At 73.2% G+C, this 112,943-nt stretch carries 104 protein-coding genes, 5 tRNA genes and 1 pseudogene; 56 read left to right on the top strand and 54 right to left on the bottom strand.

From position 1 onward, the window contains the following. The first annotated feature begins 69 nt into the window (after positions 1-69). The gene (locus tag HGB44_RS10620) at positions 70-2,241 is read left to right on the top strand and encodes a RecQ family ATP-dependent DNA helicase (RefSeq protein WP_061078930.1); all 2,172 of its coding nucleotides are present in this window, start codon (positions 70-72) and stop codon (positions 2,239-2,241) included. A gap of 89 nt (positions 2,242-2,330) precedes the next feature. Here the strand turns inward: HGB44_RS10620 and HGB44_RS10615 are convergent, their stop codons facing one another. Next, on the bottom strand, positions 2,331-3,266 hold the full coding sequence (locus HGB44_RS10615; protein ID WP_061078931.1) for a carbohydrate kinase family protein: 936 nt from the start codon (positions 3,264-3,266) through the stop codon (positions 2,331-2,333). 301 nt (positions 3,267-3,567) lie between these two features. On the opposite strand from HGB44_RS10615, the gene HGB44_RS10610 reads away from it, so the two are divergent. From HGB44_RS10610 to HGB44_RS10595, 4 genes are all read left to right on the top strand, one after another. After that, positions 3,568-6,288, top strand: a complete 2,721-nt coding sequence (locus tag HGB44_RS10610; protein WP_061078932.1) for a bifunctional acetate--CoA ligase family protein/GNAT family N-acetyltransferase — start codon at positions 3,568-3,570, stop codon at positions 6,286-6,288. An 86-nt stretch (positions 6,289-6,374) separates the two neighbouring features. After that, entirely contained in the window at positions 6,375-6,953 is a 579-nt protein-coding gene (locus HGB44_RS10605) for a DUF5998 family protein (RefSeq protein WP_231972268.1), read from the top strand. A gap of 341 nt (positions 6,954-7,294) precedes the next feature. After that, the gene (locus tag HGB44_RS10600) at positions 7,295-8,116 is read left to right on the top strand and encodes an enoyl-CoA hydratase-related protein (protein WP_061078934.1); all 822 of its coding nucleotides are present in this window, start codon (positions 7,295-7,297) and stop codon (positions 8,114-8,116) included. Between the two features lie 63 nt (positions 8,117-8,179). Further along, complete coding sequence (locus HGB44_RS10595) at positions 8,180-8,833, top strand: MBL fold metallo-hydrolase (protein WP_061078935.1); 654 nt, start codon at positions 8,180-8,182, stop codon at positions 8,831-8,833. Positions 8,834-8,838: 5 nt separating this feature from the next. Here the strand turns inward: HGB44_RS10595 and HGB44_RS10590 are convergent, their stop codons facing one another. The 3 genes from HGB44_RS10590 to HGB44_RS10580 form a co-directional block, all read right to left on the bottom strand. Beyond that, the gene (locus HGB44_RS10590) at positions 8,839-10,908 is read right to left on the bottom strand and encodes a CHAT domain-containing protein (RefSeq protein ID WP_168444005.1); all 2,070 of its coding nucleotides are present in this window, start codon (positions 10,906-10,908) and stop codon (positions 8,839-8,841) included. Between the two features lie 227 nt (positions 10,909-11,135). Beyond that, complete coding sequence (locus HGB44_RS10585; RefSeq protein ID WP_061078937.1) at positions 11,136-11,564, bottom strand: hypothetical protein; 429 nt, start codon at positions 11,562-11,564, stop codon at positions 11,136-11,138. Beyond that, a complete protein-coding gene (locus HGB44_RS10580) occupies positions 11,561-12,205 on the bottom strand; it encodes an RNA polymerase sigma factor (RefSeq protein ID WP_082768214.1) in 645 nt (214 codons plus the stop codon). Before HGB44_RS10580 ends, HGB44_RS10585 begins: the two co-directional genes overlap by 4 nt. Before the next feature lie 307 nt (positions 12,206-12,512). Between HGB44_RS10580 and HGB44_RS10575 the strand changes: the two genes are divergently transcribed. Further along, positions 12,513-13,007, top strand: coding sequence for a DUF3145 domain-containing protein (locus tag HGB44_RS10575; protein ID WP_026114848.1), 495 nt, complete (start codon positions 12,513-12,515; stop codon positions 13,005-13,007). 69 nt (positions 13,008-13,076) lie between these two features. On the opposite strand, the gene HGB44_RS10570 is transcribed toward HGB44_RS10575, so the two are convergent. The 4 genes from HGB44_RS10570 to HGB44_RS10555 all read right to left on the bottom strand — a co-directional run bounded on the left by HGB44_RS10570 (position 13,077) and on the right by HGB44_RS10555 (position 16,589). Then, positions 13,077-13,616, bottom strand: coding sequence for a DUF1707 SHOCT-like domain-containing protein (locus HGB44_RS10570; RefSeq protein WP_061078938.1), 540 nt, complete (start codon positions 13,614-13,616; stop codon positions 13,077-13,079). A 127-nt stretch (positions 13,617-13,743) separates the two neighbouring features. After that, complete coding sequence (locus HGB44_RS10565) at positions 13,744-14,502, bottom strand: inositol monophosphatase family protein (protein WP_061078939.1); 759 nt, start codon at positions 14,500-14,502, stop codon at positions 13,744-13,746. A 212-nt stretch (positions 14,503-14,714) separates the two neighbouring features. Then, the gene (locus HGB44_RS10560) at positions 14,715-15,767 is read right to left on the bottom strand and encodes an ATP-grasp domain-containing protein (protein WP_061078940.1); all 1,053 of its coding nucleotides are present in this window, start codon (positions 15,765-15,767) and stop codon (positions 14,715-14,717) included. A gap of 291 nt (positions 15,768-16,058) precedes the next feature. Beyond that, entirely contained in the window at positions 16,059-16,589 is a 531-nt protein-coding gene (locus tag HGB44_RS10555; protein WP_061078941.1) for a YbhB/YbcL family Raf kinase inhibitor-like protein, read from the bottom strand. 296 nt (positions 16,590-16,885) lie between these two features. Between HGB44_RS10555 and HGB44_RS10550 the strand changes: the two genes are divergently transcribed. The 3 genes from HGB44_RS10550 (at position 16,886) to HGB44_RS10540 (ending at position 19,518) form a co-directional block, all read left to right on the top strand. Then, entirely contained in the window at positions 16,886-17,851 is a 966-nt protein-coding gene (locus tag HGB44_RS10550; RefSeq protein WP_061078942.1) for an LLM class F420-dependent oxidoreductase, read from the top strand. A gap of 319 nt (positions 17,852-18,170) precedes the next feature. Beyond that, entirely contained in the window at positions 18,171-18,728 is a 558-nt protein-coding gene (locus tag HGB44_RS10545; protein ID WP_061078943.1) for a VOC family protein, read from the top strand. Next, positions 18,709-19,518 carry a MerR family transcriptional regulator gene (locus HGB44_RS10540; protein WP_231972266.1) on the top strand — a complete coding sequence of 270 codons (810 nt, stop codon included), beginning with the start codon at positions 18,709-18,711 and terminating at the stop codon, positions 19,516-19,518. Before HGB44_RS10545 ends, HGB44_RS10540 begins: the two co-directional genes overlap by 20 nt. Before the next feature lie 152 nt (positions 19,519-19,670). Here HGB44_RS10540 and HGB44_RS10535 read toward each other — a convergent pair whose 3' ends face one another. Next, positions 19,671-20,993 carry a helix-turn-helix domain-containing protein gene (locus HGB44_RS10535; RefSeq protein WP_061078945.1) on the bottom strand — a complete coding sequence of 441 codons (1,323 nt, stop codon included), beginning with the start codon at positions 20,991-20,993 and terminating at the stop codon, positions 19,671-19,673. 305 nt (positions 20,994-21,298) lie between these two features. Here HGB44_RS10535 and HGB44_RS10530 point away from each other — a divergent pair, with 305 nt between their 5' ends. Continuing rightward, the gene (locus tag HGB44_RS10530; protein WP_061078946.1) at positions 21,299-21,781 is read left to right on the top strand and encodes a hypothetical protein; all 483 of its coding nucleotides are present in this window, start codon (positions 21,299-21,301) and stop codon (positions 21,779-21,781) included. A gap of 30 nt (positions 21,782-21,811) precedes the next feature. Here the strand turns inward: HGB44_RS10530 and HGB44_RS10525 are convergent, their stop codons facing one another. The 3 genes from HGB44_RS10525 to HGB44_RS10515 are packed head-to-tail and all read right to left on the bottom strand — an operon-like array spanning position 21,812 to position 24,053. Continuing rightward, positions 21,812-21,967 (bottom strand): hypothetical protein, encoded by a 156-nt coding sequence (locus HGB44_RS10525; protein WP_168444004.1) that lies wholly within the window; start codon positions 21,965-21,967, stop codon positions 21,812-21,814. Between the two features lie 35 nt (positions 21,968-22,002). Then, positions 22,003-22,578, bottom strand: coding sequence for a TetR/AcrR family transcriptional regulator (locus HGB44_RS10520; protein WP_061078947.1), 576 nt, complete (start codon positions 22,576-22,578; stop codon positions 22,003-22,005). Then, positions 22,575-24,053, bottom strand: a complete 1,479-nt coding sequence (locus HGB44_RS10515) for an MFS transporter (RefSeq protein WP_061078948.1) — start codon at positions 24,051-24,053, stop codon at positions 22,575-22,577. Before HGB44_RS10515 ends, HGB44_RS10520 begins: the two co-directional genes overlap by 4 nt. Positions 24,054-24,236: 183 nt before the next feature. Between HGB44_RS10515 and HGB44_RS10510 the strand changes: the two genes are divergently transcribed. After that, a complete protein-coding gene (locus HGB44_RS10510; RefSeq protein ID WP_082768215.1) occupies positions 24,237-24,821 on the top strand; it encodes a hypothetical protein in 585 nt (194 codons plus the stop codon). On the opposite strand, the pseudogene HGB44_RS10505 reads toward HGB44_RS10510, so the two are convergent. The 6 genes and pseudogenes from HGB44_RS10505 to HGB44_RS10480 form a co-directional block, all read right to left on the bottom strand. Further along, a pseudogene (locus HGB44_RS10505) lies at positions 24,743-25,426 on the bottom strand (bifunctional 4-hydroxy-2-oxoglutarate aldolase/2-dehydro-3-deoxy-phosphogluconate aldolase); the annotation flags it as partial. The gene HGB44_RS10510 and the pseudogene HGB44_RS10505 sit on opposite strands and share 79 nt — an antisense overlap. Further along, positions 25,423-26,877 carry a mannitol dehydrogenase family protein gene (locus tag HGB44_RS10500; RefSeq protein WP_061078949.1) on the bottom strand — a complete coding sequence of 485 codons (1,455 nt, stop codon included), beginning with the start codon at positions 26,875-26,877 and terminating at the stop codon, positions 25,423-25,425. The pseudogene HGB44_RS10505 and the gene HGB44_RS10500, both read right to left, overlap by 4 nt. Next, positions 26,874-27,818 (bottom strand): PfkB family carbohydrate kinase, encoded by a 945-nt coding sequence (locus HGB44_RS10495; protein ID WP_061078950.1) that lies wholly within the window; start codon positions 27,816-27,818, stop codon positions 26,874-26,876. The genes HGB44_RS10500 and HGB44_RS10495 overlap by 4 nt, the downstream gene beginning before the upstream one ends. Continuing rightward, complete coding sequence (gene manD / locus HGB44_RS10490) at positions 27,815-29,026, bottom strand: D-mannonate dehydratase ManD (protein ID WP_061078951.1); 1,212 nt, start codon at positions 29,024-29,026, stop codon at positions 27,815-27,817. The genes HGB44_RS10495 and manD overlap by 4 nt, the downstream gene beginning before the upstream one ends. A 98-nt stretch (positions 29,027-29,124) precedes the next feature. Continuing rightward, on the bottom strand, positions 29,125-30,162 hold the full coding sequence (locus tag HGB44_RS10485; protein WP_061078952.1) for an L-idonate 5-dehydrogenase: 1,038 nt from the start codon (positions 30,160-30,162) through the stop codon (positions 29,125-29,127). After that, the gene (locus HGB44_RS10480) at positions 30,159-31,541 is read right to left on the bottom strand and encodes an MFS transporter (protein WP_061078953.1); all 1,383 of its coding nucleotides are present in this window, start codon (positions 31,539-31,541) and stop codon (positions 30,159-30,161) included. The genes HGB44_RS10485 and HGB44_RS10480 overlap by 4 nt, the downstream gene beginning before the upstream one ends. Positions 31,542-31,667: 126 nt before the next feature. On the opposite strand from HGB44_RS10480, the gene HGB44_RS10475 reads away from it, so the two are divergent. Beyond that, positions 31,668-32,399 (top strand): GntR family transcriptional regulator, encoded by a 732-nt coding sequence (locus HGB44_RS10475; RefSeq protein WP_061078954.1) that lies wholly within the window; start codon positions 31,668-31,670, stop codon positions 32,397-32,399. A gap of 46 nt (positions 32,400-32,445) precedes the next feature. On the opposite strand, the gene HGB44_RS10470 is transcribed toward HGB44_RS10475, so the two are convergent. The 6 genes from HGB44_RS10470 to HGB44_RS10445 all read right to left on the bottom strand — a co-directional run bounded on the left by HGB44_RS10470 (position 32,446) and on the right by HGB44_RS10445 (position 33,769). Then, the gene (locus tag HGB44_RS10470) at positions 32,446-32,616 is read right to left on the bottom strand and encodes a hypothetical protein (protein ID WP_168444003.1); all 171 of its coding nucleotides are present in this window, start codon (positions 32,614-32,616) and stop codon (positions 32,446-32,448) included. Positions 32,617-32,738: 122 nt separating this feature from the next. Next, positions 32,739-32,815: transfer RNA gene (locus HGB44_RS10465), tRNA-Val, on the bottom strand. 30 nt (positions 32,816-32,845) lie between these two features. After that, positions 32,846-32,917, bottom strand: a tRNA-Cys gene (locus tag HGB44_RS10460). 47 nt (positions 32,918-32,964) lie between these two features. Further along, positions 32,965-33,037: transfer RNA gene (locus HGB44_RS10455), tRNA-Gly, on the bottom strand. 70 nt (positions 33,038-33,107) lie between these two features. Next, positions 33,108-33,180, bottom strand: a tRNA-Gly gene (locus tag HGB44_RS10450). 157 nt (positions 33,181-33,337) lie between these two features. Then, a complete protein-coding gene (locus HGB44_RS10445) occupies positions 33,338-33,769 on the bottom strand; it encodes a roadblock/LC7 domain-containing protein (protein ID WP_013154286.1) in 432 nt (143 codons plus the stop codon). Positions 33,770-34,154: 385 nt separating this feature from the next. Here HGB44_RS10445 and HGB44_RS10440 point away from each other — a divergent pair, with 385 nt between their 5' ends. Continuing rightward, positions 34,155-34,997, top strand: coding sequence for an aminotransferase class IV (locus tag HGB44_RS10440; protein ID WP_061078955.1), 843 nt, complete (start codon positions 34,155-34,157; stop codon positions 34,995-34,997). A gap of 100 nt (positions 34,998-35,097) precedes the next feature. Here HGB44_RS10440 and HGB44_RS10435 read toward each other — a convergent pair whose 3' ends face one another. Further along, a complete protein-coding gene (locus HGB44_RS10435; protein WP_013154284.1) occupies positions 35,098-35,520 on the bottom strand; it encodes an SsgA family sporulation/cell division regulator in 423 nt (140 codons plus the stop codon). A gap of 474 nt (positions 35,521-35,994) precedes the next feature. Here HGB44_RS10435 and HGB44_RS10430 point away from each other — a divergent pair. Beyond that, a tRNA-Val gene (locus HGB44_RS10430) sits at positions 35,995-36,068 on the top strand. Between the two features lie 208 nt (positions 36,069-36,276). On the opposite strand, the gene HGB44_RS10425 is transcribed toward HGB44_RS10430, so the two are convergent. Then, positions 36,277-36,615, bottom strand: a complete 339-nt coding sequence (locus HGB44_RS10425; protein WP_061078956.1) for a PGPGW domain-containing protein — start codon at positions 36,613-36,615, stop codon at positions 36,277-36,279. 517 nt (positions 36,616-37,132) lie between these two features. Between HGB44_RS10425 and thrS the strand changes: the two genes are divergently transcribed. After that, positions 37,133-39,106: a threonine--tRNA ligase gene (thrS, locus tag HGB44_RS10420; protein WP_061078957.1), complete on the top strand. Its 1,974-nt coding sequence runs from the start codon at positions 37,133-37,135 to the stop codon at positions 39,104-39,106. Between the two features lie 98 nt (positions 39,107-39,204). Here the strand turns inward: thrS and HGB44_RS10415 are convergent, their stop codons facing one another. The 5 genes from HGB44_RS10415 to HGB44_RS10395 form a co-directional block, all read right to left on the bottom strand. Further along, positions 39,205-39,366 carry a hypothetical protein gene (locus tag HGB44_RS10415; protein WP_168444002.1) on the bottom strand — a complete coding sequence of 54 codons (162 nt, stop codon included), beginning with the start codon at positions 39,364-39,366 and terminating at the stop codon, positions 39,205-39,207. Positions 39,367-39,458: 92 nt separating this feature from the next. Beyond that, positions 39,459-40,103: a hypothetical protein gene (locus tag HGB44_RS10410; protein ID WP_061078958.1), complete on the bottom strand. Its 645-nt coding sequence runs from the start codon at positions 40,101-40,103 to the stop codon at positions 39,459-39,461. A gap of 595 nt (positions 40,104-40,698) precedes the next feature. After that, entirely contained in the window at positions 40,699-41,856 is a 1,158-nt protein-coding gene (locus HGB44_RS10405; protein WP_061078959.1) for an acyl-CoA dehydrogenase family protein, read from the bottom strand. Further along, positions 41,853-43,946, bottom strand: a complete 2,094-nt coding sequence (locus HGB44_RS10400; protein WP_061078960.1) for an acetyl/propionyl/methylcrotonyl-CoA carboxylase subunit alpha — start codon at positions 43,944-43,946, stop codon at positions 41,853-41,855. The genes HGB44_RS10405 and HGB44_RS10400 overlap by 4 nt, the downstream gene beginning before the upstream one ends. Positions 43,947-43,953: 7 nt before the next feature. Beyond that, positions 43,954-45,564, bottom strand: a complete 1,611-nt coding sequence (locus tag HGB44_RS10395; protein WP_061078961.1) for a carboxyl transferase domain-containing protein — start codon at positions 45,562-45,564, stop codon at positions 43,954-43,956. Positions 45,565-45,690: 126 nt separating this feature from the next. Here HGB44_RS10395 and HGB44_RS10390 point away from each other — a divergent pair, with 126 nt between their 5' ends. The 4 genes from HGB44_RS10390 (at position 45,691) to HGB44_RS10375 (ending at position 48,038) form a co-directional block, all read left to right on the top strand. Next, positions 45,691-46,275, top strand: a complete 585-nt coding sequence (locus HGB44_RS10390; RefSeq protein ID WP_061078962.1) for an SACE_7040 family transcriptional regulator — start codon at positions 45,691-45,693, stop codon at positions 46,273-46,275. Between the two features lie 163 nt (positions 46,276-46,438). Then, positions 46,439-47,038, top strand: a complete 600-nt coding sequence (locus tag HGB44_RS10385) for a sulfite oxidase-like oxidoreductase (RefSeq protein ID WP_061078963.1) — start codon at positions 46,439-46,441, stop codon at positions 47,036-47,038. Continuing rightward, positions 47,038-47,772: an FAD-binding oxidoreductase gene (locus HGB44_RS10380; RefSeq protein ID WP_061078964.1), complete on the top strand. Its 735-nt coding sequence runs from the start codon at positions 47,038-47,040 to the stop codon at positions 47,770-47,772. The genes HGB44_RS10385 and HGB44_RS10380 overlap by 1 nt, the downstream gene beginning before the upstream one ends. After that, entirely contained in the window at positions 47,769-48,038 is a 270-nt protein-coding gene (locus HGB44_RS10375; protein ID WP_061078965.1) for a DUF6510 family protein, read from the top strand. The genes HGB44_RS10380 and HGB44_RS10375 overlap by 4 nt, the downstream gene beginning before the upstream one ends. A gap of 55 nt (positions 48,039-48,093) precedes the next feature. Here HGB44_RS10375 and HGB44_RS10370 read toward each other — a convergent pair whose 3' ends face one another. Then, entirely contained in the window at positions 48,094-48,363 is a 270-nt protein-coding gene (locus HGB44_RS10370; protein ID WP_061078966.1) for a hypothetical protein, read from the bottom strand. A 301-nt stretch (positions 48,364-48,664) separates the two neighbouring features. On the opposite strand from HGB44_RS10370, the gene HGB44_RS10365 reads away from it, so the two are divergent. Next, positions 48,665-50,041 carry an NAD(P)/FAD-dependent oxidoreductase gene (locus tag HGB44_RS10365; RefSeq protein ID WP_061078967.1) on the top strand — a complete coding sequence of 459 codons (1,377 nt, stop codon included), beginning with the start codon at positions 48,665-48,667 and terminating at the stop codon, positions 50,039-50,041. Between the two features lie 108 nt (positions 50,042-50,149). Here HGB44_RS10365 and HGB44_RS10360 read toward each other — a convergent pair whose 3' ends face one another. Further along, on the bottom strand, positions 50,150-50,440 hold the full coding sequence (locus HGB44_RS10360; protein ID WP_061078968.1) for a metal-sensitive transcriptional regulator: 291 nt from the start codon (positions 50,438-50,440) through the stop codon (positions 50,150-50,152). A gap of 293 nt (positions 50,441-50,733) precedes the next feature. Between HGB44_RS10360 and HGB44_RS10355 the strand changes: the two genes are divergently transcribed. The 5 genes from HGB44_RS10355 (at position 50,734) to HGB44_RS10335 (ending at position 56,329) form a co-directional block, all read left to right on the top strand. Next, positions 50,734-50,979 carry a DUF2630 family protein gene (locus HGB44_RS10355; protein WP_061078969.1) on the top strand — a complete coding sequence of 82 codons (246 nt, stop codon included), beginning with the start codon at positions 50,734-50,736 and terminating at the stop codon, positions 50,977-50,979. 114 nt (positions 50,980-51,093) lie between these two features. Next, complete coding sequence (locus tag HGB44_RS10350) at positions 51,094-51,789, top strand: DUF4126 domain-containing protein (protein WP_061078970.1); 696 nt, start codon at positions 51,094-51,096, stop codon at positions 51,787-51,789. 85 nt (positions 51,790-51,874) lie between these two features. Then, a complete protein-coding gene (locus tag HGB44_RS10345; RefSeq protein WP_061078971.1) occupies positions 51,875-52,549 on the top strand; it encodes an HAD family hydrolase in 675 nt (224 codons plus the stop codon). A 362-nt stretch (positions 52,550-52,911) separates the two neighbouring features. Beyond that, on the top strand, positions 52,912-54,915 hold the full coding sequence (locus tag HGB44_RS10340; RefSeq protein ID WP_061078972.1) for an acetoacetate--CoA ligase: 2,004 nt from the start codon (positions 52,912-52,914) through the stop codon (positions 54,913-54,915). A gap of 115 nt (positions 54,916-55,030) precedes the next feature. Then, positions 55,031-56,329 (top strand): heparan-alpha-glucosaminide N-acetyltransferase domain-containing protein, encoded by a 1,299-nt coding sequence (locus tag HGB44_RS10335; RefSeq protein WP_061078973.1) that lies wholly within the window; start codon positions 55,031-55,033, stop codon positions 56,327-56,329. Here HGB44_RS10335 and HGB44_RS10330 read toward each other — a convergent pair. Both HGB44_RS10330 and HGB44_RS10325 read right to left on the bottom strand, forming a co-directional pair. Next, positions 56,307-56,993 (bottom strand): hypothetical protein, encoded by a 687-nt coding sequence (locus tag HGB44_RS10330; RefSeq protein WP_061078974.1) that lies wholly within the window; start codon positions 56,991-56,993, stop codon positions 56,307-56,309. The genes HGB44_RS10335 and HGB44_RS10330 overlap by 23 nt on opposite strands. 34 nt (positions 56,994-57,027) lie before the next feature. After that, a complete protein-coding gene (locus HGB44_RS10325) occupies positions 57,028-57,612 on the bottom strand; it encodes a GNAT family N-acetyltransferase (protein WP_061078975.1) in 585 nt (194 codons plus the stop codon). A 414-nt stretch (positions 57,613-58,026) separates the two neighbouring features. Here HGB44_RS10325 and deoC point away from each other — a divergent pair, with 414 nt between their 5' ends. The 5 genes from deoC to HGB44_RS10300 all read left to right on the top strand — a co-directional run bounded on the left by deoC (position 58,027) and on the right by HGB44_RS10300 (position 63,996). Further along, complete coding sequence (gene deoC, locus HGB44_RS10320) at positions 58,027-58,974, top strand: deoxyribose-phosphate aldolase (RefSeq protein WP_061078976.1); 948 nt, start codon at positions 58,027-58,029, stop codon at positions 58,972-58,974. A gap of 5 nt (positions 58,975-58,979) precedes the next feature. Then, positions 58,980-60,410, top strand: coding sequence for an aldehyde dehydrogenase family protein (locus tag HGB44_RS10315; protein WP_061078977.1), 1,431 nt, complete (start codon positions 58,980-58,982; stop codon positions 60,408-60,410). Beyond that, entirely contained in the window at positions 60,403-61,365 is a 963-nt protein-coding gene (locus HGB44_RS10310) for an aldehyde dehydrogenase family protein (RefSeq protein ID WP_061078978.1), read from the top strand. The genes HGB44_RS10315 and HGB44_RS10310 overlap by 8 nt, the downstream gene beginning before the upstream one ends. A gap of 152 nt (positions 61,366-61,517) precedes the next feature. Next, positions 61,518-62,315, top strand: a complete 798-nt coding sequence (locus HGB44_RS10305) for a purine-nucleoside phosphorylase (RefSeq protein ID WP_061078979.1) — start codon at positions 61,518-61,520, stop codon at positions 62,313-62,315. Between the two features lie 10 nt (positions 62,316-62,325). Beyond that, on the top strand, positions 62,326-63,996 hold the full coding sequence (locus HGB44_RS10300) for a phospho-sugar mutase (protein WP_061078980.1): 1,671 nt from the start codon (positions 62,326-62,328) through the stop codon (positions 63,994-63,996). 7 nt (positions 63,997-64,003) lie between these two features. On the opposite strand, the gene HGB44_RS10295 is transcribed toward HGB44_RS10300, so the two are convergent. Then, positions 64,004-64,495: an Lrp/AsnC family transcriptional regulator gene (locus tag HGB44_RS10295; RefSeq protein ID WP_013154257.1), complete on the bottom strand. Its 492-nt coding sequence runs from the start codon at positions 64,493-64,495 to the stop codon at positions 64,004-64,006. An 882-nt stretch (positions 64,496-65,377) separates the two neighbouring features. Here HGB44_RS10295 and HGB44_RS10290 point away from each other — a divergent pair. From HGB44_RS10290 to HGB44_RS10245, 10 genes are all read left to right on the top strand, one after another. After that, entirely contained in the window at positions 65,378-66,376 is a 999-nt protein-coding gene (locus HGB44_RS10290; RefSeq protein WP_061079005.1) for a thiamine pyrophosphate-dependent dehydrogenase E1 component subunit alpha, read from the top strand. After that, on the top strand, positions 66,373-67,392 hold the full coding sequence (locus tag HGB44_RS10285) for an alpha-ketoacid dehydrogenase subunit beta (protein WP_061078981.1): 1,020 nt from the start codon (positions 66,373-66,375) through the stop codon (positions 67,390-67,392). The genes HGB44_RS10290 and HGB44_RS10285 overlap by 4 nt, the downstream gene beginning before the upstream one ends. A 7-nt stretch (positions 67,393-67,399) precedes the next feature. After that, positions 67,400-67,744 carry a biotin/lipoyl-containing protein gene (locus HGB44_RS10280; protein ID WP_017565212.1) on the top strand — a complete coding sequence of 115 codons (345 nt, stop codon included), beginning with the start codon at positions 67,400-67,402 and terminating at the stop codon, positions 67,742-67,744. A gap of 166 nt (positions 67,745-67,910) precedes the next feature. Then, a complete protein-coding gene (locus HGB44_RS10275) occupies positions 67,911-68,612 on the top strand; it encodes an alpha/beta fold hydrolase (protein WP_082768216.1) in 702 nt (233 codons plus the stop codon). Positions 68,613-68,988: 376 nt separating this feature from the next. Next, a complete protein-coding gene (locus HGB44_RS10270) occupies positions 68,989-70,041 on the top strand; it encodes a BMP family lipoprotein (RefSeq protein ID WP_061078982.1) in 1,053 nt (350 codons plus the stop codon). Between the two features lie 236 nt (positions 70,042-70,277). Beyond that, the gene (locus HGB44_RS10265; RefSeq protein WP_061078983.1) at positions 70,278-71,876 is read left to right on the top strand and encodes an ABC transporter ATP-binding protein; all 1,599 of its coding nucleotides are present in this window, start codon (positions 70,278-70,280) and stop codon (positions 71,874-71,876) included. Next, positions 71,873-73,435 (top strand): ABC transporter permease, encoded by a 1,563-nt coding sequence (locus tag HGB44_RS10260; RefSeq protein WP_061078984.1) that lies wholly within the window; start codon positions 71,873-71,875, stop codon positions 73,433-73,435. Before HGB44_RS10265 ends, HGB44_RS10260 begins: the two co-directional genes overlap by 4 nt. After that, positions 73,432-74,694: an ABC transporter permease gene (locus HGB44_RS10255; protein ID WP_061078985.1), complete on the top strand. Its 1,263-nt coding sequence runs from the start codon at positions 73,432-73,434 to the stop codon at positions 74,692-74,694. The genes HGB44_RS10260 and HGB44_RS10255 overlap by 4 nt, the downstream gene beginning before the upstream one ends. Continuing rightward, the gene (locus HGB44_RS10250; RefSeq protein ID WP_061078986.1) at positions 74,673-75,101 is read left to right on the top strand and encodes a cytidine deaminase; all 429 of its coding nucleotides are present in this window, start codon (positions 74,673-74,675) and stop codon (positions 75,099-75,101) included. Before HGB44_RS10255 ends, HGB44_RS10250 begins: the two co-directional genes overlap by 22 nt. A gap of 91 nt (positions 75,102-75,192) precedes the next feature. Beyond that, a complete protein-coding gene (locus HGB44_RS10245) occupies positions 75,193-76,488 on the top strand; it encodes a thymidine phosphorylase (protein WP_061078987.1) in 1,296 nt (431 codons plus the stop codon). Between the two features lie 157 nt (positions 76,489-76,645). Here the strand turns inward: HGB44_RS10245 and HGB44_RS10240 are convergent, their stop codons facing one another. Beyond that, positions 76,646-76,900, bottom strand: coding sequence for a DUF397 domain-containing protein (locus HGB44_RS10240; RefSeq protein ID WP_061078988.1), 255 nt, complete (start codon positions 76,898-76,900; stop codon positions 76,646-76,648). Further along, complete coding sequence (locus HGB44_RS10235; RefSeq protein ID WP_061078989.1) at positions 76,900-77,760, bottom strand: helix-turn-helix domain-containing protein; 861 nt, start codon at positions 77,758-77,760, stop codon at positions 76,900-76,902. The genes HGB44_RS10240 and HGB44_RS10235 overlap by 1 nt, the downstream gene beginning before the upstream one ends. Before the next feature lie 199 nt (positions 77,761-77,959). Between HGB44_RS10235 and HGB44_RS10230 the strand changes: the two genes are divergently transcribed. Both HGB44_RS10230 and HGB44_RS10225 read left to right on the top strand, forming a co-directional pair. After that, positions 77,960-78,337: a hypothetical protein gene (locus tag HGB44_RS10230; RefSeq protein WP_061078990.1), complete on the top strand. Its 378-nt coding sequence runs from the start codon at positions 77,960-77,962 to the stop codon at positions 78,335-78,337. 170 nt (positions 78,338-78,507) lie between these two features. Next, positions 78,508-78,867: a hypothetical protein gene (locus HGB44_RS10225; protein WP_061078991.1), complete on the top strand. Its 360-nt coding sequence runs from the start codon at positions 78,508-78,510 to the stop codon at positions 78,865-78,867. A 437-nt stretch (positions 78,868-79,304) separates the two neighbouring features. Here HGB44_RS10225 and HGB44_RS10220 read toward each other — a convergent pair whose 3' ends face one another. Beyond that, positions 79,305-79,862 (bottom strand): hypothetical protein, encoded by a 558-nt coding sequence (locus tag HGB44_RS10220; protein WP_231972267.1) that lies wholly within the window; start codon positions 79,860-79,862, stop codon positions 79,305-79,307. A gap of 51 nt (positions 79,863-79,913) precedes the next feature. Next, complete coding sequence (locus HGB44_RS10215; RefSeq protein WP_061078992.1) at positions 79,914-80,492, bottom strand: hypothetical protein; 579 nt, start codon at positions 80,490-80,492, stop codon at positions 79,914-79,916. 187 nt (positions 80,493-80,679) lie between these two features. Between HGB44_RS10215 and HGB44_RS10210 the strand changes: the two genes are divergently transcribed. The 6 genes from HGB44_RS10210 to HGB44_RS10185 all read left to right on the top strand — a co-directional run bounded on the left by HGB44_RS10210 (position 80,680) and on the right by HGB44_RS10185 (position 88,559). Next, positions 80,680-82,422: an acyclic terpene utilization AtuA family protein gene (locus HGB44_RS10210; RefSeq protein WP_061078993.1), complete on the top strand. Its 1,743-nt coding sequence runs from the start codon at positions 80,680-80,682 to the stop codon at positions 82,420-82,422. Continuing rightward, on the top strand, positions 82,419-84,017 hold the full coding sequence (locus tag HGB44_RS10205; protein WP_061078994.1) for an acyl-CoA carboxylase subunit beta: 1,599 nt from the start codon (positions 82,419-82,421) through the stop codon (positions 84,015-84,017). The genes HGB44_RS10210 and HGB44_RS10205 overlap by 4 nt, the downstream gene beginning before the upstream one ends. 13 nt (positions 84,018-84,030) lie before the next feature. Then, positions 84,031-86,052, top strand: coding sequence for an ATP-binding protein (locus HGB44_RS10200; RefSeq protein WP_061078995.1), 2,022 nt, complete (start codon positions 84,031-84,033; stop codon positions 86,050-86,052). Continuing rightward, positions 86,049-87,221 carry an acyl-CoA dehydrogenase family protein gene (locus HGB44_RS10195; RefSeq protein ID WP_061078996.1) on the top strand — a complete coding sequence of 391 codons (1,173 nt, stop codon included), beginning with the start codon at positions 86,049-86,051 and terminating at the stop codon, positions 87,219-87,221. The genes HGB44_RS10200 and HGB44_RS10195 overlap by 4 nt, the downstream gene beginning before the upstream one ends. 59 nt (positions 87,222-87,280) lie before the next feature. Further along, entirely contained in the window at positions 87,281-87,895 is a 615-nt protein-coding gene (locus tag HGB44_RS10190) for a TetR/AcrR family transcriptional regulator (protein ID WP_061078997.1), read from the top strand. 94 nt (positions 87,896-87,989) lie between these two features. Beyond that, on the top strand, positions 87,990-88,559 hold the full coding sequence (locus HGB44_RS10185; protein WP_061083510.1) for a hypothetical protein: 570 nt from the start codon (positions 87,990-87,992) through the stop codon (positions 88,557-88,559). An 87-nt stretch (positions 88,560-88,646) separates the two neighbouring features. On the opposite strand, the gene HGB44_RS10180 is transcribed toward HGB44_RS10185, so the two are convergent. Together HGB44_RS10180 and HGB44_RS10175 are read right to left on the bottom strand one after the other, a co-directional pair. After that, positions 88,647-89,981, bottom strand: a complete 1,335-nt coding sequence (locus tag HGB44_RS10180; protein WP_061083511.1) for a GH1 family beta-glucosidase — start codon at positions 89,979-89,981, stop codon at positions 88,647-88,649. A gap of 103 nt (positions 89,982-90,084) precedes the next feature. Beyond that, on the bottom strand, positions 90,085-91,374 hold the full coding sequence (locus HGB44_RS10175) for an MFS transporter (RefSeq protein ID WP_061083512.1): 1,290 nt from the start codon (positions 91,372-91,374) through the stop codon (positions 90,085-90,087). Between the two features lie 227 nt (positions 91,375-91,601). On the opposite strand from HGB44_RS10175, the gene HGB44_RS10170 reads away from it, so the two are divergent. From HGB44_RS10170 to HGB44_RS10160, 3 genes are all read left to right on the top strand, one after another. Then, positions 91,602-92,420, top strand: a complete 819-nt coding sequence (locus tag HGB44_RS10170; RefSeq protein ID WP_061083513.1) for a hypothetical protein — start codon at positions 91,602-91,604, stop codon at positions 92,418-92,420. Positions 92,421-92,570: 150 nt separating this feature from the next. After that, positions 92,571-93,704 carry an ATP-binding cassette domain-containing protein gene (locus HGB44_RS10165; RefSeq protein ID WP_082768641.1) on the top strand — a complete coding sequence of 378 codons (1,134 nt, stop codon included), beginning with the start codon at positions 92,571-92,573 and terminating at the stop codon, positions 93,702-93,704. Beyond that, positions 93,701-94,534: an ABC transporter permease gene (locus HGB44_RS10160; protein WP_061083514.1), complete on the top strand. Its 834-nt coding sequence runs from the start codon at positions 93,701-93,703 to the stop codon at positions 94,532-94,534. Before HGB44_RS10165 ends, HGB44_RS10160 begins: the two co-directional genes overlap by 4 nt. Before the next feature lie 157 nt (positions 94,535-94,691). Here HGB44_RS10160 and HGB44_RS10155 read toward each other — a convergent pair whose 3' ends face one another. The 7 genes from HGB44_RS10155 to map all read right to left on the bottom strand — a co-directional run bounded on the left by HGB44_RS10155 (position 94,692) and on the right by map (position 102,613). Next, positions 94,692-95,312 carry a PadR family transcriptional regulator gene (locus HGB44_RS10155; RefSeq protein ID WP_061083515.1) on the bottom strand — a complete coding sequence of 207 codons (621 nt, stop codon included), beginning with the start codon at positions 95,310-95,312 and terminating at the stop codon, positions 94,692-94,694. A gap of 204 nt (positions 95,313-95,516) precedes the next feature. After that, positions 95,517-97,487 (bottom strand): acyl-CoA dehydrogenase family protein, encoded by a 1,971-nt coding sequence (locus HGB44_RS10150; RefSeq protein WP_061083516.1) that lies wholly within the window; start codon positions 97,485-97,487, stop codon positions 95,517-95,519. Positions 97,488-97,606: 119 nt separating this feature from the next. Beyond that, positions 97,607-97,894: a helix-turn-helix domain-containing protein gene (locus HGB44_RS10145; RefSeq protein WP_061083517.1), complete on the bottom strand. Its 288-nt coding sequence runs from the start codon at positions 97,892-97,894 to the stop codon at positions 97,607-97,609. A 220-nt stretch (positions 97,895-98,114) separates the two neighbouring features. Then, positions 98,115-99,092 (bottom strand): S66 peptidase family protein, encoded by a 978-nt coding sequence (locus HGB44_RS10140; protein ID WP_061083518.1) that lies wholly within the window; start codon positions 99,090-99,092, stop codon positions 98,115-98,117. A 188-nt stretch (positions 99,093-99,280) separates the two neighbouring features. Next, positions 99,281-100,687, bottom strand: a complete 1,407-nt coding sequence (locus HGB44_RS10135; protein ID WP_061083519.1) for a M20/M25/M40 family metallo-hydrolase — start codon at positions 100,685-100,687, stop codon at positions 99,281-99,283. A gap of 150 nt (positions 100,688-100,837) precedes the next feature. After that, positions 100,838-101,671 carry a M55 family metallopeptidase gene (locus HGB44_RS10130; RefSeq protein ID WP_061083522.1) on the bottom strand — a complete coding sequence of 278 codons (834 nt, stop codon included), beginning with the start codon at positions 101,669-101,671 and terminating at the stop codon, positions 100,838-100,840. Positions 101,672-101,761: 90 nt separating this feature from the next. Continuing rightward, on the bottom strand, positions 101,762-102,613 hold the full coding sequence (gene map, locus HGB44_RS10125) for a type I methionyl aminopeptidase (protein ID WP_210751442.1): 852 nt from the start codon (positions 102,611-102,613) through the stop codon (positions 101,762-101,764). A 153-nt stretch (positions 102,614-102,766) separates the two neighbouring features. On the opposite strand from map, the gene HGB44_RS10120 reads away from it, so the two are divergent. Both HGB44_RS10120 and npdG read left to right on the top strand, forming a co-directional pair. Beyond that, positions 102,767-102,958: a hypothetical protein gene (locus tag HGB44_RS10120; RefSeq protein WP_061083520.1), complete on the top strand. Its 192-nt coding sequence runs from the start codon at positions 102,767-102,769 to the stop codon at positions 102,956-102,958. Positions 102,959-103,051: 93 nt separating this feature from the next. Next, positions 103,052-103,747 carry an NADPH-dependent F420 reductase gene (gene npdG / locus HGB44_RS10115; protein WP_061083521.1) on the top strand — a complete coding sequence of 232 codons (696 nt, stop codon included), beginning with the start codon at positions 103,052-103,054 and terminating at the stop codon, positions 103,745-103,747. 130 nt (positions 103,748-103,877) lie between these two features. Here the strand turns inward: npdG and HGB44_RS10110 are convergent, their stop codons facing one another. From HGB44_RS10110 to panB, 5 genes are all read right to left on the bottom strand, one after another. Then, positions 103,878-104,480, bottom strand: coding sequence for a hypothetical protein (locus tag HGB44_RS10110; RefSeq protein ID WP_168444001.1), 603 nt, complete (start codon positions 104,478-104,480; stop codon positions 103,878-103,880). A 43-nt stretch (positions 104,481-104,523) separates the two neighbouring features. Then, a complete protein-coding gene (locus tag HGB44_RS10105) occupies positions 104,524-105,141 on the bottom strand; it encodes a hypothetical protein (protein WP_168444000.1) in 618 nt (205 codons plus the stop codon). Positions 105,142-105,186: 45 nt separating this feature from the next. After that, on the bottom strand, positions 105,187-105,732 hold the full coding sequence (locus HGB44_RS10100) for a hypothetical protein (RefSeq protein WP_061083687.1): 546 nt from the start codon (positions 105,730-105,732) through the stop codon (positions 105,187-105,189). A 635-nt stretch (positions 105,733-106,367) separates the two neighbouring features. Continuing rightward, positions 106,368-107,408 (bottom strand): LLM class F420-dependent oxidoreductase, encoded by a 1,041-nt coding sequence (locus HGB44_RS10095; RefSeq protein WP_061083686.1) that lies wholly within the window; start codon positions 107,406-107,408, stop codon positions 106,368-106,370. A gap of 220 nt (positions 107,409-107,628) precedes the next feature. Then, a complete protein-coding gene (gene panB / locus HGB44_RS10090; RefSeq protein WP_061083685.1) occupies positions 107,629-108,498 on the bottom strand; it encodes a 3-methyl-2-oxobutanoate hydroxymethyltransferase in 870 nt (289 codons plus the stop codon). A gap of 470 nt (positions 108,499-108,968) precedes the next feature. Here panB and HGB44_RS10085 point away from each other — a divergent pair, with 470 nt between their 5' ends. The 3 genes from HGB44_RS10085 to HGB44_RS10075 all read left to right on the top strand — a co-directional run bounded on the left by HGB44_RS10085 (position 108,969) and on the right by HGB44_RS10075 (position 112,675). Next, complete coding sequence (locus tag HGB44_RS10085; RefSeq protein ID WP_061083689.1) at positions 108,969-110,582, top strand: MFS transporter; 1,614 nt, start codon at positions 108,969-108,971, stop codon at positions 110,580-110,582. A gap of 27 nt (positions 110,583-110,609) precedes the next feature. Then, positions 110,610-111,041 (top strand): RrF2 family transcriptional regulator, encoded by a 432-nt coding sequence (locus HGB44_RS10080; protein ID WP_061083684.1) that lies wholly within the window; start codon positions 110,610-110,612, stop codon positions 111,039-111,041. A gap of 305 nt (positions 111,042-111,346) precedes the next feature. Next, positions 111,347-112,675 carry a globin domain-containing protein gene (locus tag HGB44_RS10075; protein WP_061083683.1) on the top strand — a complete coding sequence of 443 codons (1,329 nt, stop codon included), beginning with the start codon at positions 111,347-111,349 and terminating at the stop codon, positions 112,673-112,675. Positions 112,676-112,943 lie beyond the last annotated feature (268 nt).

Raw genomic sequence — 112,943 nt, 5'->3', positions numbered from 1 at the left:
CCCCGTCGCGCGCGACCGGGCCTGTGGACAACCGCTCGACCGTCCCCCGGCTCTGGTACCAAGGGACGTATGGCCACACCCACCCCTGACAGCACCGTTCCCACCGCCGCGTCCGACGGCGCGCTGCGCGAGCGCGCCGAGGCGCACCTGCGCGCCCTGGCCGGGGACTCCGCCCGGCTGCGCGAGGACCAGTGGACCGCCATCCACGCCCTGGCCGCCGAGCACCGCAGAGCCCTCGTCGTTCAGCGCACCGGCTGGGGCAAGTCGGCGGTGTACTTCGTGGCCACCGCCCTGCGGCGCGCCGAGGGGGCGGGCCCCACCGTCATCGTCTCCCCGCTGCTGGCGCTGATGCGCAACCAGATCGCCGCGGCCGAGCGCGCGGGCATCCGTGCGCGCACCATCAACAGCTCCAACACCACCGACTGGGAGAAGGCCTACGCCGACGTTGCCGCGGGTCTGGTCGACGTTCTGCTGGTCAGTCCCGAGCGCCTCAACAACCCCGAGTTCCGCGACCGGGTCCTGCCCGAGCTGGCCGCGGGGGCGGGCCTGGTCGTCATCGACGAGGCCCACTGCGTCTCCGACTGGGGGCACGACTTCCGCCCCGACTACCGCCGTATCCGCTCCCTGCTGCACGACCTGCCCGAGGGCGTCCCGGTGCTGGCCACCACCGCCACCGCGAACGAACGCGTCACCCGCGACGTGGCCGAGCAGCTCCAGGCGGGCGGTGAGCGCGGCGACACCCTGGTCCTGCGCGGATCCCTGGAGCGCGAGAGCCTGCGTCTGGCCGTCGTCAGGCTGCCCGACCCCACCGCCCGGCTCAGCTGGCTGGCCGAGCACCTGCCCAAGATCCAGGGCTCGGGCATCGTCTACGCGCTCACCGTCAGCGCCGCCCAGGAGACCGCCCGCTTCCTCGCCCAGCAGGGCATGGAGGTGCGCGCCTACACCGGCCAGACCGATCCCGACGAGCGCCGCGAGGCCGAGGACGACCTGCTCGCCAACCGGGTCAAGGCGCTGGTCGCCACCAGCGCGCTGGGCATGGGTTTCGACAAGCCCGACCTGGGCTTCGTCGTCCACCTGGGCGCCCCGCAGTCCCCGATCTCCTACTACCAGCAGGTCGGCCGCGCGGGACGCGGCGTGCAGCGGGCCGAGGCGGTCCTGCTGCCCGGCCGCGAGGACACCCGCATCTGGGAGTACTTCGCCGGACTGTCCTTCCCGCCCGAGCAGACCGTGCGCCAGACCCTGGACGCGCTCTCCGAGGCGGGCGGGCCGCTGTCCGTCGCGCACCTGGAGACCCGGGTGGACCTGCGCCGCACCCGCCTGGAGCAGATGCTCAAGGTGCTGGACGTGGACGGGGCCGTGCGCCGGGTGCGGGGCGGCTGGGAGGCCACCGGCCAGCCGTGGACCTACGACGCCGAGCGCTACGCGGCCGTCAGCCGGGCGCGCGAGCGCGAGCAGCGCGCCATGCTCGACTACCTCGACCTGGACACCTGCCGGATGGAGTTCCTGCGCCGCCAGCTGGACGACCCCCAGGCCGTCCCCTGCGGACGCTGCGACGTGTGCACGGGTGAGTACTGGCCCGCGGACGTCGACTCCACCCGGCGCGAGGCCGCGGCCGAGCACCTGGACCGGCCCGGCGCGCCCATCGCGCCCCGGCGCCAGTGGCCGACCGGGATGGCAACCCTGGGCGTGGACCTGTCCGGCAAGATCCCCGAGGAGCTGCGGGCGGGGGAGGGCCGCGCCCTGGGCCGCCTCACCGACATCGGCTGGGGCAACGAGCTGCGCCGCGTCCTGGCCGCCGACGCCCCCGACGCGCCCGTGGACGAGCGCGTGCTCCAGGGCGTGGTGCGCGTCCTGGCCGACTGGAACTGGGAGCGGCGCCCCGTCGGCGTGGTGGCGATGCCCTCGCTCACCCGCCCCGGGATGATCGCGGACCTGGCGGAGCGGCTGTCCAGGCTCGGACGGCTGACGCACGTGGGGGCGCTGGAGTACCGCACCGAACGGGGCACCGGGCCGCGCAGGCACAACAGCGCCATGCGTCTGGAACAGGTCCACGCCGCCCTCGTTGCGGGGGAGGAGCTCACCGAGCGGATGGCGCGGCTACAGGAGCACACCCCCGGGCCGGTGCTGCTGGTCGACGACGTCACCGACACCGGCTGGAGCCTCACTGTGGGCGCCGCCCTGCTCCGAGGAGCAGGGGCGCCCCAGGTGCTGCCGCTGACCCTGGCCACCGCGGGGGGATGAGCGGCGCCCTGGTCGCGGCTGCGGCGGGGAGCCCCACGGGGGCGCCCTGCCGCGGGCGGGCGGGTTCCCGAAGCCTCGGTCGCCGGGACTCAGCGGATGCGCTGGCCGCGCGGTGCGCCGCGACGCACCGGCTGGCCCTCGCCCAGGTCCGGGCGGGCGCCCGGCTGGTGCAGGGCGCGCGCCGCCAGACGGTGTGCCCGGCCCAGCGCCTCCTTGGGGTGGCGGCCGAGCAGCCACGCGGGCAGGAACCCGGCGATGAAGGCGTCACCGGCGCCCACCGAACCCGGGGACGGGTCCACCGGCTCGGCCGGCGCCGTCACGCAGTCGTCGCGGGTCTTGGACGCCCACAGGCCGCCCTGCTCGCCGAGTTTGAGCACCACGTTGGGGTACCACGCTGTCAGCACCTTGGCGGCGGCCTCGGGCTCGTCCCGGCCGGTCAGCACCCGGGCCTGGTCCATGTTGGCGAACAGCAGGCGCGCTCCCTGCGTCCAGTCCAGGAAGTTCTCCGCGCCCGCGCGCTCCAGCGGCGCGTGCGAACCGCCGTCCACCGAGATCGACATCCCGCTCTCGCGGGCCATCCGCAGCGCCACCCGGGCGGCGCGCCGGGAGTCGTCGTTGATGAGGGTGTAGCCCGACACGTGCAGGTGCCCGTCCGGGCCGAAGACGTCGCGGGGCAGGTCCTCGGGCTGCAGGCGGGCGTTGGCGCCGGGATCGCTCAGCATCGTCCGGTCGCCCCGGTGTGTGATCATCACCACGCAGGTGCCGGTGGGCCGCTCCGGGTCCATCACCATCCGCGAGTCCAGGCCGTAGCCCATGAGTTCCATCTCACGGGTGCGCCCGGTGATGTCGGAGCCGCGGCGGCCGACGAACGTGGTGTCGGTGCCCTCCACGGCCAGCCACGAGGCGATGTTCGCCCCCGACCCGCCGCCGTACATGATCACGGACGCCGGAGTGTCGCTGCCGCGGGCCAACGGGTGGAACGCGCGCGCGACGGCGTCGGTCATCAGGTCACCGATCACGACCACTCGTGTCATTTCGCCAGCCACCACCGAGGGTTATCAGAATCCGTGCTCGCACGACGTTAACAGGTCAACCGTCAGCGGCGTGTAACGAAGTGACAGCACCCCGGCCACACCGCCTCCGGACATCCCGCGGAGCCGCGATCGCCTACTGGACGGCCGATCCGGTCCGCGGCCGGGGACGCTGGCCCCGGCCCGCGACCTCCGGGGGCGAGGGGACGCACCGTGCGCGGTCCCGAGCGGGGTTTTCGCGCCGCCCGCACGGACTTTCCCCGGATTCGGCCGTTTGTCGTCTAGTCTCGCAGTCGTGCAGTCCTACCCGAACCACTGGGAAGCCGACGTCGTCCTGACCGACGGAGGCACCGCGCACCTGCGCCCCATCACCCCCGAAGACGCTGACCTGCTCCGCGAGTTCCACGCCCGCCTCTCCCCGGAGACCATCTACTACCGGTTCTTCGCGCCCTACCCCAGGCTCTCCGACCGCGACGTCAAACGTTTCACCACGGTCGACTACGAGGACCGCGTGGCGCTGGTCGCCACCATCTCCGACTCCCTCGTCTCCGTGGTGCGCTACGACAAGGTGGCGCCGGAGGAGGCGGAGGTCGCCTTCGTCGTGGAGGACGCCCACCAGGGCCGCGGCCTGGCCTCGGTCATGCTGGAGCACATCGGCGCGGCCGCGCGCGAGCGCGGCGTGCGCCGCTTCATCGCCGACGTGCTGCCCGAGAACCGGCGCATGATCAACGTCTTCCGCGAGGCCGGGTACACCGCCCAGCAGACCTTCGACGAGGGCGTCATCCGCCTCACCCTGGACCTCCAGCCCACCGACGACTCCACCGAGGTCATGCGGGCCCGCGAACAGCGCGCCGAGTCGCGCTCCATCGCCCGCCTGCTCTTCCCGAACTCGGTCGCGGTCATCGGCGCCAGCCGCACCGCGCACACCATCGGCCAGACCGCCCTGCGCAACCTCCTGGGCGGGGAGTTCCAGGGGCCGGTCTACCCGGTCCACCCCGAGGCCAAGGCGGTCGTGGGCGTGCGCGCCTACCCCTCGGTCCTGGACATCCCCGACCAGGTCGACCTCGCCGTCGTGGCGGTGCGCGCCGACATGGTCGTCGACGTGGTCGAGCAGTGCGCCGACAAGGGCGTGCACGGACTGGTCGTGGTCAGCTCCGGATTCGGCGAGACCGGACCCGAGGGCCGCGCCCGCCAGGACGAGCTGGTGCGCACCGCCCGCGCGGCCGGGATGCGCGTGGTCGGCCCCAACTGCCTGGGCATCGCCAACACCGCCCCCGAGATCTCGCTCAACGCCACCCTGTCCCCGGACCTGCCGCCCACGGGCACGATCGGGTTCTTCTCCCAGTCAGGCGCCCTGGGCCGGGCCATTCTCCAGCGCGTGGCCGAGCGCGGCATGGGCCTGTCCACCTTCGTCTCGGCGGGCAACCGCGCCGACGTGTCCGGCAACGACCTCATGCAGTACTGGCAGGAGGACCCGGCCACGGAGGTGGTGCTCCAGTACCTGGAGTCGCTGGGCAACCCGCGCAAGTTCACCCGCCTGGCCCGGCGCCTGGCCAAGCAGAAGCCGGTCGTGGCGGTGCGCAGCGGCGGCTCGGCGCGGACCACGCCCACCGGCCACGCCGCGGGCGGGCTCTCCCTGCCCGACTACGCGGTCACCTCCCTGTTCCAGCAGGCCGGGGTGGTGCGGGTGGACGACATCACGCAGATGTTCGACGCCGCCCAGGTGTTCGCCTACCAGCCCCTGCCCCAGGGGCCCCGCGTGGGCATCATCGGCAACTCCGACTCCCTGGAGCTGCTGGTCAAGGACGCGGCCGTCCGTCAGGGGCTCAAGCCGCACGACCCGGTCAACCTCGGCCCCCAGGCCACCGCGGAGGACTTCGACCGCGCCCTGGAGACGGCCCTGGCCGCCGAGGACGTGCACTCGGTCGTGGTCGTGTTCGTCCCCGCGCTGCACCCCATCTCCGACGACGTCGCCCGCGTGCTTCGGGCCCGCTCCCTGGACTCGACCAAGCCCGTCGTCACCACCTACCTGGCCCGCCAGGGGGTCCCCGAGGAGCTGCGCCGCGTCGGCGAGCGGGGTCAGACCCTGCGCGGCTCGGTGCCCTCCTACCCCTCGCCCGAGGACGCCGTGCGCGCCCTGGCCTACGCCACCCGCTACGCCCAGTGGCGCGACCGCAGGCCCGGACGCCACCCCGAGCTGCCCGACATCGACGGGGCCCGGGCCCGCGCCACCATCGTCCGCGCGCTCAAGAACGCCACGCCCTCGGCCGAGGACGTCGCCTGGTTCGGCGGCGAGCGCCGCTACGACGAGGAGACGGCGATCTCCGGCGAGGACGCCCGTGACCTGCTGGCCTGCTACGGCATCGCCGCCTACCCCGACATCCCGGTGACCTCGGAGGAGGAGGCGGTGGTGGCCGCGGGCCAGCTGGGCTACCCGGCGGTGGTCAAGGCCGACTCGCCGGACCTGCGCCTGCGCGCGGGCGGCACGTTCGTCCGCGCCGACCTGCGCACCCCCGACGACGTGCGCAGCGCCTACGCGGCCCTGCACGACCGCTTCGGCGACGAGGCCTCGCTGGTCGTGCAGCGCATGGTGGCCCCCGGGGTGCCCACGGTCATCCGGGCGGGCGACAACCAGTCCTTCGGGTCGGTGGTCTCCTTCGGGCTGGCGGACGTGACCGCCGAACTGCTCGACGACCGGGCGTTCCGGCTGGCGCCGCTCACCGACATGGACGCCGCCGACCTCATCCACGCCGTGCGGGCCGCCCCGCTGCTGTTCGGGCTGCCCGCCGGTGCGACCTCGCTCGCAGAGCAGCCCAACGTGGAGGCCCTTGAGGAACTCCTCGTCCGGGTCTCGCGCCTGGTGGAGGCCTTCCCCGAGATCGGCTACGTCGACCTGGACCCGGTCCTGGTCAACGCCACCGGCGCCCACGTGCTGGGCGCGCGCATCTGGTTGCGCGAGGCCCCCGACGTGCGGCCCGACGCCGGGCCCCGGCGACTGCGCGGGGTGACGTTCTGATCATGGGATGGGCATCCCGTTTCACGTCACGGTCGCGAAGTGTCACGGGAAAGGGGCAGGATAGGAGTATGAGGAAAACACGCGCCGTGTCCACGGACTGGCGGACGGAGATCGAACGCAGCGGGTACTACCCCGCGCTCGTGATCGACGCCGTCGCCACCGCCCTGGGCAACGAGGGCGCCGAGGCGTTCATCGTGCACCACGAGGCGACCTTCGACCCGGCCATGGAGATGCGGCGGCACATCACGGTGATGCTGCTGACCGCGACCCGCCTCGTGGTGTGCCACACCGACGAGCACCCGCCCACCGATCCCGGCGGCACCTCGCACGCCTCCACCACCACCGACAGCATCCAGTTGGGCAACATCCAGTCGGTCGCCCTGACCCGTGTGGTGCCCAACCCCGCCCAGTACACGCCGGGCAGCATGCCCAGCGAGCTGGTGCTGAGCGTCAACCTGTCCGTGAACTGGGGTGCGATCGCCCACATCGACCTCGAACCGGCCGCCTGCGCCGACGAGGAGTGCGAGCTCGACCACGGGTACACCGGTGCGATCACCGCCGAGCCCCTCACCCTGAGGGTCAGCGAGGCCGCGGACGGGGCCGGGGCGGTGTCGGCCATGATGCACTTCGCCGACGCCCTGTCCGAGGCGACCACCCGCCCCTGAGAGCGCCGGGGCCGCGGAGGGCCTTAACCGCTTCCTCCGGGGGCCGGGCCGACCGGCGGCGGGTCCGCCGCGGAGCAGGCCCCGGACGCTCGGGGGCGGGGGCGCCGCGCCGCCGTGTCGCACGCGCGGCCATCCGTGAGCGGGACTTAACAAGCAGGATGTGAACAGACATGGTGTCCTGACGACCCGGTTGTCTAGGGTGGAACCGGATTCGTGTACGACGCCACGGAGCGAGACGCGTCCGGCCACGAGCCGGGCGCGTACGCGCGCCGCGACAGGCACGCGCGCGTTCCCCCTCTCCCGCATCCGCGAGTATGGACCCTGAGAAAGGCCCGCCTGCGATGACGCAGCACCCGTCCCCGACCCCCTCGGACGACACGCCCCTGGTACGCCTGGCCGTCGAGCGCTCCATCGCCACGGTCACCCTCGACTCCCCCCGCAACCGCAACGCCCTGTCCGCGCGACTGCGCGCGCAGCTGTCCGCGGCCCTGGCCGAGGCGGTGGCCGACGACGAGGTGCGCGCCGTCGTGCTCACCGCCACCGGCCCGGTGTTCTGCGCGGGAGCCGACCTGAAGGAGGTCGGCGCGGCCCTCCGGGGAGTCCCGGTCGAACCGGCGCCCGAGCTCCCCGAGATCTTCGAGCAGATCATGGGCGCACCCAAACCGGTGGTCGCCGTGCTCAACGGCGCCGCCCGAGCCGGGGGCATCGGGCTGGTTGCCGCCGCCGACATCGCCCTGGCACCCAAGAGCGCCACGTTCGCCTTCACCGAGGTGCGCATCGGCGTGGTCCCCGCCATCATCTCCGTCCCGGTGTCCGCACGGATGCACTCGCGCCAGCTCAGCCGCTACTTCCTCACCGGCGAGCTGTTCGACGCCTCCTCCGCCGCCAAGGCCGGCCTCCTCACCCAGGCCGTCCCCGACCGCGACATGCCGAACGCCGTGGACGCGATCCTGGAAGGGCTGCGGGGCTCGGCGCCGCGCGCGCTGTCGCGCACCAAGGAGCTCCTGGGCGAACTGGGTTCGGGCGCGCTGGCGGCTCCGGACCGGCGAGCCGGGGCCTTCGCCCGGATGGGCGAGCTGTCCGCCGAGTTCTTCGCCGGTGAGGACGCCGCAGAGGGCCGTGCCGCCTTCTTCGACAAGCGCGCGCCCCGCTGGGCCAGGTGACCCCGGCCGCGCACCCGTGCCACCCGGGTGCGTCCGCTCCCGGACGCGGGCCACAATGGTCGGGTGAGCTACTCCGGAGATACCAGGGTCGGCGGTCCCGCCGACCTGCGACGACTACCGCACCTGACCATCACCAAACTGGCCGTCGGCCCCATGGACAACAACGCCTACCTGCTGCGCTGCCAGGCAACGGGCGAGGCCGTCCTCATCGACGCGGCGGCGGAGCCCGACCGCATCCTGGAGATGATCGGCGAGGAGGGCCTGGCACGGGTGGTCACGACCCACCGCCACCAGGACCACTGGCAGGCCCTCGCCGAGGTCGTGGGCCAGACCGGGGCGCGCACGGTCGCCCACCCCGACGACGGCGACGAACTCCCGGTCTCCGTGGACGAGCCCGTCGTGCACGGGTCGCGCGTCCCGGTCGGGGAGTGCCACCTCACCGTCATCCACCTGCGCGGGCACACGCCCGGATCGATCGCCCTGCGCTACGACGACCCCGAGGGCCACACCCACCTGTTCACGGGTGACTCCCTCTTCCCCGGAGGCGTCGGCCGCACCTGGTCCGACGACGACTTCCGCGTCCTGTTCGCGGACGTGGAGGAGCGCCTGTTCGGGGTGCTGGCCGACGACACCTGGGTCTATCCCGGGCACGGACGCGACACCACCCTGGGCGCCGAGCGCCCGTACCTGGGGGACTGGCGCGAGCGCGGCTGGTAGTGGCCTCAGGCACCGAAGCAGCAGAACCCCGTACGCCCGAGGTGGACAGCCACCGCCTCGGGCGCGGGGACGCCCGCGACGAGCGCGCGGTGGAAGAGGCGCATGGCCTCGACGGTCCCCGCGTCCCTGACCGGGACGGGGCTGGCCACCACCGTGCGGACCCCGGCCGCGAGCAGCGCACCGGTGAACCCGAGCGGCGCCCCGGCGCGGTCCGCGAAGCCCCGGCCGCTCCAGCAGGTCGACAGCACCACCGTGTCCGGGGCCCGGGGCAGCCCGGCCAGGTCGCAGGCGAGCAGCGGTCCGTCGCCCAGGCCGACCGAGGCGAGCATGGGCGAGCGGCCGGGGACGCGCCCGTGTCCCGCCAGGTGGACCAGGTCGGCCCGGTCGAGGGCGGCCAGGACGTCGGAGCGCAGGGCCCGGTCGGCGCAGAGCACGCGCGCCCCCGGGTACACGTCGGCCAGCGCGGCCACCTCGCGTGCCGCCCCGTCCGGTTCGGGTGCCGCCACCAGCAGCACCCGCTCCGGCGGGCGGGGCACGGGGGCATCGGAGCGGGTCCGGTCCAGCCAGAACCCGGCGCCGGGCACCAGGTTCAGCGGACGGCCCCGCAACGCGGGGAGCATGCCCCAGGGGGGATCGCCGAGGTAGGCGTCACCGGCCACGATCAGCGGGCGGTCGCCGACCAGTGACAACAGCGGTTCGAGGAGGACGCGGGCGGCACCGTCGGCCGCCTCCCGCGCCTCACCCGGGTGCGGGGGGAGCGCCACCGGGTGGACGAACCGGGCCAGGGCCCGGGCCACGTGCGGGAGCGGCCCCAGGACGCGGGCGTGGACCCGTCCGGCCGTGGCCACGAGCGCGACGGCGTCCCCGCCCGCCCGTGTGTACCGCACGAAGGCCCGGTCGCCCAGCCGCTCCAGCAGTGCATCGGCCACGGGCGCCGGCGCGGGGACGCGGCGCGGCCCCGGGGCCCCGTGGTGCGCCTGCCAGCGGGCCGACTCCAGACGCCGGGCCAGGGCGTGCGGGTCGCGGCCGCGGACCAGGGCCGCACGGTATCGGTCGGCCAGCGAGGCCGTCGCCGGTGTGCGCACGCGGGGACCGGGGACGTGGGGCGCGGCCCAGGTCCGGGCCAGCTCCGCCCACTCCAGGGCGGTGGCCGCCTCCCCGGCACGCAGGGCGCTCTCCAGGCCCGCGCGGACGACGTGGGGGTCGCTCACCGCGTCCGCCAGCCAGGGGCCCGGCGCGAGGACGGTGTGCGCGTCCAGGGTGTCCAGGGCCAGCTGGGCGGCTCCGGTTTCCGACGGCCGCGGCGCGGCCAGGGGCGTGCGGACGGCCAGGGCGTTCCTGGCCCGGGCCACGGGGGAGGCGGTCCGGCCCTCGCGCAGCGCCATCCTCTCCAGGCGGGTGGCCAGCCGGTACCACAGCGAGCCCGTGCCGAAGGAGTGCCGTACCCGGCGGGTGAGCTCGACCGTGTGGCGGTGGTCGCCCCGCAGCAGCCGCAGTTTGGCCTCCACCAGCAGGGTGTTCGCCGACGAGCCCCCGGCCCAGGGGCCGTCCGCGAGCGCCGTCGCCGCCTCCTCCACCAGACCCTCGGCCAGCAGCGCCTCGGCCAGGTCCACGTGCAGCGCCTCCCTGCGGTCGGAGGGCAGCCGGTCGGTCAGGCCGTGGAAGGTGGCGATGGCCGTGGAGGCGTCGCCCCGGTAGAGGCTGAGGCAGCCCAGGTTCTGGCGGATGACCAGGTCCATCAGGGGCAGCCGGCGCTCCTCGGCCAGGGAGCGGGCCTCACGCAGGTGCTCCTCGGCCTGCGGGAAGCGGCCGCACAGCGTCTGCGCCAGACCCAGGTTGAGCAGGACTCCGGGCATCACCGTCGCGGACTCGGCCACCGGGTGGCCGCGCAGGCGCCGGTGGGCCTCGTCCAGCAGCGCCGCGGTCTGCTCGAACATGCCGCCCTGCGCCAGCCGCACCCCGTGGCTCACGCGGGCGAGCAGGGATCTGCCGGACCGCAGCGCGTGGCGGTCGGGGCAGGCGGCGGCGAGGGGGGACTCGCGGGAGAGGGGGGAGGGCTGGGCGCGCAGGGACACGTCCGACGCCTTTCACCGAGGGGGCGGGCCGCACCCAGTGATAGCAGCGCAGGAGGGCGCACGGGAGGGGCTGCGCCCGCCTGCGGACAACTCGGCTGACGCGAACCCGGACGAAGCCGGTCGAAGGGCCATCATCAGGAGCCGGTTCGCGTCTGTCTGCAATCCGGGTTCGGCCTTCCCCTTTTCTGTGACGCATGGGATTACTGGTGCCCGGACAGCCCGCGTGGTCAGACGGTGAACCAGCCGGTCACCACCGGCGGACGCCCCGACCTGAGCAGCGCCAGGCTGACCGGGCCGCGGGCCAGGCCGGACAGTGCGAATCCGCCGTCCTCGCCGATCCGCAGGTCCTCCCCGGAGCCGGGGCGGCGCACACGCAGGACCGCGTGGTCGTACTCCCCCGTGGCCAGCCCCGACAGCGAGCGCAGCGGACCGTGAGCGTGGACCCGCAGGTCCACGGTGAGGTCCCCGTGCTCGAAACGCAGGGCGGTGACCAGCACGCCGTCCGCGCCCTCGTCCGCCGAGCGCAGCACCTCGCCCGTCGGGGCCCTCTCCCCGGTCAGGGCCGCCACGACGGCGCCGTCGTCGCCGCGGTCGAAGGCGGCCAGGGCGGCGGCGCGCCCCGCCAGGGCCCGGGTCGGGTCGTCGTGGTTGCTCAAGTCGGTTCCTCCAGGATGCGGCGGAGTCTGCGGAGCATGCGGCGGCGCTGGTTCGCGGCGGTCCGGGGGTGGACCCGGCCGTCGGCGGCCTCAGGGCCGCAGGGGGCGGAGGGCACGGACAGCCCCGCGGCCCCGTCGAGGTAGCGCAGGGCGGCCCGCCGCTCTCCGGGGTCGGTGAGCCGCCGGATCGCGCGGTGCAGCTCCTCGCGCTCCTCCTTGCGCAGGTACTGCGTCTCGGGGCCCGGGGCCTCCGCGGGGGGCACCCGGGTGAGGCTCTGGGGATCGACCGGCCGGTTCCGGGCACTGTGGCGGCGCTGCCGGCCGCAGGCGTCGTGGGCGACCCTGCGAAGCCAGCCGCGGAGCCGCTCGGGGGAGTGCAGGCGGGGCAGCTGCTGGTTGAGGGTGAGCCACACGGTCTGCACCGCGTCCTCCCGGTCCGGGGTGGACAGGCGGTAGGAGCGCGCGATCGCGTTCACGACCGGCAGGTGCCGGTCCACGATGGCCTCCCACGCCCTGTGCTCGCCCCGGCAGGCGCCCCGTACGAGCTCGGCGTCGCTGGGAGAGGCCGTGTCGGCTCCGCCGTGGTCCCGGGCCGGATCGGGCCCGGCCGTATCACCGCCGGTTGTGGCCGGAACCGGCAAAGGCGGGGGTGCTTCCTCCCCAGAAAAGGTCGTAAGTACGGTTTGAGGAGGTGCCTGGCTGTCATGGATGTCCTCGTGCGACTGGTCTGGCACACCCGCCCCCACTATGATCAGACTCCCGCTCGCCGGGGCTCACGCTAGCTTCTGGGGCTCCAGGAGGTGGGGGGAACGCTGGAAAAAGCAAAGTGAGCGCTGGTTCTCAAGGTGCCCTTGGGGCACAATGGGGCAAAAGCATTCAGGCGGGTATGCAACCTTCTCGTGGTACGAGGGCGTCGGGGAAGCGCACTCGTTCGTATCAGGAGGTTCGGTGTCCGCACGTGGCGTCTTGTACGTCCACTCCGCGCCAGCGGCGCTGTGCCCACATGTCGAGTGGGCGGTCGCGGGCGTCGTTGGAGTACCCGTGAAACTCGACTGGGTCGCCCAGCCGGCGGCACCCGGCAACCACCGCGCCGAGCTCAACTGGCAGGGGAAGCCGGGTACCGCGGGCTCGGTGGCCTCGGCGCTGAACACGTGGCAGCGCCTGCGGTTCGAGGTGACCGAGGAGGGGTCGCCCGGCTGCGACGGCGTGCGCTACAGCTACACGCCGTCCCTCGGTATGTTCACCGCCCTCACCAGCGCGGCGGGGGAGGTCCTCGTGCCCGAGGGCCGACTGCGCCTGGCCGTGGAGCGGGCCGCGGCCGACGGCACCGAACTGGCCGCCGAGATCGAACGCCTCACCGGCCGCGCCTGGGACGAGGAGCTGGAACCCTTCCGCTACGCGGGCGACGGTGCCCCGGTGCGCTGGCTCCACGCCGCGGGCTGACCCCTCCCGCCGCGGGCCCGGCCGCGCGCGAAGCGCCGGCCGGCCACGGGGGGCGGGGACCGCGCCGGGTCAGGGCGGCTCCCCCTCGCTGGGCCAGATGGCGGAGGCGAGCAGGACCGCGGCCCAGATGCCCAGCGGCACCAGCGGCCAGTAGGGCACGAATTCGCCGCCCATCAGGCTGACCACGCCCCACACGCTCGTCAGGATCACCGCCACACCCGTCCACCAGCGCCACTCGTCGCCCCACTCGCGCCAGGGTGCGCCCAGGAGCGACAGATCGCCCGCGTCGGGGGGCTCGTGGTCGTCCCGGGGGCCGCGCTGGGACCCCGGATCGGTGCGGGCCGCCTCGGACGGGGGCACGGGCCGGGGATCGGCGCCGGGCCGTGCGGACGGGATCCCGTGCCCCGTGGACGGGGACACCGGCAGGTCCGCGGTCAGTGGGCGCAGGTCGCCGAGCAGCACCGCGCCCAGCGCCAGACCGACCCGGCGGTCGTACTCCTCGTGGTCCAGGCGGCCCTCGACGAACGCGGTGGTGAGGCGGTCCACCGTGAGGTCGCGTTCGGCGTCCGAGGCGCGCATCCGGTGCAGCGGCAGGCGCTCGTCCTCCACTTCCCACCCCCAAGACGCGAGTTGGTGACCACACGATACGCGCCGCACCCGGTGTGGAAAAGGGATACACGGAAAGTGAGTCGCCGCCCCCGGTCCACGGCTCCGGGGCGGCTCCCGGGGCGCGTTCTCAGGAGCCCAGCCAGTCGGAGACGGCCCGGCACGCGGCGGGGTCGGCGGCGCCCACCAGCCCGGTGTGCTCGTAGGGCCCCCGGTAGTCGAACGGGCTGCCGTCCAGCCGCGTGACCAGGCCGCCCACCTCCTCCAGGACCAGGGCGGGCGCAGCCACGTCCCAGTCGCGGACCGGCACGTCCTTGACGAACAGGTGCGCGGACCCCTCGGCGACCAGGCACAGCTTCAGCGAGATGCTGCCGCTCTCCAGGTACCCGCCGTAGCCGAAGCGGTCGCGGACCCGGCGGGCGATCCCCTCCGGCCGCGGGGTGTTGTCGGTGAGCACGCCCCGTCCCGACGGGGCGGGACGGGGGGGAGGCAGGGGGCGTCCGTCCCGGCGCGCGCCCCGACCGCGCGCGGCCGTGTAGAGGGTCGCGGTCTCGGGGGCGAACACGGCGGCCGCCTCCGGCCGTCCCCCGCTCACCAGCGCGACCTGCGTGACGTACCCGGGGAACCCGTGGACGTAGCTGGCGGTCCCGTCGACGGGGTCGATCAGCCAGTACCGGGGCGGCCGCTCCCCGCGCAGCGACTCGGGGTCCTCCTCACTGACCACCGGGATCCGTCCGTCGATCGCGGTGAGCCGCTCGGACAGGGCCCGGTGCGCCATGGCGTCGGCCCGGGCCTTGAACTGGCTGCCCTCCCACACCCCGCTGCGCGCGTCCGCGTCGGAGCGCCATCCGCGCAGCAGGCCGCCGACCTCCACGACCGCCGCCGCCATCGCCTCGGCCAGCGGGTGCGCATCGGCACCACCGGGAGCCTCAGCAGCACCAGTCGCACCGTCTGTACGGGCAGTGCCGACAGCACCGTTCGTACCGGGCTTCCCGGGCGCACCGTCCTTACCCGCACCACCGGCGGTCACGGTCCCGGCGGCCCCGGGGGTGTCCCCGTCACGGCGGACCCCGCCGCCACCGGCCCCGGTTACGGGGGCCGTCACCGGACACGCACCGGAACGACGGGAATCGGGCCCGTGCCGCCGGGGGACAGCTGCCGGGGCAGCTCCGGGGCGCCCGCGGGGGCGGGGGAGATGCCGTGGGAGGTGAACTCCGCCTCGCTGACGAACTCGTCCGTCCACCGCCGCACCATCGCCACCCCCTCGCGCCAGTCGTCCTCCAGGCGGGGCCCGTCCGCGACGGCCTGCCGCAGCAGCCCGGTGATCTCGTCGACCCCGGCCGCCGCGGTGAGCGAGGCGGTGGAGGAGAAACGCGGGTTGATCTCGAAGATCCTCGGCCTGCCGTCCGCGTCCAGGCACAGCTGCACGTTGAAGGGGCCGTCGGCGCGCAGCGCGGCCTGGACCGCCCGGCAGGCACGGGCCACCTCGCGGTGGCGCCGGGTCACCGCGTACCTGGTCACGCCCTGCTTGAGGACGACCTCCTTGGGCACCACGGCCTGGACCCCGCCGTCCCGCCACACCACCACGGACACCGTGTACTCGGGGCCGCCGACCAGCTCCTGCACGATCAGCTCGTCCGCCGCGTAGCCGCCCTCGGACACCACCCGCGCCATGTCGCGGACCGAGTCGATGACCACCACCCCGCGGCTCCCGCGTCCGCAGCGCGGTTTGACGATGAGGCCGCCGGGCGCGGAGTCCGCGGCGCCGCTCGGCCACTCCGAGGCCAGCCAGGTGCGCGGCACGCCGATCCCGGCGTCCTCCAGCTCCCGCATCAGCACGTACTTGTCCAGGCAGGTGGTGACGAAGTCCAGCCGCGGGAGCAGCACCTCCACGCCGTCCTTGGCGAGTTCGCCCACCCGGACCAGTTCCTCGTCGACCAGGGGGATGACCGCGACGGCCCCCTCGTCCGCGCACAGCGTCCGCATCCTGGGCAGGAAGGCCTCGCTGTCACCCGGTGGCACCAGGTACCCGCGGTCGGCCAGGTACAGGCCCGGCGCGGCGGGGTCCACATCGGTCGCCACCACGCGGAAACCCTGTTCCCTCAGGTGGAGGATGGTTCCGGGTGTGGGAGCCGATCCCGCTGTCGTGACCACGACGGTTGGTTTGCTCGCAGGCTGCTGTGGCACCGGTCGAACCCTTTCCGACGTGGACGGCGGACTGGGGGATGGTTACCGAGCCTAGACCGCGGGGTGCCCGATGGCCCGGAAATGGCCGAATCCGGTTGCCAGGACAACCGGAAGGGCCCGCTGCGCGTGTATCCCTCGGCCCCCGGGAGGAGAGGGCCGGGGGCGGGCGGCGCGGCGCGGCCGCACGCGGCCCGCCCCCGACGTGTCCCGTGACCCCGGGTCCTGTTCCCGACCCGGGTGTCGCGCCGCCTCCGCGGGCTACCTCACCTCGTAGACGGGGGTGATCATCGCCCGGCCCAGCGCGTGCGAGAACAGGTTGAAGCCGAGGAAGGCCGGACTCGCCGACCCGTCCACCTCCAGGCGGGGCACGTCCACCGCGTGCACCACGAAGAAGTACCGGTGCGGGCCGTGCCCGGCGGGCGGGGCCGCGCCGACGTAGCGGTGTCCGCCCGCGTCGTTGCGCAGGGTCACGGCCGTTTCGGGGAGGCCGGAGCCGTCCCCGGCGCCCGTCGCCAACTCGGTGACGTCGGCCGGGATGTTGGCCACCGACCAGTGCCAGAAGCCGCTGGCGGTGGGTGCGTCCGGATCGAAGCAGGTGACGGCGAAACTGCGCGTCCCCTCGGGGAAACCGTTCCAGGACAGGTGCGGTGAGACGTCCCCGCCTCCGGCGCCCATGATCCCGCTGACCTGGGCCTGGGGCAGGGGCTGTCCGTCGGTGACGTCGTTGCTGGTGACGGTGAACGACGCGACCTGGGGCAGGAAGTCGTAGGGGGAGGGTGGCGTGGCCACGAAGGGGCCTCCTTCGTTCGTCTGGGATGCGCTCGTGCGGCCCGGCCGGAGGCGCCCGCCGTCGGCGGGACTCCGGTCCGGGCCCTACGAACATACGCCCCAGCGGGCACGCGCGTCCCGGGGCGGCGGGCCGTGTCGGAGGGCGGCGGCAGTGCGCCGAACCGGAGGAGGGCGGCGCGCCGGTGCCGACGGCGCGAAGGAGGGAGGCGCCCCGAGACAACAGACCGACCGGGCGGTACGGTGCTGCCAGCACGGCACAAGAACCGGATTCGGTTCCACACCGACAGGGAGTCGCCATGACCACTCGCTGGGGCATCACCATCCCGCTTGAGGGGGTTCCGCTCGCCGAGCAGCGGACCCTCGTCGAGCAGCTGCCGGACCTGGGCTACACCGACGTCTGGTCGGCCGAGGCCAACGGCACCGACGCCTTCACCCCCCTCGCCCTGGCCAGCGTGTGGGCGCCCCGGCTGCGCCTGGGCACCGCGATCGTGCCCGCCTACACGCGCGGTCCGGCCACCCTGGCGATGAGCGCCGCCGCCCTGGCCGCCGCCGCTCCGGGCCGCTTCGCGCTGGGCGTCGGCACGTCCTCCAACGTGATCGTGGAGCGGTGGAACTCCATCCCCTTCGAGGAGCCGTACAAGAAGGTGCGCGACACCGTGCGCTTCCTGCGCGCGGCGCTCACGGGCGCGAAGGTCAAGGAGGACTACGACACCTTCAGCGTCAACGGCTTCACGCTCGGCGCGGTCCCCGAGCAGGCGCCTCCGCTGCTGGTGGCGGCGCTGCGGCCGGGCATGCTCCGGCTCGCCGGACGCGAGGGCGACGGCGCCGTCATCAACTGGCTCTCGTCGGAGGACGTGCGCGCGGTGGTGCCCCACGTGCGCCAGTACGGCGAGGACAAGGAGGTGGTCGCGCGGATCTTCGCCGTCCCCGGCGCCGACCCGGACACCGCCCGCGGGATCGGGCGGTGGGCCATCTCGGCCTACCTCAACGTTCCCGTCTACCGGGCGTTCCACGAGTGGTTGGGCCGGGAGGAGCTCACCCCGATGTGGAAGGCGTGGGACGAGGGGGACCGCAGGGGCGCGCTGGCCGCGATCCCGGACTCGGTGGTGGACGAGCTCATCGTGCACGGCCCCGCCGAGTACTGCCGTGAGCGGATCCGGGCCTACGCCGACAACGGGGTGACCACCCCGGTGATCGCGCCGATCGGTCCGCCGAACGCGGACCCGGCCGCGGTGGTGCGGGCGCTGGCTCCGCGGGGCTGAGGGGCCGGGGCTGAAGGGGCGGGGCCGGGGGCGCGAGCGCGGGCAGCACGAAGCAGGAAGGCCCTGGGAGCCCCCCGTTCACCACGCTAGTCCTCGGCGGATCCGCCGAGGAAGGCCCGCCTTTCGCCTGTGGACAACCGCCCGGCCGCCCCCGGAAGCGGGTGGCGGGCGCTCCGCGCGCCCGTCGCCCGCCGTGTCCGGTCGAGGTCGGCGCCGCGGACGTCAGCGGCTCGGCCGACGACGGTGACACCGCCTGACGCCGTCGGGCGCACGGATCGGGCTTGACCCTCACGCCGCGTGAGGCGGGACGGTGGACCGCATGAATGGTTTCTTCAACGCGTTCGAGATGGGCCCCGTGTCCGAGCGTGGACCGGAGGCGGTCGCGCCGGAGGTGTTCCGCGGTATCTACGCGATGCCGGTGTTCGTGACGGTTCCGACGTCGGACCTGGCGGCGTCGACGGATTTCTGGGTGCGGGGGTTCGGCTTCGTCGAACTGTTCAGCGTCCCGGGGCAGGTGGTCCACCTGCGCCGGTGGGCGTTCCAGGACGTCCTGCTCGTCCCCGCGGCGGCCGGCGCCGAGCCGCCCGAAGCGCCGGCGATGAGCGTGAGTTTCCTGTGCGTGCTGAGCGAGGTCGATCCGCTCGTGGAGGCGTGTTCGGATCTCGTGCCGGGCAGCGTGACCGGGCCGCGGGACACGCCGTGGCGTACCCGCGACGTCGAGGTGACCACCCCTGAGGGCGTGCGGGTCGTGTTCACCGCGGCACAGGAGTTCGACCCTGACAGCCAGGAGGCGCGTGATCTCGCCTCGGTCGGAATCGTCGCCCCGGGGCCGGTGGAGGAGGGGCACAATGGTGTCCATGGTCGAACGCGAGCGTGACATCCGTGGCGGTGTCACGGTGGGCGCGGCCGCTGGGCTGGTAGGGGTGACCGTCCGCACGCTTCACCACTGGGACGAGATCGGCTTGGCGTCGCCGTCCGCGCGCACCAGCGCCGGCTATCGCCAGTACACCGACGCGGACCTGCAACGGCTGCGTCGGATCGTCGCATACCGGGAGGCCGGTCTCGGGCTGGGCGCGGTGCGTGAGGTCCTCGACGACCGGACAGCGGAGATCGGCGCCACCCTGCGTGGGCAGCGCGCCCGGCTCGCCGAGCGCATCCAGGAGCTGCGGCGGCTCGACGAGCGCCTGGAACGGATGATCGAGGCTCACGAGCGGGGGATCCTTCTCGACGACGAAGCGCAGACGGAGATCTTCGGAGCGGACTGGGACGCTCACCGGACCCGGAGGGCCCGCACCGTGTGGGGGGATTCCGAGCAGTGGGCGCAGTTCGCCGAGCGGTCCGCCTCCCGCACGCGGGAGCAGTGGCGGTCGCTCTCCTCGGCGATGTCCACGTTGCACAGCGATCTGGGCGACGCCCTCGACCGGGGTGTCGTCCCGGGCAGCCCGGAAGCGGACGCGCTCGTCGAGCGCCACCGCGAAGTGTTCTCCGACCTCTTCCCGCTCACTCGGCAGATGCAGGTGTGTCTGGGAAGAATGTTCGAGTCCGATCCCGGTTTCTCCTCCCACTACGACGGAATCCGGTTCGGGCTGGCCTCCTGGTTCCGGCAGAGCATCGACGAGTGCGCCCGCGCCCACGGGATCGATCCGGAGACAGCCGCCTGGCAGTGAGCCCGTGAGCGGAAGCGCTCGTGACCCACTGCGGCTCCCGTCCAACCGTCCACGGCGGACGCCCGGTCATTCGACGCCCCGTACCGGTGCCGGTAGCTGATCGACCATCGTCCGCGCACCCCGGAAGCGGTGGTGGGCGCCCCGCGCGCCCGTCACCCGCCGTCCGGCCGCACCGGGCCCTCCTCCACGGGACCGAGCAGGCGGCGGGCCCGCAGGACCAGTTCCAGTTCGAAACGCTCACCGGGCTCGCGCAGCCGGTCGCCGAACAGCTCCTCCAGCCGGCGCAGCCGGTAGCGCACGGTCTGCGGGTGGATGCACAGCCGCTCCGCGGCCTCGTTGGCGTTGAGCCCCGACTCCAACCAGGCCAGCAGGGTGTCGGCCATCCGCTCCCGCTGGGGCGGACGCAGCGGCGCCAGCGGAGCGAGCCGGGACCGTGCCATCTCCGCGACCAGCTCGCGGTCGCGCGACAGCAGCAGCGCCGGCAGGTGGTCGTCCCACCGCACCACGCCCCCGCCCGGGACCACTCCCGTCCGGACGAGTTCCGCCAGGTCCTGGGCCCGGGCCAGCGACACCGGCGCCCGGTCCGGGGGCACACTCGGCCCCAGCACCGCGCAGGCCCCGCGCAGCGAGCGCTCCAGCGACCGCAGCCGTCCCGGCCCCTCGGGGTCGGGTACCACCGCGCACGGTTCCACGCGGTCCAGACCCACGAGCACGTCCGCCGGCAGCGCGGTGAGATGCGAGAACGCCCCCGCCGCGGCTGACAGCACACCCGCCGGCAGGCCGCCCGGGGCCGCCGGGGCCACCGCCGCCTGGGTCCCCGTCGCGCCGTCCGTGCCCCGGTACAGCAACGCCACCGCCACCCGCTCGGGCAGCCGCCAGCGGGCGGCCCGAGCCAGCGCGGGCACCGCTCCGGCCTCCTGCCGCGTGCCCGTCCCGGCCAGCAGCACCTCCAGCAGCCGGGCCCGGCGCCTGCGCAGCGCGTCCACCCCTGCGCCGCGCACCCGCGCGTGGCCCTCGGCCGCGGCGGTCGAGACCTCCTCCTGGAACGCGAAGATCGCCTCTCCCAGCACCGCCATGTGGTCGCGGGTGAGCGCGTCCGCGTCGGCCAGCCGCCGCCACGCCACGGCCGCCGCCGTACGCATCCCCGTGTGCAGGCACTCCAGGGTGCGCCCGTGCCGGGCCTCGCCCGCACCGAAGGCCCGGAACTCGGCGGCCAGCGCGTCCACGTGCCCGGGGGAGCGGCCGCCGCCCTCCACTCGGTCCAGGAAGGCGCGCAGTCCGGATTCCACCGTCCGCCGAAGCTCCTCGGCGTCGGAGGGCTCCAGAGGCGAGGTGTGGAGCTCCGCCCGGCGCCGGATGCCCTCCAGGGCCTCCTCCGCCAGCGACGGCACCAGAGGGCGCAGCCGGGCGCCCAGCTCCGGGGGGATACGGGCGAACGGGTCCGTCGGACGGCTCTCCCGCAGGGAGTAGGTCATGTCACCTCCGGCGCGGACGCACGGCGGAGCCGCCCGTGGCACGCCCGCGCGTGCTCTGTGCGCCAGAAAGTCCGGAGCGGTTCCGTCGGGAGGGGACCGCGTCCCCATATCACCAGAGCCCGGCCCAACCGACAACCCCCGAACCCCCGCAAGCCGGGCTTTCGGTGATGGTCGGGAGCCCGGCCCCGTCGACGACCCCGAACCCGCCATGGCACCCGGCCGCGCGGACACCGCTGGTCACGGAGCGGGCCGATACGGTAACAATGGTGCGGACGACGCCCCGCCCCCCTCGAAAGGCGCCCGCCATGAGACGACCTCCGCTGTCCGCCCCGCTGCTGGCCCTGCTCCTGGCCGCCACGGCCTGCTCCGGCGAGGAGGCTCCGGAGGAGACCGCGGGTCGGGCCGAGGAGAGCGCCGCCGCGGTGGACCCGGACGCCGAGACCCACGTTCGGCGCGCGGCGGAGGGCTTCCTCGCCTCCCTCATGGTCGCCGACGGCGAGGCGGGCTGCGCGCTGATGGACGAGGCCGCGCGCACGGTGGTGGCCGACGAGCACGGGGCCGAGGACTGCCCTGCGGCCTTCCCCCTCTACGCCGAGTCGCTCCGGGGCGGTGAGGGCATGGAGGTCGGCGAGGTCACCATGAACACCGACCTGGAGGGGGAGGTCCCCATCGCCACGGTCGCCCTGGTCTACCCCGGCGAGGACCACGGCCCCCTGGAGATGCGCCGCGACTCCGACGACCAGTGGGTGGCCACCCGTCTGCCGGGCACCTCCCCGGGCGGCGCCTGAGGCCGCCCGAACCCGGAGGGCTCCACGGGCTCAGCTGAAGAACGCGTAGCCGAGGACCATGCCCACGACCACGACCACCACGGCCGCCAGCGGCCAGAGCCACTGGATGACCCTCTCCCGCGAAGCGGACCCCCGGTCCGGTGACTCGCTCTCGCCCTGTCCTTCGAACCCTCTTGCGCTGTTCACCCTGTCCGGCTTACCAGACGGCGGCCCCGGAGAGGTCACGGCTCGCTCGGCTGGGCGGCGCAGGCCCGCGCGCAGGCGTCGACCTGCTGCTGGATCAGAGGGGCGTACAGGTCCAGCAGCTCCTCCCGGGAGGTCTCCTCCTCCGGGAACATGCCCAGGACGCGGACGCCCTCGGCGAGGCCGAGCATCTGGCAGGAGACGGCGCTGGCGTAGCGGCGTTCGGGGGTGGTGTCCCCGAGCAGGGCGCCGACGCTGTCCAGGAGTCTCGTGCGCACCTCCTCACGGGAGCGTTCGGGCGCGGGGGACTCGCGCACGTGGGCGGTGGTGGCCAGCCAGCCCTCCGGTGAGCCGTGCTCGCGGCGGGTGAGGACCTTGCGCACCAGGGCGCGGCCGATGGCGGAGCGGGGCAGGTCCAGCTCCGCCAGGGGGATCTCGTGCGGCCCCACCTCGTTGAAGAGTTCGGCCTTGCTGCCGTAGTGCTTGATCACCAGGGCGGGGGAGACCCCCGCGGCGGCGGCGATGTCGCGGACGGTCACCCCCTTGTAGCCGTGCTCGAAGAAGAGCCGCCGCGCCGCGGCGACGATGGTGCCGCGGCTGTCGGTCCCGGTCACGCTTCCACCTCCCGCCGGTCGTGTGCGGGCCCCTCGCCCGCTCCGGTGGGCAGCGTACGGGACCCGGTCCCGGACGTGTCCGGACCGGCGGGGGCACGGCCCGGAACGAAGGCGCCCACCAGCACACTGACCAGGCACGACGCCACACCGAGCCAGTGGGACAGGTCCATGGCCTGGGCGGAGGGGAACACCGTGCCGCCCACGTCCACGGTCAGCGAGGCGAAGACCAGCGCGACCACGGCGCTGCCGCTGGAGGTGCCCAGCGACCGGACCAGGGTGTTGAGCCCGTTCGCCGACGCGGTCTCGCTCCGGGGTGCGGAGGCCATGACCAGGGAGGGCATGGCGGCGAAGGCGATGGCGGTGCCGATGCTGACCAACATCGTTCCCAGCATCACCTCCAGCACGGTGTCGGCGTTGAACACCCGCCACAGGTAGGTCAGGCCCATGATCGCCCCGCCGGTCACCAGGGTCGGTTTCCCGCCCCATCGGTTGAGCATGCGGCTGGCGACGGGCGAGAACACCAGCATCATCAGACCGCCCGGCACCATCGCCAGTCCGGCGACGGCCACGGGCAGGGCCAGCCCGTATCCGGTCTCCACGGGCACCTGGAGCTCCTGCGTGGTGACCAGGCTGTTGAGGAACATCGCGAACCCGACGAAGTACGAGGACACGTTGGTGAGCAGGACCGGACGGCGAAAGGCCGTGCGCAGGTTCACCATGGGCTCGCGCGTGCGCAGCTGGAGGGGTATCCACACCACGAGGGCGACGGCGGAGAACGCGGTCAGTCCCAGGGTCTGACCGCTGGTCCAACCCCACGAAGAGCCCTTGGACAGCGCGAGCAGGAAGCCCACGAGGACGACCGAGAGCACGAGCGCCCCCGTGATGTCGAAGCGGCCGGGGAAGCGCTGGGGGGACTCCTCGACCAGCAGGCGGATGAGCACGAGGAGCACGGCGCCGACGGCCGCGGCCGACCAGAACAGGGAGGTCCAGCCGAACGCGCTGTAGAGCACGCCGGACAGCGGCAGCCCCAGGGCGGCGCCGATGCCGAGGGTGGCGCTCATCAGGGCGATACCCCCCGAGAGCTTCTCCCGGGGCAGTTCGTCGCGCATGATGCTCATGCCCACCGGGATCAGGGAGGCGCCGAACCCCTGCATGGCGCGCCCGATCAGCATCGGTACGAAGCTGCCGCCCAGGGCCGCGATGAGCGAGCCCGCCGTCATGACCGCGAGGGAGACGAGCAGCATCCTGCGCTTGCCGTACATGTCGGCCATGCGGGAGACGATCGGCGTGGCCACGGCGCCGGTGAGCAGCGTGGCGGTGACCAGCCAGGACGCGTCGTCGGCGGACACGTCGAGGATCCTCGGCAGGTCCGGGAGCAGGGGGATGACGAGGGTCTGCTGCAACGAGACGATCAGGCCGCAGAGGGTGAGGACTCCCGTGGTCGCCCAAGAGGGCAGGCGCGGGGCGGACGGCATGGGTACTCCAGGTGACGTACGGGGTGAACAGGCGTTCACCCCTGTCGAGTAAACACTGTTGCCTCCGTGGCGGTCAAAGCGTCCGCGCCCGTTGCGACCCTTCTCACGGGCCGCGCGTCTGCGTACACCGAAATACGTCCTCGGCTGTACGCCGTCTCCGGGCCCCGCTCGGATACTGGCCGCATGGACACCATGACAACCCCCCGACGGCGTCTGGGGGCCCGCACCCGCAAGGCCGTCCTGCTGACCCACATCGCCGCGGCCGGAAGCTGGCTCGGGCTCGACCTCGTCCTGGGCGTCCTCGTGGTCACCGCGCTGCTCGGCGGCGACGACGCCTCCGTCGCGGTCGCCCTCGCGGCCTTCGCGACGTGGCCGCTGGTCGCGGTCGGCGCCCTCACCCTGCTGTCGGGGATCGTCCTCGGATGGGGGACCAGGTACGGGCTGCTCCGTTACTGGTGGGTCCTGCTCAAGCTGGTGGCCAACGCCGTGCTGCTCACCCTCGTGGTCCTGCTGCTCTCACCCGAGGTCACCGCGCTGGCGGCCCAGGCCCGCACCGCCCTCGCCGGGGGAACGTCCTTCGCGATCGGCTCCGCACTGCTGTTCCCGCCCCTGGTCTCCACCACCGCGGTCGCCGCGGCCATGGCCCTGTCGGTGTTCAAGCCCTGGGGGCGCATACGGAGGCGTCCCGCCCAGTCCCCCGCCCGGACCGCGTCCCCGGGGGTCAGCCAGCTCCCGCCGACACACGCCACGTTGTCCAGAGCCAGGTAGCCGGCGGCCGTGGCGGCCGTGATCCCGCCCGTGGGACAGAACACCACGTCGGGGACCGGGCCCGCCACCGAACGCAGGAACGGGATTCCCGGAACCGACGCGGGGAAGAGCTTCTGCGCGAGCATCCCCGCCTCGCGGGCGGCCAGCACCTCGCTGACGGTGGCGACCCCCGGCAGGGCGGGGATCCCACTCGCGACCAGATGGCGCAGCATCCGGTTCGTGGTGCCGGGCGTGACCAGGAAACGCGCCCCGGCCTCCGCGGCCTCGTCGGCCTGGCGGGGGGTGAGCACGGTTCCCGCGCCCACCACCATGTCCGGAACGTCCCTCGCGACCGCCCGGACCGCGTCCAGGGCGCCGGGCGTGCGCAGGGTGACCTCCACGACGCCCACTCCGCCCGCCAGCAGAGCCTCCGCCAGGGAGACCGCGCGTCCGGGGGAGTCCACCGTCACCACGGGCACAACCGGCGACAGCGCCAGCACGGCCCCGATGCCGTCGCCTCCGTCGTCCCCCCAGCTCCGGCTGTTCCCCTTCCGCGCACCGCTCGTGCTGCTTCCGCTGCTCGTGCGGCTCGTGCTGCTTTCGTCGTTCCTGCCGCCTCCGCTCACGGTGCGACCTCCGCCGCCAGCGCGCCGCCCCCGGCGGACACGACCCCGTACCAGTGGACCAGCAGGTCGGTGAACACGGGATGGGACGCCAGGTCCCCGGGGAAGACCTCCGAACGCAGCAGCGCGGCGACCACCTCCCGAGCCCCGCCGCTCTCGGGCAGCAACGCGCGCAGGGAGTCGGCCAGCGGGTCCTCCACCCCGGGGCCGGCCGTGGCGACGTGGTGCATCCACGCCGCCACCACCAAGGCGCTCCACCGCGGTTCACCGCCCCCGGCCAGCACGTCCCGGACCGTGGGCAGGACACGGGGGCCGAGCTTCTGGGAACCGTCGGCCCCCACCTTGGCGGTGGTGTGGCCCAGCGCGGGGTTGGCGAACCGGCGCAGCACCGATGCGGCGTAGGCCTCGCCGTCCAACCCGTCAGGCAGGGTGAGCGAGGGCAGGACCTCCTCATGGACGAGACGGTGGGCCGCCGCGGACACGGCGTCGTCGGCGGCGCACGCGGCGATCGTCGTGTGGCCCACGGACAGGCCGAGATAGGCGAGCAGGGAGTGACTGGCGTTGAGCACGCGCAGCTTGGCCGCCTCCCACGGCCGCACGTCGCCGGTGATCGTCGCCCCGGCGGCCTCCCAGCGCGGGCGCGGACCGGCGAAGCGGTCCTGGATCACCCACTGGTGGAAGGGCTCGGCGACCACGGCCGCCTCGTCGCGCAGGCCCAGCTCCGCCTCGACCGCGTCCAGGTCCGCCGGTGTGGTGGCCGGGACGATCCGGTCCACCATCGTGTTCGGGAAGGCCGCGTGCGCCTCGACCCAGGACCGCAGCCGCTCGCCCTCCGCGCCCGGCAGGGCGTCGGCGAAATCGGCGACCAGCGCGGCCGTCAGCTCACCGTTGTCGGGCAGGTTGTCGCAGGACAGCACGGTCACCGGACCGGCGTCCCGGAGCTGGCGCAGCTGGAGGCCGCGCGCGATCTGCCCCACCGGTGTGAGCGGCGGGCCGCCGTCCAGGTCGGCGCGCACCCGGGGGTCGCCGGTGTCCAGGCGCCCCGTGACCGGGTGCGCCAGGTACCCCTTCTCCGTGACCGTGAGGGTGACGATCCGGGTGTCGGGGTGGGCGATGCGCTCCACCACGGCCCACGGGTCGGCCGGGCCGGACAGGGTCTCGCGCACGGAGGAGACCACCCGCACCGGGCGGGCGCCCCCACCGCGTTCGGTGACCGTGAACAGGCCGTCCTGCGGGGCCAGCTGCTCCCACACCCAGGCCGAGCGCCCGGTCACCGCGCTGACGCCCCAGGCGGTCTCGCCCGCGGCGAGCATGGCCTCCTCGGTCAGGACCGCGCCGTGGGCGCGGTAGAACGCGCCGATCCCGAGGTGGACCACCCCGGTGCGCAGGTCGGCGCGGTCCAGGGCGGGGGCGCGTCCCGCGGCCCGCAGCGCTGCCAGGTCCAGCCGGGTCATCGCGTCGCCTCCTTCTTCCCCCGCGCGTGCGCGCGGGTCTGTTCCAGGGTCGGCAGGAAACCGGTTCCGCCGCGCCCGCCCACGCTCAGGCTGGCCGCGGCGGCAGCCAGGCGCGCGGCCTCCGCGAGGGGGTCGCCCAGGGTCAGGCGCGCGGTCAGGGTACCCACGAACACGTCCCCCGCGCCGGTCTGGTCCAGGACCAGGGGAGCGGGGACCGCGTCGATCCAGGACTCCTCCTCCGGCGTGGCCAGGTGGACGCCGCGCGACCCGCAGGTCACCGCGACGTTGCGGGCGCCCGCCTCCAGGAGGCGTCGGGCCGCCTCCGCGGGGGTGGCGCTGTCCAGGAGGGCGGAGGTCTCACCGGGGTGGGAGGGAGTCACCAGGTGGGCGTGCCGGGCCAGCTCCGCGAGGGTCGCGGCGCCCTCCTCCCGCGAGGCCAGCCGCGGCCGGTGGTTGGGGTCGAACACGAACCTGCGTGCCAGGCGCGCCGCGGCCAGGACCGCCCGACGCGCGCTGTCGGAGACCGCGCAGGCGATACCGCCCGCCACGACCGCCCCCGCCGCACCGACCGCCTCCTCGTCCAGGTCCTCCGGGGACAGGGTCGAGCCCACGCTCCCGGCGCGCGCGTAGGAGAAGGCGCGTTCGCCCTCGGGGTCGCTGTGCACCAGGTACACGCCCTGCTGCCCGGGGCGGAAGCGCAGCATGTCGGTGGACACGTCCAGTTCCGCGACGCGGTCGGCGACGGCCCGTCCGAGTTCGTCGTCGGTCAGGACGGCGGCCAGACCGACCCTGGCCCCGGCCCGGGACGCGGCCGCGGCGACGTTCAGTGCGTCGCCCGAGACACCGAGCCTGGCCGGAACCCCGTGCGCGACGGGGGCGTCGGTGGCCACCTCCAGCAGAACCTCGCCGAGGACGACGACGTCCAGTCCGTGCTTGCTCACCAGTCGTGCACCGTTCCGTCGAGCCGCCGGTTGACCGGCAGGTACCTGGCTTCGTAGGGGTGGCGGGCCGCGGCCTCCTCGTCGAACTCCACGCCCAGGCCCGGAGCTTCTCCGGGGTGCATGTACCCGTCGGAGAAGGAGTAGGAGGTGCGGAAGACCTCCGCGTGGGGACCGGTGTGCCCCATGTGTTCCTGGATGCCGAAGTTGGGGATGGCCAGGTCGAGGTGGAGCGCCGCGGCCATGGCGACCGGCGACAGGTCCCCGGCGCCGTGCGAGCCCGAGCGCACCCCGTACAGCTCCGCGAGGGAGAACACGCGGCGCAGGTGGGTGATGCCGCCGGTGTGCGACACCGAGGCGCGGACGTAGTCGATGAGCCGCTCGGTGATCAGCTGCTGACAGTCCCAGATCGAGTTGAACACCTCGCCCACCGCCACGGGGGTGGTGGTGTGCTGGCGCAGGATCCGGAACGCGGACTGGTCCTCCGCCGGGGTCGGGTCCTCCATCCAGAACAGCCGGTACGGTTCGAGCGCCGCGCCCAGGCGGCCCGCCTCGATCGGGGTGAGCCGGTGGTGCACGTCGTGCAGCAGGTGCACGCCGTAGCCGAACTGCTCGCGGACGTGGGCGATCATGGCCGGCGCGAAGTCCAGGTAGGCCGGGGTGTCCCAGGTGTCCTCCTGGGGCCGGTTGCCGCTGGCGGGCTCGTACATCCGGCCGTCCGCCGGGGCGATCCCGTAGGTCTTCTCCAGTCCGGGGACCGCGGCCTGGACGCGGATCGCCCGGTAGCCCAGGTCCAGGTGGCGCTGGAAGTCCTCGGAGAGCCCGTCCAGCGACGTGCCGCTGGCGTGCCCGTAGACCAGGACGCCCTCACGCGAGGCGCCGCCCAGGAGCTGGTAGAGGGGCATGCCCGCGGCCTTGCCCTTGATGTCCCACAGTGCCACGTCCACGGCGGCGATCGCGGTCATCGTCACCGGGCCGCGGCGCCAGTAGGCGCCCTTGTACAGGTACTGCCAGGTGTCCTCGATCCGCCGCGCGTCGCGTCCGACGAGCAGCGGGCACACGTGGTCGCGCAGGTAGGAGGCGACCGCGAGCTCGCGGCCGTTGAGCGTGGCGTCGCCGATGCCGGTGATGCCGTCCTCGGTCTCGACCACCAGGGTGACGTAGTTGCGGCCGGGTGAGGACACGACGACACGTGCGTCGGTGATCTTCACGGAATGCCCTTTCTGGGATGGATGGGAAGCGCCCGCTCCGGCAGGGCACGGGGAGCCCCCGCTCCCGGGCAGGGAGCGGGAGGCGTCCGCGGCACGGCTCAGGCGAAGCGCAGCATGACCTTGCTGCTGCCGGAGGCGGGATCGGCCGCCGTCCGCATCGCCTCGTGCGCCTCCCCGACGGGGAAGGAGTGGGTCATGAGCGGGGTGACGTCCAGGCCCGCGGCCATCGCGGCCAGGGCGTCGTCGATCTCCTCGACGAAGCGGTAGGAGCCGATCCAGGTGACCTCCCTGGTGACGAGCTCGCCCAGCGCGGCCGGGGCCTGTGTTCCGGGGAGGTTGCCCACCTGGACGAGGGTGCCGCCGCGCGCGGTCGCGCGCAGGACCCCGCCGAGGGCGGCCGGGGCGCCGGAGGCCTCGAAGACCAGCTCGGCGTCCTCGGGCAGCGCGTCCCCGCGCGAGAGGTCGCGCGTGTCGTCGGCGCCCATGGCCCTGGCCACCTCCAGCGGGGCCCGACCGACGTCGGCGACGGTGATCCGCGCCGCCCCCGCGTGCCGGAGCGCGGCGACGACGAGCGAACCGATCGGCCCGGCGCCGTTGACGAACACGTCCCGGCCCGCGACGCCCCCCACGACGCCCTCCGCGCGGTTGACGGCGTGGCAGGCCACGGCGAGCGGTTCGGCCAGCGCCCCGCTGCGGGTGTCCACCCCCTCGGGCAGGGGCCGCAGCTGCCGGGCAGCGACCTTCCTGAGTTCGCAGAACCCGCCGTCGGTGTGCGGTGAGAACGCGGCCGACCCGAAGTAGCGCACCCTCGGGTAGAGGTTGGTGCGCCCGGCCAGCCGCTCCGGCATGCGCCCGTCGCCGACCAGCTCGGCCGGGTGCACGGTGACGGGCAGCCCCTCCTCGACGCCGGTCACGCCCGGGCCCACCCGGGCGACGTGTCCGGCGATCTCGTGCCCGGGCACGAGGGGTTCGCGCAGCACGGCAGTGCCCGAGCGGCCGTGGCGCCAGTAGGCCAGGTCGGACCCGCAGATCCCGCCCCACTCCACGGCGACGACGACCTCCCCCTCGCCGGGGACGGGGTCGGGGAGCTCGTCGACGCGCAGGTCTCCGGCTCCGTGGACGGTCACGGCCCTCATACGGCGTCCTCCAGTCGGACCAGGTCGCGTCCGCGCACCTCGGGGGCCAGGTAGGCGGAGACGAGGGTGATCAGGGAGTAGGTGATGATCATCGCCGACAGCGGCCACCAGGAGCCGGTGGCGGCGGTGAGCGTGGCGGCCAGCACCGGGCCGATCGCGGTGGCCAGGACGCCGCCGATCTCCTTGGCCAGGGCCAGCTGGGTGAACCGGGTGCGCGCACCGAACAGCTCGGCCATGGTCACGCTCTCCACGGAGAACAGGCCCAGGACCGACAGGTTGAGCCCGACGACCATCGCCACGGTCACGAGCACGGTGTCGCCGGTCTCGATCATCAGCATCATGGGCACGGCGAACAGCATGCTGGCCACGGTCAGGAAGAGGTAGACGGGGCGGCGTCCGAAGCGGTCGCCGAGCACGCCGACCAGGGGGACGGTGACGAAGCCGAGCAGGGAGCCGTAGACGATCGCGGACGTGCCCACCGCGTCGTTCAGCAGCAGGTTGGCGCTGAGGTAGCCGACGAGGAAGGTCTGGACGATGCCGGAGTTGCCCGCCTGGCCGAAGCGCAGGCCGAGGGCGAGCAGGAAGGCGCGGCCCTTGCGCTGGCGCAGGGCGGTCTCCAGACCGCTCCTGTCCTCCTCCACCGCGGCCGCGGCCAGTTCGCTCCGGGACATCGCCACACCGTCGACGAGGTCCTCACGCTGCTCGAAGACCGGGCTCTCCTTGACGGAGAGGCGGATCCACAGCGCCAGGAGCAGCAGGAGGAAGCTGGCCAGGAAGGGGAGGCGCCAGCCCCAGGTCAGGAGCTGCTCCTCGGAGAGCGCGAACACCAGCACCGCCCAGATCGCGGAGGCGCCCAGGGTGCCGGAGTTGGTGCCCAGACAGACCAGGGAGGCGATGAACCCCCGCCGTCTCGCCGGGGCGTACTCGGCCAACATCACGGTGGCGCCCGCGATCTCGGCGCCCGCGCCGAAGCCCTGGAGCAGTCGCAGCCCCACGAGCAGGATCGGGGCGAGCAGGCCCACCTGCTGGTAGGTGGGCAGGGCACCGATCAGTGTGGTGGAGACGCCCATCAGGGCGACGGTGATGAACAGGACCTTCTTGGGGCCGAGGCGGTCGCCCATGCGGCCGAAGTAGACCGCTCCGGCGAGCCGGGCGACGTACCCGACGCCGTAGGTGCCCATCGCCGCGATCAGGCCGACCGCGGGGTTGAGGTCGGGGAAGAAGATCTGGTTGAACACCAGGGCGGCGGCCAGGGAGTAGAGCTGGAAGTCCATGAACTCCATGGCGGTCCCCAGCCACCCGGACACGGAGGCCTTGGTGAGGTCCCGGGTGCTGCGCTCCCCCTGCCCGGCTGGCGCGGGGGGTGCCTGTTCGGTCATCGGCCGGTCCTTTGTGAAGGGCTTCCACCTGCGAAGAAGTATCGGGGAAACCGTACGTGAACATGTTGGCAATTGACATACAAGCACTGCCATACCAGCGGCGTCAATGGCGGTAGACTGCCTCCCATGGCCGACCAGACCCGGTCCGGGGGACCCCTGCTGTCCGCGCGGGACCGCACCCTGGAAACCATCCGCCGCGCGATCATCACCCTGGAGCTCAAGCCGGGGACGCCGCTGTCGGAGAACGAGCTCGCCACCGAACTCGCCGTGAGCCGCACACCCGTGCGCGAGAGCCTCATCCTGCTGCGCGAGGAGGGGCTGGTGGAGGTCTATCCCCAGGTCGGCACGTTCGTCTCACTCGTGGACCCCGAGCGCGTCCGGCAGGCGCAGTTCATCCGGGAGGCGGTGGAGTGCACCTCCCTCGCCCAGGCCCGGCCCCCCTTCTCGGCGGACCACGTCAGCGACCTGCGCGTCCTGCTCGGCGCGCAGCGGGAGGCGGGCGGCGGCGCCGACCACGACCGCTTCTTCGAGCTCGACGAGGAGTTCCACCGCTCGCTGCTGGCGCTGGCGGGCAACGAGAGCGCCTGGCGGACGGTGAACGCGGCCAAGGCCCACCTGGACCGGGCGCGGCGGCTGAGCCTGATCGACACGCGTCCGATCGGGGAGCTGGTGGACCAGCACACGCTGGTCGTGGACGCGATCGAGGCCGGGGACACCGGGACGGCGGTGGAGGCCCTGCGCTCCCACCTGCGGGCGGTGTTCGAGGACGTCGGGCGGATCCGGGCCGCGTCACCGGAGTTCTTCTCGGACGGGCAGCCCCGCCGTCCCGTCCGCAGGACCGTGACCTCGCTGCGCTAGCCGCCGCGTGGGTCGTCAGCCCCGGGACCCTGGCGGCCCCGGGACCTCACCGGCGTTTGCGCCCCCATCCCGAGCCGTGGCCCCCCGCGTGCAGCGCGAGGAACAGCAGTCCGGCGAGGGCGAGGGTCGTGGTGGTGACCAGGTCCTGGATGTTCTCGCCGAGCAGCTCCAGCAGCAGGGCGAGTCCGAACAGGACGGCGGCGATGGTGGCGAACACGGTTGCCTCCGGGGGTCGGGGTGGTGTTCGTGCACCCTCCGGTCGCGGGGGTAACCACACTGGTGCCCCGGTCGCGCCCCGGAAAACACCTCAGGCCAGAGCGTGTGCTCTGGCCTGGAGGATGGTGGGCGATACAGGATTCGAACCTGTGACCTCTACCGTGTCAAGGTAGCGCTCTAACCAACTGAGCTAACCGCCCTCATCGGGGGATGAGGTGAAGCATGCTGCGAGGCGGAGACGGGAATCGAACCCGTGTGCAGGGATTTGCAGTCCCTTGCCTCAACCACTCGGCCACTCCGCCGGAACGCGATGGGGGGCTGTCGAGTGACACCCATGCGGGCCTCTCCGAGCGGACGACGGGATTCGAACCCGCGACCCTCACCTTGGCAAGGTGATGCTCTACCAGCTGAGCCACGTCCGCGTGCGCCCCGGAACGGACTCCGGGACCGGAACCGCCCCGCATCCCTGGGGAGGCGGAACGGTTCCGTTCGAGCGGACGACGGGATTCGAACCCGCGACCCTCACCTTGGCAAGGTGATGCTCTACCAGCTGAGCCACGTCCGCGCGGCGAGTCCTGCCTTCGGGGTTCGTCCCCGTCAGCGCCCCTCGCTGCGTTAAGAACTCTAGCGGATTCCCGGCCAAGCGCGAAATCGGCCGGGCTCACCGGGCACACGCGTGCCCCGCCGTGGCAGGTCCCGCCGACCCGCCGAGGCGGCGGGAGCTACTTCTCCACGTGGGCCGGCGAGGAGGGCATGTCGGGTCGGGGAGGCGCCGAGAGGTACTGGCCGACCCTCTCGATCACCTTGTTCATCTCGTAGGCGATCAGGCCCACGTCGCTGTCGGAGTCCGACATCAGCGCCATGCAGGCGCCCTCTCCGGCCGCGGCGACGAAAAGGAAGGCGCGGTCCATCTCGATGATGCTCTGGCGGATGCCGCCCGCCGCGAACTGCTTGCTCGCCCCACCCGCGAGGCTGTGCAGCCCCGAGGCGATCGCGGACAGGTGCTCGGCGGCGGGACGGTCCAGTCCGCTGGAGGTGGCCATGAGGAGTCCGTCGGTGGACAGGACGATGGCGTGCTGCGTACCGGAGGCACGCGTGAGGAGATCGTCCAGCAACCAGCTGAGCTCTCCGCGGGCGGTACTCGGTGGGGTCATGTCTCTCTTTGCTCTGTCAGTCGTCGTGCGTGACTTGGGACACGCGCACTGCGGGCCGCCGCCGAGGTGCCTTGGGGGAGGGCTCCGAACTCGGCTGCCACCGGTCCCGCATAAGCGTTGCCCAGATGATAGTCATTCGTAACTTATCTGTCCGGCCGCCACGGCGGGTTCCGGGTGGGCCGCCCCGAACGTGGAGCCGTGTGACCAGTCGCGATACCGCCGCAAAACGGGCGAGAGCGCCAGACCATCGGCCGGTGCCGGTCACGGGACTTGCCAACCCGCCGTACGGAGGTTACGGAAGGAGCGGGCCACGACGCGCCGGCAAGGTGGGAAGATCGTGCAGACACCGGCCCTACCTGGGCTCTTGAGAACGTGGGGGTGGCAGATGAAGGTGTGGATCGCGGGTGCCGGGTACGGCCGCGGCACCGTCGTCGACGAGAGCGAGGCGCGCATTCCCGTGGTCGACCACGGGATCACGGTGGGTGACGGGGTCTTCGAGACGGTGCGGGCCCGCGGAGGCCGCCCCTTCGCCCTCACCCGCCACCTCAGGCGGCTGGCCCGCTCCGCGGAGGGGCTGGGCATGGCCGAGCCCGACCTGGAGCTGATCGCCGACGGCGTCGCCCGCGCGGTGGCGGCCAACCCGGAGCTGTCCGACGCCCGGGTGCGCATCACGGTCACCGACGGAGCCGGACCGCTGGGTTCGGACCGCTCCCCGGGCGAGCAGACCGCCATCGTGGCCCTGGGCCCCTTCCCCGGGATCGCCCCGCACGCCGACGTGGCGACGGCCCCCTGGCCGCGCAACGAGTTCGGGGCCCTGGCCGGGCTCAAGACCACCTCCTACGCCGACAACGTGCGCGCCCTGGCCCACGCCAAGCAGCGGGGCGCCAGCGAGGCGCTCTTTCGCAACGTGAGCGGCAACCTGTGCGAGGGCACCGGCAGCAACGTCTTCGTGGTGCTGGACGGCAGGCTGCTCACCCCGCCGCTGTCGGCGGGCCCGCTGGCGGGCATCACCCGCGAACTCGTCCTGGAGTGGTTCGGGGGCGAGGAGGAGGACGTGCCCATGGAGCGCCTCCCCGAGGTCACCGAGGCCTTCCTGACCTCCACCGGACGCGACGTGCAGGCGATCCTGCACGTCGACGGACGCGCGGTGTCGGCCAGGCCCGGCCCGGTCACGGCCAAGGCCGCGTCGGTGTTCGCGGAGCGCTCCGCGGCCGACATCGACCCCTGATCCCCGCCGCCGGGGACGGACACGGCTGAGGGGGCGGCGCGTGGTGCGCCGCCCCCTCAGCCGTCGGGAGTGCTCCGCGAAAGGCCCCGGGGCCCGCGGATCAGGAGTGCAGGTGCTGCTGGATCTCCTCGTCGAGGTTCACGAACTGGCCCTCCTGGCCCGCCGGGACGATCTCGTATGTCCGGTGGAGGAACTCGGCCAGGGGAGAGACCTGGGTGTCGAACTCGGCCTGTCCGAAGGGGGAGGAGAGCGCGATGCTCACACTGCGGTCGCCGTTGTCGTCCTTGGAGGGCCACACGCGGACGTCGCCCTCGCCGACCGGGCGCACGATGCCGACGGTCAGGAGCTCGCGGGCGAAGATCCACTCGACGGGGTTGTCCTCGCCGGTGTGGAAGGCGACCCGTATGGCGTAGGGGTCGTCCGCGCTGTAGTCCAGGCGCGCGACCAGAGGGACCGCCGTGCGTTCGGGGACCACGAGCCGCAGGCCCAGCTCGGCGGTGGCAGTGGTGTCGCTACTGTTCATGTTCGCCAAACCTTTTCTCGTCCGGCCTTGCTGTTGCGGCGCGGGTCGGTTGCCGTCTCACGGGCTCCAACGCGGCTTCCCGCGGAACATGACGTGAGTACGGAGGCTTTCTTGGTGGGTGGGACCGGAGGTCTCGCCGCCCGTGCGACGGGCCCGGCGTGCCGCGGTGCGGCGCCACGATCCTTCGTCACTGTAATGACCAGGACAAACCAAAGATTTCCCAATGTTGGGTGTCCCACGTCACGCGGAGGTAATGAAGGGGTGGTGTTCGACGGGTCCACGGGGGCGGGAACTCCTTATCACTGCGGGGATCGGGGGCGGGTGCGGACACTCCGGGGATCCCCTCGGAAGGTTGGTGTGACCTCCGTCATATGACACGGTGTTCGCTGAGCGGTTCCGTGTGCGCCGAGCACCCCCGAACGTGCGCTAGAGTCTTACTTGTCCGGCCGACAGGGCGGACAGGCAGGCAGCTCAGGGCGATTAGCTCAGTTGGCTAGAGCGCGTCGTTCACACCGACGAGGTCACTGGTTCGAGTCCAGTATCGCCCACACGGCTCTGAGGCGGTCCCACTCGGGGGTAGGTACCCCCGATGGGGCCGTTTCTCGTTTCCCGGGTGCTTCGCGGGACACGGCGCGGGTGCCTCGGCGGGGCGGGGGCGCGGCATGAGGCCCGACCGCGGGCCGCCGAGGGCCCGGAGGCGTCCGGGCGGTGCGGGCCCCGTCGGGACGGTGCGGACGGCCGTCGGCGGGACGGGGCCTACTCGGACGGGCTGTCCGGCAGCGGACGTCCGCGCCGCACGGCCCTGCGCTCGCGCAGACGCCGGAGGAACTCCTCCTTCAGGCGCATCCCGTACCGCTCCGCGCGGTGGAACCACACCTGGGCGGGCCGCACCACCTTCTGCGCCCACCGGAACTCGGTGCTGAGGATGACCAGTCCCAGGATGACCGAGGCCAGGCCCGGGCCCGGAACGACCATCATGACGAACCCGGCCAGGATCACGACGACGCCGACGGTCCCCACGAGCACGCTCCAGGGCAGGCGCAGCGCGGGGTGCGTGTGCATGCGCCTGCGGAAGAGGCGCAGCCGCGCTCGCATCCTCCGCCACCTGCGCGCGCGGATGCGGCGGGTGGGGGATGTCTCCGGGGCCGACGGGTCGTTGGTGGGGCTCGGTGACATGCGCTCACAGTATTCGGTCGAAGCGAGTGGATGCATTCGGGTCGACTGGGGGCGATAGCCAGGGCATCTGTTGATTCTCACCGATCCCGACAGCGGGATCAATGGCCTTTCGTAAGGGTGTGGACAGCCCCTGGAAAGGTGACGTTCCATGACAGATCAGTCCCTGTCTGGTTCTCTGCCCTGCCTCCGGGCAGTTCACGCGGGTACGCCCCGAAGAGTCCGAATCCCTGACCGAATCACCGGCCGGGCGCCGGGGCCGGACACCGGAATCCACCGTCCCACCACGTGTTCCGCGCCGCCAGCGCGGCCGCGCGGCCTGTGGACGACCGGGGCGGCCCCGCCCCGAAGCCGCTAGCATCGGGAGGGAGTACACGCCCGGCCGCGCGAAGCGGCCGGTCCGCGTTCGACATCGATCCACGTCTTCCTAGGAGTCACCGTGTCCGCCGCGCCTGAGCTGCACATCACCCTCGCCGGAACCCCGCGTGCGGTGGCGGCGAACACTACGGCGGGCCAGGCTCTGGAGGCCGACGGCAGGACCGTCATCGCGGCGCTGGTCAACGGCGAGCCGCGCGACCTCGCCCGGGAACTGCGCGAGGGCGACGTCGTCGAGCCGATCGCCATCGACTCCGAGGAGGGCCGGGCGATCCTGCGCCACTCCACCGCGCACGTGCTGGCCCAGGCCGTCCAGGAGCTCTTCCCCGAGGCCAAGCTGGGCATCGGCCCGCCCGTGGAGAACGGCTTCTACTACGACTTCGACGTCGCCGAGCCCTTCACCCCCGCCGACCTGAAGAGCATCGAGAAGAAGATGCAGCAGATCGTCAAGCAGGGGCAGCGCTTCGACCGCCGTGCCGTCTCGGACGAGGAGGCCCGCGCCGAGCTGGCCACCGAGCCCTACAAGCTGGAGCTGATCGGGCTCAAGGGCGGCGCCACCGAGGCCGCCGAGGGCGCCGGTGTGGAGGTGGGCGCCGGTGAGCTCACCATCTACGACAACGTCCACCCGCGCACCGGCGAGCTGTGCTGGAAGGACCTGTGCCGCGGGCCGCACCTGCCCACCACCCGCGTCATCCCGGCGTTCAAGCTCATGCGCACCGCCGCCGCCTACTGGCGCGGCAAGGAGACCAACCCGCAGTTGCAGCGCGTCTACGGCACCGCCTGGGAGAGCAAGGAGGCCCTCAAGGACCACCTGACCTTCCTGGAGGAGGCCGAGAAGCGCGACCACCGCAAGCTCGGCTCCGAGCTGGACCTGTTCTCCATCCCGGACGAGATCGGCTCGGGTCTGGCGGTCTTCCACCCCAAGGGCGGCACCGTCCGCCGGGTCATGGAGGACTACTCGCGCCGGCGGCACGAGGAGAGCGGGTACGAGTTCGTCTACACCCCGCACGCCACCAAGAGCACCCTGTTCGAGAAGTCCCAGCACCTGAGCTGGTACGCGGACGGGATGTACCCCCCCATGCAGCTCGACGGCGGCCAGGACTACTACCTCAAGCCGATGAACTGCCCGATGCACAACCTGATCTTCGACGCGCGCGGGCGCTCCTACCGTGAGCTGCCGCTGCGCCTGTTCGAGTTCGGCACCGTGTACCGGTACGAGAAGTCGGGCGTGGTGCACGGCCTGACCCGGGCCCGCGGCTTCACCCAGGACGACGCGCACATCTACTGCACCAAGGAGCAGATGGCGGACGAGCTCGACTCGCTGCTCACCTTCGTGCTCGAACTGCTGCGCGACTACGGCCTGGACGACTTCTACCTGGAGCTGTCCACCAAGGACCCGGAGAAGTACGTCGGCGGCGACGAGGTCTGGGAGGAGGCCACCGAGACCCTGCGCGAGGCCGCGCAGAAGCAGGGCCTGGAACTGGTCATGGACCCGGGCGGCGCCGCCTTCTACGGCCCCAAGATCTCGGTGCAGGCCAAGGACGCCATCGGCCGCACCTGGCAGATGTCCACCATCCAGCTGGACTTCAACCTGCCCGAGCTGTTCGACCTGGAGTACACCGCGGCCGACGGCTCGCGCCAGCGCCCGGTGATGATCCACCGCGCCCTGTTCGGCTCGATCGAGCGCTTCTTCGCCGTCCTGCTGGAGCACTACGCGGGCGCGTTCCCGGCCTGGCTGGCTCCGGTGCAGGCGGTCGGCATCCCCATCGCCGACGAGCACGTGCCCTACCTGCGCGAGCTCGCCGCCAGGCTGCGTGCGGAGGGCATCCGCGTCGAGGTGGACGCCAGTGACGACCGCATGCAGAAGAAGATCCGCAACGCCCAGAAGCAGAAGGTGCCCTTCATGCTGCTGGCCGGTGACGAGGACGTCAGCAAGAACGCGGTGTCCTTCCGCTACCGTGACGGCTCGCAGAACAACGGCGTGCCGTTGGACGAGGCGGTGGCCGAGATCGTCGCCGCCGTCCGCGAGCGCCGCTAGACAGCGTTCTCCGGGGCCTCCGCTCCACTTCGGTTCGGGGCCGCACACGAGAGGAGCGCCCATCCGGGGCAACCGGGTGGGCGCTCCGCCGTCTCGGGTCAGCGCCGCTCGCCGGGCGCCTGGAACTCCTCCTCGTCGCGGAACAGGTCCGCGCGGGAGATGCGCGCGGTCTCGTTGGGGTCCGGGGCCTTGGTCTCCTCCTCGTCGTCGCGGAACAGGTCCGCGCGCGAGATGCGGTGCGTCGCGTTGGGGTCACTCATGAGGGCGGTACTCCTTGTTGCTACGGGGGCAAGGCGAATTTTATCCGCCTCATGGGGCGGGGCCGGATGCCCGGACGTGCGCGTAAGGCCGCTCAGCGGCCGGGGGCGCGCCGTTTCCAGGCCTCGGCGGGGACCCGCTCCACGAGGGCGATCAGGTAGTCGGCGGCGGTCACGGCCCGGTCGGGATCCAGCCGCATGGCCGCCCACGTGAGGACGTAGTCCCCGCTGAAGCGTACGGGAAGGGACCGTGACCTGGGATCGGTCAGCAGCCACCTGGTGACCACGTTGTCGAGCACCGCCCCGGTGAACGCGGGATCGCTGCCCGACGTGTGGAAGGCGCCGGCGAAGTCGTCGTCGCAGGCGTCCAGGTCCCGCCTGCGCAGTATCTGCAGTTCGGCGTTGGGCCCGGGGGTGCGTACGGCCACCACGCGGTGGACGCGGCGGACCCGCTCGGTGCCCCTGCCCGCCGTGTGGGTCTGCTCGAAGGCGACGACCAGGTGCTGGCCCCGGCGGCCGGTGAGCACGTGCTGGGCGCGGGGGTGCGGCCCGAGGGCGGCGCGGGGGAGCACGGCCTCCCCCAGCGGGCTGGGGAGCTGCTCGGTGTAGGTCCACCCGCGCTCACGCGCCCACCCGCGCAGTTCGGTGGAGCGTTCCTTGCGGAAGTGCGCGGCGACCGCGATCGTGCCGGCCGACATGACGACGGCGACCAGCGCGATCACAGACAGGGCGCCTTCCATGTCTCCTCCGGCTGGGGGATGTGGGGTGGCCGTGGGCCCGCGGCGGGCCCATCCTGAGCAGGCCGGGTCGGGAAAGTCAGGGACCCGTGCTGGCCGTACGGGTCCATTCTGTGTTGATTTCGGGTGCTTGTCACCCCTTGTTGTTGTTCCGCGGTGACGCTGGGGGTTCGCGGCCTCGCGGCGTCCGCCGACGGTCTACCCGCAAAGGGCGCGGCATCACCGTCACCACGCGTCCCCAGCCGGTCACCACCTGCGCGAACGCCGTCCTCCGCGCGGCTCGGGGACCCTCCTTCGCCTGCCACACGGGCCTTCCCGCCTCCGCGGCCCCGACGGTGCGCGGTCATACGGCGGACACGGAGGGTGAGGACTGTCCGGAACCGGCCACGGTTCGCCCCGTCCGTGCCGGAACCGACCTCACGCGTGGATCGCCGCCGCGGTGGCACTGGCCCTGCGCCTCCGAACCCGGTCAGGGCCGCGTCGGTCGCACGCGGGTACTCCGCTGACCGGGCCCGGGCGCGGGAAGACCCCCGGGAGGAGCGCTCCCGGGGGCCGTACGCGTCCGGAGCGCGGACGCCCGTGCTCCCCCCGACAGCCCCTAGGCGGGCAGGCCCAGCTCGCGGGCGATGAGCATCTTCTGCACCTCGCTGGTGCCCTCGCCCACCTCCAGGATCTTGGCGTCCCGGTAGAAGCGGCCCACGGGGTAGTCGTTCATGAACCCGTACCCGCCGAACACCTGCGTGGCGTCCCGCGCGTTGTCCATGGCCGCGTTGGAGGCCACCAGCTTGGCGACCGCCGCCTCCTTCTTGAAGGGCTCGCCCGCCAGCATGCGCGAGGCCGCGTCGTAGTAGGCCAGCCGCGCGGTGTGCGCCCGTGCCTCCATCTCCGCGATCTTGAACTGGATCGCCTGGTAGCTGCCGATGGCGTTGCCGAAGGCGTGCCGCTCGTGGGCGTAGCGCACGCTCTCGTCCACGCAGCCCTGCGCCAGGCCCACCGACAGCGCGGCGATGGCGATGCGGCCCTCGTCCAGGATCCGCAGGAACTGGGCGTACCCGCGTCCGCGCTCACCGACCATGTTCGCCTCGGGCACCCGGCAGTCCTCGAAGACCAGCTCGTTGGTGTCGGAGGCGTTCCACCCCACCTTGGAGTACTTCTGCCCCACGGAGAAGCCCGGCGTGCCCGCGGGCACCAGGATCGAGGAGATCTCCGGCCGCCCGTCCTCCCGGCGCCCGGTCACGGCGGTGACGGTCACCAGCGCGGTGATGTCGGTGCCCGAGTTGGTGATGAAGGACTTCGTCCCGTTGATCACCCACTGGCCGTCCTCCAGACGGGCCGTGGTCTTCGTGGCGCCCGCGTCGGACCCGCCGTCGGGCTCGGTCAGCCCGAACGCGCCCAGGGCCTCACCGGAGGTCAGCCGCGGCAGGTAGGTCCTCCTCTGGTCCTCGGTGCCGAACCGGAAGATCGGCATCGCGCCCAGCGACACCCCGGCCTCCAGCGTGATCGCCACCGAGGAGTCCACCCGGGCCAGCTCCTCCAGGGCCAGGCACAGGGCGAAGTAGTCGCCGCCCATGCCCCCGTGCTCCTCGGGGAAGGGCAACCCGAACAGGCCCATCCGGCCCATCTTGGCGATGATCTCGTACGGGAACGCCTCCCGCTCGTAGTAGTCGCCGATGACGGGGGCGACCTCGGTGCGGGCGAACTCCTCCACGGCGGCCCGCAGGTCGGCGTGCTCGGTCGAGAGCTGGTGACGGTTCATGCGTGCGACTCCTCGCTGGTGGCGGGGGAGGGCGCGTCCGACGGGGTGCCGGCGGACGCGTCCCGGACGGGTTCGACGGTGACCAGGACGGCGTCCATGGGTACGGACGCGCCGGGGCGCACCGCCACGGTCGCGACGGTCCCGTCGACGGGGGAGGTGACGGAGTGCTCCATCTTCATGGCCTCCACGACGGCGAGCGGGGTCCCCGCGCTCACCGCCTGCCCCGCCCGCACGGCGACGGAGAGCACCGTGCCGGGCATGGGGCTGCGCACGGTCCCGTCGGCGGCCGCGCCGTCCTCGCGCAGCGCGGCCGCGACGGGCTCCTCGTGCAGACTCCAGGCGGCGCCGCCCGTCCCCAGCCACCGGTGCCCCGTGGCCGGGTCGTCGGCGCGTCTGTAGGTGCGGCGGCGACCCGCGTAGGTGACGGTCAGCCAGTCGTTGCCGGGGGAGCGGCGGGCACGGGCCGCGACGGGTTCACCCGCGCCGACCCGCACCCAGTACGTGTCCCGGCCCACACGCCGCACGTGCACGGCCGCGGGATCGTGCCGGGGCGCCCGCAGCCGCCACGGTGTCCACGCCGGTTCGCCCATGCGCCACCCGTCGGGGACGGCGAAGCGGTCCGCGGTGGCGGGTCCCTCCAGGTCCAGCTGGTGGTCCAGGGCCGCCGCCGCGTAGACCTCCTCGGGAAGGGACTCGGGCGCGGGCTCGGGCGGGTCGGACCCGATCAGGTCGGTGCTCAGGTCACCGGCCACCACGCGCGGGTGGCGCAGCAGGCGGCGCAGGAACGCGGTGTTGGTGACACATCCCAGCAGCAGGTACTCGGCCAGGGCGTGGTCCATCCGACGCAGCGCCTCGGCCCGGTCCGGCCCCCAGGTGATCACCTTGGCGAGCATGGGGTCGAACACGGAGGTGATCTCCCCGCCCTCGGCGATGCCCGAGTCCACCCGGACCTCGTGGCCGGAGGGCTCGGTGAGGGACAGGATCGGACCGCCCGTGGGCAGGAACCCGCGGTCGGCGTCCTCGGCGTAGATACGCGACTCCACGGCGTGCCCGCGCCAGGACACGTCGTCCTGGGCGAAGGGCAGCGGTTCGCCCATCGCCACCCGCACCTGGAGTTCGACCAGGTCGATGCCGCGCTCGCCGCGCACGGCCACGACCTCCTCGGTGACCGGGTGCTCGACCTGCAACCGGGTGTTCATCTCCAGGAACGAGAACGACAGCTCGCCGTCCGCGCCCGTCTCGGCGATGAACTCCACCGTGCCCGCGCCCACGTATCCGCAGGAGCGGGCGGCGGCCACGGCGGCCTCGCCCATGGTGGCGCGCTGGTCGTCGGTGAGCAGCGGGGAGGGCGCCTCCTCCACCACCTTCTGGTGGCGGCGTTGCAGGCTGCACTCGCGCTCGCCCAGGTGCACGACGTTGCCGTGGCCGTCGGCCAGGACCTGCACCTCGATGTGCCGGGGCCGCTCCACCAGCCGCTCCACCAGGAGGGTGGAGTCGCCGAAGGAGGCCAGGGCCTCGCGCCGGGCCGCCGCGGCACTGGCCGCCAGTTCGTCGGGGGAGTGCACGGCGCGCATACCCTTGCCGCCGCCTCCGGCGGAGGGCTTGATGAGCAGCGGGTAGCCGGTTCCGGCCGCGGCGTCGAGCAGCGCGTCGTCGTCCAGAGGTCGTCCGGGCTTCTCGGTGAACCCGCCCAGGACGGGCACGCCCGCGGCGGCCACCGTGTCCTTGGCGCGGATCTTGTCGCCCATGGCCTCGATGGCCTCGGCGGGCGGACCGACGAAGGTCAGTCCGGCGTCGGCGCACGCACGTGCGAAACCGGGGTTCTCGGACAGGAAGCCGTAGCCCGGATGCACCATGGTGGCGCCGCCCTCCACGGCGGCGGCCACGATCGCGTCGACGTTCAGATAACCGTCCACGCGCAGGGCGAGGTCGGCGGCCAGGGTGTGCGGGGCGTCGGCGTCGGCGTCGGTGTACACCGCGACCGAGCCGATCCCCATGAGGTCGAGGGTGCGGAGGATCCGTAGCGCGATCTCGCCCCGGTTGGCGACGAGCACCGTCGCGGGAGCCGGGCCTCGTGGCGTTGTGGTCAAGGGTTCCTCACATCCGGAAGACGCCGTAGCCCACCGGCTCCAGCGGCGCGTGGCGGGCGGCGGACAGGGCCATGGCGAGCACGTCGCGGGTGTCGGCGGGGTCGATGACGCCGTCGTCCCACAACCGCGCGGTGGAGTAGTAGGGGCTGCCCTGCTCCTCGTACTGGTCGCGGACGGGCGCCTTGAAGGCCTCCTCGTCCTCGGCGGACCACTCCTGCCCGCGCGCGGCCATCTGGTCGCGGCGGACGGTGGAGAGCACCGAGGCGGCCTGCTCGCCGCCCATCACCGAGATGCGCGCGCCCGGCCACATCCACAGGAACCTGGGCGAGTAGGCGCGCCCGCACATGCTGTAGTTGCCCGCGCCGAAGGACCCGCCCACGACCACGGTGAACTTGGGGACCCGGGCGCAGGCCACGGCGGTGACCATCTTCGCCCCGTGCTTGGCGATGCCGCCCGCCTCGTAGTCCCGGCCGACCATGAACCCGGAGATGTTCTGGAGGAAGACCAGCGGCACGCCGCGCCGGTCGCACAGTTCGATGAAGTGGGCGCCCTTGAGGGCGGACTCGGCGAACAGGATGCCGTTGTTGGCGACGATCCCCACCGGGTGGCCGTGCAGGTGCGCGAACCCGGTGACCAGGGTCGTGCCGTACTCGGCCTTGAACTCGGTGAACTCGCTGCCGTCCACGATCCGGCCGATGACCTCGCGCACGTCGTAGGGGGTGCGCGTGTCGGCGGGCACCACACCGTACAGCTCTCCGGGGTCCAGCTCCGGTGGGCGGGGCTCGCGCACCTCCCACGCGGGCGGCGCGGGCGGGCCGAGGGTGTCGGCGATGCGCCGGACGAGGGTGAGGGCGTGCGCGTCGTCGTCCGCCAGGTGGTCGGTGACCCCCGACACCCGCGAGTGCAGGTCGCCGCCGCCCAGCTCCTCGGCGGTGACGACCTCGCCGGTGGCCGCCTTGACCAGCGGCGGGCCGCCCAGGAAGATCGTGCCCTGCTCGCGCACGATGACCGCCTCGTCGCTCATCGCCGGGACGTAGGCGCCGCCCGCGGTGCACGAGCCCAGCACCGCGGCGATCTGCGGGATGCCCATCCGCGACATCGTGGCCTGGTTGTAGAAGATCCGGCCGAAGTGCTCGCGGTCGGGGAAGACGTCGTCCTGCATGGGCAGGAACGCGCCCCCGGAGTCGGCGAGGTAGACGCACGGCAGCCGGTTGTGCAGCGCCACCTCCTGGGCGCGCAGGTGCTTCTTGACGGTCATGGGGTAGTAGCTGCCGCCCTTGACCGTGGCGTCGTTGGCGACCACGACCGTCGGGCGGCCCATGACCCGGCCCACGCCCGCGATCATCCCGGCGCCGGGAGCGTCCTGCCCGTCCGCGCCGTAGAGCCCGTACGCGGCCAGGGGGGCGATCTCCAGGAAGGGGGAGCCGGGGTCCAGGAGGAGGTCGACGCGGTCGCGCGGCAGGAGTTTGCCCCGTTCGACGTGCCGTGTCCGGGTCCTCTCCGGGCCGCCCAGGGCCGCGGTGGCGATCCGCTCGCGCAGCTCCAGGGCGAGGGCGCGGTTCGCCGCGTCGTTGGCGGCGAACGCGGGCCCGGCGGTGTCCACCGCCGTGCCGAGCACAGATGCCCTGCTCATGGTGTCCTCTCGTGGAGGGGTGTTAATGCTCACTAACATCTGGGATGTTAGTGACTACTAACATGGGTGTCCAGGGCCCGGCGCGACACCGGGGGAGGGGAAGGAGGCCGGATGGGGGTCAGACCCGCGGGCGAGCGGCGCACGGCGCTCCTGGGCGCGGCGGCGCGGCTCTTCGCCGAGCACGGATACCGGGGGGTGTCCATCGACGACCTCGGCCGCGCCGTCGGCACGACCGGCCCCGCCCTCTACCGGCACTTCCGCGGCAAACAGGCGCTGCTCGGCGCGGTGCTGGTGGACATCAGCGAACGCCTGGCGCGCCAGGGCGGCGAACTGGTGGCGCGGGCGCCGGGCGCCGAGGAGGCGCTGGAGGCCCTGCTGCGCGGGCACATCGCCTTCGCTCTGGACGAGCCCGCCCTGATCACCGTGCACGACCGGGAGCTGGGCAACCTCACCGACGCCGACCGGCGCCGGGTGCGCCGCCTCCAGCGCGGCTACGTCGAGCAGTGGGTGGGGGTGCTGGGCGAACTGCGCCCCGACGCCTCGGCCACCGTCCTGCGCGCCGCCGTGCACGCCGTGTTCGGGCTGCTCAACTCCACCCCGCACAGCCGGGGCGAGCTGTCGCGGCGGCACATGGCGCGGCTGCTGCTGGAGATGGGCCGGGCCGCCCTGACCGCCCCCGCCGCCGCGCCCGACTAGCGCCCGCACGGGGAGCGTCCCCCGTACCCGCGTTCGCCCGGTGCCCCTCCGGCCCCGCGTCCCCGCCTCCGCCGCGCCCATCCCGGGATTTGGCGCCGGTCATGCCCTGCGCTGACCCGCCGCCGGGTAGACAGGGCGCCAGGCACCGGAGAGGAGGGCCGCCATGAACGTGGTGAGCAGGGGTTTCCAGGGGCGCCGGGGAGGCGACCCCTCGCGGGTGCCCCCGGGACAGTACGAGACCCACGACTTCCCCGTCCTGTCGGCCGGACCCACGCCGCACGTGGACACGGCCGAGTGGACCTTCGCGATCTCCGACGAGGTGGGCGGCACGCGCTCCTGGACGTGGGAGGAGTTCCTGGACCTGCCCCAGGAGCGACCCCGTGTGGACATCCACTGCGTCACCCGCTGGTCGAAGCTGGACACCGACTGGGCGGGCGTCAGCGTGGACACCCTCCTGGAGGACGTGGAGACCGCGGCCGAGTACGCCCTGGCGGTCAGCCACGGCGGCTACACCGCCAACCTGCCGCTCCAGGACCTCACCGACGGACGGGCCTGGGTGGTGCACACCTTCGACGGGGAGCCGCTGGCCCCCGAACACGGCGGCCCCGCCCGGCTGCTGGTCCCGCACCTGTACTTCTGGAAGTCGGCCAAGTGGGTGCGCGGGCTGCGGCTGTTCGACGAGGACGAGCCCGGGTTCTGGGAGCAGGCCGGGTACCACGACTACGGCGACCCGTGGCGCGAACAGCGCTACCAGGGCGACTGATGGCGGCCTGGCGGCCCGCCGAGCTGGTGGCCGACCGGTGGGAGACCGCGAGCGCCAGGACCCTGGTCCTGGAGGTGCCGGGATGGCCGGGGCACCGGCCGGGCCAGCACGTGGACGTCCGCCTGACCGCCGAGGACGGCTACACCGCCCAGCGCGGCTACTCGATCGCCTCGGCCGCGGACGGCGGGCGGATCGAGCTGACCGTGCAGCGGGTGGGGGGAGGGGAGGTCTCCTCCTACCTCGTGGACGTGTTCGCGCCGGGCGACCGGGTGGAGGTCCGCGGTCCGCTGGGCGGCTGGTTCGTGTGGGACGCGGGGAAGCCCGACCCGGTGGTCCTGGTGGGCGGTGGCTCGGGTGTGGTCCCGCTGATGGCGATGGTGCGCGAGCGGCGCAGGACGGGAGGCCGGGCCCTGTTCCGGGTGCTGTACTCGCTGCGCACCCCCGAGGACCGGTACTACCGGGGGGAGCTGGGCGCGCACCGGCCGGGCGACGGAGGGGTCGACGTGTTCCTGGCCTACACGCGCCGCGCGCCCGAGGGCGCGCTCCGGGGGCCGGGGCGGCTGGGGGCGGCCGAGCTCGACACCCACGGCTTCCCCGCCGAGTTCGCTCCGGTGTGCTTCGTGTGCGGGCCCACCGGTTTCGTGGAGACGGTGGCCGACGCCCTGGTGGCGCTGGGGCACGATCCCCGGCGGGTGCGTACCGAGCGTTTCGGCTCAGGTGGAGGTGGCGGATGAGGGAACCGGAGCACATGGACGCCAACGTGCTGGCCGGACCGCTGTCGGAGATCATGGCCGTGGACCTGACCTCGGCCGAGCGCCGCTGCTCGGTGTGCGGGGCGTGCGGGACCTTCGCCGAGCTGTACGTGACGGCGGACGGGCCCGGGCTGGTGGCGAGCTGCCCGCGGTGCCGGACGCTGGTCCTGAGACTGGTGCGCACACCCGACAGCGTGTGGCTGGACCTGGGCGGCACCGGGGTCGTCCGGATCCGGCTCGGTCTCTGACGGGGACCGGGGCGGGCCCCGGTGCCCGCCCCGGTGCCGCGTCCACGTCCTGCGCCTACATGCCGCCCGCGGCGCCGTCCGCCTCCGGACTCTGTTCCGCCGGAGCCGCGGGGGCCTCCTCGGCGGGGGCCTGCGGGGCCTCGTTGACCACCGGCGGGTCGGTTTCCTCTTCCTCCCCGAAGACCCCGTCGAGGAGGAGACCGAGCACTCCTCCGGGGCGCGAGTCGTCCTCGTCCGCGGTGGCGGCCAGGGCCGCTCCCGTACCGGCGACGGTCAGCCCGGCGGCCAGCACCGCCGCGGCGGTGATCCTGGTGAACGCACGCATACGCGTTCACTGCTCCCTTCGTGTCGGGTGTCATACTTGGCGTTCTCATTCTGTTACAGAAAGTCACCAAGGTCACGAAACCCTCGTTCGTGGGAGTTTCGGACCGACCCGGGGAACCGCGCCGCCCTCCCCAGGGGGCGCCAACGACGGGCAAAGTCCCCGGCACGCCGCGGGTGGCGGCTCCGTGATCTCCTGACCCGGCCATACATTGGCCGCGGTCATGTGGGTAGGGCTGCGTCCAACGGCCCAACGGACGCACACAGCCGTCCGGCCCCACGACACGTCAGAAGGAGCGCTGTATATGTCTCGGCCTCGTATCGTGGTGGTCGGCGCGGGCTTCGGTGGTCTCCACACCCTGCGCCACCTCGAACGCCGCATCCCGGCGGGTGCGGCGGACATCGCCCTCGTCGCGCCGCACGACTACATGCTCTACAGCCCCCTGCTGCCCCAGGTGGCCTCGGGACTGCTCACGCCGCAGTCGGTCGCCATGTCGGTGCACCGGCTGACGCGGCAGACCCGGTTCGTCCCCGGGCACGCCGTCGGCGTGGACCCGGGGGACCGCGTGGTCGTCGTACGGCGCCCCACCGGCGAGCTCGCCCCGGTCCGCTACGACCGCCTGGTCCTGGCGCCCGGCGGGGTCACCCGCGCCTTCGACATCCCCGGTCTGGCCGAGCACGCCTACGGCGCCAAGACGCTGGCCGAGGCGGTGCTCCTGCGCGACCACGTCCTGGCCCAGCTGGAACTGGCCAACGACAGCCGCGACCCGGCCGAGCGCGAGGAGCGCTGCCGCTTCATCGTCGTCGGCGGCGGCTACACCGGCGTCGAGACCGCGGCCTCGCTCATGCGCCTGTGCCAGGAGGCGGCCAAGCGCTACCCGGACCTGCGCTCGGTGATCCGCTGGCACCTGGTGGACATCGCGCCCAAGGTGCTGCCCGAACTCGGCGACCGCCTCGGCCGCAAGGCGCTCGACCTGATGCGCTCCATCGGCATCGAGGTCAAGCTCAAGGTGAGCGTGCGCGAGGTGACCGACGACAAGGTGGTGCTCACCGACGGCCGGGCCCTGCCCTGCCGCACCCTCATCTGGACGGCGGGCGTCTCGCCGAGCCCGCTCATGGGAACCCTGGACAAGCCCACCCAGAAGGGCCGCCTGGAGGTCGGCGCCGACCTGCGGGTCCCCGGACTCGACGACGTCTTCGCCGTCGGGGACGCGGCGGCGGTGCCCAACCTCTCGCACGAGGACAGCGACTACTGCCCGCCGACCGCCCAGTACGCCACGCGCCAGGCGGCCACCGTCGCCGAGAACGTGGTCTCGTCGATCCTGGGGCGTCCGATGAAGGAGTTCCGGCACCGGGACATGGGGCTGGTCGTGGACCTGAGCGGGAACGACGCGCTGGCGCGCGTCATGCAGATGGAGCTGAGCGGACTGCCCGCGCTGGGCGTCACCCGCGGGTACCACCTGATGGCGGTGCCCTCCCCGACCGCGCGGGCGCGCATCCTGGCCAACTGGGGGATCCGCGAGTTCACCGGCGGCGACACCTCGCGCCTGGGGTTCGCCGACGGCGGGCGCCCGTCCTCGTTCGTGGCCAACGAGTCGGTCGACTACCTGGACGCGGAGTCCTCCCGCAGGGAGGGCGCGCGTCTGCTGGAGAACCTGCACGCGCGCTACGGCGAGCACTGACGGGGGCCGTCCGGGCCCGGCGGGCCCGGACGGCCGCGCCTTCGCCGACCGGCCGCGGCCGCCCGGCCCCGCTCCGCCGCGTCCGGTCGGGCGCGGGGCCGCAGGGGGTCAGGAACGGACCAGGCGGGCGATCGCCTCGGAGGCCTCGCGCACCTTCGCGTCCGCCTCCTCGCCGCCGTTGGCCACCGCGTTGGACACGCAGTGCTTGAGGTGCTCGTCGAGCATGGACAGCGCGAAGGACCGCAGCGCCTTGTTGGCCGCCGACGTCTGGGTCAGGATGTCGATGCAGTACTGGTCGTCCTCGACCATCCGCTGCAACCCGCGGATCTGGCCCTCGATACGGCGCAGCCGGTTGATGTGGCTCTGCTTGTCGCTACTGTAACCGTGGGTCGCAGCCATGCTCCCGCTTCCGTGTCGTTCCTGCTCAGATGCCATTACCATACCCCCTCGTGGTATCCAACGGCGGGGGCTGGGAACGCATTCCGCCGGTGCGCCCCCTCCGAGTGCGCGTGCCGCCGCCAACGCGGCCGTAGTAGGAGTTTCCCAGACGAACGGGGACCGCCCGCCGTGCCGGGAGGCGCACGCGTCCCGTGCGCGGGGGAGGCCACCGCGCGTAAACGTCCGGTCCGCTCTGGGCAACGCGGGGGCGGGGCCCTTGCCCGCGGCCCCGACCCGAACCGACCATGGGCGGTATGACTGACAGCGCCGAGAACGACATCATGGCCACCATCCGAGGACTGATCGACGAGGAGCACGCGCTCCGCTCCACGACCGGAGGGCTGGACCCGCAGGAGCGCGCCCGCATCAAGCAGGTCGAGGAGGCGCTCGACCAGTGCTGGGACCTGCTCCGCCAGCGCAGGGCCCGCAGCGAGTTCGACCAGGACCCCGACGAGGCCGAGCCGCGCCCGGTCTCCGAGGTCGAGAACTACCGGCAGTAGGGGGCCGGAACCGAAAACCCCGCGTGCTCCGCGAGCGTCAACACGGGTACAGCGGTGCCGGGCGGTGACCGCATGACCGCACGGGGCCCACCCCGGGAGCACAGAAGGAAGCGCATGCTCACCACACTGACCGGGCTGGGCCTGGCCTCCGCGGCCGGGCTCAACGCCTACATCCCCCTCCTCCTCGTCGGACTGCTCGCACGCTTCACCGACCTGGTCCCGCTCGGCGAGTCCTGGCAGTGGATCGAACACCCCGCCACCCTCGTGGTCCTCACCGTGCTGCTGGTCGTGGAGTTCGCGGCGGACAAGATCCCCGCGGTCGACAGCTTCAACGACGTCCTCCAGACGGTCGTGCGCCCCACGTCCGGCGGCATCACCTTCGGCGCGGGGGCCTCCGCCGTGGAAATCGGCGAGATCACCGGGGCCGCCTCCGGCGCCGCCGCGGGCGGGGACGGGGTCTCCTGGTGGGCGGTGGTCGCGGGCGTGGTCGTCTCCCTGGCCTTCCACGCGGTCAAGTCCCTGGCCCGGCCGGTGGCCAACTCCGTGTCCCTCGGGTGCGCTGCCCCGGTCGCCTCCTTCCTGGAGGACGCGGTCAGCTTCGTCACCTCGCTGCTGGCCCTCCTGGTGCCCGTCCTCGTCCTCGTCGTGTTCCCGCTCATGGTGGTGGGGGGCGTGTGGGCGGTCCGGCGCGGGCGGCGACTGCGCCGGGAACGCCGCGAGGCGCGGGACACCGAGCGGCAGGGGGCGGACTCGGACACGTGGACCGGTGCGGACGGCGCCGGCCCGGCGGGGGAGCACCGCCCCGGATGAGGCGCCCCGGCGGGCACGCGGGGCCGGCCCGGGGTGGCGCACGACGCATTCCCCGGCCGGGGCGTGTGCCCGTAAAGTGCGGTCAATGGCTGAGACGACTTTCGACCGAAACGACACCACCCACATCGTCTGGGACTGGAACGGCACGCTCCTGGACGACAACCACGCCAACCTCGCCGCGGTGAACGCCGTGTGCGAGCTGTTCGGCCGCGACCCCGTGGAGATGGACCACTGGCGCTCCGTCTTCCGCCGCCCCCTCATCCCCTGCTACGAGGAGCTCCTCGGCCGACCCTTCGAGGACGGCGAGTGGGAGCGGGCGGAGCGGCACTACGACAGCAGCTACCTGGAGCACCTGCCCTCCTGTGAGCTCACCGTGGGCGTTCCCGACGTGCTCCGGGAGTGGACCCGCGGCGGCGGCACCCAGTCCCTGCTGTCCATGGCCTCCCACGACCACCTGGTGCCGCTCATCGAGGAGCGCGGCCTGACCGCGCACTTCACCCGGGTGGACGGCCGCCAGTTCCAGACCGAGCACGACTCCAAGGCCGAGCACCTGGTGCGCCACCTCGAACACCAGGGCATCGACCCGGCCCGGGTCGTGCTGATCGGCGACATCGACGACGACGCCCGCGCCGCCCGCGAGGCCGGGGCCCGCTCCATCCTCGTCGCCAGCGGCCTGATGTCCCGCGCACGCCTGGAGGCCACCGGCTCCCCGGTGGTCGACTCCCCGGTGGCCGCCGTGGCCGCTCTGCGGGGGAACTGAGGCGACCGGCCGCGCCCGGGTCCGCCGCACCGGCCTTCCGGGCCCCGGCCACCCGGACCTGCGGTCGCCGGTTCGGCGGGGACGCGAAAGGTCGGGTCACCGGTCCTCCCACCCGCCTCCGGCCCCTGTCGGCGGGGGCCGCCCACACCCGTGCGCCCGCCTGGCAGCGGCCCCCGCACACCGGTTCCCTTCCGTCGGTGACCTGCGCACTCGACGCGCCTCCCGGCCCCCGTCACCCCGGGGGCCGGGCCGTCGCCGCCGGCATGGTGTGTTGTTAGATGGGTCTCACAGCGACGCACGGTCGGCGGCACACAGCCAGCGACACACCGTGCGAGACACAGTGCGAATGGGAAGGCGGGCCAATGACGGAGAACAGCGTGCCCCGGGTGCTCTGGAAGCCCGACGAGGAGAGGGCCGCGTCCTCCAACATCGTCGCGTTCGCCCGGTGGGCCGAGCGCGAGAAGGGGGTCCGGGCCTTCGGAGACGCCTCCGCCGCGTCCTTCGACTACGACTCCCTGTGGCGCTGGTCGGTGACCGACACCGACGGGTTCTGGGAGTCCGTCTGGGAGTACTACGGCGTGCGCTCCGAGACCCCCTACGAGCGGGTCCTGGGCGAGCGGACCATGCCCGGAGCCGAGTGGTTCCCCGGGGCGACCCTCAACTACGCCCGGCACGTCTTCGAGGGCCGCGACGACGACCACGTCGCCATCCGCCACGCCACCGAGCTGCGCGGCCTCGGCGAGTGGACCTGGGGCGACCTGCGCCGCCGCACGGCCGCCATCGCCGCCGGACTGCGGGAGCTGGGCGTGGGCCCCGGCGACCGCGTCGCGGCCTACCTGCCCAACCTGCCCGAGACCGTCGCCGCCTTCTACGCCGCGGCCTCCCTGGGCGCGGTGTGGTCCTCATGCTCCCCGGACTTCGGCGTGCGCAGCGTCATCGACCGCTTCGCCCAGATCGAGCCCAAGGTCCTGCTCGCCGTGGACGGCTACCGCTACGGGGGCAAGGACTTCGACCGCCGCCCCGTCGTGGAGGAGCTGCGCGCGGCCCTGCCCACCGTCGAGCACACCGTCCTGCTCGACCACCTCCACCCCGGCGGGACCCTCGACGCGACCCTGCCCTGGGCCCGGCTGGAGGAGTCCGGGACCGGGTCCGAGCTGGAGTTCGCGTCCGTCCCCTTCGACCACCCCCTGTGGGTGCTCTACTCCTCGGGCACCACCGGCCTGCCCAAGGCCATCGTCCAGGGGCACGGCGGCATCCTCCTCGAACAGCTCAAGAACCTGCACCTGCACCTGGACGCCCAGGAGCACGACCGGGTCTTCTGGTTCACCACCACCGGTTGGATGATGTGGAACTTCCTGGTCAGCGTGCTGCTGACGAAGGCCTCCATCGTCCTGTACGACGGCAGCCCGGCGGCGCCCGACCTGGGCGCACTGTGGGACCTGGCCGCCGACGCCGGGGTCACCGTCTTCGGAACCAGCGCAGGGTTCCTCTCCTCCTGCATGAAGGAGGGCGTCCACCCCCGTCAGGGCCGCGACCTGTCCGCGCTCAAGGCCATCGGCTCCACCGGCTCGCCGCTCAGCCCCGAGGCCTTCTCCTGGGTCTACGAGGAGTTCGGCGAGGACCTGTGGCTGTTCTCCACCTCCGGCGGCACCGACGTGTGCAGCTGCCTGGTCGGCGGCACCCCGACCCTGCCCGTCCACGAGGGCGAGATCCAGTCCCGGGCCCTGGGCATGGCCGTGGCCTCCTGGGACCCCGACGGCAGGGAGCTCGTCAACGAGGTCGGCGAACTCGTCGTCACCAGGCCCGCCCCGTCCATGCCCCTGTTCCTGTGGGGCGACGACAGCGGCGAGCGGCTGCGCGACAGCTACTTCTCCGTCTACCCGGGCGTCTGGCGGCACGGTGACTGGATCGTGATCACCGACCGCGGCACCGCGGTCATCTACGGCCGCTCCGACTCCACCATCAACCGCGGCGGCGTGCGCATGGGCACCAGCGAGATCTACCGCGCGGTCCTGGCCCTGGACGAGGTCGTCGACGCCCTGGTCGTGGACGTGCCCCAGGCCGACGGCTCCTCCCGGATCGAGCTGTTCACCGTGCTGCGGGAGGGCGCCGACCTGGAGGGCGACCTGCCCCGGGAGATCGCCCGCCGCATCCGCACCGACTGCTCGCCCCGCCATGTGCCCGACCGCGTCCGCGTCATCGGCGCGGTGCCCCGGACGCTGTCCGGCAAGGTCCTGGAGGTGCCGGTCAAACGCATCCTCATGGGGGAGCGGCCCGACCGGGTCGCCAGCCGGGACTCGCTGGCCAACCCCGAGGCGCTCGACTTCTTCAGCACCCTGGCCGGGGAGCGGGAGGACGCGGGCTGACCGGGGCGCCGCCGGGCGCGGGTGAGCGGCCCCCGCGCCCGGCGGCGCGTGGCCGTCTGCGGCCATGTGCCCCGGCCCGTTGTCGCCGCGCGGGCGACGACATAGCCTGACGGGCGTGACACAGAACCGGTCTGGCGAGACCTCCGCCGCTCCCGCGGGTCCGGCCTCGGGTCGGGGCCGGATCGACGGCATCGACGCGGCACGCGCCCTCGCGGTGTTCGGGATGTTCGTCGTCCACCTCGGGGTGGAGTCCATGGGGCTGCTGTCGCCCGAGGGCTACGCCTGGGACGTGCACGGCGTCGTGCGCGGCAACTCCTCGGCGCTCTTCGCCCTCCTGGCGGGGACCTCCCTGGCCATGATGACCGGGCGCACCGACCCGGTCGGCGGCGACCGCCTGCGCGTGGCCGTCGTGCGCATCCTCACCCGCGCGGCGCTCATCGGCGTGCTGGGTCTGGTGCTGGACCTCATGGGGGTCCCGGTCGCCATCATCCTGACCTACTACGCGGGCTTCTTCGTGCTGGCCCTGCCCCTGCTCAAACTGCGCTCGGGCGCGCTGTGGACGGTGGCGGGCGCCTTGGCCGTGCTCGGCCCGCCGCTCTCGTTCCTGCTGCGGGACAACGTCTTCCCGCCCTCGCAGCGCACGTCCTCGCTGACCTCGTTCGGCGACTTCTTCCTGACCGGCTACTACCCGGCGATCACCTTCATGGCCTTCGTGACCGCGGGGATGGCGCTGGGACGGCTGGACCTGGCCGCCGCCGCGGTGCGGTTGCGCCTGCTGGCCTCCGGCGCCGCCCTGCTGCTGTTCGGACACCTCGGCTCATGGGTCCTGCTCAACCCGATGGGCGGCATGGACCGCCTGGTGGAGGCCAGCGGCCCCGCCCTGACCGGCCTGCCCTCGGGCGAGGTCACCGACGAGGCGACGGCGGCCCTGGTGCGCGCCGCGGTGGTCGAGGAGACGCAGTCGATCTCGGGGCAGGTGCCCACCGACTCCTGGTGGTGGCTGGCGGTCGGCACGCCCCACACCGGTACCACCTTCGAGATGGCCGAGGCGGTCGGCCAGGGACTCGTGGTGCTGGTGGTGTGCATGTTCCTGTGCGACCGCTTCCGGATCCTCATGTACCCGCTGACCTCGGTCGGCCGGATGCCGCTGACCGTCTACTCCGGTCACATCCTGGTCCTGGCGATGGTCATCGCAGCCTCCGGCGGGATCGGCTGGCAGCAGCCGTGGCTGCTGGAGGGCTTCGTCCTGGGTGCGCTGGTCCTCGCCACCCTGTGGCGGCTGGCGGCGGGCAGGGGACCGGCCGAGCTCCTCCTCGGTGAGGCCGCCAACGGCGTTGCCGCCCTGGTGGAGGAGCGAAGGGCCGCCGCCGACGGGCGCCTTCCCCGCCGTCCTAGCGACGATCCCCCCGTGTGATCCTGGCCGAGGTGCGGTCGCGGTGGGCCAGGGAGTCGGTGGTGGTCCGCGCGTTCTGCCGCATGAGCCTGCGCGCGTCGTCGGCCGCCGACCGCGCGACCGCCGGGCTGGCCACGGGGCGCTGCGCGACCTCGGCGTCCTCGGGGAGGCCGATGTCCATGGGCAGGCCCGCCCGGCTGATCACCCGCAGCTGGGCGTCCTCCTGCGACTTGGAGGGCCGGATGTCGCCGTCGGGGGTGCGCCACGCCTTCAGGCGGGCGTGCAGCCAGTCGGTGCCCTGGTAGTCGGGGCCGCTCGGCCACGGCACGCCGTCGGGGCGGTGCCCCAGCGCGTGCAGCGCGTCGGCGACGGTCCACCCGGCGGAGAAGAAGCGCGCGGTCTCGCTGCGCAGCACGCGAAAGTCCACGCGGCGCAGGGACGCCTCCTCACGGCGCAGGGTCTCGCAGGCGTCGTGCACGTCGCGGGGGGTGTGCCGGGTGCGGTGCAGGGGGTCGGCCTCGGGCTTGCGCAGCAGGGAGTCGTCCACCGTCACGATCACCTCGCCGCGGCGGTTGTCCCAGACGCTGACCTCCTCGCGCGCCCACCCCTGGGACTCGGCCAGGGCCACCGCCATCCTGCGCAGGTCAACCCGCTCGTCGTCGCTGCTGATCCGGAACTCCGCCATGCCCCCAGCCTAGACGAGCCCCTCCCCGGACCTCCTACACCCGCTGCACCGGGCGGACCATCACCAGCTGCGGTCCCCCCGCCGCGTCCACGAAGCGGTGGCCGGTGAAGGCGAACCCGGCGCGGCCGTAGACGCGGGCCGCCGCGTGGTTGGCCTCGTCCACGCACAGCACCAGCTCGGCCGCGTCCGGCGCCACCTCCCCCGCCAACCGGTCCAGCAGAGGCGGGGAGCACACGGTCCGACCCACGCCCCGGCCCTGCCAGGCGGTGGTGACGTAGAAGGCGCGCAGCAGCACCGCCCGGGCCGGCTCGTCGATCAGGTCACGTGCGTGCACGGCCCGGTCCAGCACGCCGAAGCCCGCGCAGGCCGCCCGCGCCCCGGCGGCGTCGGTGACGGTCCCCGAACCGACGACGGCGAAGGGCGTGCGCGCCGGGTCGGCGTCGGCGGCGGGCAGGGTGGTCGCCGGCAGCCGCACGTAGCCGCGCTGGCCGGGCGGCAGGCGGTGGCGCAGCACGGTCTCCCGCAGCAGGTCCGCCTCCGGTGCGGCCCGGTCCAGGCGCACCAGGCGCACCGGTTCCGCTCCGCCGGCCCGCCGCTCGATCCGCTCTCCGGCCGACATCACCGCTCCCGTCACCTCAGGGTCCGCCCCTCCGGCTCCCGGGTCCTGCGGGGCGGGGCTCTCCGGGGGGAGGATTCGGACCAGTCTCGCATCCCGCCCACGCCCGCGAAGGGAGTGGTCCGGTCTAGACCGCGCGTGTCCGCCCGGACGGGGAGGGAACGTCCTGAGTGTCCTTTTTTGGGGATTTTCTGGGACGGATTGGAGGAAAGAACGGCGAAAGACCACCGCCCACGTTGGATGCTCCTCCAACCTTGGGCGGCTCGATCCGGACGGATGCTGACGGCGGCTCCGCCCGGCGTTAGGGTGACTGCCTGACGGCCCGGCCCCGGGGGAGACCTCTCCGCGCGCCGCGCCGGAAGACCCGTTCTCGCTGGCCACAGCGGACGGGCAGGCCAGCAACCCGAAGAGCTGTAGGTGCCCGTGCCCCACACCGCATCCGCGCCCGAGGCGGCGACCAACCGCGAACTCCGCGCGTTCCTGCACGGCCTCCCCGGCGTGGACGAGGTCGGCGCGCGAGCCCGCGCCCAGGACCTGTCCACCCGGTCGGTCAAGACCACCGCCAAGGCCCGGGCCGTCGACCTGGCCATCACCATGGTGGACCTGACCACCCTGGAGGGCGCCGACACCCCCGGCAAGGTCCGGGCCCTGTGCGCCAAGGCCGCCCACCCCGACCCCACCGACACCACCGTGCCCCGCGTGGGCGCCGTGTGCGTCTACCCCGACATGGTCGCCACCGCCGTCGAGGCGCTGCGCGGCACCGGGGTCGGCGTGGCCTCGGTGGCCACCGCCTTCCCCTCCGGCCGTGCGCCCATGGAGGTCAAGCTCGCCGACACCCGCCGCGCGGTCGCCGACGGCGCCAGCGAGATCGACATGGTCATCGACCGCGGCGCGTTCCTGTCCGGCGACTACCTCAAGGTGTTCGAGGAGATCGCCGCCGTCAAGGAGGCCTGCGGCACCGCCCACCTCAAGGTCATCCTGGAGACCGGCGAGCTCGCCACCTACGACAACGTGCGACGCGCCTCCCACCTGGCCATCCGGGCCGGGGGCGACTTCGTCAAGACCTCCACCGGCAAGGTGTCCCCGGCCGCCACCCTGCCGGTCACCCTGGTCATGCTGGAGGCGGTCCGCGACCACCACGCCGCCACCGGCAGGCGCGTGGGCGTCAAGCCCGCGGGAGGCATCCGCACCACCAAGGACGCCATCCGCAACCTGGTCCTGGTCAACGAGGTCGCCGGCCCCGACTGGCTGACCCCCGACCTGTTCCGGATCGGCGCCTCCAGCCTCCTCAACGACCTGCTCATGCAGCGCACCAGGCTGTCCACCGGCACCTACCCGGGCCCCGACTACTACACGCTGGACTGAGAGCCGTGATCTTCGAGTACGCGCCCGCACCGGAGTCCCGCTCCGTCGTCAACCTGCGCGAGACCTACGAGCTGTTCGTCGACGGCGCCTTCACCCCGGCCGAGGGCGGCGAGTACCTCACCACCCTCAACCCCGCGGACGAGACCAAGCTCGCCCAGGTCGCCGTCGCCGGGCCCGCCGACGTGGACAGGGCCGTCGCCGCCGCCCGCCGCGCCTTCGACACCGTCTGGGGGCCGATGCCCGGCGCCGAGCGCGGCAAGTACCTGTTCCGCATCGCCCGCATCATCCAGGAGCGCTCGCGCGAACTGGCCGTGCTGGAGTCGATGGACAACGGCAAGCCCATCAAGGAGACGCGCGACGTCGACCTGCCGCTGGTCGCCGCGCACTTCTTCTACCACGCGGGGTGGGCCGACAAGCTCGCCCACGCCGGGCTGGGCCCCGACCCGCGCCCGCTGGGCGTGGCCGCCCAGGTCATCCCGTGGAACTTCCCGCTGCTCATGCTCGCGTGGAAGGTCGCCCCGGCGCTGGCCACCGGCAACACCGTCGTGCTCAAGCCCGCCGAGACCACCCCGCTCACCGCGCTGGCCTTCGCCGAGATCTGTCAGGAGGCCGACCTGCCCCCGGGCGTGGTCAACATCCTCACCGGCGCGGGCGAGACCGGACGCGTCCTCGTGGAGCACCCGGGCACCGACAAGGTGGCCTTCACCGGCTCCACCGGGGTCGGCCGCCGGATCGCCCGCTCGGTCGCGGGCACCGGCAAGCGCCTCACCCTGGAGCTGGGCGGCAAGGGCGCGAACATCGTCTACGACGACGCGGCCCTGGACCAGGCGGTCGAGGGCATCGTCTCGGGCATCTTCTTCAACCAGGGCCACGTGTGCTGCGCCGGTTCGCGCCTGCTGGTCCAGGAGTCGATCGCCGAGGAGCTGCTGCCCCGGCTCAAGGAGCGCGTCTCCAGGCTGCGCCTGGGCGACCCGCTGGACAAGAACACCGACATCGGCGCGATCAACTCCGCCGCGCAGCTGGAGCGCATCCGCGAACTCACCGACACCGGCGAGGCCGAGGGCGTCGAACGCTGGTCGCCCGCCTGCGAGCTGCCCGCGAGCGGCTACTGGTTCGCGCCCACCGTCCTGACCGGCGTCAGCCAGTCGCACCGCGTGGCCCGCGAGGAGATCTTCGGCCCCGTGCTCTCGGTGCTGACCTTCCGCACCCCCGACGAGGCCGTGGCCAAGGCCAACAACACCCCCTACGGCCTCTCCGCCGGGGTGTGGACCGAGAAGGGCTCGCGCATGCTCTGGACCGCCGAGCGCCTGCGCGCCGGGGTGATCTGGTCCAACACGTTCAACAAGTTCGACCCGACCAGCCCCTTCGGCGGCTACAAGGAGTCGGGATACGGCCGCGAGGGCGGGCGGCACGGATTGGAGGCCTACCTTGGCTGAGCGGCGCGAGAACCGGAAGACCGCCAGGAGCGCGGCCAGGGCCGCCAGAGCCGCGGAGGGCACGGCTGACGCCGCCGCGCCCGCCCGGCTGGCGGTCCGCAAGACCTACAAGCTCTACCTGGGCGGGGCCTTCCCCCGCTCGGAATCGGGCAGGAGCTACCCCGTGACCTCCGCCAGCGGCCAGCACCTGGCCAACGCCTCGCTCGCCTCCCGCAAGGACGCCCGCGACGCCGTGGCCGCCGCGCGCAAGGCCTTCGGCGGCTGGTCGGCGCGCACCGCCTACAACCGCGGCCAGGTCCTGTACCGGGTCGCGGAGATGCTGGAGGGGCGCCGCGACCAGTTCACCGCCCAGGCCGTGGCCGCGCAGGGGCTCTCCCGCTCCGACGCCGAACGCGTGGTCGACGCGGCCGTGGACCGTTGGGTGTACTACGCGGGCTGGACCGACAAGATCGCCCAGGTCCTGGGCGGCGCCAACCCCGTCTCGGGGCCCTACTACAACCACTCCGCGCCCGAGCCCACCGGTGTGGTCGCGGTGTTCGCCCCCCAGAGCGCGCCGCTGCTCGGCCTGACCTCCGTGGTCGCCCCCGTGATCGCCACCGGCAACACCGCCGTCGTGGTCACCTCCGAGGACGCGCCGCTGGCCGCGGTCGACCTGGCCGAGGTGCTCGCCACCTCCGACCTGCCGGGAGGCGTGGTCAACCTGCTCACCGGACGCGTGCCGGAGCTGGGCCCCCACCTGGCCTCGCACGCCGACGTCAACGCCCTGGACCTCACCGGAGCCGGGGACCTGGCCGCGGAGTTCGAGAGGGCCGCCGCGGACACCCTCACCCGGGTGCTGCGCCCCGGCCCCGGCTCCGACGGCGGCGAGGACGCCTGGTTCGACCCCGATCCCGGCACCGCGCGCCTGAGGCCCTTCCTGGAGACCAAGACGGTCTGGCACCCCGTCGGAATCTAGGTGTACCGACACGAGGGCTCTGACCTGCGCTGATCTTGTGCCTATGGCGAGGTTCGAGGCCCTGGACGCGCTATAAGTACAAGATCACGCCGGGAGTGTCCGCTCCGCGGACCGGACACGGCGCCAGGCACCAACGAACGGAGAGACCCGCTGTGACTCGCACACCCCAGGCAGCCGCCGAGGAGGCCGCGGCCGAACTGCGCTCGCGCACCGGCGTGGACGCCTACGACGTCGCCCTGGTCATGGGATCGGGGTGGGCCTCCGCGGCCGACCTGCTCGGCGACTCCGGGCAGGAGCTGCCCACCACCGAACTGCCCGGCTTCGTGCCCCCCGCCGTGGAGGGCCACAGCGGCACCGTGCGCAGCATCAGGGCGGGCGACCGCTCCCTGCTCGCCTTCCTGGGCCGCACCCACCTGTACGAGGGCCACGGCACCGACGCCGTCGTGCACGGCGTGCGCACCGCCGTGGCGGCCGGTGCCACCACGGTCGTGCTGACCAACGCCGCGGGCGGCATCAACCCCGCCTACGCGGTGGGGTCCCCGGTGCTCATCGCCGACCACCTCAACATGACCGCGCGGTCCCCGCTGACCGGCGCGACCTTCGTCGACCTCACCGAGACCTACACCCCCGCCCTGCGCGAGCTGGCCCGCTCGGTGGACCCCTCCCTGCCCGAGGGCGTGTACGCGGCCATGCCCGGCCCGCACTTCGAGACGCCCGCCGAGATCCGCATGCTCAGCGCCATGGGCGCCGACCTGGTCGGCATGTCCACCGTGCTGGAGGCGATCGCCGCCCGCGCCGCGGGCGCCCGGGTGCTGGGCCTGTCGCTGGTCACCAACGTCGCGGCCGGGCTCACGGGGGCCAACCTCGACCACGAGGACGTGCTGGCCACCGGCCGCGACGCCGCCGGAACCGTCGGCCGCCTGCTCGCCGACATCACCGCCAAGCTCTGAGGGGAGCCCCATGACCGACCTCGCCCGGGCCAGGCAGTGGATCGCCCAGGACCCCGACCCCGACACGCGCGCGGAACTGGCGGGGCTGGTGGAGCGCGCCGCCCGCGGCGAGGCCGACGCGCTGGCCGACCTCGACTCCCGTTTCGGGTCCCGCCTGGAGTTCGGCACCGCCGGACTGCGCGGTGCCCTCGGAGCGGGCCCCAACCGGATGAACCGGGTGGTGGTCATGCGCGCCGCGGCCGGGATCGCCGCCTGGCTCGGCGGGGAACCCGGGCACGTGGTCGTCGGCTACGACGCCCGGCACCGCTCGGCGGACTTCGCGCGCGACAGCGCCGCCGTCCTCACCGGCGCCGGGCACCGCGTGTCCCTCATGCCCGGACCGCTGCCCACCCCCGTCCTGGCCTTCGCCGTCCGCGACCTGGGCGCCGACGCCGGGATCATGGTCACCGCCAGCCACAACCCGCCCCAGGACAACGGCTACAAGGTCTACGCGGGGGCGGCCAAGGCGGGCGGCGACGCCGACGCGGGCACCCAGATCGTCTCCCCGGCCGACGCCGAGATCTCCGCCGCCATCGACGCCGTGGGCCCGGTCGACGCACTGCCCCTGGGCGAGGGGTGGACGGTGCTGGGGGAGGAGGCGGTGGAGCGCTACCTGGACGCGGTCACCGCGCTGGTCCCGGGCGAGGACCGCGACCTGGCCACCACCTACACCGCCATGCACGGCGTGGGCGGCCGGGTGCTGATGGCGGCGATGGAGCGGGCCGGGTTCCCCCGCCCGTCCGTGGTCGCCGCCCAGTTCGAGCCCGACCCCGACTTCCCGACCGTGGACTTCCCCAACCCGGAGGAGCCCGGCGCCATGGACATGGCGCTGGCCACCGGTGCCGCCGACCGCTCCGACCTGGTCATCGCCAACGACCCCGACGCCGACCGGCTCGCGCTCGCGGTCCCCGGGCACGGCCTGCTCACCGGCAACGAGGTGGGCGGGCTGCTGGCCGAGTACGTGCTCGACCACACCAGCGGGGCCGACCGGGTGGTGGCCGCCTCGATCGTCTCCTCCAGCCTGCTCGGCAAGATCGCCCGCGACCGGGGCGTGCACTACGAGGAGACCCTCACCGGGTTCAAGTGGCTGGCGCGCGCGGGCGGTCCCGGACAGCGGCGGGTCTTCGCGTTCGAGGAGGCGCTGGGCTACTGCGTGGGCGCCGACGGCGGCCGTCCGGTCGCGGACAAGGACGGGATCAGCGCGGCCCTGGTGGCCGCGGCGCTCGCCGCCCGCGCCAGGCGGGACGGGGTGACCCTGCTCGACCTGCTCGACGACCAGGCGCGCCGGTACGGCCTGCACCTGAGCGACCAGCTGTCGGTGCGGGTGGAGGACCTGTCGGTCATCTCCGCGGCGATGCGGCGGTTGCGCGCCGAACCGCCCGCCGCGTTCGGACCCCTGCGTGTGGTGGGGGTGGACGACTTCGCCGCCGGGCACGCGGGTCTGCCGCCGACGGACGCCCTGCGCTTCCGGTTGGAGGGCAGGGGACGTGTGACGCTCAGGCCCTCGGGGACCGAGCCCAAGCTGAAGGCCTACGTCGAGGTGGTGCTGGATGTGGACGGTGACGCGGCGGCCACCCGCGCACTGGGCTCGGACCTGCTCGCCGAGCTGATGGCCTCGGTCACCGTGGCTGTCGGGGGTTGAGGGGTCGTCAGTCGCCGTCGGAGGGTTCCACGACCGGCCGGTGCACGACCTCGTCGATGACGGTGAGCGTCTGGGTGGACGTCACACCGGGAAGCGACTGCAACCGGGTGAGGATCAGGTCGCGGAGCTGGTTGGTGTTGGCGACGCGGACGAGGAGGACGATGTCCGCCGAGCCCACGACGTACCAGCAGTACTCGATCTCCGGGTAGGAGGACAGGATCTCCCGGTTGGCCCGCCAGTCCGGCTGGCTGCCCGAGATGAGGACGAGCGCGGTGACGCCGAGCCCCATCTTGGAGTGGTCGGTCACCACGGAGTAGCCGCGGATGACGCCCTCGTCGGTGAGCCGCTTGATGCGGTTGTAGGCCGTCGCGCGGGACACGTTGGCCAGTGCGGCGATCTCGGTGATCCCGGTCCGCGCGTCCTTGGCGAGCGCGCTCAGGATCGTCTGGTCGGTCGTGTCCGGCCGCCGGCCGTTCCTCCTCTGGTCGCCCATGGCCATGTGCGTGCTCCTCGTGTGCTCTTGTTTCAGGACGAAGCCCCTCACTGTCGTCATTGACCGGGGCTAACGAGTTACCAGGTAAACGTTGTTTCCGTCTATCGGAATCTCAGTCGGCGAGATGCGCCGCGTTCGGGCACCTCCTCCGGCCGCCGCGCGGACGGCATCGGAGGAGGACGGGAGCGGGGACCCTGGCGCGGGGTCCGACGGGCGGGGGGAGCGCGTCGGGAGTCCGACTGTACTCGTGGTCGACGCTGTCGGTGGATGGGGTGGTTTCCCGGACCGGCGGCGCCTACACCGCTCGGGCCGGAACACGACAGAACTTCTTGTCTCGGGGCTCCATGGGATCCAAGTGTCGGGAAATCGGGGGGTTTCGTTGACCGGATGACCGGTGCCTCGAACGTATGCGCTCGGCGCCGGGACGCGCATCCGCCGCGGCCGATCGCGGCTGTTCCGTGACCCTAGGCCCTCCTCCCGACAACCCGGTGTGCGCTCCCGGTCGCAGCTCGCGCTCCCCGAGGGCTCTGCGGCGTTCGTGAGGTGTATAGGCCCGTGTGTCGTTTTCTCGGATGGAACGGGGTTCAGGCTGGACATCAGGGGACGATGATACGTTTTTCGTCCTCTTATGTATCAACTATCCGCAGATATCTAGCGAAAGTGTCGAGTCTTCCGGAGAATCTGCCTACAGGACAGACACCACCCGGAGCCCGGCCCGCGCCACCGCGCGGGACAGGGCCACGTTGGGAGCCGCTCGACATGCCCGCACGTCGCCCGCCATCGCCCCAGAGCCCGCTTCGCGGAAGGCGCGGGGCCACCACCCCCGACGGAGGCGCCGTGCGCCCCGTCCCGCCACTCCACGAGCCGGCGGGCCGGGAGGCCATCACCGTGGGCCACCTGCCGCCCGACCTCACCCGCGCGCTCTACCGCCACATGAGGACCGCGCGCGACCTGGACACCGAGGCCATCGCCCTCCAGCGCCAGGGCGTCTTCCCCGCCTACGTGTCCGTGCGCGGGCAGGAGGCCGCCCAGGTCGCCAGCGCCTCGGCCCTGGACCCCGCACGCGACTTCGTCTTCCCCACCTACCGGGAGATGGCCTCCGCCCTGGCCTACGGGGTGGAGATGGTCGGCTACATGGCCACCCACCGAGCCCTGTGGCACGGCGGCCTCTACGACGTCATGGCCTCGCGGTTCGGCGCCGTCAACGCCGTGGTCGGCGGCCCCGTCCCGCACGCGGTCGGCTGGGCCGTGGGCGAGCGGCTGCGCGGCGACGACGGCGTGGCCCTGGCCTACTTCGGCGACGGCGCCAGCTCCGAGGGCGACGTCCACGAGGCCATGAACTTCGCCGGGGTCTTCGGCGCACCCGTGGTCTTCTTCTGCCAGAACAACCAGTGGGCGCTGTCGGTGCCCAACCACCGCCAGGTCGCGGGCGGCTCGGTCAGCGCGCGGGCCGAGGGCTACGGCATGCCCGGCGTGCTGGTGGACGGCAACGACGCGGGCGCGGTCCACGAGGCCACCGCCGAGGCCGTCGCCCGCGCCCGCCGCGGCGAGGGGCCCACCCTCATCGAGGCGCTCACCTACCGGGTGGAGCCGCACTCCACCTCCGACGACCCCGGCCGCTACCGCGACGACGCCGAGGCCCGGCGCTGGCGCGAGCGCGACCCCGTCACCCTGCTGCGCCGGGCCCTGCTCGCCGCCGGGCACGCCGACGAGGACGACCTCGCCCGGGTCGACGCCGACGCCCGCCGGGAGGCCGAGCGCATCCGCGACGGCGTGGCCGCCGCGCCCGAGCCCGACGGATCGGAGCTGTTCACCCACGTCTTCCGGGAGACCACCGAGGAGCTGACCCGGCAGCACCGCACCTGGCAGGAAGAGGTCGAGCTGTGACCGAGCTGATCGAACGCGCCGACACCGCCGCCGAGGCCCCCGCGGTCGAGCTGTCCATGCAGCAGGCCATCAACCGCGCCCTGCGCGACCTGCTCGCCGAGGACCCCGACGTGCTGGTCTTCGGTGAGGACGTGGGCGCCCTGGGCGGGGTCTTCCGCGTCACCGACGGGCTCCAGAAGGAGTTCGGGGACACGCGTGTCTTCGACACCCCGCTGGCGGAGTCCGCCATCATGGGCATGGCGGTCGGCCTGGCCATGAACGGCTGGCGGCCCGTCCCCGAGCTCCAGTTCGACGGTTTCGCCTACCCCGCGATCGACCAGATCGTCAACCAGGTGGCGCGCATGAACTACCGCACCCGCGGCGCGGCCCCCATGCCGATCACCCTGCGCCTGCCCTCCTTCGGCGGCATCCAGGCGCCCGAGCACCACGGCGAGAGCCTGGAGGCGCTCTTCGCGCACACCCCCGGCCTCAAGGTCGCCGCGCCCTCGGACCCCGCCGACGCCTACAGCCTGCTGCTCCAGTCGGTGCGCTCCGACGACCCCGTCGTCTACATGGAGCCCAAGGCCCGCTACTGGGACCGCAGGCCCGTGCGGCTGCGCGAGCCCAGTGAGCCCATCGGCACCAGCCGTGTCGTGCGCCCCGGCAAGCACGCCACCCTCATCGCCTGGGGCGCCATGGTGCACCGCTGCGTGCAGGTGGCCGAACTGGCCGCAGAGGACGGCGTGGACCTGGAGGTGCTGGACCTGCGCTGGCTCAAGCCCCTGGACGCCGCAGGGATGGCCGCCTCGGTCGCGCGCACCGGGCGGGCCGTGGTCGTGCACGAGGCGCCGCTGACCGCCGGGCTCGGCGCGGAGGTGGCCGCCCTGGTCACCGAGCACTGCTTCCGCGACCTGTCCGCCCCCGTCCAGCGCGTCACCGGGTTCGACGTGCCCTACCCCGCGGGTCCTCTGGAGCCGCAGTACCTGCCGACCATCGACCGCGTCCTGCTCGCGGTGCAACGGACCCTGGAGTACTAGAGCGACCATGGCAGAAGACAACATCACCTTCTCCCTCCCCGACCTGGGCGAGGGACTGGTCGAGGCGACCGTCCTGGAGTGGCAGGTCGCCGTGGGCGAGGAGATCGAGCGCAACGCCCCCCTCGTGGAGGTGGAGACCACCAAGTCCGCGGTGGTCATCCCCTCGCCCCAGGCGGGCCGGATCGTCGAGCTGCACGCCGAGGAGGAGCAGGTGGTCCCGGTCGGCGCGCCCCTGGTGACCTTCGCGGTCCAGGCCTCCGGCGACGCGCCGCGGGCGGGCATCGTGGGCCGGGTCCCCGAGGAGCAGGCCCGACCCGCCCGCCGGGTCCGGCTCAGGCCCCCCGCGGACTGACGGCGGCCGACCGCGGGGCCTGCTTTCGGAGGAAGGCACGAGCGGCGGCGCCCTTCGGCGCGCCCTATTCGGAGAAAACTCCGTACGGGTCCCCGCGTTTTTCCCTTTCATTTTCGAAAACATGGTGGGTGGTTTCATGTCCGCGAATCTCACCGACGGCGTGACAATGCGTTATGCGGATTTGCGTCCGCAGGCCTCCGGGGGCGGGGTCCCCGTACTTCTCCTGCACGGTTTCGGCACCGACTTCGGCATGAATTGGCGGGCGGCCGGGTGGACACGGGCCCTGGAGTCGGCCGGGCTGCGGGTGATCGGGCCGGATCTGCGCGGTCACGGAAACAGTGACAAACCGATCGACAGCGCTTTCTACCTGCCCGAACACTTCGTCGCCGACCTCGTCTCCATGCTCGACGAGTTGGCGGTGGACAAGGTCGACGTGGTCGGTTACTCCATGGGTTCGCGCCTGGCCTGGGAACTGGCGCTGACCGCCCCCGAACGCGTCAGACGGGTGGTTCTCGGCGGTTTCGGGCCGAAAAACGCCTTCGCCGGAACGGACCTGTCCGACCCCGGTTCCGGGGACACGCCCTTCGACCTCGTCTACCGGACGGTGGCCGCCCTGCCCGCCAACGACCCCGCCGCGCTGGCCGCCTGCGCGCGCGGTCAGGCCTCGCGCCCCTTCGACGCCGAGCCCCCGCTCACCGGGCTCCCGGTGCTGGTGGTCTCGGGCGCCCGGGACGCGCTCGCCGAGGGCGCCGCGGCTCTGGCCGAGCGCTGCGGCGGTACCCACGTGGAGGTCCCCGGGCGCGACCACGCCAACGCCGTCTCGTCGAGGCACTTCCGGCAGGCCGTGCTGGACTTCCTGGCCGCCTGACGCCGCCCGGCCGCCCCGCCCCGGAGCCCGCCGCTCCCGGCGTTCCGCCGTCCCCGGGCGTGGTTGGTCCGGTCTAGACCGGATGGCCCCGACGTGCCGGTGTGACAACCGGTGAGGGCGGTGGAGCCAAGCGTGGTAATGCCGTGTCGGGGCGGGGAACGGCCCCCGCACAACACAATCCCGAAACGCACCGGACCGCTTCGGGCGCACGCTTGTCGACTTTCGGGTAAGGCCCCGTGTCGCTACGCTCTCGCCTTCATAACAACTCCGCTCGTTGGTTAGATGTACTTTCGGCCACCGGATATCGTCCGGCTTCAGAACTCAGGTCGGTCGCGAGCGAATGCTGGCCGCTGAGAGGGCGTAAGAGGAGTGAGAAGTGAAGCGCAGCAACGCAGTCAGGTTCGCCGCGGTCGCGGCGGCCGGTGTGCTCGCCCTCACCGCGTGTGACAGCGCGGCCGAAGAGGGCGGCGGCGAGGGCGGCGGCGAGGAGGCCGCCTCCGAGCTGCAGGTCGGCCTGGCCTACGACGTCGGCGGTCGCGGTGACCGCTCCTTCAACGACTCGGCCTACCGGGGACTGGAGCGGGCGGCCGAGGAGCTCGGCGTCGAGACCAACGACTTCGAGCCCAGCGACGGCGAGGCCGAGTCCGCCAAGGAGGACCGCCTGGCCACCATGGCCGAGGAGGGCTACGACGTCGTCATCGCCGTCGGGTTCGCCTACGACGGCGCCGTGCGCGCGGTCGCGCCGGAGTACCCGGACGTCCACTTCGCCATCGTGGACTCCGAGATCGCCGACATCGACAACGTCACCAGCCTGGTCTTCGCCGAGGAGCAGGCCTCCTTCCTGGCCGGCGCCGCCGCGGCGCTGACCACCGAGGAGGACCACGTCGGCTTCGTCGGCGGCGTCGAGACCCCGCTGATCCACAAGTTCGAGGCCGGCTACGCCGCGGGCGTGGAGCACGTCGACGAGGACATCACCGTCGAGGTCGACTACCTGAGCCAGCCGCCGGACTTCAGCGGCTTCAGCGACCCCGCCAAGGGCCGTGAGACCGCCCAGGCCCAGTACGACCGCGGCGCGGACGTCATCTACCACGCCGCCGGCGCGTCGGGCAACGGCATCCTGGAGTCGGCCGTGGCCAACGACTTCACCTTCATCGGCGTCGACAGCGACCAGTACGAGAACGCCGCCGAGGACCAGAAGCCGCACGTTCTCACCTCCGCCATCAAGCAGGTGGACGTGGCCGTGTTCGAGCTGATCTCCGCCGCCACCGGGGGAGAGGTCGAGGGCGGTGTCCAGCGCTTCGAGCTGGCCGACGGCGGTGTGGACTACACGCTCTCCAACGAGGAGGCGATCAGCCCCGTCCAGGAGCAGCTGGACGAGATCAAGCAGCAGATCATCGACGGCGAGATCGAGGTCCCGACCGAGCCGTAGACCGTGTTCCCCTGGACCTCCGCTTCGCTTCGGTCCGTGTTCGGGCACCCGAGCCCGGTCCAGGAACACACGTCGTCGCGGGGTCGCCCGCGGCGGCCAGCATCCACGGGCGGCACCGACCGGGGTCGATCCCCGGCCGGTGCCGCCCCGGTTGCCGTTCGGCGGCGGAACGCCCGGCAGCGGCCGCGACCCGGCCGGTTCCGCGGCGCCACACCGCACATTCCACGAGGAGAATGATGAGCAGCACGCCATCGGGCGAGGGGGCACTGGCGCCCCCCGCCGTTGAGCTGCGCGGGATCACCAAGCGTTTTCCCGGCGTCGTGGCCAACCACGACATCGACATCACCGTGGCTCCCGGTACCGTGCACGCCATCGTCGGCGAGAACGGTGCGGGCAAGTCCACGCTGATGAAGACCCTGTACGGCATGCACCGGCCGGACGAGGGACACATCTACGTCCAGGGCCGCGAGGTGCGCTTCGGCTCGCCCTCCGACGCCATCCGCAACGGCATCGGCATGGTGCACCAGCACTTCATGCTCGCCGACAACCTCACCGTGCTGGAGAACGTGGTCCTGGGCGCCGAGCGCCGCCACGGCATCGGCAACCGCGCCCGCGCGCGCATCCGCGAGCTGTCCGCCCAGTACGGCCTGGGGGTCGACCCCGACCGCCTCATGGAGGAACTGGGCGTGGGCGACCGCCAGCGCGTGGAGATCCTCAAGGTCCTCTACCGCGGCGCGCGGACCATCATCCTCGACGAGCCCACCGCCGTCCTGGTCCCGCAGGAGGTCGACGAGCTCTTCGACAACCTGCGCGAGCTCAAGCGCGAGGGCCTGACCGTCATCTTCATCTCCCACAAGCTGGACGAGGTGCTCTCCGTCGCCGACGAGATCACCGTGATCCGCCGCGGCACCACCGTGGCCACCGCGGACCCGGGCACCACCACCGCCCGGGACCTGGCCACGCTCATGGTCGGCGGCGAGCTGCCCGTGCCCGAACTGCGCGAGTCCACCGTCACCGACCACGTCGTGCTGTCCCTGGACGGGGTCACCGTGCACTCCGCCGACGGCCGCGCCGTCGTGGACGGGGTGAGCGCCGACATCCGCCGGGGCGAGATCGTCGGCATCGCCGGTGTCGAGGGCAACGGCCAGTCCGAGCTGATCGAGGCCATCATGGGCATGCGCCCGCTGGCCGCCGGGAGCATCCGCCTGGAGGAGCAGGACATCACCGGCTGGTCCACCCTGAGGATCCGCGAGGCGGGCGTCGGCTACATCCCCGAGGACCGCCACCGGCACGGCGTGCTGCTGGAGTCCCCCCTGTGGGAGAACCGCATCCTCGGCCACCAGACCAAGGAACCCAGCGTCCGCGGCCCCTGGATCAACCGGACCGGCGCGCGCGCCGACTCCGAGCGCATCGTCGCCGAGTACGACGTGCGCACCCCGGGCATCGACGTCATCGCCGACGCCCTGTCCGGCGGCAACCAGCAGAAGTTCATCATCGGCCGGGAGATGAGCGGCTCCCCGCGCTTCCTGGTCGCCGCCCACCCCACCCGGGGTGTGGACGTGGGCGCCCAGTCGGCCATCTGGGAGCAGCTGCGCGACGCCCGGGCCGCGGGCCTGGCCGTGCTGCTGGTCTCCGCCGACCTGGACGAGCTGATCGGCATGTCCGACACCCTCCACGTCATCCTGCGCGGCCGACTGGTCGCGCAGGCCGACCCGACTACCGTCACACCCGAACAGCTGGGCTCGGCCATGACCGGTGCCGGACTGCACCGGGCCGACCAGAGCACGGAAGGCGACAGCGGTGCCGACCGACACGGAAGCGAGGGCGGCGCATGAGTAGGATCCCCCGTCCCGCGAGGACCCTGCCCGCGCCCGCGGCGCTGGGCGTCGCGACCGCCCTGGGCGTGGTGCTCACCGCCGCCCTGGACACAGCGCTGCTGTGGTGGGCCGCGCTGATCATCGGCGTCGTCGCGGCCTTCGCCTTCGTGGCCTGGTCCGGGCCCATGGTGCCGCGCGGGCGCCGGGCGGGCGCCGACGGCGCCCGCGAGGAGGGCACGGCCCTGCACGACACGCTGGTGGTGCCCACCGCCCTCGTGCTGTCGGTGGTGGCCGGTCTGCTGACCGCGTGGTTCCTGGACCTGTCCCTGATCGAGCCGGTGGCCGCCGCGCTGGGCGCGCTGGTCGGCGCCGCCGCGGCCTTCCTGCTGTTCCACCGGCTGTCGGCCATGCTGGCGCTGTCCTTCGCCGCGGTCCTGGCCGCCGGGGTCATCGCGACCGCGGTCACCGCGGCCGTGCTGTTCTTCAGCGGCATCCCGCCTCTGGCCACGTTCGAGCGGATGCTGGAGTACGGCACCCGGCCCAACAGCCTGGTGCGCGTCATCAACGACGGCACCACGTACTACCTGGCCGCCGTCGCGGTGGCGATCGGCTTCAAGATGAAGCTGTTCAACATCGGCGTGGACGGCCAGTACCGGCTCGCCGCGCTGCTGTCGGCCGCCGTGGGCGGCTACCTCGTGCTGCCGCCGGTGCTCAGCCAGATCGTCATCGTCATCACGGCCGTGGCCGTGGGCGGTGTGTGGGCGGGCATCGCCGGCTACCTCAAGGTGACCCGCGGCGTGTCCGAGGTGATCTCCACGATCATGCTCAACTCCATCGCCACGGGCATCACCGCCTACCTGCTCAGCACCGACCGCCTCGCGGTGGAGATCAGCACCAACAACATCGGCACCCCGCCGATGCCCGAGTCCTCCTGGGTGCCCGGCATCCCGGCGGGCTTCCTCGGCTCGAACGAGCCGATCTTCGGGTTCGTGTTCCTGGCCGTGGCCGTCGGCATCGGCTACTGGGTGATGCTCAACCGCACCCGCTTCGGCTTCGAGCTGCGGGCCACCGGCCAGTCGCAGACCGCGGCCGAGGCCAGCGGCGTGAACGTCAAGAAGATGGTGTTCCTGTCCATGCTCTTCTCGGGCATGGTCGCCGGTCTGGTGGGCCTGCCCCAGCTGCTGGGCAGCTCGCACCACTACGCCCTGGACTTCCCGACCGGCATCGGCTTCATCGGCATCGCCATCGCCCTGCTGGGCCGCAACCACCCCGTGGGCATCGTCTTCGCCGCCCTGTTCTGGGCCTTCCTGAACCAGGCGTCGGGCATCCTGCCCTTCGACGGCATCCCGCAGGAGATCGCGGTCATCTCGCAGGCCACCATCGTCCTCACCGTGGTCGTGGTCTACGAGGTCGTGCACCGCTGGGGCCGCCGCTACCAGCAGCAGCAGATCGGCAGGCAGCTCGGCACCACCGCCGAGTCGCCGGCACAGGAGGAGGCGCAGGTGTCCGCGGACGGGTCCACCGCCGAGGGCACCGCACCCGAATCCGGGGACAGTCGCGGAGGGGAGGCCAAGTGAGCCAGGAGATCAACGTGATGGAGCCGGTGGCCAAGCCCGCCGCCCGGCCACGGGGATGGGCGCGCTGGCGCTTCCTCACCCTGTTCGGCGCGGTGCTGGTGTCCCTGGCGGGCCTGCGGGTCATCACCGGGCACGACATGCTCACCGACGCGGGCACCATCAACACCACCATCACCTTCGCGGTACCCATCGGACTGGCCGCGCTGGGCGGTCTGTGGGCCGAACGCGCGGGCATCATCAACATCGGCCTCGAAGGCATGATGATCCTGGGCACCTGGTTCGGCGCCTACTTCGCCTGGTCCACGGACAACCCGTGGATCGGGCTGCTGGCGGGCGTGCTCGCCGGTATGGCGGGCGGGCTCCTGCACGCCGTGGCCACGGTGACCTTCGCGGTGGACCACATCGTCTCCGGCGTGGCGATCAACATCCTCATGCTCGGCGCGATGCGCTACCTGTCGATCCTGGTCTACTCCGACGTGCCCGGCGCGGGTGCGGCCCAGTCGCCCCCGGCGCCCTCGTTCCCGGTGTGGGACCTGCCCCTCGTGGCGCAGGTGCTCGGGCCGGTCGCCGACAGCGGGATCTTCCTGGTCAGCGACCTGGCCTCGCTGGTGCTCGGCGCGACCACGAACATGCCCGCGCTGACGGTCGTGGCGATCCTGATGATCCCGCTGACCTACCTGGTGCTGTGGCGGACCACGTTCGGCCTGCGGCTGCGCTCGGTGGGCGAGAACCCCGACGCCGCCGAGTCCCTGGGCGTGCCGGTGTACAGCCTCAAGTACGTCGCGGTGATCGTCTCCGGCGGCCTGGCGGGCATGGGCGGCGTGTTCCTGTCCGTGGTCGCCTCTCAGATCTACCAGGAGGGCCAGACCGGCGGCCGAGGCTACATCGGCCTGGCCGCGATGATCTTCGGCAACTGGCGACCGGGCGGCCTGGCCATGGGCGCGGGCCTGTTCGGCTACACCGACGCCCTCCAGGTGCGCGGCGGCGGTGCGGCGGTGCACGCCCTGCTGCTGCTCCTGGCCGTGGCGCTGCTGGGCGTGGCCCTGTGGCAGGTGCGCCGGGACCGCAAGGGGCTGGCCGCCTTCGGCGTGCTCGTGGCGGTGCTGCTGTTCGCGTGGTACTTCTCCACCGACTCGCTGCCGCGCGAGCTGGCCACCTACAGCCCGCACATCGCCACCCTGCTGGTGCTCTCACTGGCCTCGCAGCGGCTCCGGCCACCGGCGGGGGTCGGCAAGCAGTGGAGGGCGAGCCGGTCATGACCGACGCACCCCTGGACCCGGCGAGCGTGGACTGGGAGGCCCTGCGGGCCGCCGCCCGCGAGGCCATGGGCCGCGCCTACGCGCCCTACTCCCGCTACCCGGTGGGCGCGGCGGCGCTGGTCGACGACGGCCGCACCGTCAGCGGCTGCAACGTGGAGAACGCCTCCTACGGGTTGTCCCTGTGCGCCGAGTGCGGCCTGGTCAGTGCCCTGCACGCCTCCGGCGGGGGCCGTCTGACGGCCTTCAGCTGCGTGGACGGGCGGGGCGAGCTGCTCATGCCGTGCGGGCGCTGCCGCCAGCTCCTGTTCGAACACGGCGGGCCGCAGCTGCTCGTGGACACCCCCGAGGGAGTCTGGACCATGGACCGGGTGCTGCCGCAGGCCTTCGGCCCGCACAGCCTCGCGTGACCGTGCTTTCCCGTTGGTCCCGCCTTCCCGGACGCCGCCCGCGCGGCGGCGTCCGGGGAGGCCCTTCTTCTTCCGGTCGAGAGGAGATGACATGGACGTCATCGAGATCATCCGAGCCAAGCGCGACGGGGGAGAGCTGACCCCCGGCCAGATCGACTGGGTGATCGACGCCTACACCCGCGGCGAGGTGGCCGAGGAGCAGATGTCGGCGCTGGCCATGGCGATCTTCCTGCGCGGGATGAACCGGGCCGAGGTGAGCCGCTGGACCGAGGCGATGCTGGCCTCGGGGGAGCGCCTGGACTTCTCCGACCTGTCGCGGCCCACCACCGACAAGCACTCCACGGGCGGGGTGGGCGACAAGATCACCCTGCCGCTCACGCCCACCGTCGCGGCCTGCGGGGCGGCCGTGCCGCAGCTGTCGGGGCGCGGGCTCGGGCACACCGGCGGAACCCTGGACAAGCTGGAGTCCATCCCCGGCTGGCGGGCCTCGCTGTCCACCGACGAGATGCGGGAGGTGCTGGACTCCACGGGCGGGGTGATCTGCGCGGCCGGGTCCGGACTGGCCCCGGCCGACCGCAAGCTCTACGCGCTGCGCGACGTGACCGGCACGGTCGAGTCGATCCCGCTGATCGCCGCGTCCATCATGAGCAAGAAGCTCGCCGAGGGCACCGGCGCGCTGGTCCTGGACGTCAAGGTGGGGTCGGGGGCGTTCATGAAGGACGCCGGCTCCGCGCGCGAGCTGGCCCGCACGATGGTCGACATCGGAAACGACCACGGGGTGCGCACGGTCGCGCTGCTCACCGACATGTCGGTTCCGCTGGGCAGGCAGGTGGGCAACGCCCTGGAGGTGGCCGAGTCCGTGGAGGTGCTCTCCGGCGGCGGGCCCGCGGACGTGGTGGAGCTGACCGTGGCCCTGGCCCGGGAGATGCTGGCCGCGGCCGGGCTCGTCCCCGGTGAGGGCGGGGTCAAGGACCCGGCCGAGGCGCTGCGGGACGGCAGCGCGCTGGAGTCGTGGCAGCGGCTCGTGCGGGCGCAGGGCGGGGACCCGGACGCGCCGCTGCCGGTGGCCGCCGAGCGCCGGGTGGTGCTCGCACCGGCCTCGGGGACGGTGACCCGGCTGGACGCCTACCAGGTGGGGCTGGCCGCGTGGCGGCTGGGCGCGGGCCGGGCGCGCAAGGAGGACGCGGTGTCGTTCGGGGCGGGGGTGACCCTGCACGCCAAGCCGGGGGAGTCCGTGCAGGCCGGGGAGCCGCTGTTCACCCTGCACGCCGATGAGGCGGAGCGGTTCGAGCGCGCGGCCGAGGCGCTGGAGGGCGCCTTCGACATCGACCCCGAGGGCGGGGAGGGGCACGGGGCCCGGCCGCTGGTGATCGACCGGATCGCCTAGTGCGGTAGCCGGTCCTCCGCCGTGATCTTGTACTTATAGCGAGTCTCGACGGTCCAACCTCGCTATAAGTACAAGATCACCGCAGGTCAGGCCCCTCGTGTCACACCGGCAACGCTTTCGGTGGACTCAAAAGGAGGGTTTGAGCGGGAGGCGGGGGTCAGTGCGCGGCGCTGCGCAGGAGCGCGGACCACTCGGCGGAGGGGAAGGAGAGGTAGCCGAGGCCGCGCTGGGTGGAGTCGCGGACCGCGAACAGCTGGGGCTCGTTGAGGAAGGGGCCCGCCTCGACGCAGTTGCCACCCGTGCTGGTGCTGTAGCTGCTGATGTGCCAGCCGACCTCGACGCACTGGCCGCCGCCGTTCGCGCTGTAGCTGCTGGTGCGCCAACCAAAGACGGCCGACGTGTCCCGGTTCATTACTGGTTCCTCTCCAAGGCCGCGATGAACGCGACCGAGTCCTCTGGACTCAAGCTCATCTCGCGCAATCGATCGTATACGTCGACCAGCTTGTCCACCTCGCCGCGTTCCAGGTAGATCCCGCCACCTCGGCTCTCGATGTGTGCCACCGTGGAGAACGGGTTACCCAGATCAAGCAAGGTGAAAGCGCCCTCAGGGCTGGGGTGGGCACCGATGGCGAACGGCAATATGCGGATGGTGATGCGCTCTGATTCGGCCATCCTCCGGAGGTGGGAGAGCTGCTTTGCCATGACCGTAGGACCACCAACCACACGGAGCAAAGAGGACTCGTCAAGCAGGACGGTGTATCCCTGTAGGTGGTCTCCGTGCAGAACCTTTTGTCGGTCGATGCGAAGTTCAACCCAGCGATCCACCTGGTCAGTGCTCACATCGTTGTCAACGACGCTGATCAATGCATGTGCGTACTCAGGAATCTGCAACAAGCCCGGAACGGACAGAGCTGCGAACATGCGGATCGTTTCAGCTCGACTCTCCAACCAGACGAGATCGATGGTCGAGCCCCAGACGTCGTCGCTGGAATACTTGTCCCACCAGCCTGTCTGCCAGACCTCGCCGCACAGGTTGAGCAGCGTTTCCCGCTGTGCCTTGTCGTCCACCGCGTACAGGTCCATCAACGCCAGCAGGTCCCCGCGTCGAACCGGGAAGGTGCCCAGCTCGAAGCGGCTCACTGTGGAGAAGTCCTTTTGCAGGTACTCCCCAGCTTCCTTGAGCGTGAGGTTGTTCTGCTCCCGTAGCTGGCGAAGCATCCTTCCCAACCACTGTGCCCTCAGGGTCACTCGTTGCTCTCGCTTCGGCGGCATCTGACACTCCCAAGAATTTTTCTGCCAATTGGGATTGGCACTTGCTTGTCGCAAGCCTACATGCTTTTCTAGCTTTAGGTGAAGCGATCGTTACTGGCAGGAACGGAAGTTTCTGGCCAAAAAGGACAGTCGCCCAGGGTGGATCACGAGCTTGGACCCTCTGCACCCACCCCGGGCGGCCTGTAGGAGAGGGGCGCCGATGAGCGACATCCACAAACTCCCAACCCCCATTGTTCCGCAGGAGTGGGACAAGATCGACACCTCCATCGACGCCGAACAGCCGCACGTGCTGTCCGAGGAGCAGTTCGGACGCTACTGCGTGACCGTCCGCGACCTGCTCAGGGTGATCGGCCTGGAGGTGCAGGACTACGACAGGAGGGTTCCCGACTTCCTCGTCATCTCCGACGACGAGGTCACGATGCAGGTCACGCTGAGCCCCGACCGGTGCGCCTCGGTCGAACTCACCCTCACTGAGGGGCTGCTGCGCCCGCCGAGCACCGTGGGTGTGGCGAGCAGCCTGATGCGCCTGTTCGAGCTGGGCCGGAAGTTCCGCGACGCCCACACCGAAACCTGCTGATCCGCGATCTCCCGCGCGGCATGGAGGGCCCCGGTGGAGGACGGTCTTCTCCCGTCCTCCACCCCACCACTGGGTGAGATCTGCTGGCAGGCCGAACGATCGACGGCAACTCCGGAAAGGATTCGGACGTCTCATAAGGACGCGCCACGCCACCGATCCCCTGGAGTCCCGTGTCCGTCTCACCCACCCCCGTGTGGCAGCCCGCCTCCGTCAACCTGTGCCTGGGCGTGTTCGCCATGGTGCCCCTGTTCTGCGCGCACTGGCTGATCACCTACCTCCCGCGCATGGACTGCCGGAGTATCGACGACATGGAAGGACCCAACCCGGGGAACTGCACCTACCAGTTTCTCGACCACTACCCCCCCGTACTGGGAGGGTTATTCGTCTTCGGTTTCGTCCTTCTGCTCCTGGTGCTGCTGGTCAATGTCCTGGTTCCGCTGAAGGCTGACCGGAACGTCTTCGCGTGGTTGGCGTGGACACCGCTGATCGCCGTCCCGTACCTGCTGCTCTACCTGAACACCGCCGGTTAGTGCGGCGACTCGAACCCGACCGTGGAGGAGGACGGCCAACCGCTGCTGGACGCGCTCGCCGAGGACGACGCCGAACTCGTCGCGGCCTCCGAGAGCGCGTCCGACTGCGACGGCGCCGCCGGGGACGGCCAATAGCGGCCGGAACCCGGCGCCGCCCACGACGCCGGGCCGTTCCCCGGCGCGCCCACGGGGGATGATCTTGCTTCCAGAGGCACGGTCGGCGGCCCGCAGTGCCACCAGGAGCAAGATCACCGGGTGGGGGAGTCCCTTGCCGCACACCAGCAACGTTTCCGGGAGCGCATCGACGTCGGCGACTGGGGAGCCTGAGGCGCACGGGCGAAGCGGGAGTCCTCCGGGACTGAACGACGGTGGGGCGGCGACCGGACCGCCGGTCGCCGCCCCGCGGCTGGAAGGGGCTCCCCCCGGCCCCGTGCGGATCAGTTCGGCATCGGCATGGGCTGGGGCGCGCTGCCCGCGGGCATCATGACGTAGGCCACGACAGCCAGCAGCACCAACAGCAGGCTCACGATCAGCACGGCGGTGGCCATCCACCGTGCCCAGGGCCGGGTCCTGAAACCCGCCAGCGCCAGCGCGAGTCCCGCGAGGATCGCCGTCAACGCGGCCAGGCCGCCGCCGATGAGCAGTTGGACGGAGAACTGGGACACCTGGTCCACGGGCACCGGCTGGTTTCCGATGAGCACAACGGTGGTGAAGAGCTGGACCAGTTGGCTCGAAAGGACCGTCAGGGCAAGCAGGAACAGCGAGGTCAGGGCGAAGGTCTCCGCGCCCAGCGGACCGCTGGGCCGGTCGGTGCGCTCCGGGGCGGCCACTCCGGAGTCGGGCTCCAGCAGGGGCTCCTCCACCATGGCGGGCTCCTCCGCGGGCACCCCGGTTCCGGTGACCGGGTCGGCGCCGGGCTCCGGCGCACGGCCGGGGTCCCGTGCGGGCCCACGGGTGGGATCGGTCGGGTCGTTGCCTTCCGCTGATGTACTCACGCGGTCAACGTACCCGCCGAAGTACCAAGGGAGTTTCTACAAAACCCCCGTTCAGGCCCCTGACGGCAAAGTGATGAAGGTCAGCACCGAGATCACGACCAGCAGCGTGCCCACGATCACGGCCGCGGCGGCGCCCCAGCGGCTCCACGCCCGCGTGCCCGCGTTGCTCCGCAGCAGCGCCAGGGCCCCGGCGAGCACGGTCAGCGCGCTCAGCCCGCCCGCGACCATCACCTCGGCCGCGAGCGCGCTCGCCTCCCCGGCGCTGGTGTCGGTGGGCACACGGCCCACGAAGAAGAAGCCGAAGAGCTCGAAGAGCCGGGTGTTCAGCGCGGTGAGGGCGAAGAGCATCAGGGCGATGACGCTGAAGGTCTCGGCGGCGAACAGGCCGCCGGGGGAGCGGACCGGCGGCGTTCCCGCGATGAAGGCGCCGCTGGCGTCGGTCTCCTGACGCGCACCCGGGATCCCGGCCTCCCCGCGCGTTCCGGCGGCACCGGCGGTCCCGGTCTCTGAGGTGCTCTCCGCCGACACCTCCGCTGCGGGCGCCGTCTCCGTCGTCTCCGCTGTCTCCGCCGCCCCCTCGGGGGACGCGGCGTCGGCGGCGGGGTTGGTGTCTTCTCGCGAGGTGTTCACGGCGCCAAACTACCGCGCGCCTCCCCCTTCTCCGAGAGGGAGTAACGCATGCTCCGTGGCCGGTTTCGGCCATACCGGAGCAGCCCGGCGGGGCCGCCCGTCCATGTCCACCCGACCGTGTCCGCCCGTCCGGGAAAAACAATCACACGCGCTTGTTTTTTGGTGTGGTCGGTGTCACCCTCGGTCCATGACCGCTACCCCGGCGCCCCCGCTGTTGGTCGCGAACGCCTCCGGTTTCTACGGAGACCGCTTCGCCGCCGTCCACGAGATGCTCACCGAGGGGCGCGTGGACGTCCTCACCGGCGACTACCTGGCCGAGCTCACCATGGCCATCCTCGGCCGCGACCAGCTCAGCGACCCCGGCCGCGGCTACGCCCGGACCTTCCTGCGCCAGATGCGCGACACCCTGGCGCTGGTCATGGGACGCGGCACGCGGGTGGTCACCAACGCGGGCGGCCTCAACCCGCGCGGCCTCGCCGACCGGCTCACCGAACTCGCCGACGGGCTCGGCCTCGAACCCCGCATCGCCTGCGTCACCGGCGACGACCTCATCGACCGCGCCGAGGAACTCGATCTGGGCTCCCCCCTGACCGCCAACGCCTACCTGGGCGCCTTCGGCATCGCCGCCTGCCTGGACGCGGGCGCCGACATCGTCGTCACCGGCCGCGTCACCGACGCCTCCCTGACCGTGGGCCCGGCCGCCGCCCACTTCGGCTGGACGCCCGGGGACCTGGACGCCCTGGCCGGGGCCACCGTGGCCGGGCACGTCATCGAGTGCGGCACCCAGGCCACCGGCGGCAACTACGCCCTGGCCGAAGAACTCCTGCGCGAGGGACACGACCTGGACCGGCCCGGCTTCCCCCTCGCCGAGATCCACGCCGACGGCAGCGCGGTCATCACCAAGCACTCCGGCAGCGGCGGCGCCGTCACCACCGGGACCGTCACCGCCCAGCTCGTGTACGAGATCGCCGGGCCCCGCTACCCCGGCCCCGACGTCACCGCCCGCCTGGACACCGTGCGCCTCACCCGGCAGGGGCCCGACCGCGTCCTGATCAGCGGTGTCCGCGGCGAGGAGCCGCCCCCCGACCTCAGGGTCGGCCTGACCAGCCTCACCGGCTTCCGCAACGAGGTGGAGTTCCTGGTCACCGGCCTGGACGCCGAGGCCAAGGCCGCCCGCGCCGAACGCCAGATGCGCGCCGCCCTCGCCGACCGGACGCCGGACGACCTGCGCTTCACCCTCGTGCCCGCCCAGGACCCCCACGGCGACACCCAGGACGCGGCCACCGCCCGCCTGCGCGTGGTCGCCCGCGACCACGACCCCGCGGTCGTGGGCCGATCCTTCGGCGCGGCCGCCGTGGAACTGGCCCTGGGCAGCTACGCCGGGTTCCACCTCACCGCGCCGCCGCGCGACGCCCGCCCCGACGGGGTCGCCGCCACGCACGCGCTCGTGCCCGCCTCCGAGGTCGCGCACACCGCGATCCTGCCCGACGGGGAGCGGGTGCCCGTCGCGCCCGCGCACCGCACCCGAGCCCTGACCGGGGTCCCCGAACCCCCGCCGCCCGAACCCCTGCCCGAGGGACCCGTACGCCCGGTCCCGCTCGGCCTCGTCCTGGGCGCGCGCAGCGGCGACAAGGGCGCGGACGCCAACCTGGGTGTGTGGGTGCGCGGCGAGACGGCCTGGCGGTGGCTGGCCGCCACCCTGACCGCCGACCTGCTGCGCGAACTCCTGCCCGAGACCGCGGGGCTGCGCGTCACCCGGCACCTGCTGCCCAACCTGTACGCCGCCAACTTCTGGATCGAGGGCCTGCTCGCCCCCGGCACCGCCCGCCGCGAGGGCCAGGACCCGCAGGCCAAGGGGCTGGGCGAGTGGCTGCGCGCCCGCCGCGTCCCCGTGCCCGAGGTCGTGCTGGCGGAGGCGGGCCGGTCGTGAGCGTGCTGGGAACCGGGATCGACACCGCCTCGCCCGCCTTCGCCGAGGCCCGCGAGGCGATGCTGTCCAAGCTCGCCGAGATCGACGCCGAGCACGACAAGGCCCTGGCCGGGGGAGGACAGCGCTATGTGGAGCGCCACCGCGCCCGGGGCGGCCTGCTGGCCCGCGAGCGGATCGAACTCCTCCTGGACGAGGGCAGCCCCTTCCTGGAACTGTCCCCGCTCGCCGCCTGGGGCAGCGACTTCCACGTCGGCGCCAGCCTCGTCACCGGTGTGGGAACGGTCTCCGGCGTGCAGTGCGTGCTGGTGGCCAACGACCCCACCGTCCGCGGCGGCTCCAGCAACCCGTGGACCCTGAGGAAGACCGCCCGGGCCGCCGAGATCGCCGAGCGCAACCGGATGCCTCTGGTCAGCCTGGTGGAGTCCGGCGGCGCCGACCTGCCCACCCAGAAGGAGATCTTCATCCCGGGCGGCCGGGCCTTCCGCGACCTGACCCGCCTGTCCGCCGCGGGGATCCCCACCGTCGCGCTGGTCTTCGGCAGCTCCACCGCAGGAGGCGCCTACATCCCCGGTATGAGCGACCACGTGGTCATGGTGCGCGAGCGCTCCAAGGTGTTCCTGGGCGGACCGCCGCTGGTGCGGGCCGCCACCGGCGAGGAGAGCGACGACGAGTCGCTGGGCGGGGCCCGCATGCACGCCGAGGTCTCCGGCCTGGCCGACCACCTGGCCGAGGACGAGCGCGACGCGATCCGTCTCGGACGGCGGATCGTGGCCCGCCTGGGCCACCGCAGGGCGGGGCCCGCCCCGCGCCCGTCGGCACCCGAACCCCTGTACCCGGCCGAGGACCTGCTCGGGGTCATGCCGCCCGATCTGCGCGTGCCCGTGGACCCGCGCGAGATCATCGCGCGCCTCGTGGACGGCTCGGTGTTCGACGAGTTCAAGCCCTCCTACGGAGGCGGCCTGGTCACCGGCTGGGCCGACCTGCACGGCTACCCCGTCGGCGTGCTCGCCAACGACCACGGCGTGCTCTTCAGCGCCGAGGCCCAGAAGGCCGCCCAGTTCATCCAGCTCGCCAACCGCGCGGACACGCCGCTGGTGTTCCTGCACAACACCACCGGCTACATGGTCGGCCGCGAGTACGAACAGGGCGGCATCATCAAGCACGGCTCGATGATGATCAACGCCGTCTCCAACAGCACCGTCCCCCACTTCTCGGTGCTGGTGGGCGCCTCCTACGGCGCGGGCCACTACGGGATGTGCGGGCGGGCCTACGACCCGCGCTTCCTGTTCGCCTGGCCCAGCGCCCGGTCCGCCGTCATGGGCCCCCGCCAGCTCGCCGAGGTGCTGTCCATCGTCGCCCGCCAGTCCGCGGCGAGGAGGGGAGAGCCCTACGACGAGGGCCAGGACGCCGCCGTGCGGGAGATGGTGGAAAGCCAGGTCGAGGCCGAGTCGCTGCCCCTGTTCCTGTCCGGACGGGTCTACGACGACGGCGTCATCGACCCCCGCGACACCCGAACCGTCCTGGGCCTGTGCCTGTCCTACGCCCACAACGCCCCCGTCCGGGGCACCGACCGCTTCGGCGTCTTCCGGATGTGAGGGAGAAGCAGCCATGAACCCCGTCACCCGCCTCCTGGTCGCCAACCGGGGCGAGATCGCCCGCCGGATCCTGCGCACCTGCCGCTCCCTGGGCATCGCCACCGTCGCCGTGCACGCCCCCGGCGAGGAGAACGCCGCGCACGTGACCGAGGCCGACACCGCCGTGCGCCTGCCCCTGCCCGAGGGGCGCGGCCCCGTGGACGCCTACCTCGACCCCGACGCCGTGGTGGAGGCCGCCCGCGCCTCCGGCGCCGACGCCGTCCACCCCGGCTACGGTTTCCTGTCCGAGAACCCCGCCCTGGCCCGCGCCGTCACCGGCGCCGGACTGACCTGGGTCGGGCCCCCGGCCGAGGCCGTCGAGAGCATGGGCGCCAAGACCCGCGCCAAACGCGTGGCCCGGGACGCCGGGGTGCCCGTCGCCGACGCCCTGGACCCCGACCGGGTGCGCCCCGAACACCTGCCCGTGCTGGTCAAGGCCGTCTCCGGAGGCGGCGGACGCGGCATGCGCGTGGTCCGGGACCTGGCCGACCTGCCCGCCGAGGCCGCCGCCGCCCGTGCCGAGGCGGCCTCCGCCTTCGGCGACCCGGCGGTGTTCTGCGAGCCCTACGTCCCCCGGGGCCGCCACATCGAGGTGCAGGTCCTGGCCGACACCCACGGCACCGTGTGGGCCCTGGGCGAGCGCGACTGCTCCGTCCAGCGCCGCCACCAGAAGGTCGTCGAGGAGACGCCCGCCCCCGGCCTGCCCGACGGCCTGCGCGAGCGCCTGCACGAGGCCGCCCGCCGCCTGGCCCGCGCCATCGGCTACACCGGCGCCGGGACGGCCGAGTTCCTCGTCCCCGTGGGGGAGGAGGGCTTCGGCGACCCGGTCTTCCTGGAGATGAACACCCGGCTCCAGGTCGAACACCCCGTCACCGAGTGCGTCACCGGACTGGACCTGGTCGAGTGGCAGATCCGCGTCGCCGAGGGCGAACCCCTGCCCGGGGGCGGCCCGCCCGCGCCGCGCGGCCACGCCGTCGAGGCCCGCCTGTACGCCGAGGACCCCCGCGACGGCTGGCGGCCCCGCACCGGAGTCCTGTACGCCTTCGACGTCCCCGCCGACACCCGCTTCGCCCCGCCGCCCGCCTTCGGGGTGCGCCTGGACAGCGGAGTCGAGTCCGGCGACGCCGTCGGCGCCGACTTCGACCCCCTGCTCGCCAAGGTCGTCGCCCACGGCCGCGACCGCCGCGACGCGCTGCGCCGCCTGGCCGCCGCCCTGGCCGCCGCGCGCGTGCACGGGGTGGGCACCAACCGCGACCTGCTCGTGCGGACCCTGCGCCACCCCGCGTTCGCCGAGGCCGAGGTCCGGCCCGGCGGGCTGCACACCGGCTACCTGGACGGCGACCGCCTTGGCGCCCTCGTCCAGCCCCTGGCCGACCCCGCCACCGAACGCCTCGCCGCGCTCGCCGCCTGCCTGTCCGCCGCCGAGGCCGCCCGCTCCGGCGCCGCCACCCCCGCCGGGATCCCCGCCAACTGGCGCGGCCTGCCCTCCCAGCCCTTCGTCCGCCACCACGACGTCGACGGGGACGAGAGGAGGCGGACCACCACCGCCTACCGGACCCGGCGGGGGTCCTACCTGCCCGAACAGGACGGGGTCCGCGTGCTCTCGGCCGCGCCCGACCGGGTGGTCCTGGAAGTCGGGGGCCTGCGCCGGGCCTTCACCGTCCACCGCCCCGCCGCGGGCGGCGACGTCCACGTCGACTCGCCCCTGGGATCGGTCACCCTCACCCCCGTCGACCCCCTGCCCGAGCCCGAGGCCGCGGTCGACCCCGGCGCCCTGCCCGCGCCCATGCCCGGCACGGTCACCGCCGTGGAGGTCGCCGTGGGCGAGCGGGTCGAGCCCGGACAGACCCTGCTGCGCATGGAAGCCATGAAGACGGAGCACCGCGTCACCGCCCCCGCCGCCGGTGCCGTCCGGGAGATCCCGGTCGCGGCGGGGCAGAGGGTGCCCGCCGGGGCGCCCCTCGCCGTCCTCGACTACGAAGGGGCCACGCCGTGACCGGTGCCATGACCTTCAACGAACCCGCCGAGCGCGTCGACCTGCGCGCCGCCGTGGCCGCGTTCGCCGCGGAGTACGGGTCCGAGTACTACCGGGCCCGGGCCAAGGAGGGCGCCTACCTCACCGAACTGTGGCGCGAGGCGGGCGAACTCGGCTACCTCGGCGTCAACATCCCCGAGGAGTACGGCGGCGGGGGCGGAGGCATCGGAGACCTGGCCGCCGTCCTGGAGGAGCTCGGCGCGGCCGGGTGCCCCACCCTGATGATGGTGGTCTCCCCGGCCATCTGCGGCACCGTCCTGTCCCGCTTCGGCACCCCCGGGCAGCGCGAACGCTGGCTCCCCGGCCTGGCCACGGGCGAGACCATCATGGCCTTCGCCATCACCGAACCCGACGCCGGGTCCAACTCCCACCGCATCACCACCACCGCCCGGCGCGACGGCGGGGGCTGGGTGCTCAACGGCCGCAAGACCTTCATCTCCGGCGTGGACGTGGCCGACGCCGTCCTCGTCGTGGGCCGTGTCCAGGACGAGGACACCGGGCGCCTGTCCGCCGCGCTGTTCACGGTGCCCACCGACGCCCCCGGGTTCGAGGCCCGCCCGATCGAGATGGACCTGGTCAGCCCCGACCACCAGTACCAGCTGTTCCTGGACGACGTGCGCCTGCCCGCCGACGCCCTGGTCGGCGACCCCGGGGCCGGACTCCTCCAGCTCTTCGCCGGGCTCAACCCCGAGCGCATCATGGCCGCGTCCCTGGCCTCGGGCAGCGCCCGCCACGCCCTGGACAGGGCGGTGGCCTACGCCAGGGAGCGCAGGGTCTGGCGCGACACCCCCATCGGCGCCCACCAGGGGCTGGCCCACCCGCTGGCGCAGGTCAAGATCGAGCTGGAACAGGCCCGCCTCATGACCCAGCACGCGGCGCTCCGCTACGATTCCGGCGACGACGCGGGGGCGGGGGAGGCGGCCAACATGGCCAAGTACGCCGCCGCGGAGGCGTGCGTGCGCGCGGTCGACCAGGCCGTGCAGACCCTGGGCGGAAACGGCCTGGCCAGCGAGTACGGGCTGGGGTCGGCGATCGCCGCCGCACGCCTGGCGCGCATCGCGCCGGTGAGCCGGGAGATGGTGCTCAACTACGTGGCACAGCAGTCCCTCGGCCTGCCCAGGTCGTACTGAGCAGTCGGCGCGCGGACGCCGACCGCCTCAGGGGTGTGGGGACAGGGGGAAGCAGCGACGTGGACACCGGGGCCGACCGCGAGCCGCGGCAGGAACGCAGCCGGGCCACCCGGGCCCGGCTGCTGGAGGCCGCCGTGGCCTGCCTGGCGGAGGAGGGCGCGGCCGGTGCCACCGTGGGAGCGGTCGCGCGGCGGGCCGGGGTGTCGCGCGGCGCCGCCCAGCACCACTTCCCCACCCGAGAGGACCTGTTCCTGGCCGTGCTGCGGCACATGCTCGACAGCCGCGGCGCGGAGCTGCGACGCGGTGCGGCCGCCGTCCCCGAGGGCGGCGGCCGCACCGAGGCGGTCGTGCAGATGGTCGTGGACGCCTTCACCGGGACGGACTTCCGGGCCGCCCTCCAACTGTGGTCGGCCGCCGCCAGCGACCCGGTCCTGCGCGAGCGGATCATCCCCATGGAGGAGCGGATGGGCCGGGAGATCCACCGTGCCGCCGTGGAGCTGCTGGGCGTGGACGAGTCGCTCCCCGGGGTCCGCGAGACCGTCCAGGCCACCCTCGACCTGGCACGCGGCCTGGGACTGGCCAACCTGCTCACCGACGACGGGCCCCGGCGGCGCCGGATCGTGCGCCAGTGGGCGCGCGCCCTGGACGAGCAGCTGCGGGCCCCGGCACCGTGAACCGGCTACCCCGGCGGCACGGAGCGTGCTTATCATCGAAGCGGCGGGTCCGCGGACCCGCCGCTGACGTCATTCCCGAACCGGACAAGGCGGTGTGAAGGTGAGCGCGGATGCGGGCGGGAACCCCCCGGACCTGGCCAGACAGGCGTTGGACGCCTTCGCCGAGAGCGCCTCGCGCCGCAGGGACCGCGACGCCCTGATGGACAACGCCTTCGCCGCCCTCTTCGCCCTGTACCGTGCGACCACGCCCGCGCAGCGCAGGTCCCCGGGCGGACAGGAGTTCAGCGCCACCCTGGCCGAGCTGCTGGTGGGCGGCAACAACCCCGACCGGCTCGGCCTGTACGTGGTCCGCACCCAGACCGCGGCCGAGAACGGCCAGCACGAGGCCTACCGCCCCGCGTGCTGGCGGCGGTCCATGCTGGAACTGCTCGGCGAGGAGTTCGTGCCCTGGGAGACCTTCCTGCGCCCGGGCGACCTGGAGGCGCTCCCGCGCATCGACGAGGCCCTCGCCGCGGTGGCGGCCCGGGCCCGGCCGGTCAACGACGAGGAGGTTCCCGACTGGGTGCCCGAGTCGCACTGGTGGTGGTGGGAGCCCGCCCGCCAGCGCGGTGAGGAGGCCCCCGAACGCTACGACAGCGGCACCCTGGACGCCGTCGGGGACTGAGGCCCCGGCCGGCGCCCGGACGCCGCGCGCGCCCAGCCGGGGCGCGGCCCGCGTCGCGGCTGGGCGGGCCGCGGTGGCCCCGGGCCCTCACGCGTCGGCGGAGGCGGTCCTGGCGGCGACGAGGTCCCGGTACCAGGAGAAGGAGTCCTTGGGGGTGCGCGCCTGGGTGGCGCGGTCCACGTGCACCAGCCCGAAGCGCTGGTGGTAGCCCTCGGCCCACTCGAAGTTGTCGGTGAGCGTCCACACGAAGTACCCGCGCACGTCCGCGCCCCGCTCCCGCGCGGCCTCCACCTCGGCCACGTGCCCCTCCAGGTAGGCGATCCGCTCGGGGTCGGCGATCCGCCCGCCGGGGGAGACCCGGTCCTCGTAGGAACAGCCGTTCTCGGTGACGTACAGCGGCGGCAGCGCGTCGCCGTGGCGCCCGCGCAGCAGGTCGATCGTCCGGCCCAGCCCCTCGGGCACCACCGGCCACCCGAACGCCGTCACCGGCGCCCCGGCGACCTCGCCGAACCCGAACGGCAGCCCCGAACCCTCGTCGGGCGCGGTGGCCACGGTGGGGTTGTAGTAGTTGATCCCGAGGCCGTCCGCGCTGCCCGCGACCGCCTTCAGGTCGCCCTCGCGCACGCCGGGGACCTCCGCGACGCCGAACGCCGACAGGTCCGGGTAGGCGCCGGTCAGCACGGGGTCGGTGAACAGCCGGTTGTGCAGGGTGTCGTAGGCGTGCGCGGCGGCGGTGTCGGCCTCGGAGCCGGTGGCGGGACTGACGGGGGAGTAGTTGTTGGTGAGCAGTACCTCCAGGCCGCGCGAGCGCAGCTCACCGGCGGCCAGCCCGTGGGCGAGCAGCATGTGGTGGGCCACCCGCATCACCTCGGGCACCTCCAGGATCCGCCCCGGGGCGTGGACGCCGAGCGCGTGCCCGTAGGTGGTGTGCACCAGGGGCTCGTTCAGGGTGATCCACCGGTCCACCCGGTCGCCGAGGCGGTCCGCGGCCGCCGCCGCGTACTCGGCGAACGCGTGCGCCGTGTCGCGCTCGCTCCAGCCGCCCGCCTCCTCCAGCGCCAGGGGCAGGTCCCAGTGGAACAGGGTCGGTACCGGGGCGATCCCCCGGGCGAGCAGGGAGTCCACCAGGTGGTCGTAGAAGTCCAGGCCGGCCCCGTTCACCGCGCCGCGCCCGGTCGGCACGACCCGGGGCCAGGCGAGCGAGAACCGGTAGGCGTTCACCCCGAGCCGGTCGAGCAGTTCCACGTCCTCGGCCCACCGGTGGTAGTGGTCGCAGGCCAGGGCGGGGCTGTGCCCGTCGCGGACCGCGCCCGGGCGCTCGGAGAAGACGTCCCACACCGACGGGCCGCGCCCGTCCTCGTCGAGGGCGCCCTCGATCTGGAAGGCGGAGGAGGCCACTCCCCACAGGAACGGTGACGACATGGACGGTACCTGCCTTTCGCTGGGTCTGACGGGGACTCGGGGCGGACGGGGGCTGTGAGGCGAACAGGAGACGCGGGGAGGACGGGGCGGGACCGGCGGGCACTCAGGCCACACCCCGGATCCGCCACACCAGCACCCCGCCCAGCAGGCTGAGCAGCCCGCACACGGTGTACAGGACCGGGTAGCCGCCCAGGTACACCACGATCGGACCGGCCAGGGCGGGCGCGATCACCTGCGGTCCGGCGCTGGCGATGTTGACGATCCCCAGGTCCTTGGCCCGCCCGCCCGCGCTCGGCAGGACCTCGGTGACCAGGGCGTTGTCCACGGACAGGTAGACGCCGAAGCCGATGCCCAGCACCACCGCGCACACCAGACTCATCGGCCACGTCGGAAACGCGGCGATCAGGAACGCGGGCACCGCCGAGACCACCCCGGACAGGCACACCATCCCCCTGCGGCGGCCGATGCGGTCCGAGACCAGACCGGCCAACACGGTCGTGGCCACGACCGCCGCCGTGTAGACGGCGATCAGCACCAAAAGCCCGTCCGCGGCCGAGGAGCCCGGGAACAACTCCTCGTAGCCGACCGCGTCGGTGAGGAAGTAGAGCAGGTAGAGGGTGAACATGGCGTTGCCCGTCTGCATGAGGAAACGGGTCAGCCACGCCCAGCCGAAGTCGGGGTACCGGCGCGGGGACACCCACAGCCCGCGCGCGAACCCGTTCCAGGAGGGGCGGGCCTCGCGGGGCAGCGGCGGGTCGTGGGCCAGCAGAGCGAACGGCAGGGCGCACAGGACGGTCAGCGCACCGAGGAGGGCGTAGCCGGGGGCGATCCCCGTGACCACCACGGTCACCAGCAGCACCGCCACCACCACGCCCGCCGACTGCGGGATGCCGATCCACCCCGAGACCACGCCGCGCTGGCGGACCGGCACGTGGTCGGGCACGGCCGCGAGCAGGGTCGCGTTCAGGCAGGACAGCGCGGCCTGGACGAACGACCACCCCAGCAGGACGCCGAGGACGCCGTCCTGCTGGCCGAGCACCACCAGGCCCAGACCGCCCAGGAGCGCGCCGGCCAGGATCCAGGGGCGTCGGCGCCCGAACCGGCCGGCGGTCCGGTCGGACAGTGCCCCGGCCAGCGGGGTGCCCAGGGTGGAGCAGGCCGCTCCCGCCCCGGTCACCCAGGCCAGGGTGGTCTCCTTGGAACCGGGAGCGAGCAGGCCGACCTGTTCGGGCAGCAGGACCTGGAGCGGGCCGAAGAAGGCCATCCACATGCCGAGGTTGGCCAGGCTGATCCCGGCCACCCACAGGCGGCGCACGGGCCGGGTGGGCTCGGCGAGTGCGGCGGGCGTCCGCGGGTCGGGGGAGGGGGAGGGCTGTGCGGGGGGTGTGCGCACGTGTGACCTACCTAACATGAATGCGTCTCATGTTAAGGGGGTCGTCCTGCCGAGGAAAGGCCCGTGGCGGGATCGGTTCGCGGGGCGTGGCGGGCTGGCGGGCCTCGGGGGTCGGCGGCGCGGGGCGGCGGGGTCCGGCATCCGCGTCTACGTAGTCAAGTTTGACCAGTGGGCCCGGAGGGGGCTACCCTCACAAGGTAATCAAACTTGACTAATGGGAGGCGTGTGTGGCCGGAAGGGACACCGCGCGGTCGGGCGGCGGCGCCCGGCGGGATCAGGGCCAGGGGCGGCCGGGGGCGGTCCGGGCCGACGAGACGACCGTTCCGCGGCTGCCCCGCGCCTCGGCAGGGGCCACCCCGGAGTCCTGCCGGGCGCTCGGCTTCGAGGCCACCCACGGGCAGGGCAGGCCCTGCCTCTGCCCGGCCTCCCACTGGAGCGGCTTCGACCTGCACTGCGGCCGCGCCCCGAAGGGCCTGGACCCCGCCCCGGAGAACAGCGGTGGCTGCCTGGTCATGGTCGACGCGGTCGCGCCCTGCCGCGCCGCCCTCACGCAGGCCATGCGCCGGGCCTACGGCAGGGTCCTGGCGAAGGGGCTGCCGCGCATCACGCGCCACCGGCCTGGAACCAGCCGTTTCACGCTCGTGGATCCCTCGGGCAACCCGCTCGTCTTCGTCCTGCGCGGCGAGCCCGAGAGGCTGGAGTACGGCGGCTCCAGGGAAGCCGGCGGGCTCACCCGCGTCCTGGGCGGCGCCCGGATCCTGCGCGACCCCAAGGCCGACGACCTCACCGCCTTCCGGCGGATCCGCTCCGGACCGAAGCGGCACGGGGGCCGGGCGCCTCCGGTGGAGCGGGAGCTGGCGCTGGCCATGCTCGTCGGACTCGCGGTCGCCCTCGGAGAGGAGGAGGGCGTCGAGGAGTGGTGGGAGCGGCTGAGCGGTACCGCCCTCAGCGGCGGTGAGCTGAGCAGGGTCGAGGGGGAGCTGCGCAACGCCTCCGCGCCGCGGCGCTGGCTCGGCGCGCGAACCCCGGAGCCGGACGCGGGCTGAGGAACCGCTGAGGCGCAGGGATCTTCCGGGTCGTCCGGGTCGGTTCCTCCGCGCGGACGCGCGAGCTCCTCCGTGTGGCGGGGTCCTCCCCGCTGGACCCGAATTCGGCATCGAAAGCTAGTCAAATTTGATCAATAGAAGGGAGGGGTCGTGGCGGAACACGATCTCGCGGTCCTGACCGAGGGGCTGCGCAAGACCTACGGGGACAAGAGGGCCCTGGACGGCCTGGACATGGCCGTGCCGCGCGGCACGGTCCACGGCATCCTAGGACCCAACGGCGCGGGCAAGACCACGCTCGTGCGGACCCTGGCCACCCTGCTGGGGGTGGAGGAGGGCCGCGCGCGGGTCGCCGGGTTCGACCTCGCGGCGCAGCCGGGACGGGTTCGCCGCCGGATCGGCCTGCTGGGCCAGCACGCGGCCGTGGACGAGGAGCTGTCAGGGCGCCAGAACCTGGAGATGTTCGGGCGCCTGCACCACCTGAGCGGGCGTCGGGCCGCCGCGCGGGCGGGAGAGCTGCTGGAGCGCTTCGGTCTGGCCGACACCGGACGCAAGCCGGTCAGCGCCTACAGCGGCGGCATGCGGCGGCGGCTGGACCTGGCGGCCTCGCTCATCGTGGATCCCGATGTGCTGTTCCTGGACGAGCCGACCACCGGCCTGGACCCGCGCGGACGGGGCGAGGTGTGGAGCGCGGTGCGCTCGCTGGTCGGAGGCGGTACCACCGTCCTGCTCACCACCCAGTACCTGGAGGAGGCCGACCAGCTCGCCGACCGGGTCTGCGTCGTCGACGGCGGCCGGGTGATCGCGGACGGCACCCCCGACCAGCTCAAGGCCGTGGTGGGCGGCGACCGCGTCGACGTCGTCCTGCGCGCCCCGGACCGGCTGGGGGAGGCGGTCGGTGTTCTGCGGGGGATCTCCGCGAGCGGGCGTGTGGACACCGACGCGGACGCGCGCAGGGTCAGTGCGCCGGTCGCCGACCGGATGGGCGCCCTCAACCACGTGGTGCGGGCGTTGGGCAAGGCGGGGATCGAGGCGGAGGACCTGGCCGTGCGCCGCCCCACCCTGGACGAGGTGTTCCTGCACCTGACCGGCGATTCCGCCGATGGCGCCGGTGACTCCGGGCGCTCCGGTGACCCAGGCGCCGCCGAGCCGCCCCCTGGAGAACGCATCGAGCCGCCCGCCGGCGACCGAGCCCGGTCGTCCAACGGTGACGCTGAACCCTCCGGCGGCAACCGCGTCGCCACGGCCCCTTCCGCTCCCTCCCGGCACCGGGAGGGAGCCGCATGACCACCACGACCCGCACGGACCTCCCTGAGCTGACCCCCGGGGCCGCTCTGGGCTGGTGGCTGGCCGACTCCTGGACCATGACCCGCCGCGAGCTCGTCCGCTGGGCCCGCCGCCCCGCGCAGATCGCGGTGGGCCTGGCCTTCCCGGTGATGATGCTGGTGATGTTCGCCCTCTTCCTCGGCGGGTCCATGACCGTCGCCGGAGGCGGGGACTACACCGAGTTCGTGGTCCCCGGCATGCTCGTGCTCACCATGGCCTTCGGTCTGGAGAGCACGATGACCGCGATCACCCGGGACCTGGAGAAGGGCGTCGTCGACCGGTTCCGCTCCATGCCCATGGCGCCTTCGGCGGTCCTGGTCGGCCGCGGCGTCGCCGACATGCTGGAGTCCGTCCTCAGTCTGGTCATCGTGCTCGGCGCCGGGCTCGCGATCGGATGGCGCTGGCACGGCTCCTGGGCCGCCGCGCTGGGGGCGGTGGGGTTGTTGCTCCTGCTGCGGTTCGCGCTGCTGTGGTGCGGCATCTGGCTCGGGTTGATCATGGGCAGGCCGGAGCTGGTCATGGCGGTGCAGATCCTCGTCTGGCCCCTGGCCTTCACCTCCGGGGCCTTCGCCTCGCCCAAGTCGATGCCCGGCTGGCTCGGAACCGTGGCCGAGTGGAACCCCATGTCGGCCTCGGCCACGGCGGTGCGCGACCTGTTCGGCAACCCCGGTGCGGCCGGTACCTCCTGGGCGGCCGAGAACGCGCTGTTCCTGGCGGTGCTGTGGCCGCTCGTGTTGCTCGCGGTCGCCTGTCCCATGGCGGCGGCCCGCTTTCGGGGGTTGGGCCGCTGACCCGTCCGTGTCTCGCGGGGTTCGTGCGGGGCGCTCTGGCCGCTCGGCCGGTTCCCCGCGTGACCGGGCCTCCGCCGTGCCCTGGCGGCAGGGCTCCGGAGCGGAGTTCTGCGGTTCCGAGGTCGGGGCGGCCGTCTCGGCAGGAGGCGGCCGCGCCTCAGCCGGAGGGGGGCGCCTCCGGCCCCTCGTCGGTGAGGACGCCCTCGTAGGGGTCGCCCCCCTCGCCGGCGAAGGAGTAGACGCCGCCCTCGATCCGCCGGATCAGCGAGCGCGTCCACGCCGCGTCCGACTCCGCGGAGTGCACCCACATGTCCATGATCTCGCCGATGTGCCCCGCCTGTCCGGGCCCCTCCTCCGGGGCGTAGTGGGCGACCACGCCCCCGCGCCACTCCTCCAGGCCCTCGACCCGCCGCCTGAGCAGGTCGAGGGCCTCCCGCCGGGGCAGGTCGACGATGAAGCCCAGACCGGCCGAGAGCACGTCCAGGCGCGCGTCGTGCGAGGACACCGCCCGGCGCAGCAGGGCGAAGTACTCCCGGGTGCCCTCTCCGGTGATCTCGTACTCGGTCCGGGGCGGGCCCCCGGCGGTGGACGGCGCCGTCTCGTGGGCGTGCAGCAGGTCCTGCCGGGCCATCTGCTTGAGCGCGTGGTAGATCGACCCCGGCTTGGCGTTGGACCATTCGTGCGCGCCCCAGAACTCCAGGTCGTTGCGCACCTGGTAGCCGTGCGCCCGACCGCGCAGGCGGACCGCCCCCAGGACCAGCAGCCGGATGGCCGACATCCACACCCCCCATCTCACCGGCGCGGGGTCCGTTCTGTTCGACGGTCCGCGCTATTCAACTTTGACTAGCATATCTCCCGCGCGCCCGCGCCGTCCTGTGCCCCGTGCTGCCCCGTGCTGCTCCGTGCTGCCCCGCGTCCCGCGCCTCCTCCCCGCGCACGGACGGGCCCGGCACGGGGAGGAGCGGCGGCGCGACGGCGGGTCTCAGCCGCGCCCGGGGACCGGGTCGCCCTGACGGGCGTGCTCGCTCCCCAGAGCGATCGGCGCGGCCAGCCACTCGTCGCGCAGGCCGAACGCGTTCACCAGCTGCACGGCGTAGGGGCGCAGGCCCCGGCACAGGTCGTTCACCGCCTGGGTGACCGCCTTGGCCCGCGAGGTGGAGAGCCGCTCGTGCTCCAGGAACCACGCGCGGTTCTCCTCGACCACCGACATCACGTACAGGTCGCACAGCCGGTTGAGCAGCTTGGCGGTCGAGGTGTCCCCGCAGCGGTCGATCCCCGCCACGAACGCCTCCAGCACCACCCGGTCCATGTGCGCGCGGCCCGCGGTGAGCACGTGGTCCTGGGCGCGGTTGAACACGTCGAAGGCGTCGTCGCCGTTCCTGCCGGACCTGCGCAGCCGCGCGGCCAGGCCCTCGATGACGTGCTTCTCGCGGTCCTCCAGCAGCTCCAGCTGCCAGCCCCGGTTGTACAGGCTGGCCTCCTCGCCGCGCCCCGGGGCGGCCGCGACGAGCCGCTCGATCAGCGGGATCGCGGCGGTGCGCTCGATGACGGTCTCGAAGACCTTGCCCGCCATGAACCGGGCCAGCCCCAGCTGGTCCAGGTCGCCGAACGAGTCCTTGAAGTTGGTCAGCAGGCCCTTGGTGAGCTGCTGGAGCAGGACCGTGTTGTCGCCCTCGAACGTGGTGAAGATGTCGGAGTCGGCCTTGAGCTGCGGAATCCGGTTCTCGGACAGGTAACCGGCGCCGCCGCACGCCTCCCGGCAGGTCTGGATGGCCTCGCTGGCGTGCCAGGTGGCCACCGCCTTGAGCCCGGCCGCCCGCGACTCCAGTTCGCGCTGGGCGTGCTCGTCGCGCTCGGGCGAGCGGGACAGCTCGTGCAGCCGGGTGACCAGCTCCTCCTGCGCGAAGTGCAGCGCGTAGGTGCGGGCCAGGGCGGGCAGCAGCTTGCGCTGGTGCGCCAGGTAGTCCAGGACGCGCACCTCCCGCTCGGGCCGCCCCTCGCCGTCGGGCCGGGTGAACTGGCGGCGGGTGTCGCCGTAGCGCACCGCGATGGTCAGCGCGGCCTTGGCGGCGCTCCCCGCGCCGCCCGCCACGCTGATCCGGCCACGGACCAGCGTTCCGAGCATGGTGAAGAAGCGTCGGCCCTTGCTCTCGATGGGGCTGGAGTAGGTGCCGTCGGCGGCCACGTCCCCGTACCGGTTGAGCAGGTTGGTGCGCGGCACCCGCACGCGGTCGAACTCCAGCCGCCCGTTGTCCACGCCGTTGAGCCCGGCCTTGGGGCCGCAGTCCCCGATGCGCACGCCCGGCATCGGCCTGCCCCGCCCGTCCCGGATCGGGACCACCAGGGCGTGCACGCCGTGCTCCTCGCCGCCGGTGCTCAGCTGGGCGAACACCACCGCCAGGTGGCCGTCGCGGGCCGCGTTGCCGATGTAGTCCTTGCGCGCCGCCTCGTCGGGCGTGTGGACCACGAACTCCTCGGTGTCGGGGTCGTAGACGGCCGTGGTGCGCAGGCTCTGCACGTCCGACCCGTGGCCGGTCTCGGTCATCGCGAAGCAGCCGGGCAGCTCCATCGACATCGTGCCGGGCAGGTACTCGGCGTGGTGGGCCTCGGTGCCCAGGGCGCTGATCGCCCCGCCGAACAGCCCCCACTGCACACCCATCTTCACCATGAGCGACAGGTCGTTGACCAGCATCTCGAAGCCGACCACGGACGCGCCCACGTCGTCGCGGCCGCCCACCGAGGCGGGGAAGCCGTAGGCGGGCAGGTCGGTCTCGGCCAGGGCCTTGAGCTGGGTGAGCGTGCGGGCGCGGTGCTCCTCCACCGACAGTCCGTACACGGGGGCGTACAGGTCTCCCCGCAGGGCGTCGCGCATGTGCTCGCGCACGTGGGCCCAGCGACCGTCGAGGAGGCCGCGCAGCTCGGCCTCGTCCACCCTCAGCGCCTGTTCGTTCATGTGCTCCCCCTGTGGTCCTCGCTGGCGCGGCCCGGTCCGTGCCCGCCGCCGGAAGGGGCGGGTCGCGCACGGACCCGTACTCGCGGGTACACGACCAACGTTAGGGGGCGGGTGGGGAGTCAGACGGCCAGGGAGGCGGTCGCGGGGTCCTGGGCCGCGGTCGCGGCGGCGTCCACCCCGCGCAGGAGGTCGTCCAGGGACAGGCCGAGCGCGGCGGCGATCGCCGCGACCGTGAAGAACGTGGGGGTGGGGATGCGCCCGCCCTCGATCTTGCGCAGGGTCTCGACCGAGATCCGGGCCTCGCGCGCGACGTCGACCATCGTGCGCTCCGCGCGGGCCTGCCGGAGCAGACCGCCCAGGAGGCGCCCGCGCTCGATCTGGTCTGCGGTCAGCGGTTCACGCACCATGCGTCGAGTCTAACGCCACGACGTCGGATCGGTATACCAATACCGGCGATGCCGTTCCGTGCGCGGACGGCCGCCGGGAACCCGGGGTCCGACGCCGAGACGCCCTCCCCCCACCCGATGTCCGGGCCCGCCGGGCACAGAACCGCCGCGAGACGGGTCGGAGGCCGCCTGGACGGGGCGAAGCGGGGCGCGCCCCCACCCCCGCGCTCGGGCGGGGTGCCTAGGCCAGCCCCGGGACGGCCAGCTCCAGGCGGCCGCCGTCCGCGTCGAGCAGGGCGGGCACCCCCAGCGGAATCGTGAGCTGGGCCGCGCAGTGCCCGAACTCCAGCCCCCACAGCACCGGCACCCCCAGCGGTTCCAGCCGGTCGCGCATCAGCTCGGCGACCACCTCCGGCCCCGGCGGGCAGTCCGTCCACGTGCCCAGGGCCACCCCGGCCACCCCGGCCGCCCACCCCGTGCGCAGCAGGTGCGTGAGCATCCGGTCGAGCCGCGCCACGTCCTCGCCGACGTCCTCCAGCAGCAGGATGCCGCCGGAGGCCGACAGACGGCTGTGCGGCGTGGCCAGACAGTCGTTGAGCAGGCTCAGGTTCCCGCCGAAGGTCACCCCCTCGGCCCGCCCCGGCACCAGCGCGTGCGCGCCCGGCGAGGTCAGCACGGTCCGCCGCTCGGGCTCGAACAGGGTGGCGCGCAGCTCCTCCTGGGCCGCCGGATCACCCACGAAGTACCCCGTGCCGACCACGGGCCCGTGCACCGTGGCCACGCCCAGCTCCACCGCGAACGCCTCGTGCAGCGCCGTGACGTCGCTGAACCCGACCAGCGCCTTGGGCTCGGCCCGGCGCATCGCGTCGAAGTCCAGCAGGTCCACCGTCCGGTGCGCGCCGTCGCCGCCGCGCACGCACAGCACCGCGTCCACGTCCGGGTCGCACCAGGCCTCCTGGAGGTCGGCGGCCCGCGTGGCGTCCGCACCGGCCAGGTAGGGCAGCCGCGGGTGGCGCTCGCGCACGTGCGGGGCCAGCTCCACCTCCAGCCCCCAGCCGCGCAGCGTCCCCACCGCGGCCTCCAGCCGCTCCGCGGGAACCGGGCTGCACGGAGCGACCAGGCGCACCCGGTCGCCCTCCCGCAGGCGCGGCGGTCGGACCAGCGCGCGCACACCCCGCGCGTCCGGGACCCGTGCCGCCGTGTCCGCCACCTCGGTCATCGCCTCTCCCACCCTCGGCCCTCTCCCTCGCTCGTGCGCGTCACCGGCCGCGACGCCTCTCCCCACCACCAGTGCTCGGACACTCCGGCCGCCGCGCCGACCGCGTTCCCGGTCCCGCCCGGCCGCGGGGCCCGGCCTCCGGAACCCCGAAGACACCAGCCTCCCAAGCCGATCAGGGGATCGGCAGCTCAGGCGCGCAGGAACGTGTCCAGCGCGCGCACGCCGAAGTGCAGCCCCTCCAGCGGCACCCGCTCGTCCACACCGTGCAGCAGGCCCGAGTAGTCCAGGCCCTCGGGCTGGGCCAGGGGGGAGAAGCCGTAGCAGTCGATGCCCAGCCGGGAGAACACCTTGGCGTCGGTGCCCCCCGACAGGCACACCGGCACCACGTGGGCCCCCGGGTCGTGCAGCAGCAGGGCCTCGCGCAGCTCCGCGAACGCGGGGGAGTCCACGGGCGCGGTCACCGGAGGCGAACCGTGCGCGTACTCCCAGGTCACCCGGTCGCCGGTGAGCTCCTCCATGGCCGCGGCGAACTGCTCCTCCGCGCCGGGCAGCACCCGGCCGTCCACACCCGCCGTGGCCTCCCCGGGCACCACGTTCACCTTGTACCCGGCGGAGAGCATCGTGGGCGTGGCGCTGTTGCGCGTGGTCGGGCCGATCAGCGGGGCGGCCGTCCCCAGTCTGGCGACCAGGGCGTCCACCGCCTCCGCGGTCGCCGTGTCACCGGGGAGGCGCTCCACCTCCAGGGCCTCGGCGATCGCGTCGATCGCCGCCCGCGTGACGGGGGTCAGGTGCAGCGGCCACTCGTACCCGTCGATCCGGGCCAGGGCCGCGGCCAGGGCGCCGACCGCGTTGTCGCGCGGCGGCCGGGAACCGTGCCCGGCCGTCCCCTGGGCACGCAGGGACAGCCAGGCGCTGCCGCGCTCGGCCGCGCCCACCGGGTACAGGCGCACCGGCTCCCCGGAGGCCGTGCGGGCGTGGATGGTCTCCCCGCCGCCCTCACCGATCGCGGTGGTACAGCCCTCGAACAGCTCGGCGTGCTCGCGGACCAGGTAGTCGGCGCCGTAGGCGGCGCTGTCCTCCTCGTCGGCGACGAAGGCCAGCACGATGTCGCGCCGGGGCCGCAGTCCGTGGCGCGCCCAGTGGCGCACGACGGCGGTGACCGTGGCGATGGTGTTCTTCATGTCCACCGCGCCGCGCCCCCACAGCGCGGGCACGCCGGTGACGGGGCAGTCGGCGACCTCCCCGGCGAAGGGGGGCAGCGTCCAGTCGGCGGCGTCGGCGGGCACCACGTCCAGGTGGCCGTGCACCAGCAGCGCCGGGGCCGAGGGGTCGGTGCCGGGAACGCGCGCGACCACGTTCGCGCGCCGGGGGGCCGACTCCAGCAGCAGGGGGTCCAGCCCGGCGTCGCCCAGGGCCTCGGCGACGTACTCGGCGGCCTCGCGCTCGTCGCCCCGGCCGCCCCCGTGGTTGGTGGAGTCGCGGCGGACGAGGCCGCGGGCGAGGTGGACGGCGTCCTCCCCGGCCGCCGCGAGGCCGTCGGCCCTCTCGGGGAAGCCGTCGGTTCTCTCCGGGAAGGAAGTGGCGATGTGGCCCACGGGCGCGCCTCGCTTTCGCTGAGGTGTCAGTAACGGGGGAGACCCCTGGCGGCCAGTGGTGACGAAGTGCTCCCCGGCACAGTTCTACCAGCCCCGCCCGCCGCGCTCCGGCATTCGCGGGCGGTGGCCCCCGCGGCCCCGGACCCGGTCTCAGCCGTAGCGCTCCTCCATGGCGTTGGAGATGAGCGTGGTGACCGCCTTGAAGCAGCGGATCATCTCGTAGGAGTCCGGGGAGACGTACCGGACGCGCCGCACCCCCGTGCGCGTGACGCCGGGGACGACGGCGGCGGCCTGGGCCAGCTGCGCGGAGTCGACCTCCACCTCCACGGCCCTGGGTTCGGGCCCGACCGGCTCCAGACGCCCGGCCAGGGTCATGGCGGCGCGTGCCCCGGCCCGGATGTCCCGCGCGGTCGCGGCCGGGGGGCGGCAGCGGGCCGCGTACCGGCTGACGTGCTCCTTGACCGCGACCGTCCGTGCGAACGGGGCGTAGGTGGCGGCGTCCTCACAGGCGCGGTCGTCCCCCGTGACCAGGATGACCGGTGTGCCGTACTCGGCGACCACCGCGGCGTTGAGGCAGCCCTCGCTGGCGGGCTCGCCGTCCAGCCACACGCCGGTCACCGCGTTGGGCAGGTAGGTGTGCGCCAGCACGCCCTCGTCACCGGCGCCGCAGTGGTAGCCGAGGAACACCACGCCGTCGCAGTCGCCGGACTGCACGCCCTCGACCATGGACAGCTCCTTGTGCCGTCCGGTGATCATCGTGGCGTCGGTGTTGAGCTCCTCCAACAGGAGGTTGCGCATGGTCGCGTGCGCCTCGTTGACCAGCACCTCGGTGGCGCCGCCTTCGAGCAGGCCCTCGACGGCGGCGTTGACGTCGCTGGTGAACATCGCGCGGCAGCGCTGCCACTGCTCGGTGCCGGGCTCGACGTCGGCGGGCCAGGTGACGCCCGTGGCGCCCTCCATGTCGGCGGAGATGAGGATCTTCACCCGCACGACCCTACGCCTCGGGCCCCTCCCGTAGCCAGGCTCGGGCGCCGCGTTCCGCCCGGGGGCGCACGGGAGGGGCCGGGGCGGCGACTACGGCAGGGTGAGGATCTCCGCGCCGGACTCGGTGATGACCAGGGTGTGCTCGAACTGGGCGGTCCACCTGCGGTCGGCCGTCACGGCCGTCCAGCCGTCGTCCCACATGTCGTACTCCACGCCGCCGAGAGTGATCATCGGTTCGATCGTGAAGGTCATCCCCGGCTCCATGACGGTGTCCGCGCGCGGGTCGTCGTAGTGCGGCACCACCAGGCCCGAGTGGAACTCCGGCCCCACGCCGTGCCCGGTGAAGTCGCGGACCACGCCGTAGCCGAAGCGCTTGGCGTAGGACTCGATGACCCGGCCGATCACGTTGATCTGGCGGCCCGGCCGGCACGCCTTGATCGCGCGCGTCATGGCCTCCCGGGTCCGCTCGACCAGCAGCCGGTGCTCCTCCGAGACGTTCCCGGCCAGGAACGTGGCGTTGGTGTCGCCGTGCACGCCGTCCCGGTAGGCGGTGATGTCGATGTTGACGATGTCGCCGTCGGAGACCACGGTGTCGTCGGGGATGCCGTGGCAGATCACCTCGTTGAGAGAGGAGCACAGCGACTTGGGGTAGCCCTTGTAACCCAGCGGGCTGGGGTAGGCCCCGTGGTCCAGCAGGAACTCGTGGCCGATCCGGTCCAGCTCGTCCGTGGTCACCCCGGGCCGGACGTTGCGGCCGACCTCCTCCAGGGCCTGGGCCGCCAGCCGTCCCACCACGCGCATCCGCTCGATGGTCTCGGGGGTCTGCACGTCGCCGAGGACCCCCTCCACGGGGTGCTTCCGTCCGACGTACTCCGGGCGGACGATGTGGGAGGGAACCGAACGTTGTGGCGAGATTCGCCCAGGAACCAGCGGAGTAGTCATGGACACTGATTGTAGTTCGTGGGTCGGCCGCGCGGTCCTGGACGATGCCCTTCCCCCCACGGGTGTAGGGAGCGCCCGGGCCTGGGTAGGTGCCCCGAGAAGTACGTTCCCGCCCGGGCAGCGTCCCGTAGAAAGCGAGTCACGGTGAGAACGGTGAGAGAGGACACTCCGCTGGACGACGAGTGGTGGTACTGCCTCAGGCACAACCGGGTGGAGCACGGCCCCGGCTGCCCCAACAAGGAGCGCATGGGCCCCTACCCGGACGAGGCCACCGCCGCCAGCGCGCTGGCCATCGCGGCCCGGCGCAACGAGGCCTGGGACGAGGCCGACGAGGAGGAGCGGTGACCCCCGCCCACGCGCGCTCCGATCCACCGCGCGGTGCCGCGCCGGGTGGAGCCGGGCGGTGCCTCCCGCCGGCGCCTCTGACAGGATCGGCGCATGACTGAACAGAGCACACCCGCGGGCGCCGACATCGCCGGGTTGTCCGTCGCCGTCCTGGGCGGGACCGGAGACCAGGGCCGTGGCCTGGCCCGCCGCCTCGCCCTGGCGGGGCACACCGTCCACCTCGGCTCGCGCAGCGCCGAGCGCGCCGAGAAGGCCGCCCGGGGACTGGTGGAGGCCGAGGCCTCCCCGATCGACGTCCGCGGCCTGGACAACGCCTCGGCCGCGGCCGAGGGCGACGTCGTCATCGTCGCCGTGCCCTGGGACGGCCACCGGGAGCTGCTGGAGCAGCTGGCCGGTCCGCTGGCGGGCAAGATCGTCGTGGACTGCGTCAACCCCCTCGGCTTCGACAAGAAGGGCCCCTTCGCGCTCGACGTCGCCGAGGGCAGCGCCGCCCAGCAGGCCGCCGAGGTGCTGCCCGACAGCCGCGTCACGGCCGCCTTCCACCACGTGTCCGCGGTGGTGCTGCTGGACCCCGAGGTCGAGGAGGTGGACCTCGACGTCCTGGTGCTGGGCGAGGACCGCGAGGCCACCGACGTGGTGCGCGCCCTGGCCGAGCGGATCCCGGGGGTGCGCGGCGTCTTCGGCGGCCGCCTGCGCAACGCCCACCAGGTGGAGGCCCTGACCGCCAACCTCATCGCGGTGAACCGCCGCTACAGGACCCACGCGGGCATCCGGATCACCGGCCTGTAGGCCTGGGAGCCCGTGGTCCCCGAGAATCCCGTTCGACCGATCGCGTCCGTGGCGGCCCGAGGCGCACGCCCGGGTGCGCGTACGGCGCCGGTCCCCGTGGCGGGGACCGGCGCCGCGCCGCCGGGCGCGCTCAGCCGCAGTAGGCCGCGCGCTCCTCGTCCGTCATGGGCCGCGTGGACTGGGTGACGGTGCTGCCCTGGTCCTGCGCCGGTCCCTCGGCGGTGAAGGGCGCGTACCAGACGTAGTGGCCCCACTCGCGGTCGGGGAAGTGCAGCTCGTAGGTGCCGTGGACGCGCTGCATCCGGGGCCCGTAGTACACGCGGGCCACCTCGCCCGGCTGGGCGACGACCTGTGTGCGCTGGCTCTGGGTGTGCGACGAGCTCCACTCGTGGCCGTAGGAGACGCTGAAGCTCTGCTTGAAGACCGCCCCGAACGTCGCCGTCATGGACAGGTTCACGCTGTTGGTCTCGCCCGTGGTCTCGGACCACTGCACCATGGACATCTGCTCGTGGTCGGTGCAGTTGTAGACCGGTGAGCCGACCGGCTCGGAGGTGTTCTGGAAGTACTCCGGCTGGCCGGACGGGTGGAACTCGCACACGTCGGTGCCCTCACCGCACCGCTCCAGCAGCTCCCGGACAGTCGGGTTCCGCTCGTGGTCGGCCGCGGCCGGTGCGGGGGCGAGCGCCAGGACGGCCGCCAGGCCCGCCGCGGCGCCCGCTGCGAGGGTTCTCATCGCTCCGCCTTTCGTGGGGGTCGGGCTTTCGTGGGGGTGGGGGTCACGGGCACGCGGCCCGCTCGGCGTCGGTCATCGGGCGCACGTTCTGCGTGACGACGTCGTCGGGGGAGTCGGGGACGGGCCCCTCCGCCGTGAAGGGCGCGTACCAGACGTAGTGGCCCCACTCGCGGTCGGGGAAGTGCAGCTCGTAGGTGCCGTGGACGCGCTGCATCCGCGGCTGCCGCTCGACCCAGCCCACCTCGCCGGGGGCGGTGTTGACGTAGGTGGTCTGCGTCTCGGTGTGCGAGGTGGTCCAGGTGTGCTCGAACGACTGCTCGTAGGACACCGAGAAGACCTCGCCGAATCCGGCCTCGGTGGTCAGGGTCAGGCCGACGCTGTTGCTCTGGGAGGTGGTGTCGGACCAGATCACCGCCATGTCCTGGCGGCCGGAGGTGCAGTTGAACACCTCCGAGCCCACCACACGGCCGGGGGCGGCGAAGAGTTCGGGTTCGCCGCTGGGGTGGAACTCGCAGACGTCGGTCTCCACACCGCACAGCTCCAGCAGTTCGCGCACGCTGGGGGAGCCCTGGTGGTCGGCGTGTGCGGCGGTCGGGGGCGCGGCGACCGCGCCCGCCACGGCGACGGCGGCGGCGCAGAGCACGGAGGACGTGCGTCGCATGTCGTTTTCCCTTCGAGCGGGGGCAGGGAGGGGGCAGGGGCCGGGTCAGCCCAGGGTGGTGGAGACGGCGCGGTCGTTCATGTGGTCGCCCACGTAGGCGGTGTTCTCGCGGTAGGGGCCGTCGCGGTCGCCGGTCCCGTCCGGACCCGAGTGCAGCCACAGGGCGCAGGTGGCCCAGGGCTGGGCGGAGGAGACCAGGTTCTGCCAGTCGGCGGGGAAGGTGAACCAGAACTCGGTGTCGTCGCCTCCGGTGCACAGGCCGTCGCCGTACAGGGTGAACGTGGCTCCGCCGAAGTCCTCGTGCTCGAAGTAGGTGCCGATGATGACGTCCGCGCTGGCCGCCCTGAGGGAGGCGCCGCCCCCGCCCAGGGCCCGTTCCTGCTCCTCCAGGGTCCGGCCGGTCTCCCTCTCCGCGGCCGCGATCGCCGCGTCGAAGGTGGCGAAGCAGCGCTCCTGGCCCGTGCCGGTGTCGCTGATGCAGTGCCGCCCGCTCGCGGCGGCGGGTGAAGCCGTGGCGGTCGCGGCCAGGGCCGCGGCCGCGGTCGCCGCGGCGAGGGCGGCGGCCCGTGGCCGCCGGTGCGGTGAGGTCATGCCTTCTCCGTGGTGTCGGGGGACGCGTTGCTTAACGCAGGTTAACAAAACTGCCCGGGGCTAATTGATCACTGAGGGTGAGGAATGGGCTGTGTGGTGGCCCTTTGGCGGCCGAGGAATCTTTTCTACGGCGAATACCGGACGGGTGCCGTTTCTTGTCGGCTTTCGTTCGGTGGTGGGTTGTTTGCCGCGGCTCGTGACGGCTCGGCGGAAGCCGTGCTTCCGGCCTGGGGGGAAGGGCGGCCCGCGGGGTGCGAACGGCTTCGTGCGGGGTGAAAGTCCTCGAACGGGAGGATCGGAGCGGGGTTTTCTTGTGTGGCGCGCATCACGAACAGGAGTTCGGCTGATTCGGGGATGTTACCCCGGGTGTTCGTCCTCGGCCGGGCGGAGTGGGAAACACACGCGGCGGGGGCGGGGGGAAGGCTGGGTCCTGGGCGTCATCCACCTGGTTCTGCGTTCCCCTGTCTCCTCTTTCCCGTCACCGGCGCTCCCGGAAGGCGATGTGGGAACGCGGGTTGTCGCGTGTGTTCCTGTGGTTCTTCGTGACTCTGAGGGGTCGGGATGCTCGGGCGAACGGCGGCGGCCCCGCACCCCGTCCCGGGTGCGGGGCCGCCGCCGGATCCCGGGAGGAGGCGTCAGGACACCCATTCCTTGACCTTGCCGACCAGCGCGGCCGGGTCCTCGCCCACGGGGGTCACGTTGAGCTGGGTCACCCCGGCGGCGCGGAAGGCCTCCACGCGCTCGCGCACGTAGGACTCCGGGCCGACCATGTTGGTCAGCTCCACGAACTCCTCGGGCACGGCGGCCGCGGCCTCGTCCCTCCTCCCCTCCAGGTACAGGTCCTGGATCCTCTCCGCGGCCTCCTCGTAGCCGTAGCGGCGGGCGACGGTGTTGTAGAAGTTCTTTCCCTTGGCGCCCATGCCGCCGACGTAGAGGGCGATCATCGGCCGCACGAGGTCCAGCAGCCTCTTGGTGTCCTCGCCCTCGCCGATGGCGAGCAGGCCGCCCGCGGAGACCTCCAGCTCGCCCAGGGACGGGTCGCGCCTGGCCTTCCCCTCGGCCAGCGCCTGGCCCCACACCCTGTCGGCCTTCTCGGGGATGAACAGGTGCGGGAGCCAGCCGTCGGCGATCTCGGCGGTCAGCGCCACGTTCTTCACGCCCAGGGAGGCCACGTAGACGGGGATCTCGGAGCGCACGGGGTGGTTGATGATCTTGAGCGGCCTGCCGAGGCCGGTTCCCCGCTCCGGGGGCAGCGGCAGCTGGAAGACGGTGCCGTCGTGGGTGAGGCGGTCCTCGCGCGCCCAGACCCTGCGGCAGATCTCGATGGTCTCGCGGGTGCGGGCGAGCGGCTTGACGTAGGGGACGCCGTGGAAGCCCTCGATGACCTGCGGTCCGCTGGCTCCCAGGCCGAGGATGGCCCGTCCGCCGGACAGGTCGTCCAGCCCGGCGGCGGTCATCGCGATGAGCGTGGGGGTGCGGGTGTACAGCGGCAGGATGGCCGAACCGATCGCCACGGTCTCGGTGCGGGCGGCGATGTAGCCCATCAGGGTGGGGCTGTCGAACCCGTAGGCCTCGGCGACCCACACGGTGTCGAGACCGGCCTTCTCCAGTTCGACCACCTGGTCGACGGAGGCCTTGGGGTCGCCCGCGTACTGGAGCGGCATCGAGACGCGCATCTGTCCTCCCGGGAGGGCCGGACCCCCGGCCCGTCGGCGCTGGGTACGGTGCGACTCTACTCCCGAGTACGGTTCGGCCTGTTGCCCGGCTCACAGACCGCCGCGCGGTACCGCGTCCGACCCGTGCACCGCCGGGCCCCGACACCACACCGCCGGCCGGGGCGGACCCCGACCGGCGGTGCTCACCGGTGTCCGGAGAGGGGCGAGGCCACCCCGCCCCTCAGCCGGCGTAGGAGTGGCGCTCCTCGGGGAACGCCCCGTTGACGACCTCGTCGGCGTAGGCGGAGGCCGCCTCGCGCAGGGTCTCGTGCAGATTGGCGTAGGTCTTGACGAACTTGGCCACCTTCGGGCTCAGTCCGGCCATGTCCTGCCACACCAGCACCTGGGCGTCCGTGGACGGACCGGCGCCGATGCCCACGGTCGGGACGGACAGCTGCTCGGTCACCTGCGCGGCCAGCTCGGCCGGCACGCACTCCAGCACGACCGCGAACGCGCCCGCGCGCTCCATCTCCTTGGCGTCCTTGAGCAGACCGGCCGCGGCCTCGCCGCGGCCCTGCACCCGGTAGCCGCCCAGGGTGTTCACCGACTGGGGGGTCAGGCCCAGGTGCGCCATCACCGGCACACCCGCCGAGACCAGCAGCTCCACCTGGGGGGCCACCGCGTGGCCGCCCTCCAGCTTCACCGCCTGGGCTCCGCCCTCCTTCATGAACCGCGAGGCCGCCTCCAGAGCCTGCTGGGGAGAGGCCTGGTAGGAGCCGAACGGCAGGTCGGCCACGACGAGCGCCCGCCGGGTGGAGCGGGAGACCGCCGCGGTCAGCGGGAGCAGTTCGTCCACCGTCACCGGGACGGTGGTGTCGTAGCCGTAGACGACGTTGGCCGCCGAGTCGCCGACCAGCAGGACCGGGATCCCGGCCTCGTCGAAGACCCGCGCGGTGAGCGCGTCGTAGGCGGTCAGCATCGGCCAGCGCTCGCCGCGCCCCTTGGCGGCGGCCAGGTCGCGGATGGTGACGCGTCGGCTGGTGACCCCGCCGTACAGGGCGTTTCCTGTCGGCGCCCCGGTCGGGGCGAGGGGCTTGTCTGTGGTGCTCATGCGTTATCCCTCCGTTGTCTCGAAGCACCTCGCGGGTGTCTCCGGACGTGTGGACGAATGGTGTTGTCGCGCTCGCGCGCGGGGGCGGCCGAGGGGGCCGCGGGCGGTCCGCGGGGGACCGGGCGGGTGCGGAGGAGACGGGGACCGGCGTCTGCGGACGACCGGGCGCGGCCACCGCACGCAAGCATCATCGCATGCCCGCACCGCGTCTCTCCGCACCGGTGACAACCCGGTCGGACGGTCGGATGTTTCCCGCCGGGACCGGCTCGTGATCCTCCAGCGGGACCGACCCGGCAGCGGCCAGGCCTTTTCCGCCGGGGCCGGCCCGGAGGCGCCGGTGCCTTCCGGCCGTGGCCGCCCGGACACGGCCAACACACCGTTCGCGGCACCCCGAAGCGCGCGGGCGGCGCGGTTCGCGGGTACGGTCCGATCGGCGGAAGTTTCGGTGGGGGTCTCGGCGGTGGAGGTGGCTGGTGGACGCGCAGACGGCGTACCGGCGCAGGTGGGGCGGGCTGGCGGTACTGATCATCTGCCTGCTGGTGATCGTGGCCGACAACACGATCCTCAACGTGGCGCTGCGTGTGCTGTCCGACCCCGAGCTGGGCCTGGGAGCCAGCCAGTCGCAGCTGGCCTGGGCGATCAACTCCTACACGCTGGTCTTCGCGGGCCTGCTGTTCACCTTCGGCGTGCTCGGCGACCGCTGGGGGCGCCGACGCATGATCGTGGTGGGGCTGACGGTGTTCGGCACGGCCTCGGCGCTGTCGGCCTACTCCCAGACCCCCGAACAACTCGTCCTGGCCCGCGCGGTCATGGGGTTCGGCGCCTCCATGGTGACGCCGCAGACCCTGTCGATCATCGCGAACGTCTTCCCGCCCGAGCAGCGCGCACGCGCCATCGGGATCTGGGCGGGCGCGGTCGGGCTGGCGATGGCCATCGGCCCCTCGGCGGGCGGGCTGCTGCTGGAGAACTTCTGGTGGGGATCGATCTTCCTCGTCAACGTGCCCTTCGTGGCTCTGGGCCTGGCGCTGGTGTTCTTCCTGATCCCCGAGTCGCGCGACGCCGACCCCGGCAGGCTGGACGTGCTGGGCGTGCTGCTGTCCGTCCCCGGCCTGGTGCTGCTCATCTACGGCATCATCACCGCGGGAGAGCGGGCCTCCCTGGCGGACTGGGACGTGTACGGCGCGCTCGTCGGCGGCGTGGTGGTGCTGGTGCTCTTCCTGGTGCACGAGTCGCGCGCGCCCAACCCCTCCCTGGACGTGCGCTTCTTCCGGGACCCGCGGTTCAGCGTCTCCGTGGCCACCATCATGGTGCTGTTCTTCAGCATGTCCGGGATCATCTTCTTCCTGAGCTTCTACTGGCAGAGCGTCCGTGAGTTCTCCCCGTTCATCGCGGGTCTGCTGGTGCTGCCCGCGGCGCTGGGGCAGATGATCATGGCGCCGCTCAGCCCGACGCTCGTGCGCTGGGCGGGGCCGCGCGTGGTCGCGGCGGTCGGCGTGCTGGGCGTGTGCTCCAGCTTCCTGTTCTTCACCCGGCTCGAACCGGACACACCGCTGCCGCTGATCGTCGGGTTCTTCTTCCTCCAGGCCGGTGCGATGGCGGTGGTCCTGACCCCCGCCACCGACGCGATCATGTCGTCGGTGCCGCCCGGCAGGGCCGGTGCCGCCTCCGCCGTGCAGAACACGGTCCGGCAGGTGGCCACGGCGATGGGCGTCGCGATCCTGGGCGCGGTCATCTCCTTCCGGTACCGGGCGGGGATCACCCCCGCCCTGGAGGAGCTCGCCGACGGGGGCTCGGCGGACGTGGCGGACGAGCAGCTGCGTCCGGCGGGGGAGTCGATCGAGGGCACCCTGGCCCTGGCCCGGAGCCTGGGGGAACAGGGGCGGGTCCTGGTGGGCCCCGCCAAGGAGGCGTTCATGTCCGGGCTGCACACGGCGGCGACGGTGTCGCTGTGCTTCGGGGTGGTCGGGCTGGTCGTGATCCTGATCTGGATGCCGCGCGAGACCGGGCGCCACCAGCCCCTGGACGCCGAGGACGGCGGCCCCTCCGCTGGGGCCGCTCCCGCCCCAGGCCGGGGGGAGCGGTGACCGGGGCCGGTCGCCTACGTTGAACACATGCGCCTGACCGCTTTCACCGACGTCTCCCTGCGCCTGGTCATGCGGCTCGCGGTCGCGGAGGAGGGCGAACTCCTCACCACCAGGACCGCCGCCGCGATGCTCGCCGTGCCCTACACGCACATGGCCAAGGCCGTGGCGCGGCTGTCCGACATGGGGCTGGTGGAGGCGCGGCGCGGCCGCAACGGCGGACTGCTCCTGACCGAGAGCGGGCGGCGGGCCTCGGTCGGGTCGATCGTGCGCGAACTGGAGGGCGCGGGGGAGCTCGCGGGGTGCGAGGACGACCCGCCCTGCCCGCTGCGCGCCGTCTGCCGACTGCGCGGCGCCCTGCGCGAGGCGCACGAGGCGTTCTACACCTCGCTCGACGGCGTCACCGTGGAGTCCCTGGTGTCCCCGCCCACGCGCGACGCGCTGACCCTGCTGCGTCCGTAGGGCCCGCGGCGGTGCTCCGCCGCCGTCCGCCCACGGGCGCACGGCCGGGCTTCGCCGGGGGGCCGGCCCCCTTCACCGGTTCGCCAGCCCGCCAGCCCGCCAGCCCGCCAGCCCGCCGCTTCGCCAGTTCGCGAGCCCGCCAGCCCGCCAGCCCGCCGGTCCTCCGGTACTTCCGCGTCCACCCGTTCCCACCTGCCCCCTCGGAGCGGGAGCGACCCCGGAGGAGGGGGCCGCGGAGGCGGATTTAATATGCATTTGAGATACCAATTTTCTGTTCCGAGACACCCTCTCCGAAGTGAGGTCGCATGCTCTCCGCAGAGTCCGCCGCCACCGTCCGGGCCACGCTCCCCGCCGTGGCCGGAGCCCTGGACGCCATCACCGCCCGCTTCTACGACACGATGCTCGGCGAACGCCCCGAACTCCTCGACGGCCTGTTCAACCGGGGCAACCAGGCCTCGGGCGGGCAGCGCAGAGCCCTGGCCGGATCGATCGCCTCCTTCGCCACCCTCCTCCTGGAGCACCCGGAGGAGCGCCCCGACGCCCTCCTCACCCGCATCGCCCACAAGCACGTCTCCCTCGGGGTCACCGAGGACCAGTACGTCATCGTGCACAAGTACCTCTTCGACGCCATCGCCCACACCCTCGGGGACGCGGCCACCCCCGGCGTCGTCAGGGCCTGGGACGAGGTCTACTGGCTCATGGCCGGAGCCCTGATCGCCCTGGAGGCCCGCCTGTACGCCGAGCGCGGGCACACCGGGCGCGGGGCCTGGCGTCCCTGGCGGGTCACACGGCGCCGCCAGGAGACCCCCGACACCGCCTCCCTCACCCTCGAACCCGAGGACGGCGCCCCGCTCCCCGACTTCCTGCCCGGCCAGTACGTCAGCGTCCGCACGCGCATGCCCGACGGCGTCCGCCAGGCCCGCCAGTACTCCCTGACCGGCGGGGACGGCGGGTGCCGCCGCATCACCGTCAAGCGCCTGCGCGCCGTCGGGGCCGATCCGGCGGGGGAGGTGTCCACCCTGCTGCACGACACCGTCGTCCCGGGCGACGTCCTCATGGTCTCCACCCCGGCGGGTGACGTGACCCTGTCCGATGGCGGGCACCCCCTCGTGCTGGTCTCGGCCGGGATCGGCTGCACGCCGATGGTGGCCATGCTGAACCGGCTCGCCGAGCAGGGCAGCGACCGCAGGGTCCTGGTCCTGCACGCCGACCGCAGCCCGGGGGAGCACGCCCACCGCGGGGAGACCGCCGCCCTGGTCGATGCGCTGCCCGGCGCGAGCGCCCGGACCTGGTACGAGAACGGTGTGGATGGGGGCGATGGGGTGGAGGGCGATAGGGCGAAGGGTGATGGGGCGAAGGGTGATGGGGTGGAGGGTGATGGGGTGGAGGGTGATGGGGTGGAGGGTGATGGCGGTGCTGGTGGTGGCGTGGATGGCGGCGGGGGTGACGGTGGCACCCTTCGGGGGCTGATGGACCTGGACGGGGTGGACCTGCCCGAGGGAGCCGAGGTCTACCTGTGCGGGCCGCTGCCGTTCATGCGCGGCGTGCGCGCACAGCTGCTCGCCGCCGGGGTTCCCGCCCGCCGCATCCGCTACGAGGTGTTCGGCCCGGACCTGTGGCTGGGCGAGGGCTGAGCAGCGGGGCTTGAGGTGAGGGTCTGAGCGGACTGAGGAGAGGGTCTGAGCGGGCTGAACGGCAGGGGGCGTTCCTGCTTCCTTTCGACGTTCAGCCTGCTGACTGCTGACTTCGGCCGGAGGCGGCGGCGTCAGCTGCCGCGTAGTGGTGCGGGAGGGCCGTCAAGGGCGGTCAGCGGTCGGGGTTCGGGGGTGGCGGGTCTCTGCTGCGGGGGCATCAAGGGCGGGAGCGACTCCGGGAGGGCGGTCAACGCTTGCTGTACGCGTG

The organism is Nocardiopsis alborubida (assembly GCF_012396365.1).
GTDB lineage: Bacteria > Actinomycetota > Actinomycetes > Streptosporangiales > Streptosporangiaceae > Nocardiopsis > Nocardiopsis alborubida.
The sequence above is the reverse complement of the archived record's forward strand: the minus strand, read 5'-3'. Positions and strand labels throughout refer to the sequence as shown.

What these genes read in the sequence shown, in the direction of transcription:
- HGB44_RS10620 (WP_061078930.1), top strand. Translation starts at nt 70, where the DNA reads ATGGCCACACCCACCCCTGACAGCACCGTTCCCACCGCCGCGTCCGAC.
- HGB44_RS10600 (WP_061078934.1), top strand. Translation starts at nt 7,295, where the DNA reads ATGACGCAGCACCCGTCCCCGACCCCCTCGGACGACACGCCCCTGGTA.
- HGB44_RS10565 (WP_061078939.1), bottom strand. Translation starts at nt 14,502, where the DNA reads ATGGCGGCGGCGGTCGTGGAGGTCGGCGGCCTGCTGCGCGGATGGCGC.
- HGB44_RS10550 (WP_061078942.1), top strand. Translation starts at nt 16,886, where the DNA reads ATGACCACTCGCTGGGGCATCACCATCCCGCTTGAGGGGGTTCCGCTC.
- HGB44_RS10545 (WP_061078943.1), top strand. Translation starts at nt 18,171, where the DNA reads ATGAATGGTTTCTTCAACGCGTTCGAGATGGGCCCCGTGTCCGAGCGT.
- HGB44_RS10540 (WP_231972266.1), top strand. Translation starts at nt 18,709, where the DNA reads ATGGTCGAACGCGAGCGTGACATCCGTGGCGGTGTCACGGTGGGCGCG.
- HGB44_RS10535 (WP_061078945.1), bottom strand. Translation starts at nt 20,993, where the DNA reads ATGACCTACTCCCTGCGGGAGAGCCGTCCGACGGACCCGTTCGCCCGT.
- HGB44_RS10530 (WP_061078946.1), top strand. Translation starts at nt 21,299, where the DNA reads ATGAGACGACCTCCGCTGTCCGCCCCGCTGCTGGCCCTGCTCCTGGCC.
- HGB44_RS10515 (WP_061078948.1), bottom strand. Translation starts at nt 24,053, where the DNA reads ATGCCGTCCGCCCCGCGCCTGCCCTCTTGGGCGACCACGGGAGTCCTC.
- HGB44_RS10510 (WP_082768215.1), top strand. Translation starts at nt 24,237, where the DNA reads ATGGACACCATGACAACCCCCCGACGGCGTCTGGGGGCCCGCACCCGC.
- HGB44_RS10500 (WP_061078949.1), bottom strand. Translation starts at nt 26,877, where the DNA reads ATGACCCGGCTGGACCTGGCAGCGCTGCGGGCCGCGGGACGCGCCCCC.
- HGB44_RS10485 (WP_061078952.1), bottom strand. Translation starts at nt 30,162, where the DNA reads ATGAGGGCCGTGACCGTCCACGGAGCCGGAGACCTGCGCGTCGACGAG.
- HGB44_RS10480 (WP_061078953.1), bottom strand. Translation starts at nt 31,541, where the DNA reads ATGACCGAACAGGCACCCCCCGCGCCAGCCGGGCAGGGGGAGCGCAGC.
- HGB44_RS10475 (WP_061078954.1), top strand. Translation starts at nt 31,668, where the DNA reads ATGGCCGACCAGACCCGGTCCGGGGGACCCCTGCTGTCCGCGCGGGAC.
- HGB44_RS10445 (WP_013154286.1), bottom strand. Translation starts at nt 33,769, where the DNA reads ATGACCCCACCGAGTACCGCCCGCGGAGAGCTCAGCTGGTTGCTGGAC.
- HGB44_RS10440 (WP_061078955.1), top strand. Translation starts at nt 34,155, where the DNA reads ATGAAGGTGTGGATCGCGGGTGCCGGGTACGGCCGCGGCACCGTCGTC.
- HGB44_RS10435 (WP_013154284.1), bottom strand. Translation starts at nt 35,520, where the DNA reads ATGAACAGTAGCGACACCACTGCCACCGCCGAGCTGGGCCTGCGGCTC.
- HGB44_RS10425 (WP_061078956.1), bottom strand. Translation starts at nt 36,615, where the DNA reads ATGCGAGCGCGGCTGCGCCTCTTCCGCAGGCGCATGCACACGCACCCC.
- HGB44_RS10415 (WP_168444002.1), bottom strand. Translation starts at nt 39,366, where the DNA reads ATGAGTGACCCCAACGCGACGCACCGCATCTCGCGCGCGGACCTGTTC.
- HGB44_RS10410 (WP_061078958.1), bottom strand. Translation starts at nt 40,103, where the DNA reads ATGGAAGGCGCCCTGTCTGTGATCGCGCTGGTCGCCGTCGTCATGTCG.
- HGB44_RS10405 (WP_061078959.1), bottom strand. Translation starts at nt 41,856, where the DNA reads ATGAACCGTCACCAGCTCTCGACCGAGCACGCCGACCTGCGGGCCGCC.
- HGB44_RS10390 (WP_061078962.1), top strand. Translation starts at nt 45,691, where the DNA reads ATGGGGGTCAGACCCGCGGGCGAGCGGCGCACGGCGCTCCTGGGCGCG.
- HGB44_RS10385 (WP_061078963.1), top strand. Translation starts at nt 46,439, where the DNA reads ATGAACGTGGTGAGCAGGGGTTTCCAGGGGCGCCGGGGAGGCGACCCC.
- HGB44_RS10380 (WP_061078964.1), top strand. Translation starts at nt 47,038, where the DNA reads ATGGCGGCCTGGCGGCCCGCCGAGCTGGTGGCCGACCGGTGGGAGACC.
- HGB44_RS10375 (WP_061078965.1), top strand. Translation starts at nt 47,769, where the DNA reads ATGAGGGAACCGGAGCACATGGACGCCAACGTGCTGGCCGGACCGCTG.
- HGB44_RS10370 (WP_061078966.1), bottom strand. Translation starts at nt 48,363, where the DNA reads ATGCGTGCGTTCACCAGGATCACCGCCGCGGCGGTGCTGGCCGCCGGG.
- HGB44_RS10365 (WP_061078967.1), top strand. Translation starts at nt 48,665, where the DNA reads ATGTCTCGGCCTCGTATCGTGGTGGTCGGCGCGGGCTTCGGTGGTCTC.
- HGB44_RS10360 (WP_061078968.1), bottom strand. Translation starts at nt 50,440, where the DNA reads ATGGCTGCGACCCACGGTTACAGTAGCGACAAGCAGAGCCACATCAAC.
- HGB44_RS10355 (WP_061078969.1), top strand. Translation starts at nt 50,734, where the DNA reads ATGACTGACAGCGCCGAGAACGACATCATGGCCACCATCCGAGGACTG.
- HGB44_RS10350 (WP_061078970.1), top strand. Translation starts at nt 51,094, where the DNA reads ATGCTCACCACACTGACCGGGCTGGGCCTGGCCTCCGCGGCCGGGCTC.
- HGB44_RS10345 (WP_061078971.1), top strand. Translation starts at nt 51,875, where the DNA reads ATGGCTGAGACGACTTTCGACCGAAACGACACCACCCACATCGTCTGG.
- HGB44_RS10340 (WP_061078972.1), top strand. Translation starts at nt 52,912, where the DNA reads ATGACGGAGAACAGCGTGCCCCGGGTGCTCTGGAAGCCCGACGAGGAG.
- HGB44_RS10330 (WP_061078974.1), bottom strand. Translation starts at nt 56,993, where the DNA reads ATGGCGGAGTTCCGGATCAGCAGCGACGACGAGCGGGTTGACCTGCGC.
- HGB44_RS10325 (WP_061078975.1), bottom strand. Translation starts at nt 57,612, where the DNA reads ATGTCGGCCGGAGAGCGGATCGAGCGGCGGGCCGGCGGAGCGGAACCG.
- HGB44_RS10300 (WP_061078980.1), top strand. Translation starts at nt 62,326, where the DNA reads ATGACCGACCTCGCCCGGGCCAGGCAGTGGATCGCCCAGGACCCCGAC.
- HGB44_RS10295 (WP_013154257.1), bottom strand. Translation starts at nt 64,495, where the DNA reads ATGGCCATGGGCGACCAGAGGAGGAACGGCCGGCGGCCGGACACGACC.
- HGB44_RS10280 (WP_017565212.1), top strand. Translation starts at nt 67,400, where the DNA reads ATGGCAGAAGACAACATCACCTTCTCCCTCCCCGACCTGGGCGAGGGA.
- HGB44_RS10275 (WP_082768216.1), top strand. Translation starts at nt 67,911, where the DNA reads ATGCGTTATGCGGATTTGCGTCCGCAGGCCTCCGGGGGCGGGGTCCCC.
- HGB44_RS10265 (WP_061078983.1), top strand. Translation starts at nt 70,278, where the DNA reads ATGAGCAGCACGCCATCGGGCGAGGGGGCACTGGCGCCCCCCGCCGTT.
- HGB44_RS10260 (WP_061078984.1), top strand. Translation starts at nt 71,873, where the DNA reads ATGAGTAGGATCCCCCGTCCCGCGAGGACCCTGCCCGCGCCCGCGGCG.
- HGB44_RS10245 (WP_061078987.1), top strand. Translation starts at nt 75,193, where the DNA reads ATGGACGTCATCGAGATCATCCGAGCCAAGCGCGACGGGGGAGAGCTG.
- HGB44_RS10240 (WP_061078988.1), bottom strand. Translation starts at nt 76,900, where the DNA reads ATGAACCGGGACACGTCGGCCGTCTTTGGTTGGCGCACCAGCAGCTAC.
- HGB44_RS10235 (WP_061078989.1), bottom strand. Translation starts at nt 77,760, where the DNA reads ATGCCGCCGAAGCGAGAGCAACGAGTGACCCTGAGGGCACAGTGGTTG.
- HGB44_RS10230 (WP_061078990.1), top strand. Translation starts at nt 77,960, where the DNA reads ATGAGCGACATCCACAAACTCCCAACCCCCATTGTTCCGCAGGAGTGG.
- HGB44_RS10210 (WP_061078993.1), top strand. Translation starts at nt 80,680, where the DNA reads ATGACCGCTACCCCGGCGCCCCCGCTGTTGGTCGCGAACGCCTCCGGT.
- HGB44_RS10200 (WP_061078995.1), top strand. Translation starts at nt 84,031, where the DNA reads ATGAACCCCGTCACCCGCCTCCTGGTCGCCAACCGGGGCGAGATCGCC.
- HGB44_RS10180 (WP_061083511.1), bottom strand. Translation starts at nt 89,981, where the DNA reads ATGTCGTCACCGTTCCTGTGGGGAGTGGCCTCCTCCGCCTTCCAGATC.
- HGB44_RS10160 (WP_061083514.1), top strand. Translation starts at nt 93,701, where the DNA reads ATGACCACCACGACCCGCACGGACCTCCCTGAGCTGACCCCCGGGGCC.
- HGB44_RS10155 (WP_061083515.1), bottom strand. Translation starts at nt 95,312, where the DNA reads ATGTCGGCCATCCGGCTGCTGGTCCTGGGGGCGGTCCGCCTGCGCGGT.
- HGB44_RS10150 (WP_061083516.1), bottom strand. Translation starts at nt 97,487, where the DNA reads ATGAACGAACAGGCGCTGAGGGTGGACGAGGCCGAGCTGCGCGGCCTC.
- HGB44_RS10145 (WP_061083517.1), bottom strand. Translation starts at nt 97,894, where the DNA reads ATGGTGCGTGAACCGCTGACCGCAGACCAGATCGAGCGCGGGCGCCTC.
- HGB44_RS10140 (WP_061083518.1), bottom strand. Translation starts at nt 99,092, where the DNA reads ATGACCGAGGTGGCGGACACGGCGGCACGGGTCCCGGACGCGCGGGGT.
- map (WP_210751442.1), bottom strand. Translation starts at nt 102,613, where the DNA reads ATGACTACTCCGCTGGTTCCTGGGCGAATCTCGCCACAACGTTCGGTT.
- npdG (WP_061083521.1), top strand. Translation starts at nt 103,052, where the DNA reads ATGACTGAACAGAGCACACCCGCGGGCGCCGACATCGCCGGGTTGTCC.
- HGB44_RS10110 (WP_168444001.1), bottom strand. Translation starts at nt 104,480, where the DNA reads ATGAGAACCCTCGCAGCGGGCGCCGCGGCGGGCCTGGCGGCCGTCCTG.
- HGB44_RS10105 (WP_168444000.1), bottom strand. Translation starts at nt 105,141, where the DNA reads ATGCGACGCACGTCCTCCGTGCTCTGCGCCGCCGCCGTCGCCGTGGCG.
- HGB44_RS10100 (WP_061083687.1), bottom strand. Translation starts at nt 105,732, where the DNA reads ATGACCTCACCGCACCGGCGGCCACGGGCCGCCGCCCTCGCCGCGGCG.
- HGB44_RS10095 (WP_061083686.1), bottom strand. Translation starts at nt 107,408, where the DNA reads ATGCGCGTCTCGATGCCGCTCCAGTACGCGGGCGACCCCAAGGCCTCC.
- panB (WP_061083685.1), bottom strand. Translation starts at nt 108,498, where the DNA reads ATGAGCACCACAGACAAGCCCCTCGCCCCGACCGGGGCGCCGACAGGA.
- HGB44_RS10080 (WP_061083684.1), top strand. Translation starts at nt 110,610, where the DNA reads ATGCGCCTGACCGCTTTCACCGACGTCTCCCTGCGCCTGGTCATGCGG.
- HGB44_RS10075 (WP_061083683.1), top strand. Translation starts at nt 111,347, where the DNA reads ATGCTCTCCGCAGAGTCCGCCGCCACCGTCCGGGCCACGCTCCCCGCC.